We start from the raw sequence: 101,432 nt of genomic DNA, 5'->3' as shown, positions 1-101,432 counted from the left end.
CCCCCCTTCCTCCGCCGCCCCGCCGGCCGCACCCTGCTCCTGCTGGCCCTGGCCGGCAGCCTGGGGGGCTGCACCCTGTTCACCCCGGCACCGGACCTGGAGCAGCGCCGCCTGCAGGTAAGCGTGCCGGAGCAATGGCAGGGCCCGGCCCCGGCACGGGCCGAGACAACCGCTGAGGCCACCACCGAGGCCGATGAGGCCGCCGTTCTGGCCCAGTGGTGGACCCGCTTCAACGACCCGCTGCTCGACCAGCTGATCGCCCAGGGCCTCTCCGCCTCGCCGGACCTGCGCAGCGCCCAGGCCAAGCTGCGCAGCGCCCGGGCCAGCCGGGACCTGGCCGCCGCCGACTACTACCCGGGCCTCAGCGCCTCCACCGGCGCCACCGGCAGCAAGGCCAGCCCCGCCGTCAGCGGCGGCAGCAGCCGGCGCACCACCATCTACGACGCGGGCTTCGACGCCAGCTGGGAGCCGGACATCTTCGGCGTGGTGCGCCAGGACGTCAGTGCCGCCGATGCGGACGTGGCCGCCCAGGCCGCCACCCTGGAATACTCCCGGGTCACCCTGGTGGGCGAGGTGGCGCGCAACTACGTGGAGCTGCGCACCTACCAGGAGCGCCTGCAGATCGCCCGGGACAACGCCAGCAGCCAGGCCGAAACCCTGGAGATCACCCAGTGGCGGCAGCAGGCCGGCCTGGCCACCGAACTGGACGTGGAACAGGCCCGCACCAGCCTGGAACAGACCAGGGCCACCATTCCCGCCCTGGTGAGCAACGTCGCCGCCTCCCAGAACCGCCTGGCCGTGCTCCTGGGCCAGACCCCGGGCAGCCTGCAGGAGCGGCTCGGCAGCGCCCGCCCCCTGCCGGCGGCGCCCCGGGAGATTGCCGTCGGCATTCCCGCCGACGCCCTGCGCCGCCGCCCCGACGTGCGCGCCGCCGAGCGCACCCTGGCGGCGGAAACGGCCCGGGTCCATGCCCGGGTGGCGGAACGCTATCCCAGCTTCACCCTCAGCGGCAGTTTCGGCTGGCAGGCCCTCACCTCCGGCGCCCTGGGCGGCAGCGGCACCGTGGCCCGCTCCCTGGCGGGCACCCTGGCCGCCACCCTGTTCGACGGCGGCCGCCTGAAGAGCCGCATCGCGGTGCAGGACGCCGCCCAGGAACAGGCCCTGATCGCCTACGAGCAGAAAATCCTGACGGCCCTGGAAGATACGGAAAACGCCCTGGCCGCCTACGCCGCCGGCCGGGAGCAGGAGGCCACCCGCCGCCGCGCCGCCGAAGCGGCCCGCAACGCGGCCCAGCTGGCGCGGCAGATGTACCAGGCCGGCCTGACGGACTTCCAGAAGGTGCTGGACACCGAACGCACCCGCCTCAGCGCCGAAGACAGCCTGGCCACGGCGCGCCTGGCCGTGCTCAGCGCCGTGATCCAGCTCTACAAGGCCCTCGGCGGCGGCTGGAGCACCCCCGAGGCCCCGGCGGACGCCATCGCTGCCTCCGCTGCCACACCCCTTTCGACACAGGAAAAGACCGCCCCATGACCTCGCCCCAGGACAACCACAACGGCGCCCTCCAGGACCTCCTCAAGAAGGCCGCCGGCAGCGGCGCCCAGCCCCTCTGGCAGCGTTATCCCAAGCGCTTCCTGGCGGGGGGCGCCATCGCCGTGCTGGCCCTCGCCCTGCTTCTTTCCGGCGGCAAGAAGAGCCAGGGCCAGTTCCTCACGGAAACCGTGGACAGCGGCCCCCTGGTGGTCACCGTCTCCGCCAGCGGCACCCTGGCGCCGACCAAGTCGGTGGACGTGGGCAGCGAACTTTCCGGCACCCTGGAGTCGGTGCTGGTGCAGGAGAACGAGCAGGTGAAAAAGGGCCAGCTGCTGGCCCAGCTGGACATCTCCAAGCTCAAGGACCAGGTGGTCAAGTCCCAGGCCGCCGTGGCCGCCGCCGAAGCCAGCGTGGCCCAGGCCGTGGCCACCGTGGCCGAGGCCCGGGCCAGCCTCTCGCGCATGCGCCAGGTGGCGGAGCTGTCCGGCGGCAAGGTGCCGGCCAAGACCGAACTGGAAACGGCGGAAGCGACCCTGCTGCGGGCCCAGGCCAACGAGGCCAGCGCCCGGGCGACGGTGACCCAGGCCCGGGCCACCCTGAAGTCGGACGAGACCAATATCGCCAAGGCCACCATCCGTTCCCCGGTGGACGGGGTGGTGCTGACGCGCAAGGTGGAACCGGGCCAGACCGTGGTCGCCGCCATGACCACCCCGGTGCTCTTTTCCCTGGCCGAGGACCTGACCCAGATGGAACTGCAGGTGAAGGTGGACGAGGCCGATGTGGGCAGCGTGCAGGTGGGGCAGCAGGCCAGCTTCACCGTCTCCGCCTGGAGCGGACGCAAGTTCCCGGCCCAGATCCAGCGGGTCGGCATCGGTTCCACCACCACCGACAACGTGGTCACCTACAAGACCGTGCTCAAGGTGGCCAACAACGACCTGGCCCTGCGCCCGGGCATGACCGCCACCGCCGAGATCATCACCGCCAGCCGGGACAAAGCCCTGCTGGTGCCCAACGCCGCCCTGCGCTTCACCCCGCCCCAGGCGGCCGGCGGCGACCAGCGCAGCTTCCTCTCCCGCCTCATGCCCGGGCCGCCCCGGGAGCCGGAGAAGAAGCGCAAGGACAACGGCGCCGCCGCCACCCAGGTGTGGGTGCTGCAGGAGGGCCAGCCGGTGGCCGTGGCCGTCACCCCGGGGGTCAGCAATGGCCGCTATACGGAGATCCTGGGCGGCGACCTGCAGCCGGGCATGGCCGTCATCACCGAATACCAGGAGATGCGCCCGTGAGTTCCGGCAACGACGCGGCGCCGCCCCTGATCCAGTTCCGCCGCATCACCAAGACCTACGGCCAGGGCCAGGCCGAGTTCCAGGCCCTGCGCGGCGTCGACCTGGAAATTGCCGAAGGGGACTTCGTCGCCGTCATGGGCCCCAGCGGCTCGGGCAAATCCACGGTGATGAACATCCTCGGCTGCCTGGACAGCCCCAGCAGCGGCGACTACCTGTTCCAGGGCGTGCCGGTGCAGGACCTCTCCCGCAACCAGCGGGCCCTGCTGCGCCGCCACTACCTGGGCTTCGTCTTCCAGGGCTTCAACCTGCTGGCCCGCACCTCGGCCCAGGAGAACGTGGAACTGCCCCTGCTCTACCGCGGCGAGACGCCGGAAGCGCGGCACCGGGCCTCCCGGGAAGCCCTGGCCCGGGTCGGCCTCAACGGCTGGGAGCACCACACCCCGGCCGAGCTTTCCGGCGGCCAGCAGCAGCGGGTGGCCATCGCCCGGGCCATCGTCACCAATCCCCTGGTGCTCCTCGCCGACGAGCCCACCGGCAACCTGGACAGCCAGCGCAGCCACGAAATCATGGAACTGCTGGTGAAGCTGAACCGGGAACAGGGCATCACCATCGCCATGGTCACCCACGAGCCCGACATGGCCGCCTACGCCAGCCGCATCGTCCATTTCGTGGACGGCCGGGTGGCCAGCGACGAACGCACCGCGGAGCCCGCCCCATGTTCCTGAACGCCATCCTCCTGGCCCTGCGGGAGATCCGCCGCAACCTGATGCGCTCCTTCCTGACGGTGCTGGGCATCGTCATCGGCGTCGCCGCCGTCATCACCATGGTGACCCTGGGCAACGGCGCCACCCGCATGGTGGCCGAGCAGATTTCCAGCCTCGGCAGCAACCTGCTCATCCTCCGCCCCGGCCAGCGCCTCGGCCCCGGGCGGGACAGCGCCGGCGCCCCCAACTTCCGCGCCGCCGACGTGGAGGCCCTGCTCGTCCAGGTGCCCTCCCTCAAGGCCGTGGCGCCAGTGGTGAGCAGCACCGTGACCCTGGTGGCCGGCGCCGAGAACTGGTCTTCCAGCGTCACCGGCAGCACCAACGCCTACTTCGTCGCCGGCAACTGGAAGCTGGCCGCCGGCCGCCAGTTCAGCGACGAGGAAATGCGCGCCGGCAAGGCGGTGTGCGTCATCGGCAACACGGTCAAGCAGAAGCTCTTCGCCGGCCAGAGCCCCCTCGGCAACGCGGTGCGGGTGAAGAATTTCTCCTGCGAGATCGTCGGCATCCTGGCCAGCAAGGGCCAGGGCGCCATGGGCATGGACCAGGACGACGTGGTGCTGATGCCCCTGGTGACGGCCCAGCGCCGCCTCACCGGCAAGACCCAGGACGTCTCCACCCTGATGCTGTCCCTCAAGGACGGCGCCAGCTCCCCCCGGGTCATGGAACAGATCCGGCAGCTGATGCGGGAACGGCGCAAGCTGGCGGAGAACGACGACGACAACTTCAACCTGATGGACACCAAGCAGATCGCCGAAGCCCTCTCCGGCACCATCGGCACCATGACCACCCTGCTCGGCGCCGTGGCCGCGGTGAGCCTGCTGGTGGGCGGCATCGGCATCATGAACATCATGCTGGTGTCGGTCACCGAACGCACCCGGGAGATCGGCATCCGCCTGGCCATCGGCGCCCTGGAGAACGAGGTGCTGCTGCAGTTCCTCATCGAGGCCGTGGCCCTCTCCGCCTTCGGCGGCCTGGTCGGCATCATTCTGGCCCTGCTCGCCTGCCTCGGCCTCTCGGCCCTGATGGGCATGCCCTTCCTCTTCAATCCGGGCATCAACCTGCTGGCCTTCGGCTTCTCCGCCGCCATCGGCGTCATCTTCGGCTACGTCCCGGCACGCCGCGCCGCCGGCCTGGACCCCATCGAGGCCCTGCGCCACGAATGAGGCCCCCGCCCCGGGCCTAAGCCTGGGGCAGCACCACCTCGAACAGGGCGCCGCCCCGGCTGCCCCGCAGGCAGCGGATGCGGCCGCCGTGGGCTTCCACCACCGCCCGCACCACCGCCAGGCCCAGGCCGCTGCCGCCGCTGGCGCGGCTACGGGAATCGTCGCCGCGCTGGAAGGCGTCGAACAGATGGGGCAGCAGTTCTTCCGGCACCCCGGGTCCGTCGTCCTCGATCTGGAAGACGAAAGCGCCCTCCCCCAGGTGGCAGGAAATGGTGATCTCACCGGGCTGGGCATAGCGCCGCACATTGTCGAGCAAAGCCATGACGATCTGCCGGATGCGGGTGACGTCGCACAACACCGGCGCCGCCTCCAGCCGCAGGCGCAGGCGGAAGCCGGCGGCCACCAGTTCCGGCTCCAGCAGGCTGGCGATGCGCAGGATTTCCGCCGCCAGGTCGCTGCGCTCCAGGTGCAGGTTGAGGTGGCCGCTGTCGGCCAGGCTCAGCACCCGCAGGTCCTCGATCAGCCGCGACAGGCCTTCCACCTGGGTCAGCAGGCTGTGGAACTGCACCGGGTCCGGTTCGAAGACGCCCTCCGCCAGCCCCTGCAGACGCCCGCGCAGGATGGTCACCGGCGTGCGCAGCTCGTGGGCGATGGCCGCGTTCCAGGTGGAAAACTCGCTGCTCATGCGCTGCAGGCGCTCGGCCATGGCATTGAAGTCCCGCACCAGAACGGCGGTTTCGCCCAGGGCGTTGGCACCGGCCTCGGCCCGGGCATCCAGGTCGCCGTGGGCCAGGCGACGCACGCTGTCGGCCACCGAATTGAGGGGCTGCAGGATGCGCCGGGCCAGGCGGGAGGCGGTATACACAGCCCCCAGCAGCCCCACCAGAGTGACCCCGATCATCCAGCCCCATTCGGGCCCGGTGGGGGGCCAGGCATCGGGAGTGGAGGAGACCATGGCCGGATTCACCTCCATGGCCACGGCGTAGAAAATGTAGAAGCTGACGTGGATGAACAGGGTCACCCCCAGGGCCACCGCCGACATGGAGATGACCAGCTGCCGGCTGAGGCCGCCGGGAAACATCAGGCATTCCCTTCCAGGCAGTAGCCGACGCCGCGCACGCTCACCGGCAGGCCGCCGACCCCGGCCTCCTCCAGCTTGCGCCGCAGCTTGCTCAGGTGGCTGTCCACGGTCCGTTCCAGGGCGTCGCTCTCCGGCAGGCAGGCGTGCAGCAGCTCGCTGCGGGAAAAGACCCGGCGCGGCATGCGGGCCAGATGGGCGAGCAGGCGGAACTCGGTCAGGGTCAGGGCCAGGAGTTGCTCACCCTGATCACCACGGACGCTGACGCGGAAGGCGTCCAGGTCGATTTCCAAGGGACCGGTGCGCAGGACGCCGGCTCCCCCATTCCCCTCCCCGCCGCCCAGGGTGCGGCGCAGCACGGCCCGGGCCCGGGCTGCTACCTCGGCCGGATTGAAGGGCTTGACCACGTAATCGTCGGCGCCCATGCGCAGGGCCGAAAGCTTGTCCACATCCTGGTCGTGGGCGGTGATCATGATGATGGGCGTGCTGCCGCGGCGGCGCACCTCGGCCAGCACCTGCCAGCCATCCAGGAGGGGCATGCGCACGTCCAGCAGGAGCAGGTCGGGCCGCAGGGAGAGGTGCAGTTCCAGGGCCTCCCGGCCGTTGGCGGCGTGGGCGCTGCGCAGCCCCTCCCGCGCCAGATAGGCCCGCAGGATGTCGGCAATTTCCGGTTCGTCCTCGGCAACGAGGACCAGGGCCGCCGGGGAATTCACCGCCGCCTCCCATTTTCCGGGCGCAGCCGGGGTGCCGGTACTTCCGGCAATGTCCCTTTCCTTCCTGGGCGCTTCTCCATCATTTCTCCACATTTCCGCCACGGATAGTCAATTTCATCCGCCTACACTGGCCCGGTCATCACTATGCCGTCCCTGCCCTCGGCAGGACCCAGCCCCAAGCCATGAAAAAAAGCTTACCGCAACTGCGGCCGTTCCTTGTTTCCCTGTTCGCCCTCACCCTGGCCGCCTGCGGCGGCGGGGAGGCACCCCAGGAAATGCCGCCGCCCATTGTATCCACCATCGTCGTCGAAACGCGCCCGGTCCATCTCGAAGACGAGTTGCCCGGCCGGGTCAGCGCCCTGCGCACGGCGGAAATCCGGCCCCAGGTCGGCGGCATCGTGCTGCGCCGGCTGTTCGAGCAGGGCGCCGAAGTGCAGGCCGGCCAGCCCCTGTTCCAGATCAACCCGGCACCGTTCAAGGCCGAGGTGGACAGTGCCGCCTCGGCCCTGAAGCGGGCCGTCGCCGCCATGGAGCGGGCCAAGCTGCAGGTGGACCGCTTAAAGCCCCTGGTGGATGCGGATGCGGTGAGCCAGCAGCTCTTCGACGACGCCCTCTCCCAGTACAACCAGAGCTCGGCCGACGTGGCCCAGGCCAAGGCCGCCCTGGCGCGCCGGCAACTGGACCTGGACTTCGCCACCATCCGTTCCCCCATCGCCGGCCGCATCGGCGAGGAGCTGGTGACCGAGGGCGCCCTGGTGGGCCAGAGCGACGCCAATCCCATGGCCCGGGTGCAGCAGATCGACCAGGTCTATGTGGATGTGCGGCAGCCGGCCTCCATGCTGGAAGCCATCCGCAAGTCCGCCGGCCAGAGCGCCAGCAGCGACGGCGGCAAGGACGGCAACGTGAAAATCCTCGACGCCCAGGGCAATCCCTATCCGGTCTCCGGCCACATCCTCTTTTCCGGCATCAATGTGGATGCGGGCACCGGCGACGTGGTCATCCGCATCCGGGTGAACAATCCGGAGCGGCACCTGCTGCCGGGCATGTTCGTGCGGGCCCGGGTGCCCCAGGGCGGCGACATCCAGGGGCTGCTGGTGCCGCAGCAGGCCGTGTCCCGCTCCTCCACCGGCCAGGCCCGGGTCTGGGTGGTGGGCCAGGGCGGCCAGGCCGGGGTCAAGAACGTGGAACTGGGCAAGCTGGTGGAACGCCAGTACCTGGTGCGCAGCGGCCTCGCCGCAGGCGAGCGGGTCATCGTCGAAGGCCAGGACCGGCTGCAGCCGGGCATGCCCGTCTCGGCCCAGCCCTGGGCCCTGGCCGCTGACGGCAAGACGGTGGCGCCATGAGACTGCCTGCCTTCTTCGTCCGGCGCCCCATCTTCGCCTGGGTGATCGCCCTCTTCATCATCCTGCTGGGCCTCATCGCCATTCCCCAGCTGCCCATCGCCCGCTATCCCACGGTGGCGCCGCCCATGGTCAGCATCTATGCCGTGTATCCCGGCGCCACGCCACAGACCATGAACGACGCGGTGGTGGGGCTGATCGAGCGGGAGCTTTCCAGCGTCAAGAACCTGCTCTACTTCGAGTCCTCCACCGACACCTCCGGTTTCGCCCAGATCACCGCCACCTTCAAGCCGGGCACCAACCCGGAGCTGGCCCAGGTGGACGTGCAGAACCGCATCAAGACGGTGGAGCCGCGCCTGCCGGCCGTGGTGCGGCAGAACGGCCTCAAGTTCGAATCGGCGGCCTCCTCCTTCCTCATGTTCATCAGCCTCAAGTCCGACGACGGCCGCCACAGTGAAGTGGCCCTCAACGACTACATGGCGCGCAACATGGTGGAGGAACTGCGGCGGGTGGACGGGGTCGGCCGGGTGCAGCTGTTCGGCTCCGAAGCCGCCATGCGCATCTGGGTGGATCCCGCCAAGCTGGTCGCCTACAAGCTGTCCATGAGCGACCTCAGCGAAGCGGTGACGCAGCAGAACACCCAGATCGCCCCGGGCCGGGTCGGTGGCGCCCCCACGGTGGAAGGCCAGCGGGTCACCTTTCCGGTCTCGGTGCAGGGCCAGCTGACGACACCGGAGCAGTTCGCCGCCATCGTCCTGCGGGCCAATCCGGACGGTTCCAAGGTGGTGCTGGGCGACGTCGCCCGGGTCGCCCTGGGCGCCCAGAGCTACGGCGAGTCGAACCGGGAGAACGGCAAGCTCGCCGCCGCCCTGGGGGTGCAGATGTCCCCCGGCGCCAATGCGGTGCGCACCTCGGCCGCGGTCAAGGCGCGCCTGGCCGAGCTGGCCAAGACCATGCCGCCGGGCATGAGCTATTCGGTGCCCTTCGACACGGCGCCCTTCGTGCAAATTTCCATCGAGAAGGTGGCCCAGACCCTGCTCGAAGCCATGCTGCTGGTGTTCCTGGTGATGTACCTGTTCCTGCAGAACGTGCGCTACACCTTCATTCCCGCCATCGTCGCCCCCATCGCCCTGCTCGGCACTTTCACCGTGATGCTGGCCACCGGCTTCTCGGTCAATGTGCTGACCATGTTCGGCATGGTGCTGGCCATCGGCATCATCGTGGACGACGCCATCGTGGTGGTGGAGAACGTGGAGCGCCTCATGGCCAGCGAGGGACTGTCGCCCAGGGAGGCGACCCTCAAGGCCATGAAGGAAATCTCCGGTGCCGTGGTGGGCATCACCCTGGTGCTGATCGCCGTGTTCATTCCCATGGCCCTGGCCGGCGGCTCCGTCGGCGTCATCTACCGCCAGTTCACCCTTTCCATGGCGGTTTCCATCCTCTTCTCCGCCTTCCTCGCCCTGACCCTGACGCCGGCCCTCTGCGCCACCCTGCTCAAGCCGGTGGACGGCGCCCACCACGAGAAGGGCGGCTTCTTCGGCTGGTTCAACCGCATGTTCGAGCGCATGACCGGCCGCTACGAAACCCGGGTGGTCGCCATGGTGCGGCGCAGCGGCCGGGCCATGGCCGTATTCCTGGCCATCACCGGGGTGCTGGCCCTGGGCTTCTGGCAGCTGCCGTCGGCCTTCCTGCCGGAGGAGGACCAGGGCTACTTCATCACCTCCATCCAGCTGCCCTCCGATGCCACCACGGAGCGCACCCTGGACGTGGTCAAGGCCTTCGAGGCCCATGCCGTCGGCCGTCCCGGCATCGAGGCGGTGCAGGCCGTGCTCGGCTGGGGTTTCTCCGGCTCCGGCCCCAACGCCGCCATCATCTTCACCACCCTCAAGGAATGGCACGAACGCCAGGGCGCCACCGCCCCCGCCGAGGTGATGGCCGCCCAGGAAGCCATGGGCGTGGCCCGGGAAGGCATGGTCATCAACCTGATGCCGCCGGCCATCGAGGAGCTGGGCACCTCGTCCGGCTTTTCCATGCGCCTGCAGGACCGGGCCAACCAGGGCTACGCCGCCCTCATGGCAGCCCAGCAGCAGCTGCTGGCCATGGCCGCGGAAAGCAAGCTGGTGACCGGCGTCTATCCGGAAGGGCTGCCGCCGGGCAGCAGCGTCCGCCTCGACATCGACCGGCAGAAGGCCGAGGCCCTGGGCGTCTCCTTCGCCAACATCAGCGACACCCTGTCCACCGCCATGGGCTCCCTCTACGTCAATGACTTCCCCAATGCGGGACGCATGCAGCAGGTCATCATCCAGGCCGAGGCCCGTTCCCGCATGCAGGTGGAGGACATCCTGCGCCTGCACGTGCGCAACAACGCCGGCGGCATGGTGGCCCTGAGCGAGGTGGTGACGCCCCAGTGGAGCGATGCGCCGCTGCAGCTGGTGCGCTACCTGGGCTATCCGGCCGTGCGCATTGCCGGCAGCGCCGCCCCGGGCGCCTCCAGCGGCGAGGCCATGGCCGAGATGGAGCGCCTGGCGGCGAAGCTGCCGCCCGGCTTCGCCGTGGAGTGGACCGGCCAGTCCCTGCAGGAGCGCCAGTCGGCGGCCCAGGCGCCGCTGCTGATGGCCCTCTCCATGCTGGTGGTGTTCCTGGTGCTGGCGGCCCTATACGAGAGCTGGACCATTCCCCTGGCGGTGATGCTGGTGGTGCCCCTGGGCCTGATCGGCGCCGTCTTCGCGGTGTACGCCCGGGGCATGCCCAACGACGTCTTCTTCAAGGTGGGCATGATCACGGTGATCGGCCTCTCGGCCAAGAACGCCATCCTCATCATCGAATTCGCCAAGCAGCTGCACGAGCAGGGCATGGGCCTGATCGAGGCCGCCGCCGCGGCCGCCCGCCTGCGCCTGCGGCCCATCCTCATGACCTCCCTGGCCTTCGCCCTGGGCGTGGTGCCCCTGATGCTGGCCAGCGGCGCCAGCGCCGAGACCCAGCACGCCATCGGCACCGGCGTCTTCGGCGGCATGATCACCGCCACCGTGCTGGCCGTGTTCCTGGTGCCGGTGTATTTCGTCTTCGTCCTCAGCCTCAGCGAGCGGCTGGCCGCCTCCGCCACCCTGCAACGCCTGCGCCAGCGCTGGAACAAGGATTGACCATGCGTTTATCTCCCCTCAGCCTTTCCCTCCTCCTGGCCCTCGGCGGCTGTTCCCTGGCGCCGGCGCTGCCAAAGCCGGCCCTGCCCGTACCCGACACCTACGGCACCGCCCCGGCGGGCGAGGCGGCGGCAAAATCGGCGGACGCTTCCGCCGCCGCCATCGGCTGGCGCCGCATGTTCGGCGACCCGCGCCTGCAGCGCCTGATCGAAGTGGCCCTGGAACACAACCGGGACCTGCGCCTGGCCGTGCTCAACGTCTCCCAGGTGCAGGCCCAGTACGACATCCAGCGCAGCTACCGGGTCCCCGGCGTCGATGCCGGGCTGGAAGGCTCGCGCCAGCGCAGCTCCAGCGACGGCGGCAACAGCACCGCCATCCAGGAGACCCGTTCCGCCAGCCTGGGCGTCAGCGCCTTCGAGGTGGACCTGTTCGGCCGCGTCAGCTCCCTCTCGGAAGCCGCCTTCGCCCGCTACCTGGCCAGCGAGCACGGCCTGCGGGCAGCCCGCCTCAGTCTCATCGGCGCCGTGGCCGAGGCCTATTTCGCCGAGCGCCTGGCGGAAGAACAACTGCGCCTGACCGAACTGACCCTGGCGGACTGGCGCCAGTCCCTGGACCTGGCGCGCAAGCTGAAGCTGGCCCAGCAGAGCAGCGGCCTGGACATCGCCCAGGCCGAAGGCCAGGTCGCCACCGCCGAAGCCGATCTGGAAAGCCGCCAGCGGGCCCTGGCCCAGGCCCGCAACGGCCTGGCCCTGCTGCTCGGCACGGAGCCGCCGGCGGACCTGCCGCCGCCCACGCCCCTGGCCCAACAGCCGGTGCTGACCCAGCTGCCGCCGGGACTGCCGTCGGACCTGCTGACCCACCGGCCCGACATCCAGCAGGCGGAACAGGCCCTCATCGCCGCCAACGCGGACATCGGCGCCGCCCGCGCCGCCTTCTTCCCGCGCCTGCTGCTGACCTTGTCCGTGGGCGCCATCAGCCCCTCCTTCGGCAGCCTCTTTGCCGGCGCCCACCAGACCTGGGCCTTCACTCCCCAGATCAGCCAGCCCATCTTCCAGGGCGGGCGCCTGCGGGCCGAACTGCGGCTGGCCGAACTGCGCCGCTCGGCCGCCGTGGTCGAGTACGAGAAGGCCATCCAGACCGCCTTCCGCGAAGTGCGCGACGGCCTCGCCGGCAGCGCCACCTTCGGCCGCCAGATCCAGGCCCAGGAGCGGGCCGTGGCCAGCGCCGAGCGGCGCCGGGAGCTGTCCACCCTGCGCTACCGGGCCGGCCTGGACAGCCGCCTGGAACTGCTCGACGCCCAGCGCCAGGCCTATGCCTCCCAACTGGGCCTGCTGGAGCTGCGGCGGGACGACATCCGCAACGCCATCGGCCTCTACAAGGCCCTCGGCGGCGGCCGCCTGGAACAGGGCTGAAGAGCGCAGCAGCTCTCGATCTCCAGCCCGGCATGGCGGACAGGCCGTCGGGCTAAGGCGAGGCCGGCGCCTGCCGCCGGCCCAATGGCAACAAATTGTGTCCGGGCTCAACGGGGCGCCGGGGCCCGGCGTTATTTCCGCCAAGGGAGACCTCCTGTCTCCCGCTGCGGAGACTGCCATGCCTACCCCCCGTTTCATCCCTCCCCGCCTCGCCCGCCTGCTGCTGGCCCTGGCCGCCACCCTGCTGGCAACAGTGCCGGCCCGGGCCGATCAATGGTCGGTGCGGGCCATGCCCGCCGGCCTGGCAATCGGCATCGAGATCGGCAGCCCGCCCCCGCCGCCCCGCTACGAAGTGATGCCGCCGCCCCGGGGCGGCTATCTGTGGGCCCCGGGCTACTGGGCCTGGGACGGCTACAACTACGTCTGGCTGGAAGGCCGCTGGCTGCGCCAGCGCCCGGGCTACATTTACGTGCCGGGCCGCTGGGAACAGCGCCACCAACACTGGCATTTCAACGAGGGCGCCTGGCAGCCGCGCCACCACCACCATCCGGGACCCGGCTACGGCCCGGGGCCGGGGGACTGGCACGGCGGCCCGCCGCCCCGGGGCCATCACCACCACTAGGTCGGTCCCCGCCATTACCAAAGAAAAAGGATTTACATGCTTAACTTGCCCCGGGCATTTGCCGGTAGTCCGCGCCTGTTTCGGGGGTAAAAGCCACCATGGCTGAGAGGCAATAACGACGGCCTTCTCCGGCATGGCACGGCTGACATGCCCGTCCCCATTACCTCCTGGGGCGATGCCGTTTCGGTCTCCAGCAGCGCGAACCCATTCCCTTTGGGGAGGGCGCTTTGCTCTTTCCGGGATGGCAAATCCAATGCGTGGTTGCCAAAGAAAAAGCCCCCGGCAAGCGGGGGCTTTTTTCATCGGCGGCGAACGGCCGGCAAGGCCGTCCCGACGGCCTCAGAGCTGGGCCAGGCCCCGCTCCAGATCGGCCTGCAGGTCCTGCACCGCTTCCAGGCCGACGGCGATGCGCAGCAGGCCGTCGCCGATGCCGGCGGTGGCCCGGGCCTCGGCGCTGATGCGGCCGTGGGTGGTGGTGGCCGGGTGGGTGATGGTGGTCTTCACGTCGCCCAGGTTGGCGGTGATGGAGAGCAGGCGGCAGTTGTCCACCACCTTCCAGGCCTCCGGCTTGCCGCCCTTGACCTCGAAGGAGACGATGGCGCCGCCGCTCTTCTGCTGGCGCATGGCCAGGGTGTGTTGGGGATGGGAGGCCAGGCCGGGGTAGAAGACCCGGGCCACCTTGGGGTGGGCTTCGAGCCAGGTGGCCAGCTCCAGGGCATTGGCGGACTGGGCGGCCATGCGGATCTTCAGGGTTTCCAGGCCCTTGGCCAGGACCCAGGCGTTGAAGGCGGAGAGGGTCGGCCCGGCGGTGCGCAGGAACTTGAAGACCTCTTCGGTGAGTTTCTTCGAGCCCACCACGGCGCCCCCCAGGACCCGGCCCTGGCCGTCCAGGTACTTGGTGGCCGAATGCACCACCAGATCGGCGCCCAGTTCCAGGGGCCGTTGCAGGGCGGGGGTGCAGAAGCAGTTGTCCACCGCCACCAGGATGCCCTTGGCGTGGGCGATCTCGGCCAGGGCGGCAATGTCGGCCACTTCCGTCAGGGGGTTGGAGGGCGTCTCCAGGAAGAACAGCTTGGTTTCGGGACGGATGGCGGCGGCCCACTCTTCCGGCCGGGTCTGGCTGGCGTAGGTGGTGCTGATGCCGAAGCGGGCCAGGATGTTGTTGAAGAGCTGGATGGTGGCGCCGAAGAGGCCGGCGGAGGCCACCACGTGGTCGCCGGCCTTCAGATGGGCCATGACCAGGGACATGATGGCGGACATGCCGCTGGCGGTGCAGATGGCGCTCTCGGCCCCTTCCAGGGCGGCCAGGCGGTCCTGGAACAGGCTCAGAGTGGGGTTGGAGAAGCGGGAATAGACATTGCCCTCCTCCTCGCCGGAGAAGCGGGCGGCGGCCTGGGCCGCGTTCTCGAAGACGAAGCTGGAGGTCAGGTACAGCGCCTCGGAATGCTCGTTGAACTGGCTGCGCTCCTGGCCGGCGCGCACCGCCAGGGTTTCCAGCTGCCAGTCGTTGTTGCTGTCGATGCTCATGGGGGTTCCTTAATGACCAAGCCCGTTCGGGAAATCCGGAACGGGCCTGGTGGTTTTTTCTCTGCTCCGGTGGGCGCTCAGTGTTCGGCGTTGTTGCCCATCAGGTTCAGATCCAGCTGCTGGGTGGCATTGCTGTCATCCTCGTTGCTGGACTTGCCCTTGCCGCCGCGGCCGTTCTCCACCTTGTCCAGGTAGGCCGGCGTGATGTCGCCGGTGACGTAGGTGCCGTCGAAACAGGAGGTGTCGAAACAGGTCAGCTCCGGATTGAGGGCGCGCACGGCGGCCTTGAGGGCGTCCAGCTCCTGGTACACCAGGGCGTCGGCACCGATTTCCTTGGCGATCTCGTCATCGGTGCGGCCGGTGGCGATGAGTTCGCCCCGGGTCGGCATGTCGATGCCGTACACATTGGGGTAGCGCACGGGCGGCGCGGCGGAGGCGAAGTACACCTTGAGGGCGCCGGCGGCCCGGGCCATCTCCACAATTTCCCGGCTGGTGGTGCCGCGCACGATGGAGTCGTCCACCAGCAGCACCCGCTTGCCCTTGAACTCGTGGGAAACGGTATTGAGCTTCTGGCGCACGCTCTTCTTGCGGGTGGATTGGCCCGGCATGATGAAGGTGCGGCCGATGTAGCGGTTCTTCACGAAACCTTCCCGGTAGGGAATGTTGAGGGCCTGGGCCAGCTGCATGGCGGAGGGCCGGGAGGAGTCGGGAATGGGAATGACCACGTCGATGTCGGCCGGGTTGAGCACCTGCTTGACCTTCTCGGCCAGGAACTCGCCCATGCGCAGACGGGTTTCATAGACGGAGACACCGTCCATGAGGGAGTCGGGGCGGGCCAGATAGACGTACTCGAAGATGCAGGGGGCGTACACCGGCTTGTCGGCACACTGGCGGCTGGAGAGGTTGCGCTGCAGGTCGATGAAGACGGCCTCGCCCGGGGCGATGTCGCGCATCACCTCGAAGCCCAGGGTATCCAGGGTCACGGACTCGGAGGAGATCAGGTATTCGTAGCCCTCTTCCACCGGATTGCGGCCCATCACCAGGGGACGGATGCCGAAGGGATCGCGGAAGGCCAGCAGGCCGTAGCCGGCGATCATGGCCACCACGGCGTAGGCGCCGCGGACCCGGCGATGCACGCCGGCGACGGCGCGGAAGATGATGTCCGGATCGAGGCGGGCGCCCTTGGCGGCAGCCTGCAGTTCATGGGCCAGGACGTTGAGCAGCACCTCGGAATCCGAGTTGGTGTTCACGTGGCGCAGGTCCTGCACGAACATTTCCTCCTTCAGCACTTCGGCATTGGTCAGGTTGCCGTTGTGGGCCAGGGTCAGGCCGAAGGGGGAATTGACGTAGAAGGGTTGGGCCTCGGCGAAGTTCCAGGCGGAACCTGCCGTGGGATAACGGCAATGGCCGATACCCCAGTTGCCCGGGAGGGCCCGCATGTTGCGGGTACGGAACACGTCCCGCACCAGCCCCGGCCCCTTGTGCATGTGGAAGGTATTGCCTTCCGCCGTGGCGATGCCCGCGGCGTCCTGGCCCCGGTGCTGGAGCACCATGAGGCCATCGTAAAGGAGCTGGTTAACCGGCGTGGTCGCGACGACCCCGAGAATACCGCACATAGAACACCACCTGTCTGTTACAAAACTTGGGCCGGAAGCCGGAGGCTACCGGTACTTGATCCTTTTCGCCACCTCGTCGGGCAGCCAGGGCCTGGCCAGCAGCACCGCCGTCTCGAAGGGCGGCGCCAACTGGGCCTGGGCCCACCAGCTCGCCTTGGGCAGGGAAGTCATGCCCCCGGCGGCAAACAGCAACAACACGATCAGGGCGCCCCGGGCCACGCCGAAGACCACGCCCAGGAGCCGGTCCGCCAGGCCCAGGCCGAGGGCCCGGATCAGGCCCCGCACCGCCAGCCGCAGCAGGGCCAGCAGCAGCAGGACGCCGACGAAGACCAGGATGTAGCCGGCCACCAGGCGCCACACCGGATCGGCGATGAGGCCGGAGAGGAACACCTGGGCGGCTTCCGGACCGAAGGCCCGGGCAGCGAGGAAGCCGAGGATCCAGGCCACCAGGGCGATGATCTCGCCCACCACGCCGCGCCAGGCGCCCAGCAGCAGGGAGGCCAGGATGATGCCGATGATGGCAAAGTCCAGTGCGGTCATTGCCGGTCGTGCTTATTTCGCGGAGACGATGCCGTTGACACCGATTTTCTTCATTTTATCCAGGGCCTTTTCCGCCGCTTCCTTGCTCGGGAAGGGGCCGGCCCGCACGCGGGTCTTGGCGCCCTGGGGGGAATCCAGGTTCTCGGTGTAGGACTTGACGCCGATTTCGTTGAGCTTGGTCTGCAGCACCTTGACGTTGCCGGGGTTGGCAAAGGCACCGATGAGGATGACGTGCTGGCCGGCCGCGGCCGCCGGCTTGGCGGCTTCGGGCTTGCCGGCACCGAGCAGGGCGGCGGCGCGCTTGGCTTCGGCCTCGGCCTTGGCCTTCTCGGCAGCGGCGGCCTTGTCGGCGGCTGCCTTCTCCGCCGCCTGCTTTTCCGCAGTCCTGTCCACGGGCTTGGCGGCAGGCTTTTCCACCGGGGCGGGCGTGACGACGGGGGGCTTTTCTGCCAGCTTGGCAGGGGCCTCGGCGGCTGGGGCTACGGCGACCACGGGGGGCGGTGCCAGTTCGGTTCTGGCCGGGGCGGCGGGTTTGGCCGGCGCCGGCGGCGTCAGGGCCTGGGGATTGAAGGCGGTCTGGTCCTGGCCGGGGATGCGGATCTGCACGTCGGGGGTGGGCGGCGGCGGTGCCTGGTCCATGACCATGGGCAGCACGATGGCGGCGAACGTGACGAAGGCCACGGCCCCCACCAGGCGGCGCCGGGCACGTTTTTTCAGTTGCAGTTGTGCGTCACTGTCCGTCACTTGCATGCCCGAAGCACCTTTAGCTGGGGGTTTGACCCGGTTGGCGATGTCGCTGGCCCACATGGGGCAGCACACCGGCCACCGTATGGAAGGATCCGAAAACCAGGATTCTATCATTCTCGGCAGCCTGCTTCAGGGCTGCCTGCCATGCGGCGTAGGGGGAATCGTGGCAGTGCACCTCGCCGCCAAGGCCGGCCACGGCCTCCGCCAGCTGCACCGCAGAGGCACCCCGGGGCACCGCCAGGTCGGCCAGCAGCCAGGTATCCACCTTGCCCTTGAGGGCGGCCAGGGTGGTGGAGATGTCCTTGTCGCCGAGCATGCCCACCACCGCGTGGGTGCGGTTGTAGAAGCCCATGTTGCCCAGGTTGTCGGCCAGTACCTGGGCCGACTGGGGATTGTGGGCCACGTCCAGGACCACCGCCGGCTGGCCAGGCAGGACCTGGAAGCGGCCGGGCAGCTCGGTCTCGATGAGGCCGGCGCGGATGGCGCCCATGGAGACGGGCAGGCGGTCCTTGAGGTATTCCAGGGCGGTCAGGGCGGCGCTGGCATTGGCCAGCTGGGCCGTGCCGCGCAAGCCGGGGAAAGCCAGGGCGCGGCGCTGCAGGGCCTCGCCCTGGCGCAGCCAGTAGCGCCATTGCAGGCGGTCCTCGGCACTTTTCTCGAAACCGAAGTCGCGGCCGATGAGTTTCAGCTCGGCACCGATGGCGGCGGCGTGGTCCAGCAGGGACTGGGGCGGCTTGGCGTCGGCGCAGATGGCGGGCTTGCCGGGGCGGAAGATGCCCGCCTTTTCCCGGCCGATGTCTTCCCGGGTGGGGCCCAGCCAGTCGGTGTGGTCCAGGGCGATGCCGGTGACCACGGCCACGTCCGGCTCGTAGATGTTCACCGCGTCGAGGCGGCCGCCCAGGCCCACTTCCAGGACGATGGCCTCGACCCCGGCGGCGGCGAAGACTTCCCAGGCGGCCAGGGTGCCGAATTCGAAATAGGTCAGGGCCTCATCGCCCCGGGCCGCTTCCACCCGGGCGAAGGCGGCGCACAGGGCCTCGTCCGCCACCGGCTGGCCGTTGAGGCGCACCCGCTCGTTGTAGCGCAGCAGATGGGGGGAACTGTAGGAGCCCACCTTGCAGCCGGCCCGGTCCAGGATGTTTTCCAGATAGGCGCAGACCGAACCCTTGCCGTTGGTGCCGCCGACGGTGACGACCGGGCAGAACTCGGTCTGCCCCAGGGCCGCCTTGACCCGGGCCACCCGCTCCAGGCCCAGCTCGATGCCGGCCTGGCCCTTGGGATGGAGGGATTCGAGATGGGTGAGCCAGTCGGCCAGGGTGGTGGGGGATGACATAGAAAGGCTAGCCACAGAGGGCACAGAGATCACAGAGGAAAGTCAAAAGCACCTACCCGGGAAGGCGGCAGGGACGCGGACTTCGGCCATGGCAGGCTGAAGAACGGCGTCCCTGTTGCCTCCCGGGGAACAGGCCCACACAGTTTCCTCCGCCCTTACGCACGGAGCGGAAACCCTCTGTGTTCTCTGTGCCCTCTGTGGCAAAAAAGATTTTCAGGCAGCCGCAGGCAGCTTCTGCAGCAGGGCCAGCAGCTGGGCGATCTTGTCGCGCATTTCGCGGCGGTCCACGATCAGGTCGATGGCGCCCTTTTCCAGCAGGAACTCGGAGCGCTGAAAGCCTTCCGGCAGTTTCTCGCGCACCGTCTGCTCGATCACCCGGGGGCCGGCGAAGCCGATCAGGGCATTGGGCTCGGCAATGACCACGTCGCCGAGGAAGGCGAAGGAGGCGGAGACGCCGCCCATGGTGGGATCGGTGAGCACGGAAATGAAGGGCAGACCGGCTTCCGACAGCTTGGTCAGGGAAGCGGTGGTCTTGGCCATCTGCATCAGGGAGAACAGGCCTTCCTGCATGCGGGCGCCGCCGGAGGCGGTGATGCAGATGAAGGGCACGTTCTGCTCCAGGGCCACCTGGACGCCGCGGATGAAGCGCTCGCCCAGCACGGAGCCCATGGAGCCGCCCATGAAGTTGAATTCGAAGCAGGCCACGACCACGGGCAGGGTCTTGATGGCGCCCTGCATCACCACCAGGGAATCGGTCTCGCCGGTGTCTTCGGTGGCGTCGTTGAGGCGCTCCGGATAACGGCGGCTGTCCTTGAACTTGAGGCTATCCACCGGCAGCACTTCGGCGCCGATCTCGAAACGGCCTTCCGGGTCCAGCAGCAGGTCCAGGCGTTCCCGGGAATTGAGGCGGTTGTGGTGGCCGCACTTGGGGCAGACGTGCAGGTTGCCTTCCAGGTCGGTGGCGTAGAGCACCGCCTCGCAGGACGGGCACTTGCGCCACAGGCCTTCCGGCAGGTTGGACTTGCGCGGCGCGCCTTCACGCTTGATCTTCGGGGGCAGCAGTTTCTGCAACCAGCTCATGGCGTTCTCCGGTACTTTTTTAAATTCGGGTTGGCCGCAGAGGGCACAGAGATCACAGAGTTAAAACAATTCCTGGACAACGCGACAGGGCCTGATCAAAAGCCCTCGCGGCATGACTGTCCTGTCGGTTTTACTCTCTGTGTCCTCTGTGCCCTCTGTGGCTAAAAAATTACTTGCTGGCGGCATCCACACCGCGGCGGATGTCGGCCACCAGGCCCTTGACGCGGGCCACGGCGTCATCCGGGTACTTTTCCATTTCCTCGATGATGCGGCTGCCCACCACCACGGCGTCGGCCATGCCGGCGATGCGCTTGGCCGTTTCCGCATCGCGGATGCCGAAGCCGACGCCCACGGGCAGGCCGGTGGCTTCGCGGATCTTGGGAATGCGTTCGGCCACTTCGTCGAAGTTGAGGGCGCCGCTGCCCGTCACCCCCTTGAGGGAAACGTAATAGACGTAACCCCGGGCCAGCTGGCCCACCTGATTGATGCGGGCATCGGTGGAGGTGGGAGCGAGGAGGAAGATGGTGTCCAGGTCCCGGGCGTTCATGGCGGCGCAGAAGGCGGCGCTTTCCTCCGGGGTGTAATCCACCACCAGCACGCCGTCCACACCGGCCTCGGCGGCGGCGGCGACGAAGGCTTCCATGCCCATGGCCTCGATCGGGTTGGCGTAGCCCATGAGGACGATGGGAGTCTCGCCGTCCTTCTCACGGAATTCGCTGACCATGGCCAGCACCTGGCGCAGGCTGACGCCCTTGGCCAGGGCCCGCTCGGAGGCACGCTGGATGGTGGGGCCGTCGGCCATGGGATCGGAGAAGGGCACGCCCAGCTCGATCACGTCGGCGCCGGCTTCCACCAGGGTGTGCAGCAAGGTGACGGTGAGGGCCGGATGGGGATCGCCGGCAGTGATGAAGGGAATCAGGGCCTTCTTGCCCTGGGCCTTGAGCGCGTCGAAAGTCTGTTGGATGCGGGACATGGGGCGGGCTCTCAGAATTGGATGCCGGACTTTTCGGCGACGGTGTGCATGTCCTTGTCGCCGCGGCCGGAAAGATTGACCAGCAGGATCTTGTCCTTGGCCAGGGAGGGGGCCAGCTTGGCGGCATAGGCCAGAGCGTGGGAGGACTCCAGGGCGGGAATGATGCCCTCGAAGCGGCACAGGTCATGGAAGGCCTGCAGGGCTTCGCTGTCGGAGATGCCCACGTATTCGGCCCGGCCCGAATCCTTCAGCCAGGCGTGCTCGGGGCCGACGCCCGGGTAATCGAGGCCGGCGGAGATGGAGTGGGTCTCGGTGATCTGGCCGTTCTCGTCCTGCAGCAGGTAGGTGCGGTTACCGTGCAGCACGCCGGGGCGGCCCTTCTGCAGGCTGGCGGAATGGCGGTTGGTATCCATGCCCTCCCCCGCGGCCTCGACGCCGATCAGCTTGACGCTCTCATGGGGAATGTAGGGGTGGAAGATGCCCATGGCGTTGGAACCGCCACCGACGGCGGCGATCACCGCGTCGGGCTGGCGCCCGGCCATCTCCGGCATCTGCACCAGAGCCTCCTTGCCGATGACGGTCTGGAAGTCCCGCACCATCATGGGATAGGGATGGGGACCGGCCACGGTGCCGATGATGTAGAAGGTGTTCTCGATGTTGGTGACCCAGTCGCGCATGGCTTCATTGAGCGCGTCCTTGAGGGTCTTGGAGCCGGACTCCACGGGCACCACGGTGGCGCCCAGGAGCTTCATGCGATAGACGTTGGCGGCCTGGCGCTTGACGTCCTCGGAGCCCATGTACACCACGCACTCGAAGCCGTAGCGGGCGGCCACGGTGGCGGTGGCGACGCCGTGCTGGCCGGCGCCGGTCTCGGCGATGACCCGGGGCTTGCCCATGCGCTTGGCCAGCAGGGCCTGGCCGATACAGTTGTTCACCTTGTGGGCGCCGGTGTGGTTAAGGTCTTCCCGCTTCAGGTAGATCTGGGCGCCGCCCAGCAGCTCGGACCAGCGCTTGGCATGGTAGATGGGGCTGGGACGGCCCACGTAGTGCTTCAGCTCGTAGTCGAACTCGGCCTGGAAGGCAGGATCGGTGCAGGCGTGGGCATAGGCCGCCTTCAGTTCTTCGAGGGCGGCAATGAGGGTTTCGGAGACGAAGATGCCGCCGTAGGGGCCGAAGTGGCCGGAGGCGTCGGGCAGGTTGTAGGACATGGTAGGACTCCAGAAGACGAACGTTGAGAAGGACGGGGACTGCTTAGTCAGCCGCCGTCTCTCAGGTGTGGTCCGCCAGGTGGTGGCGCCAGTGAGTGCGAGTATGTCCGCCCGGTTTCTTGCGCATAAATCAGTTCGTCAAATCAATCGTTGTCGGCACTGCGAACGGCGGCGATGAAGGCCCGGATCTTGGCGGCATCCTTGATGCCCTTGGCCGCCTCGACGCCGGAGGACACATCCACCGCCGCCGGGCGCACCCGCCGTACCGCCTCCGCCACATTGTCCCCGTCCAGGCCGCCGGAGAGCACGATGCTCTTGACCAGGCCGGCCGGGATGAGGGACCAGTCGAAGGTCTTGCCGCCGCCGCCGTAACCATCGACGAAGGCATCCAGCAGGATGGCCCGGGCCGAAGGGTACGCAGCCGCGTATTGTACCAAATCCAGATCGGGCCTTACGCGGGCCGCCTTGAGGTAGGGCCGCAGGTAGCGCCGGCACTGGCTTTCCGTCTCGTCGCCGTGGAATTGCAGGACTTCCAGGGGCACTTTGGCCAGCACGGCCTCCACCTGGGCCGGTTCCGGGTTCACGAACAGCCCCACCGCCGCGACAAAGGGCGGCAGCCGCCGGGCCAGCTCCACCGCCCGTTCGGGCGTGACGTAGCGCGGGCTGGGCGGGTAGAAGACGAAGCCGATGGCGTCGGCGCCGGCGGCCACGGCGGCATCCACGTCCGCCTCCCGGGTCAGGCCGCAGATTTTGATGCGGGTCTTGGTACGGGCTTCGGTGGCGCTCGTCATGGTTCCAGGCTCCAGATTTGAGGCAGCACCGTGGTCTCCGGCAGGCCCCAGTGGGGTTCGTAGCTGACGCCGGCCAAATAGAGGCCGGAGGGACTGAAGGTGGGGGCCGCCAGACGCCGGTCCCGGGCCGCCAGCAGTTCGCCGATCCAGGCCGGCTGGTGCTTGCCCTTGCCCACATAGACCAGGCTACCCACCAGGTTGCGGATCATGTGGTGCAGGAAAGCGGTGGCCTCGAAGTCGAACACCACCAGCTCGCCCTGGCGGCTGACCCGGGCCTGCCGCAGTTCCTTCACCGGCGTCTTGGCCTGGCATTCGGCGGCGCGGAAGGTGGAGAAATCGTGTTCTCCCAGCAGCAGGTCGGCTGCCTCCTGCATTTTCGCCACGTCCAGGGGCAGATGGAACCAGCCCACCCGGCCGGCGGCAAGACCGGGACGCACTGGGCGGTTAAGCAGCAGGTAGCGGTAGCGCCGGCCCCGGGCGGAGAAGCGGGCATGAAAATCGGCGGGCACGGCCTGGGCCCAGCGCACGGCGACGCCGTCGGGCAGATGGGAATTGACGCCCCGCACCCAGGCCGATTCGGGCCGGGACACGGGCGCGTCGAAATGCACCACCTGGGAAGTGGCATGGACGCCCGTGTCGGTACGGCCGGCGCAGGTGGTGGCCACCGGCACCCCGGCGATGGCGCCCAGGGCGGCCTCCAGGGCATCCTGCACGGTGCGGCCGCCGGGCTGGGTCTGCCAGCCATGGAAGGTATTGCCGTCGTACTCCAGGCCCAGGGCGATGCGGCCCGGGGTGGTGGCGGAAAGAACAGTGGAATCGCTCATGGCAGCCACAGCGGCGAGGCAAGCAGGACCAGGATGCCGAGGCCCATGCCGGCGAGAAGCAGGCGGTCAGGGCCTGGCAGGGGATGCAGTTCCACCTCCAGGACGCTTTCCGACTCCTGGGCCGGCATCTCCAGGAAACGTAGCCAGTCCTGGCCCCGGGGCCAGGCTTCGGCGGAATCCACGTGCCGCATCACCAGCAGCAGGCGGGCGATGCCCCGCTCCGGCGCCAGCCCCAGGTAACGCAGGGGCTGCAACAGGGTCAGCAGGCCCTGGGCCAGGGCCGCCGGCCGGGTGCTGTGCAACAGCCAGGAGACGGCCAGCAGCACCGTCGCCAGGCGCAGGCACTGCTCCAGACCGAGGAACACCCCTTCCCGGGACGGGCTCCAGGCATGGTCGTAAAGGGGCGTACCCGGGGTGCCCAGGGCAAAGACGAGAAAGAGGGAAAGCAGCAGCCAGCGCGTGCGCCGCAGCAGGGTGCGGCAACGCCCGGCCACGCCATCGGCCCGCAGCAAAGGCAGGACCAGGGCGGCCGCCAGGAGCGCCGGCAGGGCCTGGGCTGCCAGGGCCAGGAGCAGGCACAGCAGCAGGCGCACGGCCGGATGACGGGCGGAGGGCGGCGCCGGCATGGCAGCGGGCAAGGGCGGGGCGGAACGGTTCAAGAAGGGGACCAGGGGGTGCGAAGCCCGCACTGTAAAACAAATGCCGCAGCCGGGATACCCGGGCTGCGGCATGGAGGGGGCGGAACGAGGACGGCGCTCAGCTGCCGACGCGCTCCATCAGGGTGCGGGCCACGTCCTGCTGTTCGGCATTGCCTTCGCCGAGCACTTCCTGCAGCAGTTCCCGTGCCCCTTCCAGATCGCCCATTTCTTCATAGGCCTTGGCCAGATCCAGCTTGGTCGCCACCTCCTGCCAGCGGGCATCGTCGCCCTCGGCATCGGCGGCCTGCTCGGCTTCCAGCTGAGCCTCCAGCTGGGCGCCCAGTTCCGGATTGACCACGGTTTCGGCGGAGTCGAAAGACGGAGCCGGTGCAGCAGTCACCTCCTCCATCGCCAGCTCGGGCATGACCACGGTTTCATCCGCCGCCGGCGTCAGGGTGGTCTCGGCCGCGGCTGCAGCAAGGTCATCCAGGCTGAGGGCTTCGTCGGCAACTTCCGGCAGCACCACGGTGTCGTCGGCGGCACTGACGGCCGGCTCGGCAGCCGGCGCGGGCGCCGCATCCAGGTCCAGATTGATGCTGGAGAGATCGAAGGCGCGGGGCGCCTCTTCCACCGGCAGGGCCTCGTCATCCAGCTGGATGTCCAGGTCGCCGCCGGGGGCTTCCGCGGTGATGGAAACAGGCTCTTCGGCCCCAGCCCCCAGATCGAGGTCGAAGTCGATGATGTTGTCGGCAGGAGCCGCCGGGGCTGCCTCAGGGGCCGCTTCCGGCAGCTGGAAGTCCAGCACTTCGGGCTCGGCAGCGGCGGCCGGGGCGGGCTCGGCCGCGCCCAGATCCAGGTCGAAGTCCATGGCGCCGGGCAGGGCGGCTTCAGGTTCGGCGGCGACGTCGGCAGCGGTATCGGTCTGGGGCGCGGCAGGAGCCTCGAGACCCAGGTCGAAGTCCAGACTGACCAGATCGGGCACCGGCTCGGCCGCCGCTTCCTGGGGCGCTTCCACCACCGGCAAGGGCTCCGCTTCGGCAGCGGCTTCAGCCAGCTGGGACAGGGTGCCGGGCATGGTCACCGTATCCTTCAGCTGCTCGGCACCGACGATCATGGTGGCATCGGGATCGAAATCGGCAGCAGCAGCCGCGGGCGCCGGGTTGCCGCCGTAGAGCGGGTTGGCCGGGTCCAGCTTGGCGCCCATGGCGGCAGCCTTTTCCCACTCGGCGCCAACGCCGCCGGTCTGGGCGTAAAGCTCGCTGGCCAGGGTTTCGAACTGCTTGACGGCCTTGCGGTTGGCGTAGATTTCCAGCAGCTTGACGTGGATGGCGAAGCGCTTGGGATCCTTCTGCATGGCTTCGAGAAGGATTTCCTCGGCCTGGGCATCCCGGCCGTAGGCCATGTACACATCGGCTTCGGCCACCGGATCGACTTCGTCGGTATCGATGGTGCCGGGACCCGCCTGGCTGAAATCGGTGGCCGGGGTGTTGGAGGTATCCACACTCTGGCCGCCGGTGCTCTTGAACACGGAATTGGCGCCCAGACTCGGCTGGGACAGGGAGCTGGTGGGCGGCAGGGTGGCCTCGCCGGCGGGAGCCTGGCGACGGCGACGGACCACGGCCAGGGCGCCGAGGCCGGCGATGGCGACCAGGCCGCCGCCCAGGAGGGGCAGGTTGTCCAGCAATTCATCCACCAGACTGGGCTCTTCCACCGGGGCCGGCGGCGGCACCACCACCGGCGGCTTCGGTGCCGGCGTGGGCTCAGGCTTGGCTTCCGGTGCAGCAGCTTCGGCCGGTTTGTCCTCCGGCTTGGCGGCCTCGGCGGGCTTGGCTTCCTCAACCTTGGGCGGTTCGGGCTTGACCTCGGGCTTGGGCGGTTCCACCGGCGCCGTTTCGGCAGGCTTGGCAGGGGCGGCGGCGGGCAGCGGGGCCGCTGCGGCCGGCTTGGCCGCGGCCTGCTTCTGCAGATCGGCCAGGTTCTGGTTCTTCAGTTCCAGCAGCTTCTGCAGTTCGCTGACGTTCTTCTCCAGGGCCGCCATGCGTTCGTTGGCGTCCTTGAGGGCCTTGTCCTTGGCAATCAGATCCTCTTCGCTGGCCTTGCCGGCACCGGCCTTGCCCGTGGCCGGACCTTCGGTCTTGGCGACCTTCACCTGGTCCTTGGGTGCAGCGGCCGGCGCGGCCTTGTCTTCCACCTTGGCGGTGACGCGGCCGGCAACGGCCTGGGTGGCGCCGTCGTCCTTGGGCGCCTCCTGGGCCACGGCCCCGGCCAGCTTGCGGCGGTAGGCATTCCAGTCCGAGGACTGGGCAAAGACGATCTTGCGCGCCTCGCTCTCGGAGACAGCAGCGACGGACTCCTTGTCCGGCACCGCCAGAATCTTGCCGGCCTTGAGGCGGTTCATGTTGCCGCCGTCAAAAGCCTCCTTGTTGGCCCGGTACAGGCCCACCAGCATCTGCTCCAGGGAGACGCCCTCGTGCACGGTCTCGCCGGCAATCTTGCGCAGGGTGTCGCCCTTCTTCACCTCGACGCTGCCCACGGCAGCAGCGGGCTGCTCAGCGGTCTTTTTCTCGGCGGCGGGCCGTGCCTCTGCCACCGGCTTTTCTTCCGCCGCCACCTTGGGTTTGCGGCTGGCAGTCACCTTGGCAGGTTTCTCTTCCACGGCCCGGGCGGCCGGCTTCTCTTCCACGGGCGCCAGGGGACGGGTTTCAAGACGGGGAGGCTGCTTGGCCTCGACCGTGGACACCTGGGCACCGCCCTTGATGGCCATTTCCGGCGGATCGAGGAGGAAGGTGTATTCGCGCACCAGGCGACCGGAGGGCCAGCTCAGCTCCAGCAGCATGTCCACGAAGGGGTCGTTGATGGGCTTGTCCGAACTGATGCGGATGACCGGCTGGGCGCCCTTCTGGTCCAGGGAAAATCTGATGCCGAGCAGGGTGGAAGCGTATTCGATGCCGGCCTGGGCAAAGGCATCCTGGGAGGCCAGGCGGGCCGTCATGTTGGACAGTTCCGCCTTGGTGGCGGAGACCTCCACTTCGGCGCGCAAGGGCTGCCCCAGACCGGAATAAACGGTGATCTTTCCCAACCCTGCCGCATCCGCCGCGAAAGGCATACACGCAAGCGCGGTTGCCAGGAGCGAGGCACGAATTTTCATATTGGTATCTTTAGTTTTGGCCACGGCGCCACCCTGAGCGTCGATTTTGGAAGAAATAAAATAACATCAGCAAGTTAGCCATGCAAGCTAATCTTTATTCTAATGTAGTTATCCCTTTTGTATAACAAAACCGGGGCTCTCGGCCCCGGTTCTGGTATTGGCTCCCGGCCGGATCAGGCTTCGAGCAGAATGCGCAGCATGCGGCGCAGGGGTTCGGCAGCGCCCCACAGCAACTGGTCACCGCAGGTGAAGGCGGCCAGGTACTCGGGACCCATGGCCATCTTGTGCAGACGGCCGACGGGCACGGTCAGGGTGCCGGTGACGGCGGCTGGGGTCAGCTCACGCTCGGAAATCTCGCGCTCGTTGGGCACCACCTTGGCCCACTGGTTGGCCTTGGCCAGCATGTCGCTGATCTCGTCCAGGGGCACATCCTTCTTCAGCTTGATGGTGAGGGCCTGGGAGTGGCAGCGCATGGCGCCGATACGCACGCAGAGGCCATCGATGGGAATGGAGCCCTGGCTACGGAAAGCGGGCTTGCCCAGGATCTTGTTGCATTCGGCACCGCCCTTCCACTCTTCCTTGGACTGGCCGTTGTCCACGGGTACGTCGATCCAGGGGATCAGGCTGCCGGCCAGGGGAGTATTGCGGAAGTTCTTCTTGGGGAAGGCGTCGGAACGGATGGTTTCGGCCACCTTGCGGTCGATTTCCAGGATGGCGGAAGACGGGTCGGCCAGCAGGTCGGCCACGGAAGCGTGGATGGTCCCCATCTGGGCGATCAGCTCGCGCATATTCTGGGCGCCGGCGCCGGACGCGGCCTGGTAGGTCATGGAGGTGGCCCACTCGATCAGGTCGTTCTGGAACAGGCCGCCCAGGCCCATCAGCATCAGAGAAACGGTACAGTTGCCGCCGATCCAGTTCTTGCCGCCCTTAGCCAGGGAATCCTGGATGACGTTCTTGTTCACCGGGTCAAGGATGATCACGGCGTCGTCGGCCATGCGCAGGGCGGAGGCGGCGTCGATCCAGTGGCCGTTCCAGCCGGCAGCGCGCAGCTTGGGGAAGACTTCCTTGGTGTAGTCGCCACCCTGGCAGGTGATGATGATGTCGCAGGTCTTCAGGGCATCCACGGACATGGCGTCCTGCAGGGGAGCAGCCGCCTCCTTACCACCGAACACCGGGGCCTTGCCGCCGGCGTTGGAAGTGGAGAAATACACCGGTTCGATATGGGCAAAATCACCCTCTTCCACCATGCGCTGCATGAGGACGGAACCGACCATACCGCGCCAACCAACCAGACCAACTCGCTTCATCACTGCTTCCTTGGGTAAGAACTTAATGAATATGTAACGGTATCACAGGCGGCGAGGTTTACCACCCCGCCGCTATCAAGGTTTTGCCTGGGATTACAGGGCGGCCAGGACCGCGTCGCCCATCTGCCTGGTGCCCACCTTGGTGGTACCCGGCTCGTAGATGTCGCCGGTGCGATAACCCTGGGCCAGCACCTTCTTCACGGCGTTTTCCACCTTCACGGCGGCTTCTTCCATATTGAAGGTGTAGCGCAGCATCATGGCAGCGGAGAGGATGGTGGCCAGGGGATTGGCCACGCCCTTGCCGGCGATGTCCGGGGCGGAACCGTGGGAGGGCTCGTAGAGGCCCTTGTTGTTGGCGTCCAGGGAGGCGGAGGGCAGCATGCCGATGGAGCCGGTGAGCATGGAGGCTTCGTCGGAGAGGATGTCGCCAAACATGTTGCCGGTGACCATCACGTCGAACTGCTTGGGATTGCGTACCAGCTGCATGGCGGCGTTATCCACCAGCATGTGGGAAAGTTCCACATCCGGGTATTCGGGGGCCAGTTCGTTGGCGATGTCGCGCCACAGCTGGGTGGTTTCCAGCACGTTCATCTTGTCCACCGAGCACAGCTTCTTGTTGCGCTTGCGGGCAGCCTCGAAGGCCACGCGCAGGATGCGGCGGATTTCGGATTCGCTGTAGTGCATGGTGTTGAAGCCGAAGCGCTGCTTCTGGCCGTCGATCTCGCGCTCCTCGATGCCGCGGGGCTGGCCGAAGTAGATGTCGCCGGTCAGTTCGCGCACGATGAGGATGTCCAGGCCGGCCACCACTTCGGGCTTCAGGGTGGAGGCATTGGCCAGTTCCGGATAGAGGATGGCGGGGCGCAGGTTGGCAAACAGGTTGAGTTGCTTGCGGATGCCCAGCAGGCCACGCTCAGGGCGCTGTTCCCGGGGCAGGGTGTCCCACTGGGGACCACCCACGGCGCCCAGCAGCACGGCATCGGCGGCCTGGGCCAGTTTCTGGGTGGCTTCCGGATAGGGATTGCCGGTGGTGTCCACGGCGCAGCCGCCGAGCAGGGCGGTTTCCATCTCGAAACCCAGGTTCAGGGCTTCCAGCACGCGCACGGCTTCCGCCATGATTTCGGGACCGATGCCGTCACCGGGGAGAACGCAAATTTTCATTTTGAGAACCTTAAAGGACTTGGCCACAGAGGGCACAGAGAACACAGAGGTTGAAACCTCGCGGTGCCACGGACACCTGCGTTAACAGGCCAAATCCGCTGCCTTTCTCTGTGAACTCTGTGTCCTCTGTGGCAAAAATTAGATCAGGAAAACAGCCAGGGCTGTTCGGCCCGGCGGCGCTCCTCGAAGGCCTTGATCTTGTCGGCATGGCGCAGGGTCAGGCCGATGTCGTCCCAGCCGTTGAGCAGGCATTCGCGACGGAAGGCATCCACTTCGAAGGGAATGGCGTGACCATCGGGGCGCACCACCTTCTGCTGCTCCAGATCCACCACCAGCTTGAAGCCCGGGGTGTATTCGGTGAGGCCGAACAGGGCATCGATCTCGGCCTTGGGCAGGACGATGGGCAGGATGCCGTTCTTGAAGCAGTTGTTGAAGAAGATGTCGGCGAAGGATTCGGCGATGACCACGCGGAAGCCGTAGTCCAGCAGGGCCCAGGGGGCGTGCTCGCGGGAGGAGCCGCAGCCGAAGTTGCTGCGGGTCAGCAGCACGGAGGCGCCCTGGTAGCGCTGCTGGTTGAGCACGAAGTTCGGATTCAGGGGCCGCTTGGAGTTGTCCATGCCCGGCTCGCCGTGATCCATGTAGCGCCACTCGTCGAAGGCGTTGGGACCGAAGCCGGAACGCTTGATGGACTTGAGGAACTGCTTGGGGATGATGGCGTCGGTATCGACGTTGTTACGGTCGAGGGGGGCCACCAGGCCGTCGAGTTTGGTGAATGCCTGCATTATTTGGTCGCCTTCTGGATGGCCTCGCCACCCTTTTCGATGTCCTGGCCGATACCGCGCACGGTGTTGCAGCCGGCGGACAGAAAAGCCAGGGCTGCGAGAATCAGGGTCAGTTTCTTCATGGCTCTAATCTCCTCGGTCTTCAGAGAATGTCACGCACATCGGCGAAATGACCGGCGATGCCGGCGGCCGCGGCCATGGCCGGACTCACCAGGTGGGTACGGCCACCGGGGCCCTGACGGCCTTCGAAATTGCGATTGGAGGTGGAGGCGCAACGCTCGCCCGGCTCCAGCCGGTCGGCATTCATGGCCAGGCACATGGAGCAGCCCGGCTCGCGCCACTCGAAGCCGGCGGCAACGAAAATCTTGTCCAGGCCTTCGGCCTCGGCCTGGCGCTTGACCAGACCGGAGCCCGGCACCACCAGGGCCAGCTTGACGTTGGCAGCCTTCTGCCGGCCCCGCACCACGGCGGCGGCTTCGCGCAGGTCCTCGATGCGGGAATTGGTACAGGAACCGATGAAGACCTTGTCGATGGCGATCTTCTTGATTTCCAGATTGGGCGTCAGGCCCATGTACTGCAAGGCCCGCTCCATGCCTTCGCGCTTCACCGGGTCGGCTTCCTTGGCCGGGTCCGGCACGGTGGCGCCGATGGGCACCACCATTTCGGGGGAGGTACCCCAGGTCACCTGGGGCTGGATTTCCTCGGCCTTCAGATCGACGGTGCAGTCGAAGCAGGCGCCTTCGTCGGACTTCAGGGTGCGCCAGTAGGCCACCGCCTTGTCCCAGGTCTCGCCCTTGGGCGAGAAGGGGCGGTCCTTCAGGTAATTGATGGTGGTGTCGTCCACCGCCACGAAACCCATGCGGGCGCCGGCCTCGATGGCCATGTTGCACAGGGTCATGCGGCCTTCCATGGAGAGACCGCGGATGGCGGAGCCGCCGAATTCGATGGCATAGCCGGTACCGCCGGCGGTGCCGATCTTGCCGATGATGGCCAGGGCCACGTCCTTGCCGGTGACGCCCTTGCCCAGCTTGCCCTCGACGCGGATCAGCATGGACTTGGACTTCTTCTGGATCAGGCACTGGGTGGCCATCACGTGCTCCACCTCGGAGGTGCCGATGCCGTGGGCCATGCAGGCGAAGGCGCCGTGGGTGGAGGTGTGGGAGTCGCCGCAGACCACGGTCATGCCGGGCAGGGTGGCGCCGTTTTCCGGGCCCACCACATGCACGATGCCCTGCCGCATGTCCTTGAAGGGCCAGTAGGCGAGAGCGCCCACTTCACGGATGTTGGCGTCCAGGGTTTCCACCTGCTGGCGGGAAATGGGGTCCTTGATGCCCTCTTCCCAGTGGTCCGTGGGGGTATTGTGGTCGGCGGTGGCGACGATGGAGGAGACGCGCCAGGGCTTGCGGCCGGCCAGCTTCAGACCCTCGAAAGCCTGGGGGCTGGTCACTTCATGGACCAGGTGGCGGTCAATGTAAATCAGCGCAGTGCCATCGGCTTCTTCATGTACCACATGGTTCTGCCAGAGCTTGTCGTAGAGGGTTTGCGGCATTTTTGTTCCGGCCTTGGGAAAAGGGTGGAAATTTTATCGCAAAAAGGCGTTTTCAGGGCCGCCCGGGGCCTGGGGGACTGGAAACCCCTGTCTCATTTCCGTCGTTTTGCCGGTTTCTCGGCGCCTTCCCTGGCGGCATCCTTCGCCGGCTCTCCCGCCTTTTCCCGCTCCGCTCCGGACGCGGCCTCCGGGGCCGCTTCGCTGCGGGGCACGTAGTAGCCCATGGCCTCGGGCAGCCACTGCTGGATCTGGCGGATGCGGGTGCTGTCCGCCGGGTGGGTGGAAAGAAACTCAGGCGGCTTGCCTTCCCGCTTGCTCTCCTCGGCCATGCGCTGCCACAGGGCCAGGGCCGCATGGGGGTCGTAGCCGGCCTTGGCCATGTAGATCAGGCCCATGCGGTCCGCCTCCGATTCCTGCAGGCGCGAATAGGGCAGCAGGTAGCCCACCGCCGCCCCGGCGCCGAGCAGGCCGGCGTACATATTGGCCTTGCGCGAGTCGCTGGCGGAAACCACCACCGCAGCCGTCAGCCCGGCCACCAGCATCTGCTGGCTCATGCGTTCGCCCCCGTGGCGGGCAATGGCGTGGGCCACCTCGTGGCCGACCACCGCCGCCAGGCCCGCATCGTCCCGGGTCAGGGGCAGGATGCCCGTATAGACGGCCACCTTGCCGCCGGGCAGGCAGAAGGCATTGATGGCCTTGTCGTTCTCCACCACCTTGAATTCCCACTGGTAGTTCTTGCCCGTGGCAGCGGCAATGCGCTTGCCCACCCGCTGCAGCTGGGCATTGAGGGCCGGATCGTCGGAAATCTTTTCCTTTTTCAGAATGTCCTCGTAGGAACGCAACCCCATCCGCACCTCCTCCCCTTCGCCGAGCAGCAGCAGCTGGCTGCGCCCGGTCAGGGGCACCGTCTGGCAGGCGGTAAAGAGGAGGACGGCGGAGGCAAGAAGCCAGGGACGCAGGTTCATGGCGCAATCAATCCGGAAGAAAGTGAATACTCAACGCACCGGGGCCGCCGGGGCTGACTCGTCCCGCACCCAGCCGGCCACCAGGACCAGGCCGCAGACGGCAAACAGGGCGCCGATGCCGAAGGTGGCGGCATTGCCCAGGCCGTCCCAGGTCCAGCCGCTGACCAGGCCGCCGAGGAGGCCGCCGGCGCCGAAGGAGAGACTGGAATAGAGGGCCTGCCCGCGGGCCTGGCAGCGCCCCGGAAACCAGCGGTTGATGGCGGCGATGGCCGCCGCATGGTAGGCGCCGAAGGTGAGGCCGTGCAACAGCTGGGCGCCGAGCAGGACCGGCAGGGAATCCACGCCCCAGCCGATGAGCAGGAAACGCAGCACGGCGGCGGCAAAACTGGCCAGCAGCACCTGGCGCAGGGAGAAGCGGCGCAGCAGGCGGGCCATGAAGAAAAAGACGCCGATCTCGGCGATCACACCGAGAAACCACAGGCTGCCCACCAGGGTCTTGCTGTAGCCGTGGTCGGCCAGGTAGATGGAATAGAACAGGTAGAGGGCGCCATGGGCCGCCGACATGAGAAAACAGGCCCCCAGCAGGGCCCGCACCCGGGGCTGGGCCAGGATGGTGGATACGGGCGGCGTCGCCACGTGCTGGGGCGGCGTCGGGCTCTCCGGCACCAGCAGGGCGAAGGCCAGGATGCCGCCCATGAGGGCGAAGGACATCCACAGCACACTGGCCGGCGGCAGGTAATCGAGCAGGGCGCCGGTGGCCAGCACGGTGACGATGTAGCCGATGGAGCCCCAGATGCGCACCCGGCTGTAGCGGGCCGGTTCGGCGTGGAGATGGTCGAAGACCACGGTTTCCATGAGGGGCAGGGCCGCTGACCAGAAGAAGGCCAGCAGGGCCATGGCGCCGAGCAGGGGCACCAGGGTCTGGGCGAAGAAGAACAGGTTGAAGACCACCACGCTGACCCCGGCCGCCAGCCGCACCAGGGGAATGCGCACGTGCAGGTGGTCCGCCAGCCAGCCCCAGACGGCAGGGGAGCACAGGCGCATGAGGGCCATCTGGCTCAGGATCAGGCCGATTTCCCAGGAGGAAAGGCTCAGGGACTGGAGATATAGCCCGAAATAGGGCTGGAAGACGCCGACGAAGGCGAAATGGAAGAAGTAGTAGCCGGAGAGGCGCCAGTACGGCAGGGATGGGTGCATCCGGCGATTTTACCGGATGCACGGCCCCGGGCTCATGCCTTCGCCGCGGGGCCTGACAAGGGACCGATCAGCCGCGGCCGGGAGCGGCCGGCAGGCGGGGCGTGGCGCAGACCACATCGCCGCACTGGGCGCGGTGGCGCAGGGCATGGTCCATCAGTACCAGGGCCAGCATGGCCTCGGCGATGGGTGTGGCGCGGATGCCGACGCAGGGGTCGTGGCGGCCTTCGGTGGCCACTTCCACCGCATTGCCCTGCACATCCACCGAACGGCGCGGCTGGGCGATGGAAGAAGTGGGCTTGATGGCCATGTTTACCACGATGTCCTGGCCCGTGGAAATGCCGCCGAGGACGCCGCCGGCGTGGTTGGAGAGGAAGCCCGCCGGAGTCATCTCGTCGCCGTGCTCGCTGCCCTTCTGGGCGATGCTGGCGAAACCGGCGCCGATCTCCACGCCCTTGACGGCGTTGATGCCCATCATGGCGTAGGCGATTTCCGCATCCAGGCGGTCATAGACCGGCTCGCCCCAGCCCGGCGGCACACCGGTGGCGGTGACGGTGATCTTGGCGCCGACCGAATCCAGGGACTTGCGCAGGGCGTCCATGTAGGCCTCCAGCTCCGGCACGATGGCGGCGTTGGGGGCGAAGAAGGCATTGCCGTCGATGGCGGCGGCGTCCACGAAGGGAATCTCGATGGGACCCAGCTGGCTCATCCAGCCCCGGATGCTGATGCCGTAGCGCTGCTGCAGCCACTTGCGGGCAATGGCGCCGGCGGCCACGCGCACCGCGGTTTCCCGGGCGGAGGAACGACCGCCGCCGCGGTAGTCGCGGAAGCCGTACTTCTGGGTGTAGCCGTAATCGGCATGGCCGGGACGGAAGGTGCTGGCGATGTTGCCGTAGTCCTTGCTGCGCTGGTCCTGGTTGCGGATCAGGAGGCCGATGGGCGTGCCGGTGGTCTTGCCCTCGAAGACGCCGGAAAGAATCTCCACCGTATCCGGCTCCCGCCGCTGGGTGACGTGGCGGGAGGTGCCGGGCTTGCGCCGGTCCAGTTCGGCCTGGATGTCGGCCTCAGTCAGCTCCAGCCCGGGAGGGCAGCCATCGACGACGCAGCCGATGGCCGGGCCGTGGGATTCGCCGAAGGAAGTGACCGTGAACAGGGTGCCGATAGTATTGCCGGACATGGGCGCAGAAACCTTGTGCTGGAAAGGTTTCGGAGTTTATCACAGGCCCGCCCGGCGCCCTCCCCGGCAAGGACGGCCGAGGCGTGGAAGACGCCGGTTTCAGAAGGGCGGCGGCGACTCGAAGCGGATGGCCTCGTCGGTGATGGGATGGCGGAATTCGAGGCGGGAGGCGTGCAGCAGCAGACGTTCGGCCCGCGCCTGGGCCGGCCCGGCATACAACTCGTCCCCCAGGATGGGATGGCCGATGGCCGCCATGTGTACCCGCAGCTGGTGAGTGCGGCCGGTCACCGGCTCCAGCTCCACCCGGGAACAGTCCCCGGCGGCATCGGCGGCCAGGCGGCGGAAACGGGTCAGGGAAGGCTTGCCCTCCTGGAAATCCACTTTCTGCCGGGGCCGGTTGGGCCAGTCCACGATCAGGGGCAGATCCACCTCCCCTTCCTTGTCCTGCAGCACGCCGGCCACCACCGCCTGGTAGCGCTTGCTCACCTTGCGCTCGCGGAACATCTCGAACAGCTTTTTCTGCATGGCCGGCCCCCGGGCCAGCACCAGCAGGCCGGAAGTGTCCATGTCCAGCCGGTGGGCGATCATGGCGTCGGCAAAGACCGCCTGCACCCGGGACACCAGGCAGTCCGCCTTGTCCTCGCCGCGGCCGGGCACGGAAAGCAGGCCGGCCGGCTTGTTGACCACCACCAGGGCGCCGTCTTCGTAGAGCAGGTCGAGGCCTGCATCGGGGGGAGGCTGATAGGAAATCACGGAAGCTGCCAGGTCGCAAAAAAGGCGCAGCCTACCTCAAGAAGGCGCCGCCCGGCCACCGCCGGCCCGGGAACGGCGGCTCAGGGCGCCGCCGGGAAGGGGGCGGAACGGCCGCCCCAGAACATCAGCTCGGTCTGGCCGGCGGGCGCCGGCGTGCCGGCCCGGGCCAGACCCAGGGCCACGGGCTTTTCCTTGAGCAGCTGGCGGATCAGGGCCGGCGGCACCGGCCCCTCGATGATGTAGCCGCCGGTGCGGGCAGTGACGAAGGAGGCGAAATTCTCCGGCACCGCCAGCCAGCGGCGGGTGGAGGCCACGCTCACCACTTCGTTGCGGCGCACGGTAAAGCCGTTGGCGCGCAACTGGGCTTCCCATTCACCGCAGGGACGGCAGGCGGATTCGTGGAAAATCTCGATCACCGGTGCCCCGCCCTCCTGGGCATGCAGGGGCAGGGCCGGGGCCAGCAGGGCCAGGCACAGCAGCAGGCGGCGGTTCAGCATCCGGCTTTCCCCGGCTTGCAGCCCTTGAGCATCCACAGGGAAATGATGCCCACCGCCTCGTTGGCCATGGTCTTGCGGCCCATGCTGGTGACTGTGCGGCCGTTGCTGGTCACCGCATTGACGTCGGCGCCGGCCTGCAGCAGCAGGGTGGCGTTGGCCGACTTGTCGGCGTAGGCCGCCAGGTGCAGGGGCGTGGCGCCCTCCCCGTCCCGGGCATTGACGTCGGCGCCGGCGGCCAGCAGGGCCTTGACCACGCCGCTGTCCGGATTGGTGGCGGCCAGGTGCAGGGGGGTGGAGCCCATGTCGGTGCGGGCGTCCTTGAGGCTAGGCTGGCGCTTGAGCAGGGCCTGCATCTCGGCGGCCGTGCCCAGGCGGGCCACGTCGTGCACCGGCTGGTCCGGCGACAGGCTCTGGGCGTGGGCATGGGGCGCCAGGAAGACGGAAAGGAACAGGCTGAAGACGACGCCGATGCAAAGGCCGATCAGGGAGCGGAGGGCATAGGGTATGGCACGGTCTCCGGCGACGCAGGAGGGAAAAGCGGGGAACTGGCGTGGGCGCATGGTTTGAGCGAGGTCCGGGAATTTCGTTGGATGCAGCGTAGCATCTACCACCCCCTCGCGGCTTGTCTTTCACCTGCATCAAAACCCGGAGGTGCCGGGGCGGTCGAAATAACCAGACGTTATCTCTTTAGTCCCACCTGATCTTTGTTCGCCGGGCGCCATGGTTTAGATTGGCGCCATTCTCCGCATACCGCCCAAAGGAAATTCCATGAAAATCGCCAAGGATGTGACCCAGCTGGTGGGCAAGACCCCCCTGGTCCAACTCAACCGCGTCGCTGCCGGCATCGAGGGCACCGTGACCCTGAAGCTGGAATATTTCAACCCGGCCCACAGCGTCAAGGACCGGATCGCCGTGGCCATGATCGACGCGGCCCAGGCCGCCGGCAAGATCAAGCCCGACACCATCGTCCTGGAACCCACCTCCGGCAACACCGGCATCGGCCTGGCCATGGTCTGTGCCGCCCGCGGCATCAAGGCCGCCTTCGTCATGCCCGAAACCATGAGCCGGGAGCGCAAGCTGCTGCTCAAGGCCTACGGCGCCGAGCTGATCCTCACCCCCGGCCCCGAAGGCATGGGCGGTGCCATCAAGAAGGCCCAGGAGCTGGCCGAGAGCGACTCCCGCTATTTCATTCCCCAGCAGTTCGAGAACCCGGCCAACCCGGAAGTGCATCGCAACACCACCGCTGAGGAAATCTGGGCCGACACCGACGGCCAGGTGGACATTTTCGTCGCCGGCGTCGGCACCGGCGGCACCGTCACCGGCGTCGGCGAAGTGCTGAAGGCCCGCAAACCCGGCGTCCAGGTCTTCGCCGTGGAGCCCGATGCCTCCCCGGTGCTCTCCGGCGGCGCCAAGGGCCCCCACCCCATCCAGGGCATCGGCGCCGGCTTCGTGCCCGCCGTGCTCAACACCCAGGTTTACGATGGCGTGGTGCGGGTCAAGAACGACGACGCCTTCGCCACCGCCCGCCGCCTGGCCACGGAAGAAGGCCTGCTGGTGGGCATTTCCTCCGGCGCCGCGGTATGGGCCGCCCTGGAAATCGCCAGGAAACCGGAAAACAAGGGCAAGCTGACCGTGGTGGTGATCCCCTCCTTCGGCGAACGCTACCTGTCCACCGCCCTCTACCAGCACCTGGAAGTCTGACCCCGGATGCTCCCGAACGCCCCGGCCCGCCGGGGCGTTCGGCTGTCCGGGCACGGCAGGAAACGCTCATGAGCAATGCCCATCCCGTCCTCATCGTGCCCGGCTTCGGCAACTCCGGGCCCGACCATTGGCAGAGCCGCTGGCAGGCTGCCGAGCCCCGTTTCCGCCGGGTCGAGCAGCAATCCTGGGAGGCGCCCCATTACACAGACTGGCGCCATGCCCTGGAAGCGGCCGTGGCGGCGACACCCAGCCCGCCCATCCTGGTGGCCCACAGCCTGGGCTGCCTGCTGGTGAGCCGCTGGGCGGAAGAAAGCCGCCTGCCGGTACAAGGCGCCCTGCTGGTGGCGCCCCCCGACCCCCAGGGGCCGGCCTTTCCGGCCGAGGCCAGGGGTTTCTCGCCCCTGGCCCGCAGCGCCCTGCCCTTTCCCAGCCTGGTGGTGGCCAGCCGGGACGATCCCTACGGCCACCTCATCTTCGCCGCCCAGTGCGCCGCCCTGTGGGGCAGCCGCTTCGTGGACGCGGGCTACTGCGGCCACATCAATGCCGACAGCGGCCTCGGCGACTGGCCCTGGGGCCGGGAACTGTTGCGCAGCCTCGAGGCCTGAAGCGCCCGTCTCAGTGGGCCATGGGCTTCCAGCCCGGGTGGTCGAAGTAGCGGCCGTAATCCTCCAGGGCGCCGAGCACCTTGGCGGCGCCGCGGCGGGGATCGCCGCCCTTGCTCTTGCCGGCCATGGCCTCGATGCCAGCACCCAGGTCGGCCAGTACCAGATGCAGCATGGCGTCGGCTTCCGGCGCCAGTTTGCAGGCGGCAACGATGCCGCCCACCTCCCGCTCCAGACCCGCCGCCAGCTTGGCGTAGCCGGCCCGGTTCAGGCGGTTGCCGTGGATTTCCGCCAGACGGGGCTCCATGGCAGCCTGGATGCGGCTCATGCCGTCCCGCAGGGGCGCATCGGTGGCCCACTTCTGGCCCTGGTTGAGCTGCAGGGTCGGCGTGGCGGCGCCGTGGTGGTGATGGCTGTGGTCCGCCGCCAGGCTGGATGACAGGGGCGCCGCCAGGGCCAGCAGGCAAAGGACGGTCACGAGGGGTTTCTTGTTCATGTGTTCACTCCGGTTTCTCTAGGGGCCCCTATGCTCCCCATCCGGCCGGGGAAATAACATGATCCGTCTTAAAACGAGGCGGCGGCGGAAGGTCGCAGCGCTGGCAGGAAACGGCGGCTGCCTTGCCCCGACAGGGAAACCCCGGAGCCCTGCTGGCCAGGGGCATTCCGAGCTTCTGGCGTCTACGTGCACCAAATTGGTGCATAATTCCCGGCGTTTTTTTCATCTTCCGAAAGCACGCCATGAACGACACCCTGGATTCCTTTCTTGCCCGCCTGCAGCTCCGGGACCCGCAACAGCCGGAGTTTCTCCAGGCCGTGAAGGAGGTCCTGGAAACCCTGTGGCCCTTCCTCCAGGAAAATTCCCGCTACCGCCGCCTGGGCCTGCTGGAACGCATCGTCGAGCCGGAACGGGCCATCATGTTCCGCGTGCCCTGGGTGGACGATGCCGGCCAGGTCCAGGTCAATCGGGGCTACCGCATCCAGATGAGTTCGGCCATCGGCCCCTACAAGGGCGGCATCCGCTTTCACCCCTCGGTCAATCTCTCCATCCTCAAGTTCCTGGCCTTTGAGCAGGTGTTCAAGAACTCCCTCACCACCCTGCCCATGGGCGGCGGCAAGGGCGGCGCCGACTTCGACCCCAAGGGCAAGAGCGACCTGGAGGTGATGCGCTTCTGCCAAGCCTTCATGGCCGAACTGCACAAGCACATCGGCGCCGACATCGACGTACCGGCCGGCGACATCGGCGTCGGCGGCCGGGAGGTGGGCTACATGTTCGGCATGTACAAGAAGCTGGAAGGGGAGTTTTCCTCCGTCCTCACCGGCAAGGGCCTGGACTACGGCGGCAGCCTGATCCGCCCCGAAGCCACCGGCTACGGCACCATCTACTTCGTCGAGAACATGCTGGCCACCCGCAACATGGGCCTGGAAGGCCTGCGCGTCACCGTTTCCGGCTCCGGCAATGTGGCCCAGTTCGCCGCCCAGAAGGCCATGCGCCTGGGGGCCAAGGTCATCAGCGTTTCCGACTCCGGCGGCACCGTGCACGACCCGGACGGCATGACCGAAGAGAAGTGGTCGGCCCTGCACCACATCAAGGAAGTGCAGCGGGGCCGGGTCGAGGACTATGCCCGCCAGTTCGGCCTCACCTTCCTGCCGGGCCAGCGGCCCTGGTCCATTCCCTGCGACGTGGCCCTGCCCTGCGCCACCCAGAACGAGCTGGACGGCAACGACGCCCGCACCCTGCTGCAGAACGGCGTGCGCTGCGTCGCCGAGGGCGCCAACATGCCCTCCACCCTGGAAGCGGTCCATGCCTTCCTCGAGGCCGGCATCCTCTACGCCCCGGGCAAGGCCTCCAATGCAGGCGGGGTCGCCGTCTCCGGCCTGGAAATGAGCCAGAACGCCCTGCGCCTGTCCTGGACCCGGGACGAGGTGGACCAGCGCCTGAAGCAGATCATGCTCTCCATCCACGCCGCCTGCGTCGGCCACGGCAGCGGCCGGGGCCAGCGGGGCAGCATCAACTACGTGGCCGGCGCCAACATCGCCGGCTTCGTCAAGGTGGCCGATGCCATGCTGGCCCAGGGCGTGGTCTGATCCCGGCGCCAAGGCCAAAACAAAAGGCCCCGCATGCGGGGCCTTTTTCATGGAACCAGGTGCGGCGGATCAGGCCGCTTCCTTCAGCGCCCGGCGCAGGATCTTGCCCACGTTGGTCTTGGGCAGGTCGTCGCGGAACTCCACCAGATGGGGCACCTTGTAGCCGGTGAGGTTCTCCTTGCAGTGGGCGATGAGCTGCTCCTTGGTCACCGACTTGTCCTTGAGCACCACGAAAATCTTCACCGCCTCGCCCGAATGCTCGCTCGGCACACCCACCGCGGCCACTTCCATGACCGCCGGATGCATGGCCACCACGGCCTCCACCTCGTTGGGATACACATTGAAGCCGGACACCAGGATCATGTCCTTCTTGCGGTCCACGATGCGCACGAAGCCCTTCTCGTCCATGACGCCCACGTCGCCGGTGCGCAGGAAGCCGTCGGCGTAGAACACCGTGGCGGTTTCATCCGGGCGCAGCCAGTAACCCTTCATCACCTGGGGGCCGCGGATGCAGATTTCGCCGGCCTGGCCCACCGGCAGGTCGTTGCCCAGGTCGTCGCGGATGACGATCTCGGTGGAGGAGATGGGCAGGCCGATGGCGCCGTTGAATTCGCCCAGATCCAGGGGATTGATGGTGGCCGCCGGCGAGGTCTCGGTCAGGCCGTAGGCTTCGATCAGGGGCTTGCCGGTGACCTGGCGCCACTTCTGGGCCACGGACTTCTGCACCGCCATGCCGCCCCCCAGGGCCGCGCGCAGGGCCGAGAAATCCAGCTTGGCGAAGTCCGGGTTGTTGAGCAGGGCGTTGAACAGGGTGTTCACCCCGGTGATGACGGTGAACTTGTACTGGGCCAGTTCCTTGACGAAGCCCGGAATGTCCCGGGGATTGGTGATCAGCACATTGGTGGCGCCGATCTTGAGGAAGGTCAGGCAGTTCGCCGTCAGGGAGAAGATGTGGTACAGCGGCAGGGCGGTGATGATGAGCTGCTGGTCCTTGTGCAGGAAAGGCTCGATCCAGGCGTGGGCCTGCTGCAGGTTGGCGATGATGTTGCGGTGGAGCAGCATGGCGCCCTTGGCCACGCCGGTGGTGCCGCCGGTGTATTGCAGATAGGCGATGTCCTCGTGGCCCACCTGCACCGGACGCAGGGTGGCGCCCTTGCCCCGGGCCATGGCGGCCTTGAACTTGACGTGGCGCGGCAGCTTCCAGGCCGGCACCATCTTCTTCACGTGGCGCACCACCAGATTGACCACGGTGCCCTTGACCAGGCCCAGCATGTCGCCGAGGGAGGTGACGATGACGTGCTTCAGGCCCGGCACCAGGGGCAGGGCCTGCTCCAGGGTGTGGGCGAAGTTCTCGACGATGACGATGGCCTCGGCGCCGGAATCCTTCAGCTGGTGTTCCAGTTCCCGGTGGGTATAGAGGGGGTTGCAGTTCACCACCACGTAGCCGGCCCGCAGGGCGCCGAACATGCACACCGGATACTGCAGCAGGTTGGGCATCATCAGGGCGACGCGGGCGCCCTGGGGCAGCTTCAGCACGTCCTGCAGATAGGCGGCAAAGTCCCGGGAGAGCCGGTCCAGCTCGCCGTAGGTGATGCCCACGCCCATATTGATGTAGGCCACCCGGTCCCGGTACTGGGCACAGCTCTGCTCGAAAAGCTGGCCCAGGGACTTGAATTCGTTGACGTCGATAAACTCCGGCACGCCTTGCGGGTAACTCCGCAGCCAGATCTTTTCCATGGTTTGGTCTCCTCCTATGGCAGTGGCCAAGGGTCTTGTGGGTTTTCTTATTGACGGTTCAAACGACCGTTTGAAATCATTGTAACCCGAGTTTCACCCCCTTGGTAGTGGGACAGCCGGGGCCCGGGGGAAATCCCCTAGGCCCTGCCGATTGATCGCCTCACCCGGCCCCCGGCGGCCATCGCCACGGCCCTGCCGCCAGCCCCGGCACAGGCTCCTCGGGCTGCGCCCCGGAGCACCTCCCGGGCTTTTCCCGGGCCGTAAACGCCGCTGCCCGCCGGACCTGGAAGGCGCGGCGGGCAGCTTGGCATGGGAGGCTACGGCGGCGGATCAGGCGGAGCCTTCCTCGTCCGGCCAGTTCTTGATGTAGTTCTTCAGCATCTTGTTCTCGAAGTTCTGTTCCTCGAGCACGGACTTGGCCACGTCGAGGAAGGAGAGCACGCCCATCAGGGTGGTGCCGTCCATCACCGGCACGTAGCGCTGGTGGTTTTCGATGAGCAGGTGGCGCAGCTCGTTGGTTTCCATATCGGGGCTGGCCGTGATGGGCGCGGAGAGCATCACGTCCTCGACCTTGACGCTGGCCAGGTTGCCCTTGTGCCGGTGCACCGCCTTCAGCACTTCGCGGAAGGTCAGCATGCCGACCATCTTGCCGCCGCCCATGACCACCAGGGAGCCCACGTCGTTTTCGGCCATGGCGGCCACGGCGTTGTCCAGGGTCTGCTGGGGCATGGCCGTGAACAGCACCGTTCCCTTGATCGCCAGAATATCCCGCACATGCATGTCTGTTCCCCTTGTCGCTTATGTTCGCTGTCGTCGCTGTCTCATTGTCTCCGGCACCTGGGGAGGGCCGGACCCGGATTAGTGATCGGATGTTAGTTCATCCCCTGCAATAGGGAAAGTGGCGTTTACCCCAAATCGGACAGCATTTCTTGCACCTCCAGCAGGGTGCCGTCGCCGAACACCAGGGCGGCGCGTACGGGCTTCTGCCCATAGAGGGGGGTCAGCAGTTCCCGGTACTCCGCCACCTGGCGGCGGTACTCGGCCAGGCGCTTGGTGTCGGCGCGGGAACTCTTGTAATCCACCACCCACACCGCCTCCGGCGTTTCCACCAGACGATCGACCCGCTTCACCTGGCCTTCGGCGTTGCTGATCTCGGCCTCGTTGCGGGCCACCAGGGAAGGGTCGAGCAGGAAGGCCAGCTCGGGCCGGGCCATCAGACGCCGGGCGGCGGCCTCGGCTTCCTCGCCGCCGGTCTCGCTGGCCGTGGCGCCGCCCACCTTGCGCCACCAGTCCGGCTCCAGGGCGAGGCCGGCGGTAAGGCGCTCGAGGCAGCCGTGGAGGAGGATGCCAAAGAGGACATCCTCCCCCGGCCCCAGGCGCCGCTCGCCCACGGGCTCCACCGCCAGGAACGGCGCAGGACGCCATTGTTCAGGCAGACCCGGCGAAGACTGGCTTCCCGCCTGACTCCCGGCCATGGCATCCAGGGAAAGATCGCCGTAGGCCAGGGTGCCGGCCTCGTCCGCCGTCGCCCCCAGGGCAGCCAGGGCCCGGGCCAGGCGCTGGTAGGGACTATTCTCGGGAGAGTCGCCCTTCTTCGGCGCGCTGCCGCTGGCGACGAACACCTGCTTGGCCCGGGTGACGGCGACGTAGAGCAGGTTCAGCTCCTCCCGCTCCGCCAGCTTCGCCTCGCCCTCGAACAGGGGCTCCCGGGCCGCGCCCCGGTCGGCCTTGATGCCGTAGAGGGAAAGATGCTCGGGCCGGGGTGCTTGCGGCGGCCAATCCACCAGCAGGCTCCAGGCGTCGGCGGGACCGCCGCCCTCGGCGTTGGCGTCGAGCAGCCAGACGACGGGCGCTTCCAGGCCCTTGGCGGCGTGGATGGTGAGGATGCGTACCCGGCCCTGGCCGTCGTTGCTGTCACCTTCGACGATGCCTTCGTCCGGCGCCTCGTCGGCATCCGCATCGCGCAGGCGGGACAGCTCGTCGATGAAGCGGGGCAGGCTGGGGTAGCGGCCGCCGTCCAGGTCCAGGGCCAGTTGCAGCAGGGCCAGCAGATTGGCCTCCACCCCGGGCCAGAGGGCCGCCGGCACGGCTTCCCGGTAGCGGGCCAGCAGCTCGCCCTGGTGGAAGACCCGGTCCAGCAGATCGTGGGCCGGCAGCACGTCGGCAGCCTTCAGCCAGCCGTCCAGGAGGGCGAAGGCCCGGGCCAGGCGCGGCCGCGCTTCGCCCCGGTTGCACAGGCCCATGAGGCGTTCCCACCAGGGGCCGGGGCCGGCGGCGGCCAGTTGCAGCAGGTCGTCGTCGCCCACGGCGAAGAGGGGCGTGCGCAGCACCTGGGCCAGGGCCAGGTCGGCGGAGGGTAGTACCAGGAATTCAAACAGGGCGGCGATGTCCCGGGCTTCCAGGGTCTGCAGCAGGCCGCCCCGGGAGGCCGCCAGATAGGGGATGCCGGCGGCCTTGAGGGCCCGCTCGTAGGCGGCCAGCTGGGTGCGCTTGCGCACCAGCAGCATGACGTCGCCCCAGCGGGCCGGGCGTTCGCCCTCCCCTTCCTTGACCCGCAGCGTGGCCATCAACTGCTGCAGACGTGCTGCCAGGCGGGCCGCCTCCTCGTCCCGCCGCGGGTCCCTGGCTTCCGTCGCCGGGGTGGTGAGGGGATCGCGCAGGGCAGCGCCGGCGCCTTGCTCCTCCTCTTCCGCCAGGCTCACCAGGGGCAGCAGCTCCACCCGGCCCGGCAACTCACCGGCCAGGGAACTCTGGGGGCGAAAGCCGGTGAAGGCGGGCTCGACGCTGAAGAGGGCATTGACCACCTCCACCACCGACCGGGCATTGCGCCGGGTGGCGTCCTGGGCCAGGCGGCGGGCGCCGAAGTTATGCTCGAGAAAATCCGCCGCCGTGGCGAAAAGCCGGGGCTCGGCCTGGCGGAAACGGTAGATGGACTGCTTGGGGTCCCCCACCAGGAACAGGCAGGGCGCCTCGCCACCGTCGCCATGGGTGTAGGCATCGAGCCAGGCCAGGAGGATCTGCCATTGCAGGGGGTTGGTGTCCTGGAACTCGTCCAGCAGGATGTGCTTGTAGCGGGCGTCCAGGCGGGCCTGCAGGAAGGCGGCGTGGCCCTCGTCCTGCAGCAGTTGCAGCACCTGCCATTCCGCGTCCACGAAGTCGATCAGGCGGCGGGCCTGCTTATGCTTTTCCAGGCGCTCGAGGAAGGCGGCGCCCAGGCTGAGGCCGTGGCGGTTGAACTCGAGAATCTGCTCGGCCCGCAGCACTTCCCGGGTGGCCAGGAGAGACTGACCGAGACGCTGGTGCAGGTCGAGGAAGCGGGCGGCGCCGTCGCTGCCGAAGCGCTTGTCGAGGGCGCCGGAAGGCTTGCGCGAGCGCAGGGTGCCGCTCTGGGTCAGGACCACGCTGCCGAGAATGTCGAAAGCGGCCTCCGCCGCCTGCCCCGGCTGCAGGGCCCCGCGCAGGGTGGCGGCCAGGCCCTGGTCGGTCTTGGTCTCGCTCTGTTCGAGAAAGCCCAGGTAGGCGTGGTAGTCGGCCTCCCAACCCGGGGTGAAGAAGGCCTCCAGGCCCTCCCCCGCTTCGCCGACGCCGAGCAGCTGTTGCAGCCGCTCCAGGGCGTGGGCGACGCCGTCTTCCTGGCCGCCGGTGTAGGCCAGCCATTCGGCGCGGCGGGCCACCAGGCGCATCAGCAGGCTGCGGGTGCTGTCCAGGCCGGCGCTCTGCAACAGGGCGGTGAAGTGGCCGGCCAGCTCCCCTTCCGGATCGGCCTGCAGTTCGGCGGCGAAGTTCTGCCACAGCTCTTCCAGCAGGCGCCCGGTGGATTCCACCAGGCTGCTGCCGGCCAGGCCGGAGACCAGGGGCGCGGCGGCGATGAGCTGGAGGAACCAGCCGTGGAAGGTATGCACGGAAAGGGGCGGCTGGGCATCCGCCACCCGCTCGTAGAGGCCCCGGGCCCGGCGCAGCAGGCCGGCGTCCGCCGTCATGCCGCGCTCGGCGAGGAAAACAGTGGCCTCGACATCGGGCATGGCCGCCAGGTCCCGCAGCCAGCCCATGACCCGCTCCTCGATTTCCCGGGCCGCCTTGCGGGTGAAGGTGATGGCCAGGATGTCGCCGGGGGCGGCGCCCTCCAGCAGCAGGCGCACGAAGCGGGAGGCCAGCAGCCAGGTCTTGCCGCTGCCGGCGCAGGCTTCCACCACCACCGAACGGCGGGGGTCCAGGGCGTCCAGCACCAGTTGGCGGGGATCAGTCATGGCGGGGCTCCCCCGGGGCACTGGCATTTACGCCGTCGTTCATTTCATCCACGTGTTCGTAGCGGCACAGGCCGGACATTTCGCAATAGGTGCACAGGGCGGCGACGCCGTGGGCCGGCAGGGAGGCGCCGGCCCGCATGGCCTGCACCGTCCGCACCAGGCGCGCGGCCTGGGCCTGGGCGTCGGCCTGCAGGTCGTCGCTGGCGGAGAGGGCTTCCACCTTGTCGTCGTCCAGCACCACGTAGGCGGCCTCTTCCGCGTCCTCGCCCACCAGGGCGGCGTAGGCGGCCAGCTGCAGGTCCTCTTCCAGGCCGGACTTGATGGCCTGGCGGCTGCGGGTCTTGTAGTCGAGCAGGGAATAGCCGTCGGGGCCGGTATCGGTGCGGTCGATGCGGCCGTGCAGTTCCACCTGGGCCCCGTCGGCCAGGGGGAAGAGGCGACTCTGCTTGGTTTCGGCGTCGTGCCAGTACCAGCCCTCGGCCTCCCGCTGGCGCTGCCAGACGAGATAGGCGGCGAGGCGCTTTTCCCAGCGCAGGCGCCAGCCCAGGGCCAGGTAGTTGTCGGCCAGGGCCCGGGCGAAGACCTCCCGGGTGAGCGCCTGCAGGGCCGCCAGGGCTTCGGCCTCGGGCACCGGGGTCAGCACCGGGTATTGTTTATGGAAACGTTCCAGCACTTCGTGCACCAGCAGGCCGTAGTCCCGCTTTTCCATTTCCTCGCTGACCTCGTCCAGCTCGTTGAGGCGCAGCACGTGGCGGGCGAAGAAGCGGTAGGGGCAGCCCACCAGGGCGGTGTAGGCGCTGACCGAATACTTGAGGGGCACCGCCTCCGGCGCCAGCACCGGCGCCGGCCGCCGGGTGGGGCCGGGACGGGCCTCGTCGCCTTCCGGCGGATCGGCCAGGGCGGCCACGGCGCCCTGCAGGCTGATCCCCCAGGCGAAGCGGTGCAGGGCGGCGAGGCGGTCCAGCTCCGGCGCCAGCAGCTGGGGTTCCCCGTTCCGTTCCTCCTGCCAGGTCACCGCCACCTGGGGCACGCTGGCCAGGAGCAGGGCCAGGTCGGCACGCAGGCGCTCCTGGGCCACGGCCCGGGTGGGCAGGCCCAGTTCCTGGCGCACGCTCTGGTTGAAGAAGGCGGCGGCCGGCTCGGCCGGCTTGAGGCGCCCCGCATCGCCGCCCAGCAACACCGCGGCCTCGAAGGGCCGCAGGCGGGTGGCGGCCAGGTGGGTCATGAGCACCGGACTGTCGATGGAGAGGTCGCGGAAGACTTCGCTTTCCAGCTCCCGGTTGAGCCAGTCGCGGAAGACGTGGAAGGGGAAGCGGTCCCGGCTCTCCGCCAGTTCCTCCCGGCGCTGGGCCAGCAGGTCCAGAATCACCGCCCCGGCGGCATCCTTGAGCAGGCGCTGGCGGGCGCCCAGGGCGTCCACCGCCTTCTCCAGGCGGGCGATCCAGTCGGGCAGGGTGGAATCGCGGCTGGCCAGCAGCTTGAGGGCCGCTTCCAGACGATCGAGCAGTGCCAGGGCCCGCTCCTGGGCGGCGGTGGGCTGGTCCACGGCCTGCAGCACCCGGCGCATGCCGGCCAGACCGGCCTTGACGCCGCCCCGGCGCACCGCCTGCTCCAGGGCGAAGACGGCACCCTTGCGGGCGTTGTCCCGCAGGTCGTCGCAGAGGAAGGGGGACTTCAAGAGGTCCAGCACGTCCTTGTAATAGGCGGCGCCGGCCACGGTCTCCAGGAGGCCGTCGAGGACAGCGCCGGCCCGGGAGGTGGACAGCTTCCAGCCGGTCTCATCCGCCACCAGCACCTCGCGCCGCTCCAGCAGGGCCCGCACCCGGCGCGCCACCAGGCGGTCCTGGGCGATCAGGGCGATGCGCCGCTTGCCCTCCTGCAGCCATTGCAGCACCAGGGCGGCAGCGCCCCGGGCCTCCTGTTCCCGGCCCCGGGCGGCGAGTATCTGCAGGCCCTCGGCCAGGGGGCTGGCGGGCACCCGGGCCGGCAGGGCCTGGGCCCGTTCCAGCAGGGGCACCATCTCCTGAGCCGGATCGGGCAGGGGCCAGGCGGCGGCCAGGGTGCGCATCAGGGGTGCTTCATCCTGCTGCCGCGGCATGGGGTAGTAGAGGAACACCGGCTGGCGCTCGGCGTAGCGCTGGTAGAAGGCCTTTTCCGCCGGCTTCAGGGCCGTTTCCGGCGGACCGTCCAGCACCGCCACCAGAGGCGCCGCGGCGGCCTCGGCGAGGCGGGCCAGTTGCAGGGCGTAGGCGCCGGGGGCGTCGGGCCGCCCCAGGCCGGCCAGGACCCGCCACAGTTCATGCACCACCCGGGCCTCGAAGGCCAGGGGCACGCTGTGGCGGATGGCGTAGGCCGCCTCCAGCTCGGCGACGAAGGCGGCTTCGTCCGCCGGCAGGGCCAGGGCATTCTCGGTGAGTTCGTCGAAGAGGGCCGCCATCTCCCCGGCCACGCCCCACAGGGCGCCCTCCTCGAACCAGCGGCGCTCGGCCAGGGCGGCCCGCAGCAGCAGCAGGCGCTCGCTCTCCGGCAGGGGGGCCGGCTGCAGCACCTGGGTCCCGGCCCAGCGGGCCAGGGTGTCGCACACCGGCAGCAGCAGGGGCTGGGCGGCCACCCTGCCCAGTTCCCGGCGCAGCAGGGAGGCCAGGGGCAGGCCCGGGACGCAGACGTGCAGGGACGCCAGGTTGAGGCCCAGGCCGCGCTCGGCGCCCAGGGCCAGGACGCCCTGGGCCACGGCCGGCAGAAAACCGGGACCGGCGGGCAGGGGCAGGATTTGCAGGGCGGACATCGAGGCGGACCCGGCTCAGCGTTGCAGCAGCTTGAGCTTGTCCGGCTTGCCGTTCCACTCGTCCGCATCCGCCGGCGCCGGCTGGCGCTGGGTGATGGCCGGCCACTGGCGGGCCAGCTCGGCGTTGAGTTCGATCATGTGGCGCTGTTCCACGGGCACGTCGTCCTCGGCGAAGATGGCCTCCGCCGGGCACTCGGCCACGCACAGGGAGCAGTCGATGCATTCCTGGGGGTCGATGGCGAGGAAGTTGGGCCCCTCGCGGAAGCAGTCTACGGGGCAGACATCGACGCAATCGGTGTACTTGCAGCGGATGCAGTTTTCAGTGACGACGTAGGCCATGGGAATCTCGAAATAATATCGGCATGCGGAATCGGGAATTGCCAGACGCAACCGGCCTTCGCCTGAAGTCGGGCCGTGGCGCCGGATTCCCGGGAGACGAAGTTTACGGCAACTTCCCATGCCCGTGGTTTTTCGTTAGGATAGGCCCGTTCCAACCTGTCCGCCCCTTCCGGCGCCGGACACATTTCCCCCAATCTCCAAAGACTTAGATTCCCAACGAGGCTTTTTCCATGAGCGAACACATCCATTACGTCACCGACGACAGCTTCGAGGCCGAAGTTCTTCAGTCCGAGCAACCCGTGCTGGTGGACTACTGGGCCGAATGGTGCGGTCCCTGCAAGATGATCGCCCCGATCCTGGACGAGGTGTCCACCGAATACGCCGGCAAGCTCAAGGTGGCCAAGCTGAACATCGACGACAACCAGAAGACCCCGGCCAAGTACGGCATCCGCGGCATCCCCACCCTGATGCTGTTCAAGGGCGGCAACGTCGAGGCCACCAAGGTCGGCGCCCTCTCCAAGTCCCAGCTCACCGCCTTTATTGACAGCAACCTGTAAAGTCTTTAGGCTGCCTGCCTGAAAGTTCCGGCCGCGCCGCACCAGGGCGCCTAGCGCATACGAACACTAAAAACCTGCGCGATTAAGGGTTGGACTTTCAGGCTGCAACACACCGGGTTCTCCGGGCCAAGAAGCACCGTCGCTCTCCCCCGCCCTGACCGTTTTCGTTTCAGCCCTGACCGGGTCCGGCCCGCACGCCGCACCTTCGATTCCCGACACTTTCTCTGTCTGCCTTCCACTGCCTGTCGTTTCAACGCGGCTTCCGTCCGCCCTTCCTGAAACTCGACACTCCCCCTACGCCATGCATCTATCCGAACTGAAAAACCTCCACGTCAGCCAATTGCTGGAAATGGCGACGACCAACGAAATCGAGGGCGCCAACCGGCTGCGCAAGCAGGAGTTGATCTTCGCCCTGCTCAAGAAGCATGCGAAGAAGGGCGAGAGCATCTTCGGCGACGGCGTCCTGGAAGTGTTGCCCGACGGCTTCGGTTTCCTGCGTTCCCCGGAAACCTCCTACCTGGCCAGTACCGACGACATCTACGTCTCCCCCTCCCAGATCCGCCGCTTCAACCTGCATACCGGCGACACCATCGAGGGCGAGATCCGCACCCCCAAGGACGGAGAACGCTACTTCGCCCTGGTCAAGGTGGACAAGATCAACTACGAGTCCCCGGAAGCGTGCAAGAGCAAGATTCTCTTCGAGAACCTGACGCCCCTGCACCCCTCCTCCCACCTGCACCTGGAGCGGCCGATCCGCGCCGAGGAAAACACCACCTCCCGCGTCATCGACATGATCGCCCCCATCGGCAAGGGCCAGCGCGGCCTGCTGGTGGCCCCGCCCAAGTCCGGCAAGACCGTGATGCTGCAGCACATCGCCCACGCCATCACGGCCAACCATCCGGACGTGCAGCTGATCGTCCTGCTCATCGACGAGCGTCCCGAAGAAGTGACGGAAATGCAGCGCACCGTGCGCGGCGAAGTGGTGGCCTCCACCTTTGACGAACCGGCCACCCGCCACGTCATCGTCGCCGAAATGGTCATCGAGAAGGCCAAGCGCCTGGTGGAACACAAGAAGGATGTGGTCATCCTGCTCGACTCCATCACCCGCCTGGCCCGCGCCTACAACACCGTGCAGCCCGCCTCCGGCAAGGTGCTGACCGGCGGTGTGGACGCCAACGCCCTGCAGAAGCCCAAGCGCTTCTTCGGCGCTGCCCGCAACATCGAGGAAGGCGGCTCCCTCACCATCATCGCCACCGCCCTGGTGGAAACCGGCTCCCGCATGGACGACGTGATCTACGAAGAGTTCAAGGGCACCGGCAACATGGAAATCCACCTGGATCGCCGCATGGCCGAGAAGCGCATCTACCCGGCCATCAACGTGAACCGCTCCGGCACCCGCCGCGAGGAACTGCTGCTGAAGCCCGACGTGCTGCAGAAGATGTGGGTGCTGCGCAAGCTGCTGTACAACATGGACGACCTGGAAGCGATGGAATTCCTGCTGGACAAGGTCAAGGCCACCAAGGCCAACGCCGAGTTCTTCGACGCCATGCGCAGCGGCCGCTGAGGCCCGGCGGCGCCCCGACAAAACATTTGCAACTACTGGAAAGTTCAGGGATAATCCCGCGTTTTCCAGGGGCCGGTCACAACCGCCGGCCAAGAGACTCGAAAGGACACACCATGAAGCCCGGTATCCACCCCGAATACAACGACATCCAGGTCACCTGCTCCTGCGGCGCCACCTTCACCACCAAGTCCACCATGGGCAAGCCCCTGAACGTGGAAGTGTGCTCCTCCTGCCACCCGTTCTACACCGGCAAGCAGAAGATCATGGACACCGCCGGCCGCGTTGAAAAGTTCAACCAGAAGTTCGGCAACCTGCGCAAGTCCGCCTAAGCTTCTGCGGACGATCCGGCGCCTGGCGCCGCGCAATGAAAAAGGCAGCCACGGGCTGCCTTTTTTGCTTTGACCGCCCTTATCTCCAGTCACCTATCGGCCATGATCGACCGCCACTTCCCCGGCCCCGCCACGCGCTACCCCGTCCCTTTCCGGGGACTGCCCCTGCTCCTGCTGCTCGCCCTGTTCCTGCTGCCGGGACTGGTGGGCCACGATCCGTGGAAGGCCGAGGACGCCACCCACCTGGGCATCGTCTGGCGCCTGCTGCAGGGCGACGGCGGCCTGGTCCTGCAACTGGGGCGGGATGCCTGGCCCGACGCCATGCCGCTCTACTACTGGACCGCAGCCCTGGCCGCCAAGGCCTTCGCCTGGCTGCTGCCCTGGTTCGACGGGGCGCGCCTGGCCACCGCCCTCTATGCCGCCCTGACCCTGGGTTTCCTCGCCCTGGCCAGCCGGGAGCTGCATGGCCGCGACGAAAGCGCCTCCGCCCCCCTGCTGCTGGCCGGCTGCATCGGCCTGCTGGTGCATAGCCACGAAGCCCAGCCGGCCATCGCCTTCCTCGCCGCCCAGGCCGCCACCCTGGCCGGCCTGACCCTGCTGCGGCGCCACCCCTGGAGCGGCGCCCTGGTCTTCGGCGGTGGCGCCCTGACGGCCTTCCTCGCCGCCGGCCTGGCCGCCCTGCCCGGCCTGCTCCTGCCCCTGGTGCTGCTGCCCTGGCTGGCGCCGCGCAAAACCCTGGTCGCCCCCCTGTTGCTGCTGTCCCTGGCCCTGGCCGCCATCGGCCCCCTGCTATGGTCCGTGCTGCTGACCCCGGCCCAGGCCGGCGTCTGGTGGAACGGCGAACTGGCCCAGCTGCGCAGTCTGGAAGCCGGCTGGCGCAACGCCCTGGTCCTGCTCAACATGCTGCCCTGGTACGCCTGGCCGGCCCTGCCCCTGGCCCTGTGGACCCTGTGGGCGCGGCGCCGGGAATGGCTGACCGCGACGCCCGCCCCGGCCCTGCTGCTGCCCCTGGCGGCCTTCCTCGCCAGTTTCCTCACCGTGGTCAGCACCGTGGATGCCAAGAGCGTGGCCGCCCTGCCCCTGCTGGCCCCCCTGGCCCTGCTCGGCGCCGGCGGCATCAAGACCCTGCGCCGGGGCGCCACCAATCTTTTCGACTGGTTCGGCATGATGACCTTCACCGTGGCCGCCGCCCTCATCTGGCTGGGCTGGAGCGCCATGGTCTTCGGCCTGCCGCCCAAGATCGCCCGCAATTTCGTCAAGCTGGCGCCGGGCTTCGAAGGCAGCTTCGCCCTCTTCCCCGTGCTCTTTGCCCTGGCCCTCAGCGCCGCCTGGTTCTGGCTCATTTTCTCCTCGCCCCGTTCGCCCTACCGGGGCCTGACCCACTGGACCGCCGGCGTCACCCTGCTGTGGGGGCTGGTGGCCGCCCTGTGGTTCCCCTGGGTGGACTACGGCAAGAGCTACCGCCCGGTGGTGGCCGGCCTGACCCAGGCCCTGCCGGCCAAGCACGGCTGCGTCGCGGTGCGGGGCGAACTGTCGCCGGCCCTGAAGGCCTCCCTCGACATCTTCGGCGACCTGCGCCCCCTGCCCCTGGCCAGCAGCGAAGGCAAGCGCTGCGACTGGATGCTGGCCCTGGTGCCGGTGAAGAGCAGCGGCACCGCCGGCACCGGCTGGGAACGGGTCTGGGAAGGCGCCCGTCCCGGCGACAAGACGGAAAGGCTGCGTCTGTACCAGCGCCGCGCCGGCTGAGGCCGCCGCAAAGATCGCCTTTTTCCAGACAAGAAAAAACCCGGGCCCCTGCTCCTGCAAAGGAGAGGGGCCCGGGCTTTTTGACGGCGCCAGACGCGGGCTGAAGCAGCTCAGCGCTTGGTGGTCAGGTAGGCGGCCACGGCCTTGATGTCGTCGTTGGTCAGGGGCGCGGTGGCGATCTGCATCAGGGGATCGATGCGCTCGCCGGTCTTGTCCCGGTAACGGGTGATGGAGCGGATCAGGTATTCCTTCTGCTGGCCTGCCAGGCGGGCAATTTTCTCGTTGCCGCGGGCGTCCTCGCCGTGGCAGCGCACGCACAGCTTGGCGAAGGTATCCTGGCCGCGGCGCACCAGGGCGGCGTCCGCATTGCCCGGCACCACCTTGGACTCGGAATAGAACAGGGAAATCTGCACCCGCTCGTCGTCGGACAGCACCTTGATCAGGCCCTGCATGAATTCATCCTTGCGCTGGCCGGAGCCGAACTTGCGGATCTGCTCCAGCAGGTAGGCCGGGTTCTGGCCCGCCAGGTTGGGCACTTCCGGGTACTTGCTGTTGCCGTCCTCGCCGTGACAGTTGGCGCAGAAGAAGGAGGCCTTCTTGCCGGCGGCGACGGCGGCGGCGATGTTGATCTTCATGGCCGCCAGCTTTTCTTCCGGCGTGGTCGGGGCCGGCGCGGCGGCGGGGGCCGGGGCGGCTTCCTTCTTGGGCGGCGCGGCGTGCGCGGGCGCCGCCAGCAGACCCAGGGACAGGCTCAGGGCAAGGGGCAGGGGAAATGCCATTCCCAGAATTTTTCTCATTGTTCCTCCCAACGTGGTAAATGTTTTTTCCGCGGATTCTCAGACCCGCAGGAATTTTTCGCGGTAGTACCGCAATTCTTCGATGGATTCGTGGATGTCGGAAAGGGCCGTGTGCAGGCCCTTCTTGGCGAAGCCCTGGGCCACCTCGGGCGCCCAGCGCCGGCACAGCTCCTTGAGGGTGCTCACATCCAGATTCCGGTAATGGAAATAGTCTTCCAGGGCCGGCATGTAGCGGGCCATGAAACGGCGGTCCTGGCCGATGGAATTGCCGCACATGGGCGTGGCGCGGCGGGGCACCCACTGGGCCATGAAGGCCAGGGCCTCGGCCTCGACCTTGGCCTCGTCGGTGGCGGACGCGCGCACCCGGTCGATCAGGCCGGACTTGCCGTGGGTGTTCTTGTTCCAGTCGTCCATGCCGTCCAGCACCGCCTCGGCCTGGTGCACGGCCCACACGGGGGACTCGGCCAGGACGTTGAGATTGACGTCGGTGACCACCATGGCCATTTCGATGATGCGATCCTGGTCCGGGTTGAGGCCGGTCATTTCCATGTCCAGCCAGACGAGGTGGTTTGCGTCCTGTGCCATAATCCGAGGAGAAACTTGCGAAGCCTCTATTTTGTCACAGCTTCATGCCGGCTGACTGCCTTCCTGCATCATCGGCCTGCCGAACCTACCCCGGACCAGCCCCGAATCCGCTTTTTCCCTGTCGAGACGACTTTCCTGCCGTGACCTTCACCCTCGTATTCCTCGCAGCCCTCCTCCTCAGCCTGGCCCTGCGCCTGGGTCTGGCCCGGCGCCAGATCGCCCACGTCCAGGCCCACCGCGGGGCGGTGCCGGCCGAATTCTCCGCCCGCGTCTCCCTGGAGGCCCACCAGAAGGCCGCCGACTACACCGTGGCCCGCAACCGCTTCGGCATGGCCGCCACCCTCCTGGAAGCCCTGGTCCTGCTCGGTTTCACCCTGGGCGGCGGCATCCAGGCCCTGCATGGCCTGTGGCAGGGCTGGCTGCCGGACAGCCCCCTGGGCTACGGCCTGGGCCTGATCGGCAGCGTCACCCTCATTTCCGGCGCCATCGACCTGCCTTTCGCCTGGTATCGCCAGTTCGTGCTGGAGGAGCGCTTCGGCTTCAACCGCATGACCCCGGCCCTGTTCCTCACCGATCTGCTCAAAAGCACCCTGCTGGGCGCCGCCATCGGCACCCCGGTGGTGCTGGCGGTGCTGTGGCTGATGGGCTCCATGGGGGAGAACTGGTGGCTCTACGTCTGGCTCTTCTGGTCCGGCTTCAATCTTTTGCTGCTGTTCATCTACCCCACCTGGATCGCCCCCCTCTTCAACAAGTTCGCGCCCCTGGAAGCGGGCGAGCTGAAATCCCGCATCGAGGCCCTGCTGGCCCGCTGCGGTTTTGCCGCCTCCGGCCTCTTCGTCATGGACGGCTCCAAACGCAGCGCCCACGGCAACGCCTATTTCACCGGCTTCGGCAAAAACAAGCGCATCGTCTTCTTCGACACCCTGCTCTCCCGCCTCTCCCCGGTGGAGGCCGAAGCGGTGCTGGCCCACGAGCTGGGCCATTTCAAGCGGCGCCACATCGTCAAGCGCATCGCCCTGCTCTTCGCCATGTCCCTGGGCTTCCTCTGGCTCCTCGGCCAGCTCATGGAAGCGCCCTGGTTCTATGCCGGTCTCGGCGTCTCGGCCCGGAACACGGCCCTGGCCCTGATCCTCTTCTTCATGGTGGCACCGGTGTTCACCTTCCTGCTGACGCCCCTTTCCAGCCTGCTCTCCCGCCGCCACGAATACGAGGCCGACGCCTACGCGGTGGAGCACGCCGACGGCGAGCAGCTGGTGGCCGCCCTGGTCAAGCTGTACGAGGACAACGCCAGCACCCTGACCCCGGACCCGCTCCATTCCCTGTTCTACGATTCCCACCCGCCCGCCGCCCTGCGCATCGCTCACATCACCCGCCTGAGCCAGCGCCGGACCGGCGCCGGGGCAACCGCCTGAAGGAAAGCGCCATGCTCCTGGACGATCTGGCCCGCGACACCTGCCGTCACCTCTCCGGCCCCCAGCACCGGCTGGACGACGCCACGGTGGCCATGCTGCTGCCCCTGCTTCCTGGCTGGAGCCGGGAGGACGGCCATATCGCCAAGACTTTCCATTTCACCGGCTACGAGGCGGCCATGCTCTTCGCCAACGGCGTCGCCTGGCTGGCCCAGCGGCAAAACCATCACCCGGAACTGCAAGTGAACTACAACACCGTGCGCGTCACCTACGGCACCCACGACGTGGGCGGCCTCTCCCGCAACGACTTCATCTGCGCCGCCAAGATCGAAGCGCTGGCGGCCCTATGAGCGAGCGCATCCCAGGTCAGGTGGTGGCCGCCCACGGCCGCCAGTACATGGTGGAACTGGCCGGCGGGGAAACCCTGCTGTGCTTCCCCCGGGGCAAGAAGAGCGACATCGCCTGCGGCGACCGGGTCGAGATCAGCCGTCCGGCCAAGGACCAGGGCGCCATCGAGGCCATCACGCCGCGCAGTTCCCTACTCTACCGCTCCAACGAATACCGGCAGAAGCTCATCGCCGCCAACGTCAGCCAGGTGCTGATCGTGGTCGCCACCGAGCCGGGCTTCAGCTTCGAGCTGGTCTGCCGCACCCTGGTGGCCACCCAGGACCAGGGCGTGGCCGCCCGCATCATCCTCAACAAGTGCGACCTGGCGGACAAGATCGCCCCGGCCCGCCAGGCCCTGGCCCCCTTCGTCGCCCTCGGCGTGCCGGTGCTGGAGCTTTCCGCCCTGCACGGGGCCGAGGCCCTGCGCCCGCTCCTGGCCGGCCACACCAGCCTGCTGGTGGGCCAGTCCGGCATGGGCAAATCGACCCTGGTGAATGCCCTCATTCCCGAAGCCCGCGCCGCCACCCGGGAAATTTCCGAAGCCCTGGATTCGGGCAAGCACACCACCACCCACGCCCGCCTCTACCACCTGGACCCGGCCAAACCCGAGGCCGGCGACCTGATCGACTCCCCCGGCCTGCAGGATTTCGGCCTGCAGCACCTCTCCCGCAGCGACATCGAGCACGCCTTCGCCGAACTGGCGCCCCACCTGGGTCAGTGTCGCTTCCGCGACTGCCGCCACGACCGGGAGCCGGACTGCGCCCTGCGCAGCGCCCTCGAAGCAGGCCAGATCGACCCGCGCCGCTGGGCCGTGTTCCGCACCCTGTACCAGGGCGCCAGCAGCTAGGCAGGCCAGGGGCCAGGCAGGACGGCCATCCCGGGCATGCCATGACGGAAAGGCAGGAGGGACGGGCGTCCTGGCGGGGGTATCGGTAGAATCCGGGCCCGCCGCCGAACCGCCGCCCCGGCCGGAAACGCCGCTGCAAACCGCTCGCCTCTCTTGCCGCCCCACCCGCCGGCCTTGCCGCCGCCAGCCCAACGGCCATTAATGCCCTTCCCCACCCTTTCCCCGGCGCCGTCGCCGATCCGTGGGATACTCGCCCCCTCTCTCACCGCCCATCGCCCATGACCAATCCCGCCGCCCCCGCCAGCCCCAAGCCCGGCCTGCATCCGCGCAACCGCCACGCCCACGGCTACGACTTCGCCACCCTGGCGGCCATCACGCCCGAGCTGGCCCGCTTCATCGTCACCACGCCCGCCGGCAACCCCAGCATCGACTTCGCCAACCCGAAGGCGGTCAAGGCCCTCAACAAGGCCCTGCTGGAAGCGGACTACGGCGTTTCCGGCTGGGACATCCCCCCCGGCTATCTGTGTCCGCCCATCCCGGGCCGGGCCGACCTGCTGCACCACCTGGCCGACATGCTGGCGGAAGGCAACGAGGACCGCATCCCTACCGGGGAGCGGGTGCGGGTGCTGGACATCGGCGTCGGCGCCAACGGCGTCTATCCCCTCATCGGCCACGCCGAATACGGCTGGCGTTTCGTCGGCGTCGATACGGAGCAGAAGTCCCTGGACAACGTGGCCCGCATCCTCGCCGCCAACGAGCATCTGGCCGGCGCCATCGAGCTGCGCCACCAGCCGGTGCCGGACAACATCTTCGTCGGCGTGCTGCGCTCCGGCGAGAAGTTCGACCTGACCCTGTGCAACCCGCCCTTCCACGCCTCCGCCGCCGACGCCCGCTTCGCCGGCGAGCGCAAGCAGAAGAACCTGGGCCAGACGCCGGGCAAGGGCGGCTCCAACTTCGGCGGCCAGGACAACGAGCTGTGGTATCCCGGCGGCGAACGGGCCTTCCTCACCCGCCTGATCGAGCAGAGCGCCGGCATCCCCAAGCGGGCTCTGTGGTTTTCCGCCCTGGTCTCCAAGGCGGAAAACCTGCGCCATGTGGAAGCGGCCCTGGCCAAGGTCAAGCCCACCGCCAGCCGCATCATTGCCATGAGCCAGGGGCAGAAGCAGAGCCGCCTGGCGGTGTGGAGCTTCGTCGGCCGGGCCGAGCGGCAGAAGTGGATGCTGGCCCGCTGGGGCTGAGCCGGCAGCACGAAAAAAAAACGGGGCCCGCGGGCCCCGTTTTGCATGCGGCGACGGCCGCCGGTCTCAGGCCGCCTGGTGGGTGCGGAACTGCTGGCCGCTGCGGTTGAGGCCGCTGACGATGGCCTTGAGGGAGGCGGTGACGATGTTGCCGTCGATGCCGACGCCGTAGAACTCCCGGCCGTCGCAGGCCATCTCGACGAAGGCGCAGGCCCGGGCCTCGCCGCCGTCCTGGCTCGGCGCCATGGAGCGTTCCTCGTAGCTGCGCACCTGGACCTGCAGGCCGGCGCCGCGCAGGGCATGGATGGCGGCATCGATGGGGCCGTTGCCTTCGCCGCTGAGCAGGTGGGCGGTGCCGTCGATGTCCACCGAGAGGCGGATGCCCTGGGCGCTGCCGTGCTCGAACAGGTGGTGCTCCCGGTAATGCACCGGCGCCACCGGCTCCAGGTAGGTGCGACAGAAGAGCTGCCAGATGTCGGCGGCGGTGAGTTCGCTGCCGTGGCTGTCGGCGTGCTGCTGGACCACCCCGGAAAACTCCACCTGCAGGCGGCGCGGCATGACCACACCGTACTCCGTCTCCAGCAGGTAGGCGATGCCGCCCTTGCCCGACTGGCTATTCACCCGGATCACGGAATCATAGCTGCGGCCCACGTCGGCGGGATCGATGGGGAGGTAGGGAACGTTCCACGGCGCATCCGCCTTTTGAGCGGAAAAACCCTTCTTGATGGCGTCCTGGTGGGAGCCGGAGAAGGCCGTGAAGACGAGATCACCCACATAGGGATGGCGCGGGTGAATGGGCAACTGGTTGCAGTGCTCGACGGTACGGGCGACGGCGTTGATGTCGGAGAAGTCGAGGCCGGGATGGACGCCCTGGGTGTACATGTTGAGGGCCACGGTGACGATGTCCACATTGCCGGTACGCTCGCCGTTGCCGAAGAGACAGCCCTCGACCCGGTCGGCGCCGGCCATGAGGCCCAGCTCGGCGGCGGCTACGGCGGTGCCCCGGTCGTTGTGGGGGTGCAGGCTGAGGATGACGCTGTCGCGGCGGGCCAGGTGGCGGTGCATCCACTCGATCTGGTCGGCGTAGATGTTGGGCGTGGCCATTTCCACCGTGGTCGGCAGGTTGAGGATCACCTTGTTGTCCGGGGTGGCGCCCCAGGCGGCGGTGACGGCGTCGCACACTTCCAGGGCGAAATCGAGTTCGGTGGCGGTGAAGGTTTCCGGGCTGTACTCGAGCACCACCTCGGTCTCCGGCATCTCGGCGGCCAACTGCTTGATCAGGGTGACGGCTTCCACCGCCATGGCCACCACCTCGGCCTTGCTCATGCCGAAGACGAAGTCGCGGAAGGGCTGGGAGGTGGCGTTATAGACATGGACGATGGCCCGGGGGGCGCCCTTGATGGACTCCATGGTGCGGCGGATGAGGTGTTCCCGGGCCTGGGTGAGGACCTCGATGGTCACATCCTGGGGGATGTGGCCGTCTTCGATGAGGCTGCGCACGAAGTTGAAGTCGGTCTGGGAAGCGGAGGGGAAAGCCACCTCGATTTCCTTGAAGCCCACCTGGCAGAGGGTCTTGAACATGCGCATCTTCTTCTCGACATTCATCGGCTCGAAGAGGGACTGGTTGCCGTCCCGCAGGTCCGTGCTCATCCACATCGGCGGGGTGGTGATGACCCGGCTGGGCCACTGGCGGTCGGCGAGTTGCACCGGGGCGAAAGGCCGATATTTGCTGGACGGGTTGGACAACATGGCGGGCTCCTGAATGAATCAAACGATGGAGCAATGTTAGAGAATTCGGGCCCGCAGGTGCTTGCGTTCTTCAGCCCAAAAATGACATTTACGGCAATTTAATTGCGCTAAATCACCTATTGCACAATAATAATTTTACGCATTCACAAACCCCGGGAATTTTATGGAAATCGACCGCTACGACCGCCAGATCTTGCAGCTGCTGCAGGAGGACGGACGCATCAGCAACCAGGACCTGGCCGACCGCATCGGCCTCTCCCCCTCCCCCTGCCTGCGCCGGGTGCGGGCCCTGGAGGAAGCGGGCCTCATCACCGGCTACCGGGCCCAGCTGGACGCGAAAAAGCTGGGCCTGTCCCTGATGGCCCTGATCGGCATTTCCATGGACCAGCACACGCCGGAGCGCTTCACCAATTTCGAGGCTGCCATCGCCCAGGTGCCCGAGGTCCTGGAATGCCTGCTCATCACCGGCCAGCAGTCCGACTACCAGCTGAAGGTGGCGGTGCAGGACATGGACGCCTACCAGGAGCTGCTGCTCAACCGCATCAACCGTATCGCCGGGGTCACCGGCGTCCATACCAGCTTCGTCCTGCGCCGGGTCATCGACCGCAACACCCTGGCCGTGGCCGCCTGAGGCCCTAGCCCCGCCCGGGGCAAAAAAGAAGGGGCCCGAGGGCCCCTTCTTTTTTTATCAATGGCTGCGGCGGCTAGGCCGGTGCAGCCAGGGGCAGCACCGTCACCGCCACCTCCAGCTCGTGGGCGCCGCCGCCCAGGATGACGCCGCGCATGGGGGAAACGTCGCCGAAGTCCCGGCCCCAGGCCAGGGTGATGTGGCGGCTGTCGGGAATGAGGTCGTTGGTGGGGTCCAGATCCACCCAGCCCAGGCCGGGACAGAACAGGGAGACCCAGGCGTGGGAGGCGTCGGCCCCGATCAGCCGGGGGCAGCCCGGGGGCGGCTCGGTGAGCAGGTAGCCGCTGACGTAACGGGCCGGCAGGCCGAGGGAGCGCAGGCAGGCCAGCATGAGGTGGGCGAAGTCCTGGCAGACGCCCCGCTTCCTGGCCAGCACCTCGGCCACCGGGGTGGCGACGCTGGTGGCCTGGGGGTCGAATTCGAACTCGGCATGGATGCGCCCCATGAGGTCCCGGGCCGCCGCCAGCAGGCCCCGGCCGGGGGTGAAGGACGGCGCCGCATAGGCGGCGAAGGCGGGCCCCAGGCTGACGAAGGGAGAGGGAAAGGCGAACTGCACCGCCTCCAGCAGTTCCGCCGGCGGCGGCAGGGCGCCCCGGTACACCAGGGCCTGGCGCCAGCCTTCCCAGGGCTGGCCCGGGGGCAGTTCGCCGGCAAAGCGGGGCAGCACCTCGATCTCGGTCTCGGCCCGCACCGTGAGGCTGTCGTGGGGGCCGTCGAAGGCCAGCTGGGTGACCGGATTGCCGAAGGCGTCCCAGCGCTCCAGGCGCAGGGACGGCAGGGGCTCCACCTCCAGCCGGTGTTCCCGTACCGTCTGCCAGGGCAGGGGCCGGGGCGTCAGATGCAGCAGCTGCTGGGAGAGGGCCACCGGGGCCCCGTAGCGGTATTCGGTGGCGTGGGTGATGCGGTAGGCCGCCGCCAGGGGCGCCTCCAGGGCCGGAACCGGATCGTGCAAGGGCATGCTCAGGCCGCCACCGTCTGATGGCTGACGTCGCCCACGTGGGTGAAGTAGCGCATAGCCAGGCGGTCGGAAAGCTCCCGCACCGCCGCCGCCAGGGCCCACAGCACCGCCGCCAGGTCCTCGCAGGCATTGCAGCCGATGCAGTCGCCGCAGACGTCGCCCTGGAAGCGGGAGAGGTCCACGCTGCGCAGGCGGGCCAGCAGCAGTTCCAGGTCGTCGGTGAAGGGGGCGCCGGCCTCCCCGGCCCCGCCGCCCAGGGACTGTTGCAGACGGCCCAGGTAGCGCCCCACCACCTGGGCCTGGAAGGCCACCGAGTGGGGGTTGTCCTCGTCCAGCACCAGGAGATCGATCACCGGCAGCAGCTCGGGCTGGGAAAGGTAGCGGGAGCGGTAGGTGATGGTGCTGTCGGCCAGCTCCAGCAGCCACTCCAGGCCGCCCTGGCCCTGGGAGCGGTCCTTGCCCTCCAGGGCGAGGAAGCCGGCGATGGCCGAGGCCAGGAAGTGCAGCCGCTCCAGGCGGCGGCCCACCACGTGGAAGCGCCAGCCGTCGTCCCGGGTCATGTTGTCCATGGTGAAGCCGGCCAGGGAGGCGCAGGAGAGCAGGGCCTGGTCGAGACAGGCCAGGGTTTCGCCGGGCTCGGGCCGGCTTTCCTTGCTGGCCTGCATGTCGTGATTGAGGCGGTTGATGGCGTGCCAGTGGTCCATGGAGAGGCGCTCCCGCACCTGGGTGGCGGACCATTGCAGGCGCTTCAGGCCCGCCGCCAGGCCGGTATCCCAGGCGTCGTCGAAGACCGCCCGGGTCAGCCGCTCGGCCAGGGTCGGGGGCGGGGCCGGCGGCCGGGCCGCCGCCTGTTCCCCGGCCTCGTCCCGGGGCGGCAGCAGGCCCATGGCCTCGCCCACCGCCAGGGCCGCGAACAGCTCCGGCCCCGGCTCGCCGCCGGCGTCGATGAGCCGGGTCAGGGCCACCCGCAGGAAGCGGCTGGTGTGGTCGCAGCGTTCCGAATAGCGGCCCAGCCAGAAGAGGTTTTCCACCACCCGGGAAGAGAGGCTGCGACCGCCCCGCACCACGTCCCGGGCACCGATGGAGGGCTTGAGCAGGCTGAAGGTGGACACCGGCTCGTCGGACAGCACCCAGGCGTCCTTGGAGGCGCCGCCCCGCTGCATGGAAATGACCCGGGCACCGGCGCCGCCGGCCACCCGGGCGAGGCCGCCGGGCATCACCCGGTAGCCCTGGGGCGTGGCCACGGCATAGACCCGCAGCCCCGCCGGCCGGGCCAGCAGGCGCCGCTCGTGGCTGCGGCTCCAGGTGGGGGCCTGGGACAGCTGCACCAGTTCCTGGGCCACGTAGGCCTGGGGCTCGGCCTGCAGGCGGGCCAGCAGCTGCTCCCGCTGGGCACCCTTCAGGTCGGCGCCGAAAATGGGGTCGAAGCGGCGGCCGGGGAAGGCCGCCTTGATCACCAGCTGGTCCAGGTGTTCGCTGGTGTACCTGAGGGCCGGCGCCTCGCCGCACCACCAGGTGGCCACCGAGGGCATCTGCAGGGGTTCCCCCAGGAGGCGCTCGCAGATGGCCGGGAGGAAGCCCGGCAACGCCCCCGACTCCACCACGCCGCTGCCCAGGGCATTGGCCACCAGCACCCGGCCGGCCCGCACCGCCTGCAGCAGGCCGGGCACGCCGAGGGCGGAATCGCCGCGCAGCTCCAGGGGGTCGCAGAAGTCGTCGTCCTGGCGGCGCAGGATGGCGTGCACCCGTTTCAGGCCGGTGAGGGTCTTGAGGAAGACGGTCTCGCCCCGCACCGTCAGGTCCGGCCCTTCCACCAGGGGGAAGCCCAGGTAGCGGGCCAGGTAGGCGTGCTCGAAGTAGGTTTCGTTGTAGGGCCCGGGCGTGAGCAGCACGATCAGGGGCGGCTCGCCGCCCTCGCCGCTGTCCGGGGCGTAGTGGGCCAGGCTCTCCTGGACGCTGCGGAAGAAGCCGGCCAGGTGCTCCACCTTGAGGTCGCGGAAGAGGTCGGGGAAGACCCGGGAGACGATCAGCCGGTTTTCCAGGGAATAGCCGGCGCCGGAGGGGGCCTGGGTGCGGTCGGCGATGGCCCACCAGCGGCCGTCCGGCGAGCGGGCCAGGTCCACGGCGTAGAAATGGAGGAAGGTATCGCCGGGCTGGCGCACCTGGCGGCAGGGCCAGAGGAAGCCGCCGTGGCCGTACACCAGGGCCGGCGGCAGCAGGCCCGAGGCCAGCAGGTCCTGGGGGCCGTAGAGGTCGGCCAGGACGGCGTTGAGCAGGGTGGCGCGCTGGGCCACGGCGGCGGCGAGCTGGCGCCACTCGTCGGCGGGGATGATCAGCGGCAGGGGGTCCAGTTCCCAGGGCCGGTCGGTGCCCTTGGGGTCGGCATAGACGTTGTAGGTGACGCCGTTTTCCTGGATGCGCCGCTGCACGAAGGCCAGGCGGGCCCGCATCTGCTCCGGCGAGGCGGCGTCCAGGTGGGAAAAGAAGGCTTGCCAGTGGGGACGCACCGCGCCGCCGGCGGCGAGCATTTCGTCGTAGCGGCCGGCGGAATCGGGGTAGATGGAGAGAAGGGTGCGCGCCATGGCGTTCCGCAAAAAAGCGCGGCGGGGAAAAGGGGCGCCGCGCTGGTGGTTTTTTCCAGGGAGGGACTAGGGCCGGCCCTGGCGGCGCAAGTCTAGCGTAAACGGGAATTCCGGGTTCTGCGGCGGCGCCGCCTGGCCCCGGCCCGCCAGGGGACCCGGAGTGTGGCCCATGGGGAAGAAGCGGGCCAGGCGCCGGCTCTCGGCCTCGAAGGCATTGACCGGGAAGGCCTCGAAATTGCGCCCGCCCGGATGGGCCACGTGGTACTGGCAGCCGCCCAGGGAGCGGTCCATCCAGGTATCCACCAGGTCGAAGGTCAGGGGCGCATGGACGCCGATGGTGGGATGCAGGCAGGCGGCCGGCTGCCAGGCCCGGTAGCGCACCCCGGCGACGAACTCGCCGACGGTGCCGGTGGGCTGCAGGGGCACGGCATGGCCGTTGCAGGTGAGGCGGTAGCGGTCCGGTGGCAGGCCCGTGACCTTGACCTGGAGCCGCTCCACGGAGGAATCCACATAGCGCACGGTGCCGCCGGCGGCGCCCTCCTCGCCCATGACGTGCCAGGGCTCCAGGGCGTGGCGCAGCTCCACGGCGACGCCGCCCACGGCGAAGTCGCCGATGCGGGGGAAGCGGAATTCCAGGTGGGGCGCGAACCAGGCCGGGTCGAAGGCGTAGCCCGCCGCCTGCATTTCCGTCACCACGTCGGCGAAATCCTGGGCGATGAAGTGGGGCAGCATGAAGCGGTCGTGCAGCTCCGTGCCCCAGCGGGCCAGCCGCTCCGGGGCGTAGGGGCGGGCCCAGAAGCGCGCCACCAGGGCCCGCAGCAGCAGTTGCTGGGTCAGGCTCATGCGGGCGTGGGGCGGCATCTCGAAGGCCCGCAGTTCCAGCAGGCCCAGGCGCCCCGTGGGGCCGTCGGGGGAGAACAGCTTGTCGATGCAGAACTCGGCCCGGTGGGTGTTGCCGGTGACGTCGATGAGCAGGTTGCGCAGCAGCCGGTCGGTGAGCCAGGGGGCGCCCCCCTCCCCCGGCGGCGGGAACTGGCGGAAGGCGGTCTCCAGCTCGTAGAGGCTGTCGTTGCGGGCCTCGTCCACCCGCGGTGCCTGGGAGGTGGGGCCGACGAAGAGGCCGGAGAAGAGGTAGGACAGGCTGGGGTGGTTGTGCCAGTAGGAGATGAGGCTGCGCAGCAGGTCGGGCCGGCGCAGGAAGGGGGAATCGGCCGGCGTGGCGCCGCCGAGGACGAAGTGGTTGCCGCCGCCGGTGCCGGTGTGGCGGCCGTCGAGCATGAACTTCTCGGTGGACAGGCGGGTTTCCCGGGCCGCCTCGTAGAGGTGGCTGGTGCGCTCCACCAGTTCATCCCAGGATTTGGCCGGGTGGATGTTCACCTCGATCACCCCCGGGTCCGGCGTCACCCGGAACACTTCCAGGCGCGGGTCCCGGGGCGGCTCGTAGCCTTCGAACATGACCGGCAGGCCCTGGGCCTCGGCGGTGGCTTCCACCGCCGCCAGCACTTCCAGGTAGTCCTCCAGGCAGCCCACGGGGGGCATGAAAATGTAGAGCACACCGTTACGGGGCTCGGCGCACATGGCGGTGCGGGTGATCCAGGCGGCGGATTCATGATGCCCCGGGACCCGCTCCCCGCCTGCCTCTCCAGGAATGCCACCCGGAGATGCGCTTGCTGCCTGCCTGCCAGGCATGGCCTCCGTGGGAATGCCCGGCACCTGCCGCCGCAGTTCGGCGTGGCGGGCCAGGGGCGCCCGGGGCGCCGCCGGGTCCGGCGGATTGAGGTAGGGGTAGTCGGACTGGCTGACCCAGGGCTGGGAATCCAGGGGCAGGCGGTAGCCCACCGGGGAGTCGCCGGGAATCAGGTAGCAGCGCTCGCTGCGCAGGAACCAGGAGCCGCTCTGCCAGCGGCCGGCGGCCGTCTTGCCCAGGGGCAGCACCTGGCCCACGGCCTGCTCCAGGCCCCGGGTGAACACCTTGGCCAGGCGCGCCCGCTCCAGGGGATCGTCGAGGCGGGCGTCGAAGGGATCCACGTTGGCCGGCAGGCGCCGCTCCCGCCACAGGTAGTAGAAGGCGTCCTCGTAGGCGGGGAACACATGCTTTTCCTCCAGGCCCAGGCGCCGCGCCACTTCGCCGAGGAAGGCGCCGGCCCGGGCGGCATCGACGCCGTAGTCCCGGGACTCGTCGGCGTACAGCTCGGGCCGCTGCCACAGGGGCTCGCCGTCCTGGCGCCAGTAGCAGTTGAGGGACCAGCGGGGCAGCTGTTCCCCCGGATACCACTTGCCCTGGCCGAAATGCATGAAGCCGTGGGGCGCGTATTTCTCTCGCAGGCGGTGGAACAGGTCGGCCGCCAGCAGGCGCTTCTTCGGCCCCAGGGCCTCGGTGTTCCACTCGGCCCCGTCCGGGTCGTCCATGGAGACGAAGGTGGGCTCGCCGCCCATGGTCAGGCGCACGTCCCGGGCCGCCAGGTCGCTGTCCACCGTCTGCCCCAGGGCTTCGATGCGGGACCACTGTTCCTCGCTGTAGGGCTTGGTCACCCGGGGAGCTTCCCAGATGCGGGTCACGCCCATGGTGTGGCCGAACTCGCATTCGCACGGCTCCAGGGCGCCGCTGATGGGCGCCGCCGAGGAAGGCTCGGGGGAGGCGGCCAGGGGAATGTGGCCCTCGCCGGCGAAGAGGCCGGAGGTGGGGTCCAGGCCGATCCAGCCGGCGCCGGGCAGGTACACCTCGCACCAGGCGTGCAGGTCGGTGAAATCGGCTGCGGGACCGGAGGGACCGTCCAGGGATTTGACGTCGGCGGTGAGCTGGATCAGGTAGCCGGAAACGAAGCGGGCCGCCAGGCCCAGGTGGCGCAGCAGCTGGCAGAGCAGCCAGGCCGAGTCGCGGCAGGAGCCGGAGCCCTTGGCCAGGGTCTCTTCCGGCGTCTGCACCCCGGGCTCGAGGCGGATCAGGTAGGAAATGTCCCGGGCCAGACGGGCGTTGAGGGCCACCAGGAAATCCACGCTGCGGCATTTCTCCCGGGAGATGGAAGCCAGATACGCCTGGAATTTCGGCGTCGCCGGCAGGGTGTACAGATAGGGCGCCAGCTCGTGCCGCTGCCAGGCCTCGTAGGCGAAGGGCACCTCCTCCGCATAGGGTTCGAGGAAGAAGTCGAAGGGATTGATGACCGACATCTGGGCCACCAGATCCACCTCCACCCGGAACTCCCGGGTCTTCTCCGGGAACACCAGGCGGGCCAGCCAGTTGGCCTGGGGATCCTGCTGCCAGTTGATGAAGTGTTCCCCCGGCATCACCTTGAGGGAATAGGAGAGGATGGGGGTGCGGCTGTGGGGCGCCGGACGCAGCCGGATCACCTGGGGCCCCAGGGCGATGGGCCGGTCGTAGCGGTAATGGGTGACGTGGTTCAGCGCGACGTGGATGGACACGGGGCGGCTCCGGGCGATGGGCGATAGCCGGATTTAGCAAGAGCCGGGCCATGCCCCAGGACGGGTCACCCCCTGGAGAGGCTCATGGATACTGGGCCCCGGGCCGGCTGCCGGCCAGCATCCGCACCATCCCGGAGCACGCCTGCCCCGGGCGCACCAGGAACGGGAGCCCCAGCCCCCTGTTACAGCCCAGTTGCAGCATTTTCCCTGCGTGATAACCTCCCACCCTTCCGCATTTCAACCCAACACCCAGATGACCTCTCCCGCCTTCAGCACGCCCCGCGAATTCCTCGCCGAACTGAGCGAAAAATTCCAGGTTTTCCGCGACCACCTGCCCCTGGCCATCGGCATCAACCAGCAACTGGCCGCCCTGTATCCGGAAATCGACCCCAAGCTGCTGAAGGTGAGCCTGTTCCGCCACACCAACTCGGTCCGCTACCTGAAGAACATGGAGAAGGCCACCCAGCGCCACGACCTGCAGGGCAGCGCCGCCGGCGAGGTGGCCGAGGAACACCGCCAGCACGCCTCCGAAGTGCTGAAGGAACGCTTCAAGAAACAGGCCGAACAGCGCCGCGCCGAAGCCGCCGCCAAGAAGGCCGAAGAAGATGCCAAGAAGGCGGAAGCCCAGCGCGCCGCCAAGCTCACCGCCCTGGCCGAAAAATTCGGCCGCAAATAAACAGGAAAACCGCCATGGCCACCAAAGCCCCCGTCAAAGCCGCCACCGCCGCCAAGCCCGCCGCCAAGCCCGCCAGCAAGCCCGTCGCCAAAGCCGCCGTAAAACCGGCAGTGAAGCCCGCAGCCAAACCCGTCGCCAAAGTTGCCGCCAAACCCGTGGCCAAGCCGGCAGCGAAGCCGGTCGTCGCCAAGCCGGCCGCCAGCACCAAGCCCGCCACCAAGCCCGTTGCTGCCGCCAAGCCGGCGACCAAGAGCGCCGCGCCCCAGCGCCTGCTGGGTGCCGCCGACCTGATGGGCGCCCTGGACCTGGCCGACGAGTTCTACGCCATCGCCTACAACATCGAGACCTCCCTGCTCAACGGCGGCGCCGTGCCAGGCCAGGACTACACCCGCCTGGACCTCTACCAGCTGGCCCAGCCCTTCGTCCTGGAACTGTTCAAGGGCAACGAGAAGTTCTCCTACGTCTATCCGGCGGTGGAAGTGAACAAGCCCTGAGCCGTTTCCCGGCCCAAGCAAAAGGCGCCCGCGGGCGCCTTTTTTGTTGCCTGCCGAGCCGCTCCCGGCCTTAATCCCAGGCCGGGTCGGGCAGTTCGGCGAAGACCTGGCGCAGGCGTTCGCCCCATTGGGTGCGAATCTGGTTGAAGTAGGGATCGTCGGCGCCGATCTTGATCTGGTGGGTGACCTTGAAGTCCCCCCTCTCGTAGACCAGCAGGTCCAGGGGCAGGCCCACGGAGAGGTTGGAGCGGATGGTGGAATCCATGGAGATGAGGGCGCATTTGGAGGCCTCCTCCAGGCTGGTGGCCTTTTTCACCACCCGGTCGATGATGGGCTTGCCGTACTTGGATTCGCCGATCTGGAAGTAGGGCGTATCGTGGGTCGCCTCGATGAAGTTGCCGGCGGCGTAGATCTGGAACAGGCGCGGCTCCTCGCCGTGGATGTGGCCGCCGAGGATGAAGGCGGCAGCGAAATCGACGCCGAATTCCTTGAGGGCGGCCGCATCCCGCTGGTGCACCTCGCGCAGGGCGTCGCCCACCAGGCGCGCCGCCTCGAACAGGTTGGGGGCGTTGTAGAGATTGGGCTTGTCAGTGGCCGCCAGGTGCTCGTTCAGCACATTGACCACGGACTGGCTGATGGAGAGGTTGCCCGAGGTCATCAGCACCAGCATGCGCTCCCCCGGGCGCTCCCACACGGTCATCTTGCGGAAGGTGTTGATGTGGTCCACCCCGGCGTTGGTGCGGGAATCGGAAAGGAAGACCAGGCCGGCATCGAGCCGCATTGCCACGCAGTAAGTCATGTCGTCGTCGCTGTTTTTATGATGATGAAAAAAGGCCGGCGGCAGCTGCCGCCGGCGCCTCCCCGACTGGTGCGCCTCAGGCCGGCACCAGGAAGTCCTGGGAGATGCGGTTGCCCAGGTCGTAGATGTCGTCCATGAACTCGGTCAGGTACTCGTGCAGGCCATCCTCCAGCACGTCGTCGATACGGCCGTAGTGCAGGCGCGAATGCAGCAGGCCGGCCCGGCGCAGGGTCTCGCTGGACTGGCGGTTGCCCACCAGGCCCAGCAGGTGATTCACCTTGTCCAGGCAGTGGTGCAGGGAACGGGGCATGTCCATGCGCAGGATCAGCAGCTCCGCCACCCGGGCCGGGGTGATGACGTCCCGGTACACCTTGCGGTACACCTCGAAGGCGGAAAGGGAGCGCAGCAGGGCGCCCCACTGGTAGAAGTCGGTGACGCCGCCCTCCTCCCCTTCGCCGTTGGGCTGCAGGAAGTGGTATTTCACGTCCAGGATGCGGGCCGTGTTGTCGGCCCGCTCCAGGAGGCCGCCCATGCGGATGAAGTGGGCCGCCTCGTCCTGCAGCAGGGTGCCGAAGGTGACGCCCCGGGTCAGGGCCGAGCGCAGCTTGACCCATTCGAAGAACTCGGTGATGCCGCCGGCCATGATCTGCTCGAAGCTCTGGGCCCGCAGGTCGATCCAGGCGGCGTTGATGGTCTCCCACATTTCCGTGGTGAGGGTGCCGCGCACGGCGTGGGCGTTTTCCCGGGCCGCCCGCAGGCAGCTGTAGATGGAGGAGAAGTTGCTTTCGTCCCGCACCATGAAGCGCAGCACGTTTTCCGCGCTGGGCTCGCCGTAGGCCTTGGCGAAGGGCTCTTCCAGGCTGTTGAGGACGATGATGGCGTTCCAGTTCTGGTTCGCCGCTTCCGGCGACTGGGGCACCAGGGACATCTGGTAGGTGACGTCCAGCAGGCGGGCCAGGTTCTCGGCCCGCTCGATGTAGCGGGCCATCCAGTAGAGGTGATCGGCGGTTCGGCTGAGCATGATGGTTTCCTAGTCTTTTTTAGCCACAGAGGACACAGAGATCACAGAGAAAAACCAGAAGCGTTCCGGGTCCGCACGTTTTGCGGCAGCACGCCGGCCGCAGCCACGGTCTTGCCCTCTGTGTTCTCTGTGCCCTCTGTGGCAAGGTTTCTCATTCCAGCACCCAGGTGTCCTTGGTGCCGCCGCCCTGGGAGGAGTTCACCACCAGGGAGCCTTCCTGCAGGGCCACCCGGGTGAGGCCGCCGGGGACCATGGTCACTTCCTTGCCGGAGAGGACGAAGGGGCGCAGGTCGATATGGCGCGGCGCCACGCCCGATTCGACGAAGGTGGGGCAGGTGGACAGGGCCAGGGTGGGCTGGGCGATGTACTTTTCCGGGTTGGCGACAAGACGCCGGCGGAAGTCCTCGATCTCGGCCTGGGTGGAGGCCGGCCCCACCAGCATGCCGTAGCCGCCGGCGCCATGGACTTCCTTCACCACCAGTTCCGGCAGGTGGGCCAGGGTGTAGGCCAGGTCGTCGGGCTTGCGGCACATGTAGGTGGGCACGTTGTTGAGGATGGGCTCTTCCCCCAGGTAAAAGCGCACCATCTCCGGCACATAGGGGTAGATGGACTTGTCGTCGGCCACCCCGGTGCCCACCGCATTGGCCAGGGTCACCTTGCCGGCCCGGTAGGCCTGCAGGATGCCGGGAACGCCGAGCATGGAGTCGGCGCGGAAGACCTGGGGATCGATGAAGTCGTCGTCGATGCGGCGGTAGATCACATCCACCCGCTGGGGGCCCTGGGTGGTGCGCATGTAGACCGTGTCGTTATCGACGAAAAGGTCCCGCCCTTCCACCAGTTCCACCCCCATCTGCTGGGCCAGGAAGGTGTGCTCGAAGTAGGCGCTGTTGTAGGCCCCCGGGGTCAGCACCACCACGGTGGGATCGGAGACTCCGTTGGGAGCGGAGGCCCGCAGGGTCTCCAGCAGCAGGTCCGGGTAGTGTTCCACCGGGGCCACCTTGTGCTTGGAGAACAGCTCGGGGAAGAGCCGCATCATCATCTTGCGGTCTTCCAGCATGTAGGAGACGCCGGAGGGCACCCGCAGGTTGTCTTCCAGCACGTAGAACTCGCCGGCCCCGGCCCGCACCAGGTCCACGCCGGCGATGTGGGCATAGATGCCGGCCGGCACGTCCACCCCGCGCATGATGGGACGGAACTGGGCGTTGCCCTCCACCTGCTCCCGGGGAATGCGCCCGGCCTTGAGGATTTCCTGGTCGTGGTAGATGTCGTGGAGGAACAGGTTGAGGGCCTTGACCCGCTGCTTGAGGCCGGCCTTGAGGGCCTTCCACTCATCTGCCGGGATGACCCGGGGAATGATGTCGAAGGGGATCAGCCGCTCGGTGCCGGCCTCCTCGCCATAGACGGCGAAGGTGATGCCGACGCGGCGGAAGGCGATGTCGGCCTCGGCCCGCTTGCGGGCGATGCGTTCGTCAGGGGTTTCGGAAAGCCAGCGCCGGTAGGTCTGGTAGTGGGAGCGGACGGCGCCGTCGGCACCGTTCATTTCGTCGAAGAAGCTGGGCTTGTTCATGATGGTCGCGCCATGAGGAAGGGCGACAATCAAATAGCAGGGGTTGTGCCAGGATCATAATCGCTTGATCCTTAAAGGACTTCCGGGGAATTGGCGGAAGCGGCGCCAGAAAACGGTGCCACCATGCACCATGGGCAGAAGCGGGCGCACCAATTTGAAGCAGAAAAGTGTGATTTCCTTCACGGCATGGCTGGTGACGGAAATATAATGCGCACTTCATGTTTCATATAGTTTGGACAATCCCATGCTTGATCAACTTTCCCTGCGTACCCGACTCCTGGCGGTGGTGCTGGTGGCGCTCCTGGGGGTCCTGGCACTGGCGGCCATCGCCGCCTTCAATACCCGCTCCCTCATGCTGGATGAGAGAAAAGGCCAGATTCGCGCCATCACCCAGGGCGCCTACAACGTGGTCGCCTACTATCAAAGCCAGGAAGCCGCCGGCAACCTCAGCCGCGACGAGGCCCAGGCCCACGCCAAGGCGGCCGTGCGGCAGATCCGTTTCAACGGCCCCGACGGCAAGAGCGACTATTTCTACATCTGGACCCCCGACGGCATCAGCGTCATGCATGCCCTGAAGCCGGAATGGGAAGGCAAGCCCATGGGCGACCAGGTGAAGGACGGCAGCGGCAAGCTGATCATCCGGGAACTGGCAAGCCTGCTGCAGAACCAGGCCACCACCTACATGGACACCCAGTTCGTCAAGAAGGCGGGCGATCCCACCATGTATCCCAAGGTGCTCTACGCCCAGAAATTCCCGGCCTGGGACTGGATCATCGGCACCGGCGTCTATATCGACGAAGTGGACCGGGAGTTCCAGCAAACCCTGATCTACCAGGGCCTGCTGGCCCTGGTGGTGCTGGCCCTGATCGGCAGCATCTGCTACCTGGTGACCCGCAGCGTGCTCAAGCAGATCGGCGGCGAACCTGCCGCCGCCACGGCCATCATGCAGCAGGTGGCCGGCGGCAACCTGCATGCGGCCATCGGCCAGACCCAGCCCGGCAGCCTGCTCCATGCCCTGAGCCAGATGGTGCTCTCCCTGCGCCAGATGCTCACCGAAATCCGCCAGGACGCGGAAACCCTGGCCAGCAACTCCCAGGCGATCAGCTCCGCCTCCAGCCAGCTGGCCGACACCACCGGTGCCCAGGCCGATGCCACCTCCTCCATGGCCGCCGCCATTGAACAGCTGACGGTCAGTTCCAGCCACATTTCCGACAGCGCCGAGGAGACCCAGGGGGATTCCCACAAAGCCGTGGATCTCTCCAAACAGGGCCGGGAACGGGCAGAGCAGGCCGCCGAGGCCATGCAGCGCATCGCCGCCACGGTATCCGAAGGCTCCACCCGCATCCGCACCCTGGATCAGCAGGCCAACCAGATTTCCTCCATTGCCGGCGTGATCAAGGACATCGCCGGGCAAACCAATCTGCTGGCCCTCAACGCCGCCATCGAGGCGGCCCGGGCCGGCGAGGCGGGCCGCGGTTTCGCCGTGGTGGCCGACGAGGTGCGCAAGCTGGCGGAGCGGACGTCCTCCGCCACCATCGAAATCGAGCAGATGATCGCCAGCATCCAGAGCGAGACCAACAATGCGGTGCAGTCCATGGACGACGCCCTGCCCCAGGTGGAACAGGGGGTCAGCCTGGCCCAGGCGGCGGCGGAATCCCTGGCCAATATCGAGGCCGGCGCCCTGCGCACCCTGGAGCACATCCAGGAAGTGGCCAATGCCATCCGCGAACAGAGCGCCGCCAGCACCTCCATCGCCCAGCGCGTCGAAGCCATTGCCCAGACAGTGGAAGAAACCAGCACCACCATGAACAACACCATGACCTCTGCCCAGGACCTGGAACGGGTGGCCCACAACCTGAAGGGCCTGGTGAACCGCTTCCAGACCTGAGGCCGGCAACGCCCAATGAAAAAAGCCCGGAGCTTCGGCCCCAGGCTTTTTTTTATGGACTTCGTCGACCGGCTTAGCGCCCGGGCTGGAACTGGAAGTAGGCGATGAGGTTGCGCAGTTCGCCGGCGGTGGCCAGCAGCTGTTGCACATTGCGCTCCGCCTCGCCGATGGCGGCGGCGTTTTCCTCGATCAGGGCGGCAATCTCGGAGACGCTCATGGCCACGTCCTGGCTGGCCTGGGACTGCTGCACCGTGGCCTGGGCGATGTGGCGCGCCATCTCGTCGATGTGCTGCCCGTCCTGGACCACTTCGGCCAGGCTGACCCCAGTCTCGCCCATGGCCTCGTCGTTGTGCCCCACCTGGGCGCCGGCGGATTCGATGCTGCCGACGGCGCTTTCGGTGATCTTCTGGATCTCCGTCACCATTTCGGCGATTTCGGCAGTCTGCAGGCGGGTGCGTTCGGCCAGCTTGCGCACCTCATCGGCCACCACAGCGAAACCGCGCCCCGCCTCGCCGGCCCGGGCCGCCTCGATGGCGGCGTTGAGGGCGATGAGGTTGGTCTGGTCGGCGATCTCCTGGATGCCCTGGGTCACCACCCCGATACGGTTGAGGGACTGGAACAGGGTGGCCATGGTGTTGGAGGCGGTATCCACCGCCGAGACCACGGCCCGGGAGGCCTCCCGGCCCTGGATCATGCGCCGCTCCACCCCGGCGATGCGCTCCCGGGTAGTGCCAACGGCGCTGGCCGTCTCCTGAGCATCGGCCGAGACCTGCTCCACCGTGGCGCTCATCTCCTCCATGGAGGCGGCGATGCGGCTCACCGAGTCGGACTGGGACTCGGACTGGGACGAGACGCTGGACATCTCCAGGTTGAGCTGGGTGGTGTTGCCGCTGACCCGGTTCGCCGCTTCGGCAATCTCCGCCAGCATGACCTTGAGGTGAGCCTGGGTGGTGAGCAGGGAATCCTGCAGCTTGCCCACCTCGTCCAGACGGTCGTGCCACAGGTCTTCCGACAGGTCGCCCTGGGCCACCCGGTCCAGGCTGGTGTTGGTGGCGTCGATGGCGCGGAAGATACCCTGTTGCAGGCCGATCTGCACCGCGCCGGCAACCAGGCCGGTGAGACTCAGTATCTGCACCAGGGCGACGATGCTGTCGGCGGAAAAGCCGATGCCGCTGCCGAACCAGACGCCGATGCCGGTCAGCAACTGGGCCGCCATGACGAACAGGGTGAGGCCGGCCATCTTCTTGCGCAGGCTGACCTTGCGCCAGCCACCCGGCCGGGGAAGGGCGCCGCCCCCCTTGCCCAGCTTGGCGTAAAGAGCCTCGGCAGACTGCACCTGGGCCCGGGAGGGCTCGGTGCGCACCGACATGTAGCCGATGGTCTGACCCTTCTGCCGCACCGGCACCACCAGGGCATCGACCCAGTAATGGTCGCCGTTCTTGCAGCGGTTCTTGACGATGCCGCGCCAGGGGCGGCCTTCCTTCACCGAGATCCACAGGTCGGCAAAGGCGGCCGGCGGCATGTCCGGGTGGCGCACCAGATTGTGGTTCTTGCCGATCAGTTCATCCCGGGTGAAGCCGCTCAGCTCGACGAAGGTGTCGTTGGCGTAGGTGATGATCCCTTTCAGATCGGTTTTCGAAACGATGTACTTGCCCTTGATGAAGGGCACTTCAACTTGTGTGACGGGAAGATTGTTTTTCATGTTTCCCTGATACTCCCTGAGAGCCACTCTCATTTGGATGGCCTCGCGATGTTATCTCAACTTCATTACATTTGCCCTTAGCATGAATCACAGATCGTGCCCGGTAGACGAAAAAAAGCCCGACGGGATGGCTCCCGCCGGGCTTTTCAGCCTAAGCCGTTGTTTTAGATGCGTTCGTAGATGGTGGTGATGCCCTGGCCACCGCCGATGCACATGGTGGCCATGCCGTAACGGGCACCGGTACGCTGCATTTCATGCAACAACTTGGTGACAATGACGCCGCCGGTTGCACCAACCGGGTGCCCCAGGGCAATGGCGCCGCCATTGACGTTGGTCTTGGCGGGGTCCAGGCCCAGGCCCTTGGCCACGGCCAGGGACTGGGCGGCAAAGGCTTCGTTGGACTCGACCAGGTCGATCTGGTCCAGGGTCAGGCCGGCCTTCTGCAGGGCCAGCTTGGAGGACGGGATCGGACCTTCGCCCATGATTTCGTTGGGCACGCCGGCGATGGCGTAGGACACCAGGCGGGCGATGGGCTTGTGACCGGCAGCGGCAGCCTTGGCGGCATCGGCCAGCACCAGGAAGGCAGCGGCGTCATTGATGCCGGAAGCGTTGCCGGCGGTGACGGAACCGTCCTTCTTGAAGGCGGCCTTCATCTTGGCCAGAGCTTCCATGGTGGTGGCGCGGGGATGCTCGTCGGTATCGAAGACCACGTCGCCCTTCTTGGTCTGGAAGGTGATGGGCACGATCTGGCTCTTGAAGCGGCCTTCGGCGATGGCCTTGGCGGCGCGGTTCTGGGATTCCAGGGCGAAGGCGTCCTGCTCTTCCCGGGTCAGGCCCCACTTGGTCACCAGGTTTTCGGCGGTGATACCCATGTGGCCGACGCCGAAGGGGTCGGTGAGGACGGAAACCATGGCGTCGATGGCTTTGGTGTCGCCCATGCGGGCGCCGGAGCGCAGGGCCGGCAGCAGGTAGGCGCCGCGGGACATGACTTCGACACCGCCGCCGATGGCGTAGTCGGCGTCACCCAGCATGATGGCCTGGGCGGAGGAGACGATGGCCTGCATGGCGGAACCGCACAGGCGGTTCACGGCGAAGGCCACGGAATCCATGGACATGCCGCCCTGGATGGTGGCCAGGCGGGCGACGTAGGCGTAGCGGGTTTCGGTGGGGATACAGTTGCCGACGGTGGCAAAGGTCACGGCCTTGGGATCCACACCGGCACGGGCAATGGCTTCCTTGACGACCAGACCACCCAGCTCGGCGGGCTCCATGCCAGCCAGGGAACCGCCAAAACCACCCACAGCGGAACGAACGGCGGACAGAACTACGATTTCCTTGCTCATGAGCATCTCCTTGTTATAACTGACTTATCAACCCACCCAAGTGGCGAGCCCGATCAACAGCAACAGCAACAGCCACAGCACCAGGGCCCGCCAAACCAGGCCCACCGTGCTCTGCATGAAATCCACATCGGCTTCCTCGCCGACCCCCAGCTCGGCCCGGTCGGTGACCTCGCCGCCTTCCACCAGGGGCTGGCCGAGACGCACGCCGAGGGCGCCGGCACCGCTGGACAGCACGATGCCCAACTCGTGGTCGGCCCACTGGCCGGCCTGGGTGCGCCAGCAATAGACCGCATCCTCGAAATCGCCGACCACGGCAAAGGCGGCAGCGGTGGCCCGCAGGGGCAGCCAGTCGATGATGGCAAAGATTTGTTGTGAAAATTTGCCAAAGTCGCCGAATTCTTCATCCTGCCGCTGGCCCCAGCGCTCGGCCAGAATGCCGGCGAGGCGGTACAGCACCGCACCGCAGGGACCGGGAAGCAGGACGAAACAGAGGATCACCGCAAAAACATGGCGATGGGAAGCGGCCAGGGCCTCCTCGATGGCCAGGCGGGCCACTTCGCTGGACGACAGCCCTTCGGCGGAACGGCCCCGCCATTCGGCCAGAAGCTGTCGGGCCCGGGGTACGTCGCCCATGCGCAGGGCCAGGTGAATGTCGGTGAAATGGTGGCTGAACTGGCGGAAGCCCATGGTCAGATACAGCACCAGGACGTTCCAGGCCCACCCCAGCAGCGGCGTCACGGCACAGAGCAGGTAATAGATGCCGGCCGCCAGCAGTACCGGCGGCAGCACGGCGGCCAGCCAGGCGATCAGGCCATGCCGCGAGTCGCCGGCGTTGAGGCGCGACTCCAGGAAGTCGGCATAGCGACCCACCGGTTCCAGCAAAAGGCGATTGGGTAGCGGCCGGAACTGTTCGAGGAACAGGGCCGCGATCAGGGAAAAAAGGCTCATCCCGAACTTGAGGCGCGATGTTGATCGGAAGCAGGGAACCGCCTGGCAGGTGGCTCGGCGCGGAAACCACGCAACCGCCAAATGCTTTGCCAGCGCCCCTGTCGGAGAAGGTCCAAGATAACACATTTCGCCCCGGCCTGCAGATGACAGCCGGGAGCGGCGGGCATCCTACAGCGGTGTCGCCGGGTAGCCGAGACGGTCGGCCAGGGAGACGATCATGCCGGCGGTGGCGCCCCAGATGAAGTAGTCGCCATAGGGCATGGCGAAATAGTGGCGCAGCCGCCCCCGCCACTCCCGGGAGTGGCGCTGGCGATTGGCCGGGTCCAGGAGGAAGGCCAGGGGTACTTCGAAAACTTCGGCCACCTCGAAGGGGTCGGGCCGCAGGGTGAAGGGCGGGCGCACCAGGCCCACCACCGGGGTGACGCGAAAGCCAGTGCTGGTGCGGTACTCCGGCAGGTAGCCGAGCACTTCCACCAGCTCCGGGGACATGCCGATCTCTTCCTCGGTCTCCCGCAGGGCGGTGTGGATGGGGGACTGGTCCACCTCCTCCACCCGGCCGCCGGGAAAGCTGACCTGGCCGCCATGGTCCCGCAGGTGGGAGGTGCGCTGGGTCAGCAGCACCGTGGGATGGCTTTCCCGCAGCACGATGGGAAAGAGGACGGCAGCCGGCGTCAGGGTTTCGTTGCCGATGCCGTCTTCCAGGATCGGCGGGGCAGCCAGGGGTTCGGCGGAAAGGCTGGCACGGAGGCGCTCCAGGTCCACCACGCCGGCGGGACCGTCAATGGGTTTCAGCACCGCTTTCCTCGATCTCGGCACTGACGGCCTGCAGGGCGTCCTGCAGGGTTTCTTCCGGCAGGCGGTTGATGTGGGTCGCCACCAGATCGGCGGCCTCCACGGCACCGACCGGCAGGCGCTTGCTGTCCAGGCCGGCGATGAGGCTGGCGGCGGCACCGACGATCTGCAGCAGCAAGTGACGCTCGCCCATGAGCAGTTCCAGTTCTTCGCGCAGCAGGGCGATTTCCTGATCACGTTGGGGCATTGGGGGTTCCTCCAGGGGGAATCAATAACGTTTTTTTAGAATCATGCGCTGCCCGTCCCGCTGCATTTCCATGCGGTTGAGAAAACTCATGCCGAGCAGGGCGATGGGCATGTCACTCTCGTGCACCAGGCCATCCACATCGGTCAGGGTGACGTCGCCGATGCGCACGGTGGACAGAAGTACCTTATACACCCGCGCCGTGCCGTTGGCTGTCTGGGTATAACCGACCTGGGCATTGCGCAGGTCGAGGCCCAGACGGCGGGCATCGGACGCGCCGATGGAAACCATGGTAGCACCCGTGTCCACCAGGAAGCGGATGGTGCCGCCGTTGATGTTGCCGGTGGCGTAGAAATGGCCGCTGGCATCGGAAGACAGGGTCAGGGTGGGGGTGCGGTCGGAAGATTGCTGGGAGACGACGCTCTGGCCCACCCGCAGGGTGCGCCGCTTGCCGTCCACCTCGATGATGGCGGCACCGTCCTCCACCGCCACCAGCTTCACGCCCTGCTCCGTCTTCTGGCCCACGGCCACGCCCTTGGGCGGGGCGCCGTCGATGACCAGCAGGGCCTTGTTGGGAAAGACGCCGGCAATGCCGACTTCGACAGCCTGCAGGGGCGCTGCCAGCAAAAGACATAGGCATGACAGCCAGCCCAGACTAGAATGCCCCGTCGCCATCCTTCCGCCCCATTTCCCTGCCATGCGTCCCGTTGCCATTTTTCGCCATACTCCGACAGAAGGTCCGGGCTATTTTGCCACATTCCTGGAAGGCCACGGCATCGCCTGGGAGCTGATCCCCGTGGATGCCGGCGCCCCCGTGCCGGCCTCGCCGGAGGCCTATGCCGGCCTCTGTTTCATGGGTGGCCCCATGAGTGTGAACGACCCCCTGCCCTGGATCGACCATACCTGTGCCCTGATCCGCAGCGCCGTCGCTGCCGGCATCCCGGTGCTGGGGCACTGCCTCGGCGGCCAGCTCATGGCCAAAGCCCTGGGCGGCCAGGTAACGCCGAATCCAATCAAGGAAATCGGCTGGGGCACGGCCCGCATCGAGGAGGGTGAAATTCCCGGCCACTGGTTCAACGGCCTGGGGGGCGAAGTCACCGTTTTCCAGTGGCACGGCGAAACTTTCTCCCTGCCGCCCCAGGCCGTGCGCCTGCTCACCAACGATTTCTGCGCCAACCAGATGTTCGCCCTGGGGCCCCACCTGGCCATGCAGTGCCATGTGGAAATGACGCCGGAGCTGATCGCCACCTGGAGCAGCGACTGGGCGGACGAAGCCCGGGCCGCCGCCCGGCATCCTGCCGGCCAGACGCCCGAGCAGATGGTGGCCGAAATCGAATGGCGCCTGCCCGCCATGCGGCAGCTGGCCGACCGCCTGTACGGGGCCTGGATCGCCAACCTGCGCCGCTGACCGGACTACGGCAAAAGAAAACGGCGCCCGCGGGCGCCGTTTTTCATGCAGGCGGAGAATGCCGGTTCAGTCGCGGAAATTGCCGTACTTGATGGGGAAGTCGGTGATGGACTTCTTCACCAGGGCAATGGTTTCCTGCAGCACATCGCGCTTGGCGCCGGTGACGCGCACCGTGTCGCCCTGGATGGCAGCCTGCACCTTGAGCTTGGAGTCCTTCACCAGCTTGACGATCTTCTTCGCCAGCTCGCTCTCGATGCCGATCTTGATCTTCAGGTCCTGCTTCACCTTGTCGCCGGAGACCTTCTGCACGGCCTGCTGGTCCAGGCGCTTGACGCAGTCCGGCTCCTTCTTTTCCATTTCGGGAAAGAGGATGGTCTTGATCTGGTCGAGCTGGAAGTCGGAGTCGCCGTAGACCGTGATGACCTTGTCCTTCTCGTTGAGCTCCACCTTGGCGGTGGTGCCCTTGAAGTCGTGGCGGCCGACGATCTTCTTGCCGGTGGCATCGACGGCGTTCTTCAGCGCCACCATGTCCACTTCAGAGGAAAAATCGAAAGACGGCATGACGATCCTCGCTTAACCGAAGTAGCAGACGTAGTGGTAGGGCTCGCCGGTCACTTCGATGTCGAAGCTGGAATTGCCCGGCACGTTGAAGGACTCACCGGCACCGGAGGTCTTCCATTCCGTCTCGCCCTTGAGGCGATAGCGGCAGGCACCGGCCACGGTTTCCATGACTTCGGGAGCGCCGGTGTTGAAGGTCAGGCTGGCGGGCAGGATCACGCCCACGGTCTTCTTGGAGCCGTCGGCGAAAATCACGGTGTGGCTGACGCACTTGCCGTCGAAGTAGACGTTGGCAGCCTTGACCACGGAAACATTATCGAATTGAGACATCAGATTCCCCACAATTTCTGGATGAAGGTCTTGGAGATGAAGCCGAGCATCCCCAGAGACAGCACGAAAAACAGGACGAAGGTACCGACCTTGCCGGCCTTGGACTTGTAGGCCAGCTCGCCGATGATGAACAGCATGTAGAGGATGAAAGCCCCGATCCCGAAAGTGACGCCGAATTCGGAGATCTGGGCTTCCGTAAAGCCGAAGAGGGTGCTTTCCACCAAACCCTCCGCTTAACCCTTGCGTGCCTTGAGGTTGGCGGCGATGCGCATGCGCAGGGCGTTGAGCTTGATGAAGCCGCCCGCATCCTTCTGGTCGTAGGCGCCGGCATCGTCCTCGAAGGTGGCGATGGTCGGGTCGAACAGGGAGTCGGTCTTGGAATCGCGGCCGACCACGATGACGTTGCCCTTGTACAGCTTGAGACGAACGGTACCGTTCACGGTCTGCTGGGTGTGGTCGATCAGGGTCTGCAGGGCCTTGCGCTCGGGCGCCCACCAGTAGCCGTTGTACACCAGGCTGGCGTAGCGGGGCATGAGGTCGTCCTTGAGGTGGGCGACTTCCCGGTCCAGGGTGATGGATTCGATGGCGCGGTGGGCGCGCAGCAGGATGGTGCCCCCCGGGGTTTCATAGCAGCCGCGGGACTTCATGCCGACGTAGCGGTTTTCCACCAGGTCCAGGCGGCCGATGCCGTGCTTGCCGCCCAGCTCGTTGAGCTTGGCCAGCAGTTCGTGGGCCTTCATCTTCTGGCCGTTGATGGCCACCAGGTCGCCCTGGACGAATTCCAGATCCAGGTATTCGGCGGCATCGGGAGCGTTCTCCGGGGAGACGGTCCAGCGCCACATGTCTTCCTCGGCCTCGGCGGCGGGGTTCTCCAGGTGACGGCCTTCGTAGGAGATGTGCAGCAGGTTGGCGTCCATGGAGTAGGGAGAACCGCCCTGCTTGTGCTTCATCTCGACGGGGATGCCGTGCTGCTCGGCATAGGCCAGCAGCTTCTCGCGGGACAGCAGATCCCATTCGCGCCAGGGGGCGATGACCTTGACGCCGGGCTTGAGGGCGTAGGCGCCCAGCTCGAAGCGCACCTGGTCGTTGCCCTTGCCGGTGGCGCCGTGGGAGATGGCATCGGCACCGGTCAGGTTGGTGATCTCGATCAGGCGCTTGGCGATCAGGGGGCGGGCGATGGAGGTGCCCAGCAGGTACTCGCCTTCATAGACGGTGTTGGCGCGGAACATGGGGAAGACGAAGTCGCGCACGAATTCTTCGCGCAGGTCGTCGATGAAGATGTTCTCGGGCTTGATGCCGAACTTCAGGGCCTTGGTGCGGGCCGGTTCCAGTTCCTCACCCTGGCCCAGGTCGGCGGTGAAGGTCACCACTTCGCACTGGTAGGTATCCTGCAGCCACTTGAGGATGACGGAGGTGTCGAGGCCGCCGGAGTAGGCGAGAACCACTTTCTTGATGTCGCTCATGATGCTTCCCTGCAAAGATTAAGAATTGACGCGACCCAGGAGCAGATACTCCATGAGGGCCTTCTGGGTGTGCAGCCGGTTCTCCGCCTCATCCCAGACAGCGGACTGGGGACCGTCGATCACTTCAGCGGTCACTTCCTCGCCACGGTGGGCCGGCAGGCAATGGAGGAAAATGGCGTCGGACTTGGCGATACGCATCATGTCGCCATCGACCTGCCAGTCGGCGAAGTCCTTCAGGCGTTCCTCGTTTTCAGCTTCGAAACCCATGGAGGTCCACACGTCGGTGGTGACGATGTCGGCCCCCTTGGCCGCTTCCATGGGATCGCTAAATTGCTCGAAATTGGCGGTGCCGTAGAGGCCCGCCCGTTCCGCTTCCACCTCGTAGCCCGGGGGCGTGGAGACGTGGACGTTGAAGTCCAGCACTTCGGCCGCCTGCAGCCAGGTGTTGCAGACATTGTTGGAATCACCGATCCAGGCCACGGTCTTGCCCTGGATGGGGCCCCGGTGCTCGATGTAGGTGAAGATGTCGGCCATGATCTGGCACGGGTGGTATTCGTTGGTCAGGCCGTTGATCACCGGCACCCGGGAGTTGGCAGCGAAGCGCTCGATGATCTCCTGCTCGAAGGTGCGGATCATGACGATGTCGCTCATGCGGGAGATGACCTGGGCCGCATCTTCCACCGGCTCGCCGCGGCCCAGCTGGGAATCGCGGGTATTGAGGTAGATGGCGGAACCGCCCAGCTGCTGCATGCCGGCCTCGAAGGAGAGGCGGGTACGGGTGCTGGCCTTCTCGAAAATCATCACCAGGGTGCGGTCGGTCAGGGGCCAGTACTGCTTGTAGTTCTTGAACTGGTCCTTGATCCAGCGGGTGCGCGCGAACAGGTAGTCGAACTCTTCCCGGGTGAAATCCTTGAACTGCAGAAAATGCTTGATTGACGACATAGTGGTCTCCCCTCCCCGACTGCCTCAGGCCGTCAGGAACTCCTTGATCAGGGCGGCCAGGCGCTGCACCAGCTCCTGGGTATCCGCCGCGCTGAAAGTCAATGCAGGCAACAGGCGCACCACCTTCTCGGCGGTGACGTTGATCAGCAGGCCGGCCTCCAGGCCCTTGGCCACCAGTTCGCCGCAGGGGCGGTCCAGCTCGATGCCCAGCATCAGGCCCTTGCCGCGAATCTCCACCAGGCCGCTGACACCGGCCAGGGCTTCGCTGAGCCCGCGACGGATGGCCTCGCCCTGGGCCACGGCGTTTTCCCGCAGCTTTTCTTCCTCGATGCAGGCGATGGTGGTCAGGGCCGCGGCACAGGCCAGCGGATTGCCGCCGAAGGTGGAGCCGTGGTTGCCCGGTTTGAACAGGCCGGCAGCCTTGCCGGCGGTCATGCAGGCGCCGATGGGCACACCGGAGCCCAGGCCTTTGGCCAGGGTGGCCACGTCGGGCAGGATGCCGGCGTGCTGGAAGCCGAACCAGGTGCCGGTACGGCCCATGCCGCACTGCACTTCGTCGCACATCAGGAGCCAGTCCTTCTCGTCGCACAGACTGCGCAGGCCGCGCTGGAATTCCGGATCGGCCACATGGATGCCGCCTTCGCCCTGCACCATTTCCAGCAGCACGGCCACCACATTGGGATTCAGCTCGGCGGCGGCGCGGATGGCGTCCAGGTCGTTGTACGGCACCCGCACGAAACCGGAGACCAGGGGCTCGAAGCCGGCCTGGGCCTTGCGGTTGCCGGTGGCCGACAGGGTCGCCAGGGTGCGGCCGTGAAAGGCCTTTTCCATGACGATGATGACCGGCGCATCGACGCCCTTCTGATGGCCGAAGAAGCGGGCCAGCTTGATGGCGGCCTCGTTGGCCTCGCAACCGGAGTTGCAGAAAAAGACCTCTTCCATGCGGGAAAGCCCGGCCAGACGATCGGCAAGCTCCTCCTGCAGGGGAATCCGGTATAGATTGGAGGTGTGCAGCACCCGAGCCGCCTGGCTGGCGATGGCATTGACCAGCTTGGGATGGTTGTGACCCAGGGTATTGACGGCGATGCCGGACAGGGCGTCCAGATAACACTTGCCGTCGGTATCGTAGATCCGGTTCCCCTCGCCATGGCTGAAAGCCACCGGCAGGCGGGCGTAGGTATTCATCAGGTGGGGCATGACCTTGCCTTGAAGTGACGGGCGAGGGGCGCGAGAATGACAAACGGCGGCCAGTGCCGCCGCCGTGGCGCCCCCGTACCCGGTGCTGTGCTGTAGTGAAAAGCCCAGAAATACGGGGTTGCTAAAGGTTGAATACTAAGCGAAAAACGCCGCCTTGTATAGGCGACACCCGGCCCGAGAGTGCCGTAAAACCTAGACCGAACAGGACTCCAACATGCCCCGGCTGGCGATCTTCAACCAGAAAGGCGGCGTCGGCAAGACGACCACCACCCTCAACCTTGCCGCCGCCAGCATCCGCCACAACCGCCCGCCCCTGCTCCTGGACCTGGACCCCCAGGGACACCTCTCCAGCATCCACGGCGGCGCCCCCAACCAGGTGGAGCACACCCTCTATTCCTTCTACCAGGACAACCGCCCCCTGGGCGACCTGGAACTGCCCTGGCCGGAGATCGGCACCCTGATCCCCTCGCACCAGCAGCTGATCAAGGTGGACTCCATCTACGGCAAGGGCCCCACCATCCTCAACAAGCTGCGCCTGGGGCTCAACCACCTGGAAGAGAGCAAGGGCGAACGGGTCACCCTGATCGACTGCTGCCCCTACGTGGGCGTCCTGGCCCTCAACGCCATCTTTGCCGTGGAACGGGTGCTGATCCCCGTCTCCACCGACTTCCTCTCGCTCCAGGCCGCCTTCCACATGGCCCGCACCCTGGACATCCTGGAGCCGGTGCTGAAGCGGCGCGTGGCGCGGCGCTACGTGCTCACCCGTTTCGACAGGCGCCGGCGCATGAGCGAGGACATCCGCCAGCGCCTCTGTGCCGCCTTCGGCGACGAGGTCTGCCGCACCGCCATCTCCGAGAACGTGGCGGTCGCCGAAAGCCCCTCCCTCAACCAGGACGTGTTCACCCACGCCTTTGCCAGCAATGGCGCCCAGGACTACCTGGCCCTGCATGACGAACTGCGGGGCAGCGACTTCCTCTGAAATGCAAAAGGGCGCCGCAGCGCCCTTTGTTACCGGAATACCGTCCGCTCAACCGGACAGCAAATCCACCACCTCCTCGAAACTGGCCCCGGCCCGGCCGGTCACCGCCAGACGGCGGGCCTCCAGCACCTCGCAGTCCCGGTACATCTGGCGCAGCTTGCGCTGGGCTTCACCCTCATCGCGTCCCTGAATGGTCAGATGATCCACCACCGCACCGGTACGGGTGCGGATGCGGAAACTGAACTTGGTGAAAAAGACGGGCGTCACAATGACCCCCTTTAATTCAATGGGATGGGATGCAGTATATGCACAGACATTTAACTATGCAACGCACCACCATAATTTCATTGAACATTCTCGAAAGCAAAACCTGCCGACACCCGTTCCCGGGAAAATCCGCCCGCCGCCAGCGACGACGAATGCGGCATTTCTGCTAGAATGCTTCGCGGCGCACGGAGGAGCCTCCCCGCCAATGCAGTCGGACATCATCCCGACATCCACACCACCCCGACCGGCACCCACAAGGCACCGGCGAGTCGATAAGAATACGTGGAGACATGACAACAGACGCAGCCCCCAACTTCATCATTGTCGGCCTGACCCGGGAGGGGCGAAAATTTCGCCCCAGCGACTGGGCTGAACGCCTGTGCGGCGTCATGTCTGCCTTTGGCGCCGAAAAGAAGATGAAATACTCCCCCTTCGTCGGCCCCTGCACCTTCCAGGGCGAAAAAGCCGTGTTCGTGGACGCCCAACTGGGCCGCCTCGAACCCATGGCCTACAAGTTCATGCTCAACTTTGCCAACGACAACGAACTGCAGGTCGTCGAAGGCGCGGAACGCCCCCACAACTGACGCTCCGGTATCGGCCGGCATCCCGCCGCCGAAGCACGCTTACTCCACACCCGACACCAGCAAGACCACGAATACCGGCTCCCCGGGAGCCAGAAAACAAAAACGGCACCCGCAGGTGCCGTTTTTTTCATCCGGAGACCGGGAGATCAGGCAGCCAGGGCCTTGATCGCAGCGGACAGGCGGCTCTTGTGACGGGAGGCCTTGTTCTTGTGGATGATTTTCTTGTCGGCAATACGGTCCAGAACGGCGACGGATTGCTGGAATACGGTTTGTGCGGCAGCCTTGTCGCCGGCCAGAACGGCCTTCTGGACGCGCTTGATAGCCGTACGCAGCGTGGAGCGCAGGCTGGCATTGTGAGCGCGTTGCTTCTCGGACTGGCGCGCGCGTTTGCGGGCTTGAGCGCTGTTGGCCATGAATTCTTCCTGAAAACGGGGGTTAATCGAAAGGGCGCGAGTTTAACGGTTCGCCAGGAAAAAGGCAAGCACTACATGCAATTGACCTTTTCGCCCCGCCCGCGGCCCGGGGACGGGCTAATATAGCGCCTTCGCCACGCCGCCGGCACCCCGGCCCCACGCTTCCCGTCTATGAATCTGCTTCGCGCCCTGGTCACCGTCAGCGGCATGACCCTGCTCTCCCGCCTGCTCGGCTTCGTCCGGGACTTCGTCATCGCCCGGGCCTTCGGCGCCGGCCTGGCCACCGACGCCTTCTTCGTCGCCTTCAAGCTGCCCAACCTGCTGCGCCGCCTCTTTGCCGAGGGGGCCTTCTCCCAGGCCTTCGTCCCCATCCTGGGGGAGTACAAGAATCGCCGCGGTGCAGAAGAGGCGCGCCACCTGGTGGACCGGGTCGCCACCCTGCTCTTCCTCATCCTGACCCTGGTCACCGCCCTCGGCATCGTCGGCGCCCCCATCCTGGTTTATATCTCCGCCCCCGGCTTCGCTGCCGAGGCGGAAAAGTTCGAACTGACGGTGACCCTGACCCGTATCACCTTCCCCTACATATTGTTCATGTCCCTGGTGGCCCTGTCGGGGGGCATCCTCAATACCTGGAGCCGCTTTGCCCTGCCGGCCTTCACGCCGGTGCTGCTCAATGTCAGCTTCATCGCCCTGGCCCTCTTCGCCACGCCCTGGTTCGACCAGCCGGCCCTGGTGCTGGGCTGGGCCGTCTTTGTCGGCGGCGTGCTGCAACTGGGGCTGCAACTGCCGGCCCTGCGCCGCATCGGCATGCTGCCCCGCTTCCGCTTCGACTGGAAGGACGAGGGGGTGCGCCGCATCCTGCGCCTGATGGCCCCGGCGGTGCTGGGCGTCTCGGTCAGCCAGGTGAGCCTGCTCATCAACACCGTCTTCGCCTCCTTCCTGCAGAGCGGCTCCGTCTCCTGGCTCTACTACGCCGACCGGCTCATGGAATTCCCCTCCGGCCTGCTGGGCGCCGCCCTCGGCACCATCCTCCTGCCCTCCCTGGCCAAGTACCACGCCGACGGCAAGGGCGAGGACTATGCCCGCCTGCTCGACTGGGGCCTGCGCCTGTGCCTGCTGCTGACCTTGCCGGCAGCCCTGGCCCTGGCCATCCTGGGCGTGCCCCTGATCGCCACCCTCTTCCACCACGGCGCCTTCACCGGCGGCGATGTGTTCCACACCCGGGACGCCCTGGCGGCCTACGCTGTGGGCCTCACCGGCCTGATCCTGGTCAAGGTCCTGGCGCCCGGCTTCTACGCCCGGCAGAACATCCGCACCCCGGTGAAGATCGCCCTGGCCTCCCTCTGCGCCACCCAGGCAATGAACCTGCTCTTTGTCGCCATCTTCAACCTGGGACATGCCGGCCTGGCCCTTTCCATCGGCTTGGCCGCCTGCCTCAACGCCTTCCTGCTGTACCGGGGCCTGCGCCGGCACGACATCTACCGGCCCCAGGCGGGCTGGCTGCCGTTCCTACTGAAGCTGCTGGCAGCCCTGGCAGTGCTCGGCGCCGCCCTGTGGCTGGGCATGGGCCGGGAGGCAGACTGGCTGCTCTACTCCACCCTGCAACGCCTATGGCACCTGGGAGCCCTGGTGGCCGGCGGCATCTTCGCCTACTTCGCCACCCTTTATGCGCTTGGCTTTAGAATGAGGGACTTCAAACGCCGGGCCGCGGAATAGTCCGACGACCGGCACTTTTCAAGGAGGAGTGCAACGTGAAACTGGAAAGCAAGAGCTTCAGCGACGGCCAGCCGATTCCCGGGGAATTCGCCTTCTGTATCCCCCACGCCCAGCACCACGTTTGCCTCGGGGGTAACCACAACCCCCACCTCCGCTGGAGCGACGTGCCCATCGGCACCCGCTCCTTCGCCCTCATCTGCCACGACCCCGACGTGCCGTCCACAGGCGACGACGTGAACCAGGAAGGCCGCAGCGTGCCGGCCGACCTGCCCCGGGTGGATTTCTTCCATTGGGTACTGACGGACATCTCCGCCATGCGCCGGGAAATCCGGGCCGGCGAGTTCTGCAGCGAAGTGACGCCCCGGGGCAAGCCCGGCCCCGCCAGCCTGGAAGGCAGCCGCCACGGCATCAACGACTACACCGGCTGGTTCGCCGGCGACGGCGACATGAGCGGCGACTACTACGGCTACGACGGCCCCTGCCCGCCCTGGAACGATGCCCTGCGGCACCGCTACGTATTCACCATCTACGCCCTGGACGTGGAACAGCTGCCGGTGACGGGCCGCTTCAGCGGCGCCGACCTGCGCCAGGCCATGGAGGGCCACATCCTGGCCCAGGCCCAGCTGACCGGCACCTACAGCCTCAACCCTGCCCTCAAGGCCTGAGCAGCCGCCCCATGCGCTCCAGGGCTACCTCCAGGGTGGCCCCGGGGCAGCCGAAATTGAGACGGACAAAACCGGGAGCGCCAAACTCCCGGCCGTCCGACAGCCCCACGCCGGCGGTCTCGAAAGCCCGGGCCGGCCCCTCCAGGCCGCTCTGCCGCGCGTCGATCCAGGCCAGATAGGTGGCTTCCGGCGCCACCATCTCCAGCCCCGGCCAGCCGGCCACCGCCTGCACCACCCTCTCCCGGTTCTGCCGCAGATAGGCCAGCAGAGCCTCGCGCCACGGCTCGCCGTGGGCGTAGGCGGCACCGCAGGCGGCCAGTCCCAGCACATTGACGTGGGGCACAATGCCCGCCATGGCCCGGGTGAAGCGGCGACGGATGGTGCTGTCGGGAATCACCGCGAAGGCGCAGGACAGCCCCGGGATGTTGTAGGTCTTGGAGGGCGCCATGAGGGTGACGCTGCGCCGGGCGGCTTCGGCGTCAAGGCAGGCGAAAGGCAGGTGGCGGGCGCCGGGCTCCAGTTGCAGGTCGGCGTGGATTTCGTCGGAGCAGACCAGCACGTCGTAACGCCCGCACAGCTCTGCCACCGTCTCCAGTTCGCTCCGGCTCCAGGCCCGGCCCACCGGATTGTGGGGATGGCAGAGGAGCAGCAGGGACGGCCGGGGATCGGCCTGCAGCGCCGCTTCCAGGGCAGCGAAGTCCCAGCACCAGCGCCCCTCCTGGCAGTGCAGCGGCACCGTGGCCAGGCGCCGCTCCGACAGGGCCGGAGCGGCGAGGAAGGGCGGATAGACGGGCACTGCCGAGAGCACCGTCTCCCCCGGCTCCGCCAGACCCCGGCAGGCCACGTTGAGACCGGTGACCAGGCCGGGCAGCCACACCAGCCACTCGGCCTGCACCTGCCAGCCGTAATCCCGGTCCAGGGCCTGCAACACGCTCCCGGTCACCTCTGGCGTGGCCCCGCCGTAACCGAAGACGCCGTGATCCACCCGCTGCCGCAGGGCTTCCAGCACCGCCGGCGGTGCCGCGAAATCCATGTCGGCCACCCACAGGGGCAGCACGTCCCGGCCGGCGTAGCGGCCCCACTTGAAGCTGTCGCTGCCCCGGCGCTCCACCGGGGTATCGAAATCGAAGGTCATGGTCAGACGCCGCTCCCCGCTTCCAGCAGTTCCGTATCGTCGTGGCGGTAGGCCGGGCTGCAGGCGCACAGCACCACCAGGGGCTGGTCGCCGCTGTTCTCCAGGGCATGGGCGGTGCCCGGGGCGATATGCACGGTATCGCCGACGGCGATGAGGAAACGCCGCTCCCCCAGGGTCATGACGCCGTGGCCGGCGGTGACGTGATACAGCTCCTCGCTCAGGTGGTGCCGGTGCAGCAGGGTGCGCGTTCCCGGCGGCACCGTGGCCTCGGCTAGGCTCTGCTGGCGGTTGCCGTGGACGTCGGGATGCATCAGTTCGCGGATTTCCGAGCCGTCCTTGGTGCGGTAGGCGGGAATGTCGGCGCGGGCGGTATGAAAGACAGGGCTCATGGCGGCAGTCAGGCGTGGCGGAGGAAGCATGCTGCCACAGACCCGCCCCCCGGGGAAACGCCCATGGACGCCGCCGGTCCGGCCCGCTAAGCTGGGCCGGCGGGGCGATAGCCGCCCCATGACACAAGGAGTCAGCCCATGCACAAGACCCTCCTCATCACCGGCGGTTCCCGCGGCATCGGTGCCGCCACCGTGCGCCTGGCGGCCCGGTCCGGCTACGCGGTGTGCTTCAGCTACCGCCAGGATACGGCGGCGGCGCAACAGCTGGTGGCGGAAGTGACCCGGGAGAGCGGCCGGGAAGGCGCGCCGATATTGGCTTTCCAGGCCGACATCAGCCGTGAAGAGGAAATCCGGGCCCTCTTCGCCGCGGCGGAACAGCGGTTCGGCCCCCTCACGGCCCTGGTCAACAACGCCGGCATCCTGGAGCACCAGACCCGGGTCGAGGACATGGACGGGGATCGCCTGCAGCGCATCTTCGCCACCAACGTCGTCGGCACCTTCCTCTGCTGCCGGGAAGCGGTACGCCGCCTGTCCACCCGCCATGGCGGCCACGGCGGCGCCATCGTCAATCTTTCCTCCCGCGCCGCCCGCCTGGGCGCGGCCGGGGAATACGTGGACTACGCCGCCTCCAAGGCCGCCATCGAAACCCTCACCCTGGGTCTGGCCCGGGAGGTGGCGGCGGAAGGCATCCGCGTCAATGCGGTGGCTCCCGGCCTCATCGACACCGACATCCATGCCAGCGGCGGCGAGCCGGGCCGGGTGGAGCGGCTGCGAACGGGCATTCCCATGCAGCGGGGCGGCACGCCGGAGGAAGTGGCCAAGGCCATCCTCTGGCTGCTGTCGGAAGACGCCTCCTACACCACCGGCGCCATCCTGGACGTGGCCGGCGGCCGCTAGTCCGCCGCCGGCACGGCCATGAAAAAAGGCGGCCGCAGCCGCCTTTTGCTTGCCGGAGGAAAGCCTCAGGCCATCAGTTTCACCACCAGGGGCACGATCAGCAGGGCCACGATGTTGATGATCTTGATCAGGGGATTCACCGCCGGGCCGGCGGTGTCCTTGTAGGGGTCGCCCACGGTATCGCCGGTGACGGCTGCCTTGTGGGTATCGGAACCCTTGCCGCCGAAGTGGCCGTCCTCGATGTACTTCTTGGCGTTATCCCAGGCACCGCCGCCGGTGGTCATGGAGATGGCGACGAAGAGACCGGTGACGATGGTGCCCATGAGCACCCCGCCCAGGGCCTTGGGCCCGAGGAAGAGGCCCACCAGCACCGGCACTGCCACGGGCAGGATGGAGGGAATGATCATTTCCTTGATGGCGGACTTGGTCAGCATGTCCACCGCCCGGGAGTAATCGGGCTTGGCCGTGCCTTCCATGATGCCCTTCACTTCGCGGAACTGGCGCCGCACCTCCTCCACCACCGAACCGGCAGCCCGGCCCACGGCCTCCATGGCCATGGCGCCGAACAGGTAGGGGATCAGGCCGCCGATGAAGAGGCCGACGATCACCATGTGGTCGGAAAGGTCGAAGGAAAGCTTGAGGCCTGCCGTCTCCAGGGCGTGGGTGTAGTCGGCGAACAGCACCAGGGCGGCGAGGCCGGCGGAACCGATGGCGTAGCCTTTGGTCACGGCCTTGGTGGTGTTGCCCACCGCATCCAGGGGATCGGTGACACCGCGCACGGAGTCGGGCAGCTCGGCCATTTCGGCGATGCCGCCGGCGTTGTCCGTGATGGGGCCGTAGGCGTCCAGGGCGACGACGATGCCGGTCATGGAGAGCATGGAGGTGGCGGCGATGGCGATACCGTAGAGGCCGGCCAGGCCGTAGGAGACCAGGATGGCGACGCACACCGAGAGCACCGGCAGGGCTGTGGACTTCATGGACACCCCCAGGCCGGCGATGATGTTGGTCGCATGGCCGGTCTGGGAGGCCGAGGCCACGTGCTTCACCGGCGCATAGTCGGTGCCCGTGTAGTACTCGGTGATCCACACCAGCACGGCGGTCAGTACCAGGCCGACGACGGAGGCGCCGAAGATGGCATTGACGCCGATGACCTTGCCGTCTGCCAGGGGCACGCCTTCCGGCAGCATCCAGGTGGTGACCGGGTAGAAGGCGATCAGGGCCAGCACGCCGGCCACCGCCAGGCCGCGGTAGAGGGCGGCCATGATCTTGCCGCCTTCCGTGGTCTTGACGAAGAAGCAGCCGATGATGGAGGCGATGATGGAGACGCCGCCCAGGGCCAGGGGATAGACCACCAGGTTGTCGTTGGCCGCCGGCACGCCCTTGAGCATGAGGGCGCTCAGCACCATGGTGGCCACCACGGTCACGGCGTAGGTCTCGAACAGGTCGGCCGCCATGCCGGCGCAGTCGCCGACGTTGTCGCCCACGTTGTCGGCGATCACGGCGGGGTTGCGCGGGTCATCTTCCGGAATGCCGGCTTCCACCTTGCCCACCAGGTCGGCGCCCACGTCGGCGCCCTTGGTGAAAATGCCGCCGCCGAGACGGGCGAAGATGGAGATGAGGGAGCCGCCGAAGGCCAGGCCCACCAGGGGCTCGACGATGTGGTGGATTTCCGTGCCGGGCGCAGCGCCGGCCTTGAGCACGGCGTAGTAGCCGGCCACGCCCAGGAGCGCCAGGCCCACCACCAGCATGCCGGTGATGGCGCCGCCCTTGAAGGCCACGTCCAGGGCCGGGGCGATGCCGCCCCGGGCAGCCTCGGCGGTGCGCACGTTGGCCCGCACCGAGACGTTCATGCCGATGAAGCCGGTGGCACCGGAGAGCACGGCACCGATGAGGAAACCGATGGCGGTGCTCCAGGCGAGGAAAATGCCGATGACGACGAACAGCACCGCACCGACGATGCCGATGGTGGTGTATTGCCGGTTGAGATAGGCGGATGCCCCCTGCTGGATCGCCTTGGCGATTTCCTGCATCCGCTCGTTGCCGGCGGGCAGGCTGAGGATCCACTTGCTGGAGATGGCGCCGTAAAGCACCGCCAGCACCGCACACACTAGCGCTAACAACAGACCTGATGACATGAACTCCCTCCTAGATAGTGGTAAAGCTCAGGCCGTTCGGGCGATGGTCCGTCCTTACGGTCCGGTTTGCTACAGAGAAACAAACCTTTCCTGCCGCGCCGGGGCGATGCTGGGTCTTACACCTTGAACTCTCCCAGCTGCCGGGGCACGGCAATATTCTTCAGACTGACGTAATCGGGCAGGCCGTGCCGGTAGGGCGGATAGTCCTCCCCTTCGATCAGGGGCGCCAGGTAGGCACGGCACTTGTCGGTGATGTGGAAACCGTCGGCGCTGATGAAATCCGCCGGCATCTTGCGTTCCACATTGGCCACGTCCTTCAGTTCGGCCACGCCCACTTCCCAGCGGTAGGGCGCGTCGGCGAGGCGCTGCACGGTGGGCATCACCGCATTGCGTCCGGCCACGGCCAGCTCCACCGCCGCCTTGCCCAGGGCATAGGCCTGGTCGGCATCGGTCTTGGAGGCGATGTGGCGGGCTGCCCGCTGCAGGTAGTCGGCCAGGGCCCAGTGGTACTTGTGGCCCAACTTGTCCTTGATCAGCTGGGCGATCCACTGGCCGGCGCCGCCCAGTTGGGAATGGCCGAAGGCATCCTTGCCGCCCTGCTCGGAAACGAACTTGCCGTCGGCCGTCTTCAGGCCTTCGGAGACGGCGATGGTGCAATAGTCGTAGCGGTCTACGCACTGCTGCACCCGGGCCAGGAAGGCGGTCTCGTCGAAGGGCACTTCGGGGAACAGCAGGATGTGGGGCGGCTGGCCGGAATCGGCCCCGCTGCCGGAAGCCAGGCCGCAGGCGGCGGTGATCCAGCCGGCATGGCGGCCCATGACTTCGAGGACGAAAATCTTGGTGGAAGTGCGGGCCATGGAGGCCACGTCCAGCCCCGCTTCGCGGATGGAGGTGGCGACATACTTGGCCACGGAGCCGAAGCCCGGGCAGCAGTCGGTGAGAGGCAGATCGTTGTCCACCGTCTTCGGTACGCCGACGCAGATCAGCGGGTGGCCCATCTTCTCGGACAGCTGGGAAACCTTCCAGGCGGTGTCCATGGAATCGTTGCCACCGTTGTAGAAGAAATAGCCGATATCGTGGGCGCGGCAGACCTCGATCAGGCGCTCGTACTGGGCCCGGTGCTCTTCGATGGACTTGAGTTTGTAGCGGCAGGAGCCGAAGGCGGCTCCCGGGGTGGTGCGCAGCCGGGCGATGTCCGCGGGGGACTCCAGGCTGGTGTCGATCAGGTCTTCGGTGAGGGCGCCGACGATGCCGTTGCGCCCGGCGAAGACCTTGCCGATTTTGTCCGGATGGGCCCGCGCCGTCTCGATGACGGCGCAGGCGGAGGCGTTGATCACGGCGGTGGGCCCGCCGGACTGGGCGTAGAAGGCGTTTTTCACCGCCATGGTGATCCGCCTCCCCTTACTTCAGCGCTGCGAAAGCCGCGTTCTTGATGTCTTCCACGGAACCGACGCCGGCGATCTTGCGGTACTTGGGGGCGTTGGCGTCGCCGGTGGCGGCCCACTTGCCGTAGTAATCCACCAGGGGCTTGGTCTGGGAGTGATACACGTCCAGGCGCTTCTTGACGGTTTCTTCCTTGTCGTCGTCGCGCTGGATCAGGTCTTCACCGGTCTCGTCGTCCTTGCCGGCCACCTTGGGCGGGTTGAAGGTGACGTGGTAGGTGCGGCCGGAGGCCACATGCACGCGACGGCCGCTCATGCGGGAGATGATGTCGCTGTCGGGCACATCGATTTCCAGCACGAAGTCGATGGCCACGCCGGCAGCCTTCATAGCTTCGGCCTGGGGAATGGTGCGGGGGAAACCGTCGAACAGGTAGCCGGCCTTGCAGTCGTCCTGCTGCAGGCGGTCCTTCACCAGACCGATGATGATGTCGTCGGAAACCAGGCCGCCGGCGTCCATCACCTTCTTGGCTTCGATGCCCAGGGGGGTGCCGGCCTTGACGGCGGCACGCAGCATGTCGCCGGTGGAAATCTGGGGGATGCCGAATTTTTCGCGGATGAATTGGGCCTGGGTGCCCTTACCGGCGCCGGGAGCGCCGAGGAGAATCAGTCGCATGGAGTCCTCGGAATGTGTGCGATGACGTGATGTCAGTCAGAAGTGCGTTGATTGAATTTATGTTTTTGTACAGGTCTGGCGCTGTTCTGGCGGCGGCCTTGGGGAAGCCGCTGGGGTTGTGTTCACCCCTCTTTTTAAGGAGCGAAAATTACTCGGAAATTCCTTCTCGGTCAAACCATTTGCGCATGCGCACCGCATCTTCCGGGGTATCCACGCCGGGGGCCGGCAGGCTATCGGAAATGGCCACGCTGATGCGGTAGCCGTGCCACAGGGCCCGCAGCTGCTCCAGGCATTCGAACTGCTCCAGGGGCGAGACGGCCAGGCCGGAGTAGGCCTTGAGGAAGGCGGCCCGGTAGGCGTAGAGGCCGATGTGGCGGTAGGCGGGGAAGTCCGTCGGCAGGGTTTCACCGCCGCCTTCCCGGGCGAAATGGTCCCGGGCGTAGGGGATGGGCGCCCGGGAGAAATACAGGGCGTCGCCGTCGGCCTTGCACACCAGCTTGACGATATTGGGATTGAAGAAATCGGCGGCCTCGGACAGGCCGTGGCCCACGGTGGCGATGTCGGCCCCGCTCTCGGCCAGGCGGTTCGCCGTGGCGGAAATCAGTTCCGGCTCGATGAGGGGCTCGTCGCCCTGCACATTGACCACCAGGGTGTCGTCGCTCCAGCCCCGCAGGGCCACCACTTCGGCCAGCCGGTCGGTGCCGGTGGGATGGTCGTCCCGGGTCAGCAGCACATTGAGGCCGTGGGCCCGGCAGGCCGCCTCCACCTCCCGGTGGTCGGTCGCCACCCAGATTTCCTCGGCGCCGGAAAGAGCCGCCCGTTCCGCCACCCGCACCACCATGGGCTTGCCGCCCAGGTCCAGCAGGGGCTTGGCCGGCAGGCGGGAGGAAGCGTAGCGGGCGGGAATGACGACCTTGAAGCGTTGCATGGCGGGATTCCGGGCAGGGCTCAGTTTTCGTCCTGGCCCAGGGTGCGGGCTTCTTCCTCGAGCATGATGGGAATGTCGTCCCGCACCGGGAAGGCCAGCTTGCAGGGCTTGCAGACCAGTTCCTTCTGCTCCTTGCGGTACTCCAGACTACTCTTGCACACCGGGCAGACCAGGATGTCCAGCAACCGTGCGTCCATTGATTTTCTCCAGAACAAAAGCGGATAGGTCGGGGGTCAGCTGGGCGTCCACCGGCAACACCCAGGCTTCACCCCCGTAGATGGCCGCGCATTTTACCCCATCCTTGGCGGTGGTAAGGAGCACGCCGTCCCGGGCGAAGGCCAGGTCGGCGGCAGTGTAGGCGTGGTGGTCGGGAAAGGCCCGGGCCTCCACCGTCAGACCCAACTCGGCCAGGGTGCGGAAAAAGCGCTGGGGATGGCCGATGCCGGCCACGGCGTAGAGCCGCTTGCCGGCCAGGTCGGCGGCGCTGCATTGCCGGGACGGGTCCTGCAGGCCATGGAACGATGCGGGCCGCAGGTCCATGCGGAACAGGGGCGGCGTCGCCGCCTTGGCGGAGAAAAGCAGTTCGGCGGCCATGCCGTTGCCCACTACCGCATCCACCTGGGCCAGGCGCTGCCGCGGCTCCCGCAGGGGGCCCACCGGCAGCAGGCGGCCGTTGCCCAGGCCGCGCACGTCGCACACGGCGATTTCCACGTCCCGGGCCAGGCGGTAGTGCTGCAGGCCGTCGTCGCAGAGGATCAGGTTGCAATCGGGGGATGCCGCCAGCAGGGCCCGGGCCGCCGCCGCCCGGTCCCGGCCGATCCATACCGGACAGCCGCTTTCCCGGGCCAGCAGCAGGGGCTCGTCGCCCACCTGTGCGGGCGTCGCCTCGGGGCTGACGGCCGCCACGCCCTCCTGGGCGCTGCCGTAGCCGCGGCTGACGATGCCCGGACGCAGGCCGGCGGCCCGCAGCTGTCGGGCCAGATAGAGGGTCAGGGGAGTTTTGCCGGCACCGCCGACGATGATGTTGCCCACCACCACCACGGGCACCGGCAGGCGCGCCGAACCCAGCCAGCCGTGGCGGAAGGCCAGGCGGCGCAGGGCCGTCAGGCCCCGGAACAGCCAGGAGATGGGGGTCAGCAGATTGAACAGCAGGGTGTCGAACCAGGCCGGAGCGCCATCACCCCGGCGCGGCAAGGCGCCGCGAAACCAGAACTTCTGCAGTCGCGGGCCTAGGGCCATGCCTTATTTCTGGGGCGCCTGGGTGGCGAAGGAGATGCGGGGATAGCCGGCGCTCTGGGCCGCCTGCATCACGTCCACCACGCTCTGGTGGGTGGCCTTGGCGTCCGCATTGATGACGATGACCGGGTCTTTCTGGCTACCGGCGGCCCGGCGCAGGGCCTCGGCGATGACCGGCACGTCGGGCGTGCTCAGGGGCGACTTGTTGACCAGCACCTGGCCGCTGGCGGTGACGGCCACGCTGACTTCCTGGGGCTGCTCCGGATTCTGGGAGGAATCGGCGGTGGGCAGATTGATTTCCAGGCCGGAGAACTTGGCGTAGGTGGTGGTGAGCATGAGGAAGATGATGATCACCAGGAGCACGTCGATCAACGGAATCAGGTTGATCTCCGGCTCCTCCCGGTGGCGGCCTTGACGGAATTGCATGATCGGGCGCCCGCTCAGTTACGTTCGCCGTGGACCACTTCCACCAGCTTCACCGCCTGCTGCTCCATCTCGATGACGAAGCTGTCCACCAGGGCGCGGAAGTGGCGCCAGAAGATCATGGCGGGAATGGCGATCACCAGACCGAAGCCGGTGTTGTAGAGGGCGATGGAAATGCCGTGGGCCAGCTGCATGGGGTTGGCACCGGTGGGCGCCTGGGAGCCGAAGATCTCGATCATGCCGACGACGGTGCCGAAGAGGCCCATCAGGGGGCTGATGGAGGCGATGGTGCCGAGGGTGGTGAGGTAGCGCTCCAGCTCGTGGGTGACGCCGCGGCCGGCTTCCTCGATGGATTCCTTCATCACTTCGCGGCTGCTCTTGACGTTGCGCAGGCCGGCGGCCAGCACCCGGCCCAGGGGCGAACCCTGTTCCAGGGCGTTGATGGCGGCTTCATTGACGGTTCCCTGGCGCACTTCGCCGACGACCCGGGCCAGCAATCCTTCGGGAGCCACCTTGCTGCGGCGCAGGGCCACCAGACGTTCGATGATGAGGGCAAGGGCGATGATGGATGCGAACAGCAGGGGCCAGATGGGCCAGCCAGCAGCCTGGATGATGGCGAACACGGAACCTCCGAAGGGTCTTTTTAAGCCCGCAACTTTAGCCTGCCCCTCATGCTTCGGGCAAGTCCCGCCCGCCCGGCGGCAGCCCGGCCGGAGCGTCCCTTTGCCCGGCCCGCCCCGGGCCCGGCATCCCGGAGGAATTTTCCACCGGCATGGCAGGCCCGGGGCGGGCTTATCCCGGCTTATCCACAAAACCTGTGGATAACTTTGTGGATAGCCTGTCATCAAATTGTCTAAGTCGGGCTGGGACAAGGGTTTTTCTTGCTCTGCCGCAAAAAGGGGCACTCCACAACAATTCATTTAAAAACATGGAGATAAGATAAATCCACAACAGGCAAGGGATATTTTTCCGCCGTTCCCCCCGGCTCGGCGGCGGGCCGGCTGACGTAAAATGGCGCCCATGCCCGACTACCC

General features: G+C 67.5%; 93 protein-coding genes. 29 read left to right on the top strand and 64 right to left on the bottom strand.

The window, feature by feature from the left end; all coding sequences use genetic code 11:
• From AC1RTA_RS03110 to AC1RTA_RS03095, 4 genes are all read left to right on the top strand, one after another.
• The coding region (locus AC1RTA_RS03110; RefSeq protein ID WP_492783927.1) for an efflux transporter outer membrane subunit at nucleotides 1-1,530 on the top strand (1,530 nt) is incomplete at its 5' end.
• Nucleotides 1,527-2,813, top strand: a complete 1,287-nt coding sequence (locus AC1RTA_RS03105; RefSeq protein WP_492783926.1) for an efflux RND transporter periplasmic adaptor subunit — start codon at nucleotides 1,527-1,529, stop codon at nucleotides 2,811-2,813. The genes AC1RTA_RS03110 and AC1RTA_RS03105, both read left to right, overlap by 4 nt.
• Nucleotides 2,810-3,538 (top strand): ABC transporter ATP-binding protein, encoded by a 729-nt coding sequence (locus AC1RTA_RS03100; protein ID WP_492783925.1) that lies wholly within the window; start codon nucleotides 2,810-2,812, stop codon nucleotides 3,536-3,538. Before AC1RTA_RS03105 ends, AC1RTA_RS03100 begins: the two co-directional genes overlap by 4 nt.
• Nucleotides 3,529-4,740, top strand: coding sequence for an ABC transporter permease (locus AC1RTA_RS03095; RefSeq protein ID WP_152088887.1), 1,212 nt, complete (start codon nucleotides 3,529-3,531; stop codon nucleotides 4,738-4,740). Before AC1RTA_RS03100 ends, AC1RTA_RS03095 begins: the two co-directional genes overlap by 10 nt.
• 16 nt (nucleotides 4,741-4,756) lie before the next feature.
• On the opposite strand, the gene AC1RTA_RS03090 is transcribed toward AC1RTA_RS03095, so the two are convergent.
• Together AC1RTA_RS03090 and AC1RTA_RS03085 are read right to left on the bottom strand one after the other, a co-directional pair.
• Nucleotides 4,757-5,821: an ATP-binding protein gene (locus AC1RTA_RS03090; protein WP_287873782.1), complete on the bottom strand. Its 1,065-nt coding sequence runs from the start codon at nucleotides 5,819-5,821 to the stop codon at nucleotides 4,757-4,759.
• Nucleotides 5,821-6,531 carry a response regulator gene (locus tag AC1RTA_RS03085; RefSeq protein WP_492783924.1) on the bottom strand — a complete coding sequence of 237 codons (711 nt, stop codon included), beginning with the start codon at nucleotides 6,529-6,531 and terminating at the stop codon, nucleotides 5,821-5,823. Before AC1RTA_RS03085 ends, AC1RTA_RS03090 begins: the two co-directional genes overlap by 1 nt.
• Nucleotides 6,532-6,713: 182 nt before the next feature.
• Here AC1RTA_RS03085 and AC1RTA_RS03080 point away from each other — a divergent pair, with 182 nt between their 5' ends.
• The 4 genes from AC1RTA_RS03080 (at nucleotide 6,714) to AC1RTA_RS03065 (ending at nucleotide 13,045) form a co-directional block, all read left to right on the top strand.
• A complete protein-coding gene (locus AC1RTA_RS03080) occupies nucleotides 6,714-7,874 on the top strand; it encodes an efflux RND transporter periplasmic adaptor subunit (protein WP_492783923.1) in 1,161 nt (386 codons plus the stop codon).
• Entirely contained in the window at nucleotides 7,871-11,011 is a 3,141-nt protein-coding gene (locus tag AC1RTA_RS03075; protein WP_492783922.1) for a multidrug efflux RND transporter permease subunit, read from the top strand. The genes AC1RTA_RS03080 and AC1RTA_RS03075 overlap by 4 nt, the downstream gene beginning before the upstream one ends.
• A gap of 2 nt (nucleotides 11,012-11,013) precedes the next feature.
• The gene (locus tag AC1RTA_RS03070) at nucleotides 11,014-12,423 is read left to right on the top strand and encodes an efflux transporter outer membrane subunit (RefSeq protein ID WP_492783921.1); all 1,410 of its coding nucleotides are present in this window, start codon (nucleotides 11,014-11,016) and stop codon (nucleotides 12,421-12,423) included.
• A 178-nt stretch (nucleotides 12,424-12,601) separates the two neighbouring features.
• Complete coding sequence (locus tag AC1RTA_RS03065) at nucleotides 12,602-13,045, top strand: hypothetical protein (RefSeq protein WP_492783920.1); 444 nt, start codon at nucleotides 12,602-12,604, stop codon at nucleotides 13,043-13,045.
• 339 nt (nucleotides 13,046-13,384) lie between these two features.
• On the opposite strand, the gene AC1RTA_RS03060 is transcribed toward AC1RTA_RS03065, so the two are convergent.
• The 23 genes from AC1RTA_RS03060 to AC1RTA_RS02950 form a co-directional block, all read right to left on the bottom strand.
• Entirely contained in the window at nucleotides 13,385-14,572 is a 1,188-nt protein-coding gene (locus tag AC1RTA_RS03060; RefSeq protein ID WP_492783919.1) for an O-succinylhomoserine sulfhydrylase, read from the bottom strand.
• A 77-nt stretch (nucleotides 14,573-14,649) separates the two neighbouring features.
• On the bottom strand, nucleotides 14,650-16,188 hold the full coding sequence (gene purF / locus AC1RTA_RS03055) for an amidophosphoribosyltransferase (RefSeq protein ID WP_014238198.1): 1,539 nt from the start codon (nucleotides 16,186-16,188) through the stop codon (nucleotides 14,650-14,652).
• A 45-nt stretch (nucleotides 16,189-16,233) separates the two neighbouring features.
• Nucleotides 16,234-16,728: a CvpA family protein gene (locus tag AC1RTA_RS03050; protein ID WP_014238199.1), complete on the bottom strand. Its 495-nt coding sequence runs from the start codon at nucleotides 16,726-16,728 to the stop codon at nucleotides 16,234-16,236.
• 12 nt (nucleotides 16,729-16,740) lie between these two features.
• A complete protein-coding gene (locus tag AC1RTA_RS03045) occupies nucleotides 16,741-17,478 on the bottom strand; it encodes an SPOR domain-containing protein (RefSeq protein WP_492783918.1) in 738 nt (245 codons plus the stop codon).
• 13 nt (nucleotides 17,479-17,491) lie between these two features.
• Nucleotides 17,492-18,808 (bottom strand): bifunctional tetrahydrofolate synthase/dihydrofolate synthase, encoded by a 1,317-nt coding sequence (folC, locus tag AC1RTA_RS03040; protein ID WP_492783917.1) that lies wholly within the window; start codon nucleotides 18,806-18,808, stop codon nucleotides 17,492-17,494.
• 213 nt (nucleotides 18,809-19,021) lie between these two features.
• On the bottom strand, nucleotides 19,022-19,888 hold the full coding sequence (accD, locus tag AC1RTA_RS03035; protein ID WP_014238202.1) for an acetyl-CoA carboxylase, carboxyltransferase subunit beta: 867 nt from the start codon (nucleotides 19,886-19,888) through the stop codon (nucleotides 19,022-19,024).
• A gap of 169 nt (nucleotides 19,889-20,057) precedes the next feature.
• Nucleotides 20,058-20,861, bottom strand: coding sequence for a tryptophan synthase subunit alpha (trpA, locus tag AC1RTA_RS03030; protein WP_130458838.1), 804 nt, complete (start codon nucleotides 20,859-20,861; stop codon nucleotides 20,058-20,060).
• An 11-nt stretch (nucleotides 20,862-20,872) separates the two neighbouring features.
• Nucleotides 20,873-22,069, bottom strand: a complete 1,197-nt coding sequence (trpB, locus tag AC1RTA_RS03025; protein ID WP_014238204.1) for a tryptophan synthase subunit beta — start codon at nucleotides 22,067-22,069, stop codon at nucleotides 20,873-20,875.
• 143 nt (nucleotides 22,070-22,212) lie between these two features.
• A complete protein-coding gene (locus AC1RTA_RS03020; RefSeq protein WP_492783916.1) occupies nucleotides 22,213-22,860 on the bottom strand; it encodes a phosphoribosylanthranilate isomerase in 648 nt (215 codons plus the stop codon).
• On the bottom strand, nucleotides 22,857-23,684 hold the full coding sequence (gene truA / locus AC1RTA_RS03015; RefSeq protein WP_492783915.1) for a tRNA pseudouridine(38-40) synthase TruA: 828 nt from the start codon (nucleotides 23,682-23,684) through the stop codon (nucleotides 22,857-22,859). The genes AC1RTA_RS03020 and truA overlap by 4 nt, the downstream gene beginning before the upstream one ends.
• The gene (locus AC1RTA_RS03010; protein WP_492783914.1) at nucleotides 23,681-24,343 is read right to left on the bottom strand and encodes a CbiQ family ECF transporter T component; all 663 of its coding nucleotides are present in this window, start codon (nucleotides 24,341-24,343) and stop codon (nucleotides 23,681-23,683) included. The genes truA and AC1RTA_RS03010 overlap by 4 nt, the downstream gene beginning before the upstream one ends.
• Nucleotides 24,344-24,440: 97 nt before the next feature.
• Entirely contained in the window at nucleotides 24,441-27,401 is a 2,961-nt protein-coding gene (locus AC1RTA_RS03005; protein WP_492783913.1) for a motility hub landmark protein FimV, read from the bottom strand.
• Nucleotides 27,402-27,643: 242 nt separating this feature from the next.
• Nucleotides 27,644-28,777 carry an aspartate-semialdehyde dehydrogenase gene (gene asd, locus AC1RTA_RS03000; protein ID WP_492783912.1) on the bottom strand — a complete coding sequence of 378 codons (1,134 nt, stop codon included), beginning with the start codon at nucleotides 28,775-28,777 and terminating at the stop codon, nucleotides 27,644-27,646.
• Nucleotides 28,778-28,870: 93 nt separating this feature from the next.
• Nucleotides 28,871-29,935, bottom strand: a complete 1,065-nt coding sequence (gene leuB, locus AC1RTA_RS02995; RefSeq protein WP_492783911.1) for a 3-isopropylmalate dehydrogenase — start codon at nucleotides 29,933-29,935, stop codon at nucleotides 28,871-28,873.
• Nucleotides 29,936-30,078: 143 nt separating this feature from the next.
• Nucleotides 30,079-30,717: a 3-isopropylmalate dehydratase small subunit gene (leuD, locus tag AC1RTA_RS02990; protein WP_109040228.1), complete on the bottom strand. Its 639-nt coding sequence runs from the start codon at nucleotides 30,715-30,717 to the stop codon at nucleotides 30,079-30,081.
• Nucleotides 30,717-30,839 carry an entericidin A/B family lipoprotein gene (locus AC1RTA_RS02985; RefSeq protein WP_014238212.1) on the bottom strand — a complete coding sequence of 41 codons (123 nt, stop codon included), beginning with the start codon at nucleotides 30,837-30,839 and terminating at the stop codon, nucleotides 30,717-30,719. The genes leuD and AC1RTA_RS02985 overlap by 1 nt, the downstream gene beginning before the upstream one ends.
• A gap of 20 nt (nucleotides 30,840-30,859) precedes the next feature.
• A complete protein-coding gene (gene leuC / locus AC1RTA_RS02980; RefSeq protein WP_130458845.1) occupies nucleotides 30,860-32,266 on the bottom strand; it encodes a 3-isopropylmalate dehydratase large subunit in 1,407 nt (468 codons plus the stop codon).
• A gap of 92 nt (nucleotides 32,267-32,358) precedes the next feature.
• Nucleotides 32,359-33,231, bottom strand: coding sequence for a M48 family metallopeptidase (locus AC1RTA_RS02975; RefSeq protein ID WP_492783441.1), 873 nt, complete (start codon nucleotides 33,229-33,231; stop codon nucleotides 32,359-32,361).
• A gap of 30 nt (nucleotides 33,232-33,261) precedes the next feature.
• Nucleotides 33,262-34,428: an MFS transporter gene (locus tag AC1RTA_RS02970; RefSeq protein WP_205229940.1), complete on the bottom strand. Its 1,167-nt coding sequence runs from the start codon at nucleotides 34,426-34,428 to the stop codon at nucleotides 33,262-33,264.
• A gap of 67 nt (nucleotides 34,429-34,495) precedes the next feature.
• Nucleotides 34,496-35,602, bottom strand: coding sequence for a chorismate synthase (aroC, locus tag AC1RTA_RS02965; protein WP_492783910.1), 1,107 nt, complete (start codon nucleotides 35,600-35,602; stop codon nucleotides 34,496-34,498).
• A 99-nt stretch (nucleotides 35,603-35,701) separates the two neighbouring features.
• The gene (locus AC1RTA_RS02960) at nucleotides 35,702-36,355 is read right to left on the bottom strand and encodes an RluA family pseudouridine synthase (protein ID WP_492783909.1); all 654 of its coding nucleotides are present in this window, start codon (nucleotides 36,353-36,355) and stop codon (nucleotides 35,702-35,704) included.
• A gap of 80 nt (nucleotides 36,356-36,435) precedes the next feature.
• The gene (locus AC1RTA_RS02955; RefSeq protein ID WP_152088869.1) at nucleotides 36,436-36,852 is read right to left on the bottom strand and encodes a DUF411 domain-containing protein; all 417 of its coding nucleotides are present in this window, start codon (nucleotides 36,850-36,852) and stop codon (nucleotides 36,436-36,438) included.
• A complete protein-coding gene (locus AC1RTA_RS02950; RefSeq protein WP_492783908.1) occupies nucleotides 36,846-37,412 on the bottom strand; it encodes an ankyrin repeat domain-containing protein in 567 nt (188 codons plus the stop codon). The genes AC1RTA_RS02955 and AC1RTA_RS02950 overlap by 7 nt, the downstream gene beginning before the upstream one ends.
• 208 nt (nucleotides 37,413-37,620) lie before the next feature.
• On the opposite strand from AC1RTA_RS02950, the gene cysK reads away from it, so the two are divergent.
• Together cysK and AC1RTA_RS02940 are read left to right on the top strand one after the other, a co-directional pair.
• Nucleotides 37,621-38,553, top strand: coding sequence for a cysteine synthase A (cysK, locus tag AC1RTA_RS02945; protein ID WP_492783907.1), 933 nt, complete (start codon nucleotides 37,621-37,623; stop codon nucleotides 38,551-38,553).
• 68 nt (nucleotides 38,554-38,621) lie between these two features.
• Entirely contained in the window at nucleotides 38,622-39,158 is a 537-nt protein-coding gene (locus AC1RTA_RS02940; protein ID WP_492783906.1) for an RBBP9/YdeN family alpha/beta hydrolase, read from the top strand.
• A 10-nt stretch (nucleotides 39,159-39,168) separates the two neighbouring features.
• Here AC1RTA_RS02940 and AC1RTA_RS02935 read toward each other — a convergent pair whose 3' ends face one another.
• On the bottom strand, nucleotides 39,169-39,651 hold the full coding sequence (locus AC1RTA_RS02935) for a hypothetical protein (protein ID WP_014238222.1): 483 nt from the start codon (nucleotides 39,649-39,651) through the stop codon (nucleotides 39,169-39,171).
• Between the two features lie 242 nt (nucleotides 39,652-39,893).
• Here AC1RTA_RS02935 and gdhA point away from each other — a divergent pair, with 242 nt between their 5' ends.
• On the top strand, nucleotides 39,894-41,240 hold the full coding sequence (gdhA, locus tag AC1RTA_RS02930; protein WP_492783905.1) for an NADP-specific glutamate dehydrogenase: 1,347 nt from the start codon (nucleotides 39,894-39,896) through the stop codon (nucleotides 41,238-41,240).
• 69 nt (nucleotides 41,241-41,309) lie between these two features.
• On the opposite strand, the gene AC1RTA_RS02925 is transcribed toward gdhA, so the two are convergent.
• The 5 genes from AC1RTA_RS02925 to fdxA form a co-directional block, all read right to left on the bottom strand.
• On the bottom strand, nucleotides 41,310-42,977 hold the full coding sequence (locus AC1RTA_RS02925; RefSeq protein WP_492783904.1) for a long-chain-fatty-acid--CoA ligase: 1,668 nt from the start codon (nucleotides 42,975-42,977) through the stop codon (nucleotides 41,310-41,312).
• A gap of 330 nt (nucleotides 42,978-43,307) precedes the next feature.
• Nucleotides 43,308-43,757: a CBS domain-containing protein gene (locus tag AC1RTA_RS02920; RefSeq protein ID WP_014238225.1), complete on the bottom strand. Its 450-nt coding sequence runs from the start codon at nucleotides 43,755-43,757 to the stop codon at nucleotides 43,308-43,310.
• Between the two features lie 125 nt (nucleotides 43,758-43,882).
• Nucleotides 43,883-47,224, bottom strand: a complete 3,342-nt coding sequence (locus AC1RTA_RS02915) for a UvrD-helicase domain-containing protein (RefSeq protein ID WP_492783903.1) — start codon at nucleotides 47,222-47,224, stop codon at nucleotides 43,883-43,885.
• A complete protein-coding gene (locus tag AC1RTA_RS02910) occupies nucleotides 47,217-50,009 on the bottom strand; it encodes a PD-(D/E)XK nuclease family protein (protein ID WP_492783902.1) in 2,793 nt (930 codons plus the stop codon). Before AC1RTA_RS02910 ends, AC1RTA_RS02915 begins: the two co-directional genes overlap by 8 nt.
• 15 nt (nucleotides 50,010-50,024) lie before the next feature.
• A complete protein-coding gene (fdxA, locus tag AC1RTA_RS02905) occupies nucleotides 50,025-50,348 on the bottom strand; it encodes a ferredoxin FdxA (RefSeq protein ID WP_014238228.1) in 324 nt (107 codons plus the stop codon).
• Nucleotides 50,349-50,578: 230 nt separating this feature from the next.
• On the opposite strand from fdxA, the gene trxA reads away from it, so the two are divergent.
• The 4 genes from trxA (at nucleotide 50,579) to AC1RTA_RS02885 (ending at nucleotide 54,544) form a co-directional block, all read left to right on the top strand.
• Nucleotides 50,579-50,905, top strand: a complete 327-nt coding sequence (trxA, locus tag AC1RTA_RS02900) for a thioredoxin TrxA (protein ID WP_014238229.1) — start codon at nucleotides 50,579-50,581, stop codon at nucleotides 50,903-50,905.
• Between the two features lie 301 nt (nucleotides 50,906-51,206).
• Entirely contained in the window at nucleotides 51,207-52,469 is a 1,263-nt protein-coding gene (gene rho, locus AC1RTA_RS02895) for a transcription termination factor Rho (protein ID WP_014238230.1), read from the top strand.
• A gap of 113 nt (nucleotides 52,470-52,582) precedes the next feature.
• Nucleotides 52,583-52,798, top strand: coding sequence for a 50S ribosomal protein L31 (gene rpmE / locus AC1RTA_RS02890; RefSeq protein WP_014238231.1), 216 nt, complete (start codon nucleotides 52,583-52,585; stop codon nucleotides 52,796-52,798).
• A gap of 102 nt (nucleotides 52,799-52,900) precedes the next feature.
• On the top strand, nucleotides 52,901-54,544 hold the full coding sequence (locus AC1RTA_RS02885; RefSeq protein ID WP_492783901.1) for a glycosyltransferase family protein: 1,644 nt from the start codon (nucleotides 52,901-52,903) through the stop codon (nucleotides 54,542-54,544).
• A gap of 110 nt (nucleotides 54,545-54,654) precedes the next feature.
• Here the strand turns inward: AC1RTA_RS02885 and AC1RTA_RS02880 are convergent, their stop codons facing one another.
• Both AC1RTA_RS02880 and orn read right to left on the bottom strand, forming a co-directional pair.
• Complete coding sequence (locus tag AC1RTA_RS02880; protein WP_232058827.1) at nucleotides 54,655-55,323, bottom strand: c-type cytochrome; 669 nt, start codon at nucleotides 55,321-55,323, stop codon at nucleotides 54,655-54,657.
• 57 nt (nucleotides 55,324-55,380) lie between these two features.
• Entirely contained in the window at nucleotides 55,381-55,926 is a 546-nt protein-coding gene (gene orn / locus AC1RTA_RS02875; protein ID WP_130458859.1) for an oligoribonuclease, read from the bottom strand.
• A 140-nt stretch (nucleotides 55,927-56,066) separates the two neighbouring features.
• Between orn and AC1RTA_RS02870 the strand changes: the two genes are divergently transcribed.
• From AC1RTA_RS02870 to rlmF, 4 genes are all read left to right on the top strand, one after another.
• A complete protein-coding gene (locus AC1RTA_RS02870; RefSeq protein ID WP_492783900.1) occupies nucleotides 56,067-57,338 on the top strand; it encodes a M48 family metallopeptidase in 1,272 nt (423 codons plus the stop codon).
• Between the two features lie 11 nt (nucleotides 57,339-57,349).
• Complete coding sequence (locus tag AC1RTA_RS02865; protein ID WP_014238236.1) at nucleotides 57,350-57,685, top strand: 4a-hydroxytetrahydrobiopterin dehydratase; 336 nt, start codon at nucleotides 57,350-57,352, stop codon at nucleotides 57,683-57,685.
• A complete protein-coding gene (rsgA, locus tag AC1RTA_RS02860) occupies nucleotides 57,682-58,569 on the top strand; it encodes a ribosome small subunit-dependent GTPase A (RefSeq protein ID WP_130458861.1) in 888 nt (295 codons plus the stop codon). Before AC1RTA_RS02865 ends, rsgA begins: the two co-directional genes overlap by 4 nt.
• Before the next feature lie 278 nt (nucleotides 58,570-58,847).
• Nucleotides 58,848-59,807, top strand: a complete 960-nt coding sequence (gene rlmF / locus AC1RTA_RS02855) for a 23S rRNA (adenine(1618)-N(6))-methyltransferase RlmF (protein WP_492783899.1) — start codon at nucleotides 58,848-58,850, stop codon at nucleotides 59,805-59,807.
• 66 nt (nucleotides 59,808-59,873) lie between these two features.
• Here the strand turns inward: rlmF and leuA are convergent, their stop codons facing one another.
• Nucleotides 59,874-61,556 carry a 2-isopropylmalate synthase gene (gene leuA, locus AC1RTA_RS02850; RefSeq protein WP_416244065.1) on the bottom strand — a complete coding sequence of 561 codons (1,683 nt, stop codon included), beginning with the start codon at nucleotides 61,554-61,556 and terminating at the stop codon, nucleotides 59,874-59,876.
• A 163-nt stretch (nucleotides 61,557-61,719) separates the two neighbouring features.
• Here leuA and AC1RTA_RS02845 point away from each other — a divergent pair, with 163 nt between their 5' ends.
• Entirely contained in the window at nucleotides 61,720-62,187 is a 468-nt protein-coding gene (locus tag AC1RTA_RS02845; protein ID WP_014238240.1) for an Lrp/AsnC family transcriptional regulator, read from the top strand.
• Between the two features lie 73 nt (nucleotides 62,188-62,260).
• On the opposite strand, the gene AC1RTA_RS02840 is transcribed toward AC1RTA_RS02845, so the two are convergent.
• The 3 genes from AC1RTA_RS02840 to AC1RTA_RS02830 form a co-directional block, all read right to left on the bottom strand.
• Nucleotides 62,261-63,202 carry a transglutaminase family protein gene (locus tag AC1RTA_RS02840; RefSeq protein WP_492783898.1) on the bottom strand — a complete coding sequence of 314 codons (942 nt, stop codon included), beginning with the start codon at nucleotides 63,200-63,202 and terminating at the stop codon, nucleotides 62,261-62,263.
• Between the two features lie 2 nt (nucleotides 63,203-63,204).
• Entirely contained in the window at nucleotides 63,205-65,784 is a 2,580-nt protein-coding gene (locus AC1RTA_RS02835) for a circularly permuted type 2 ATP-grasp protein (RefSeq protein ID WP_492783897.1), read from the bottom strand.
• Between the two features lie 66 nt (nucleotides 65,785-65,850).
• Entirely contained in the window at nucleotides 65,851-69,204 is a 3,354-nt protein-coding gene (locus AC1RTA_RS02830; protein ID WP_492783896.1) for a transglutaminase family protein, read from the bottom strand.
• Between the two features lie 253 nt (nucleotides 69,205-69,457).
• On the opposite strand from AC1RTA_RS02830, the gene AC1RTA_RS02825 reads away from it, so the two are divergent.
• Complete coding sequence (locus tag AC1RTA_RS02825; protein ID WP_492783895.1) at nucleotides 69,458-69,880, top strand: ProQ/FINO family protein; 423 nt, start codon at nucleotides 69,458-69,460, stop codon at nucleotides 69,878-69,880.
• A 14-nt stretch (nucleotides 69,881-69,894) separates the two neighbouring features.
• Nucleotides 69,895-70,374, top strand: a complete 480-nt coding sequence (locus AC1RTA_RS02820) for a hypothetical protein (RefSeq protein ID WP_492783894.1) — start codon at nucleotides 69,895-69,897, stop codon at nucleotides 70,372-70,374.
• A gap of 70 nt (nucleotides 70,375-70,444) precedes the next feature.
• On the opposite strand, the gene AC1RTA_RS02815 is transcribed toward AC1RTA_RS02820, so the two are convergent.
• The 3 genes from AC1RTA_RS02815 to AC1RTA_RS02805 all read right to left on the bottom strand — a co-directional run bounded on the left by AC1RTA_RS02815 (nucleotide 70,445) and on the right by AC1RTA_RS02805 (nucleotide 73,761).
• On the bottom strand, nucleotides 70,445-71,173 hold the full coding sequence (locus AC1RTA_RS02815; RefSeq protein WP_130458871.1) for a proteasome-type protease: 729 nt from the start codon (nucleotides 71,171-71,173) through the stop codon (nucleotides 70,445-70,447).
• 76 nt (nucleotides 71,174-71,249) lie between these two features.
• Complete coding sequence (locus AC1RTA_RS02810; RefSeq protein WP_014238247.1) at nucleotides 71,250-72,194, bottom strand: alpha-E domain-containing protein; 945 nt, start codon at nucleotides 72,192-72,194, stop codon at nucleotides 71,250-71,252.
• Nucleotides 72,195-72,345: 151 nt separating this feature from the next.
• A complete protein-coding gene (locus AC1RTA_RS02805; RefSeq protein WP_172974662.1) occupies nucleotides 72,346-73,761 on the bottom strand; it encodes a circularly permuted type 2 ATP-grasp protein in 1,416 nt (471 codons plus the stop codon).
• 244 nt (nucleotides 73,762-74,005) lie between these two features.
• On the opposite strand from AC1RTA_RS02805, the gene AC1RTA_RS02800 reads away from it, so the two are divergent.
• A complete protein-coding gene (locus AC1RTA_RS02800) occupies nucleotides 74,006-75,649 on the top strand; it encodes a methyl-accepting chemotaxis protein (protein WP_014238249.1) in 1,644 nt (547 codons plus the stop codon).
• A 73-nt stretch (nucleotides 75,650-75,722) separates the two neighbouring features.
• Here AC1RTA_RS02800 and AC1RTA_RS02795 read toward each other — a convergent pair whose 3' ends face one another.
• The 6 genes from AC1RTA_RS02795 to AC1RTA_RS02770 all read right to left on the bottom strand — a co-directional run bounded on the left by AC1RTA_RS02795 (nucleotide 75,723) and on the right by AC1RTA_RS02770 (nucleotide 81,305).
• The gene (locus tag AC1RTA_RS02795; RefSeq protein ID WP_492783893.1) at nucleotides 75,723-77,351 is read right to left on the bottom strand and encodes a methyl-accepting chemotaxis protein; all 1,629 of its coding nucleotides are present in this window, start codon (nucleotides 77,349-77,351) and stop codon (nucleotides 75,723-75,725) included.
• Between the two features lie 164 nt (nucleotides 77,352-77,515).
• Complete coding sequence (locus AC1RTA_RS02790) at nucleotides 77,516-78,694, bottom strand: acetyl-CoA C-acyltransferase family protein (protein WP_014238251.1); 1,179 nt, start codon at nucleotides 78,692-78,694, stop codon at nucleotides 77,516-77,518.
• Nucleotides 78,695-78,721: 27 nt separating this feature from the next.
• Nucleotides 78,722-79,642 (bottom strand): CobD/CbiB family protein, encoded by a 921-nt coding sequence (locus AC1RTA_RS02785; protein WP_014238252.1) that lies wholly within the window; start codon nucleotides 79,640-79,642, stop codon nucleotides 78,722-78,724.
• Nucleotides 79,643-79,810: 168 nt separating this feature from the next.
• Nucleotides 79,811-80,437 carry a CoA pyrophosphatase gene (locus AC1RTA_RS02780; RefSeq protein ID WP_014238253.1) on the bottom strand — a complete coding sequence of 209 codons (627 nt, stop codon included), beginning with the start codon at nucleotides 80,435-80,437 and terminating at the stop codon, nucleotides 79,811-79,813.
• Nucleotides 80,421-80,681 carry a hypothetical protein gene (locus AC1RTA_RS02775; RefSeq protein ID WP_014238254.1) on the bottom strand — a complete coding sequence of 87 codons (261 nt, stop codon included), beginning with the start codon at nucleotides 80,679-80,681 and terminating at the stop codon, nucleotides 80,421-80,423. The genes AC1RTA_RS02780 and AC1RTA_RS02775 overlap by 17 nt, the downstream gene beginning before the upstream one ends.
• Nucleotides 80,682-80,702: 21 nt before the next feature.
• Nucleotides 80,703-81,305, bottom strand: a complete 603-nt coding sequence (locus AC1RTA_RS02770; protein ID WP_492783450.1) for a retropepsin-like aspartic protease family protein — start codon at nucleotides 81,303-81,305, stop codon at nucleotides 80,703-80,705.
• A gap of 70 nt (nucleotides 81,306-81,375) precedes the next feature.
• Here AC1RTA_RS02770 and AC1RTA_RS02765 point away from each other — a divergent pair, with 70 nt between their 5' ends.
• Complete coding sequence (locus AC1RTA_RS02765; protein WP_416244060.1) at nucleotides 81,376-82,086, top strand: type 1 glutamine amidotransferase; 711 nt, start codon at nucleotides 81,376-81,378, stop codon at nucleotides 82,084-82,086.
• Between the two features lie 66 nt (nucleotides 82,087-82,152).
• On the opposite strand, the gene AC1RTA_RS02760 is transcribed toward AC1RTA_RS02765, so the two are convergent.
• From AC1RTA_RS02760 to AC1RTA_RS02735, 6 genes are read right to left on the bottom strand one after another with little or no spacing between them, the layout of a single operon-like run.
• A complete protein-coding gene (locus AC1RTA_RS02760) occupies nucleotides 82,153-82,647 on the bottom strand; it encodes a YajQ family cyclic di-GMP-binding protein (RefSeq protein WP_130458877.1) in 495 nt (164 codons plus the stop codon).
• Nucleotides 82,648-82,659: 12 nt separating this feature from the next.
• Nucleotides 82,660-82,974: a pyrimidine/purine nucleoside phosphorylase gene (gene ppnP, locus AC1RTA_RS02755; RefSeq protein ID WP_014238258.1), complete on the bottom strand. Its 315-nt coding sequence runs from the start codon at nucleotides 82,972-82,974 to the stop codon at nucleotides 82,660-82,662.
• Entirely contained in the window at nucleotides 82,974-83,195 is a 222-nt protein-coding gene (locus AC1RTA_RS02750) for a DUF2788 domain-containing protein (protein WP_014238259.1), read from the bottom strand. Before AC1RTA_RS02750 ends, ppnP begins: the two co-directional genes overlap by 1 nt.
• 12 nt (nucleotides 83,196-83,207) lie before the next feature.
• Nucleotides 83,208-84,437 carry an argininosuccinate synthase gene (locus tag AC1RTA_RS02745; protein ID WP_130458878.1) on the bottom strand — a complete coding sequence of 410 codons (1,230 nt, stop codon included), beginning with the start codon at nucleotides 84,435-84,437 and terminating at the stop codon, nucleotides 83,208-83,210.
• 18 nt (nucleotides 84,438-84,455) lie between these two features.
• Nucleotides 84,456-85,379: an ornithine carbamoyltransferase gene (gene argF / locus AC1RTA_RS02740; protein WP_014238261.1), complete on the bottom strand. Its 924-nt coding sequence runs from the start codon at nucleotides 85,377-85,379 to the stop codon at nucleotides 84,456-84,458.
• A 24-nt stretch (nucleotides 85,380-85,403) separates the two neighbouring features.
• The gene (locus tag AC1RTA_RS02735) at nucleotides 85,404-86,576 is read right to left on the bottom strand and encodes an aspartate aminotransferase family protein (protein ID WP_205229966.1); all 1,173 of its coding nucleotides are present in this window, start codon (nucleotides 86,574-86,576) and stop codon (nucleotides 85,404-85,406) included.
• A gap of 214 nt (nucleotides 86,577-86,790) precedes the next feature.
• On the opposite strand from AC1RTA_RS02735, the gene AC1RTA_RS02730 reads away from it, so the two are divergent.
• Nucleotides 86,791-87,555 (top strand): ParA family protein, encoded by a 765-nt coding sequence (locus AC1RTA_RS02730; protein ID WP_152088846.1) that lies wholly within the window; start codon nucleotides 86,791-86,793, stop codon nucleotides 87,553-87,555.
• Between the two features lie 48 nt (nucleotides 87,556-87,603).
• Here AC1RTA_RS02730 and AC1RTA_RS02725 read toward each other — a convergent pair whose 3' ends face one another.
• Complete coding sequence (locus tag AC1RTA_RS02725) at nucleotides 87,604-87,822, bottom strand: hypothetical protein (RefSeq protein ID WP_014238264.1); 219 nt, start codon at nucleotides 87,820-87,822, stop codon at nucleotides 87,604-87,606.
• Between the two features lie 290 nt (nucleotides 87,823-88,112).
• On the opposite strand from AC1RTA_RS02725, the gene AC1RTA_RS02720 reads away from it, so the two are divergent.
• Nucleotides 88,113-88,406, top strand: coding sequence for a DUF3579 domain-containing protein (locus tag AC1RTA_RS02720; RefSeq protein WP_014238265.1), 294 nt, complete (start codon nucleotides 88,113-88,115; stop codon nucleotides 88,404-88,406).
• Nucleotides 88,407-88,552: 146 nt separating this feature from the next.
• Here the strand turns inward: AC1RTA_RS02720 and rpsT are convergent, their stop codons facing one another.
• Entirely contained in the window at nucleotides 88,553-88,819 is a 267-nt protein-coding gene (rpsT, locus tag AC1RTA_RS02715) for a 30S ribosomal protein S20 (protein WP_014238266.1), read from the bottom strand.
• 171 nt (nucleotides 88,820-88,990) lie between these two features.
• On the opposite strand from rpsT, the gene murJ reads away from it, so the two are divergent.
• Nucleotides 88,991-90,535, top strand: coding sequence for a murein biosynthesis integral membrane protein MurJ (gene murJ / locus AC1RTA_RS02710; RefSeq protein WP_492783892.1), 1,545 nt, complete (start codon nucleotides 88,991-88,993; stop codon nucleotides 90,533-90,535).
• A gap of 35 nt (nucleotides 90,536-90,570) precedes the next feature.
• Nucleotides 90,571-91,200, top strand: coding sequence for a YbhB/YbcL family Raf kinase inhibitor-like protein (locus AC1RTA_RS02705; protein ID WP_014238268.1), 630 nt, complete (start codon nucleotides 90,571-90,573; stop codon nucleotides 91,198-91,200).
• Here the strand turns inward: AC1RTA_RS02705 and AC1RTA_RS02700 are convergent.
• Together AC1RTA_RS02700 and AC1RTA_RS02695 are read right to left on the bottom strand one after the other, a co-directional pair.
• Nucleotides 91,190-92,335, bottom strand: coding sequence for a MalY/PatB family protein (locus tag AC1RTA_RS02700; protein ID WP_492783891.1), 1,146 nt, complete (start codon nucleotides 92,333-92,335; stop codon nucleotides 91,190-91,192). The genes AC1RTA_RS02705 and AC1RTA_RS02700 overlap by 11 nt on opposite strands.
• Nucleotides 92,336-92,337: 2 nt before the next feature.
• Nucleotides 92,338-92,724 carry a cupin domain-containing protein gene (locus tag AC1RTA_RS02695; protein ID WP_492783890.1) on the bottom strand — a complete coding sequence of 129 codons (387 nt, stop codon included), beginning with the start codon at nucleotides 92,722-92,724 and terminating at the stop codon, nucleotides 92,338-92,340.
• Between the two features lie 138 nt (nucleotides 92,725-92,862).
• Here AC1RTA_RS02695 and AC1RTA_RS02690 point away from each other — a divergent pair, with 138 nt between their 5' ends.
• Nucleotides 92,863-93,621, top strand: coding sequence for an SDR family oxidoreductase (locus AC1RTA_RS02690; protein ID WP_492783889.1), 759 nt, complete (start codon nucleotides 92,863-92,865; stop codon nucleotides 93,619-93,621).
• A gap of 65 nt (nucleotides 93,622-93,686) precedes the next feature.
• Here AC1RTA_RS02690 and AC1RTA_RS02685 read toward each other — a convergent pair whose 3' ends face one another.
• From AC1RTA_RS02685 to AC1RTA_RS02650, 8 genes are all read right to left on the bottom strand, one after another.
• On the bottom strand, nucleotides 93,687-95,756 hold the full coding sequence (locus AC1RTA_RS02685; protein ID WP_287873810.1) for a sodium-translocating pyrophosphatase: 2,070 nt from the start codon (nucleotides 95,754-95,756) through the stop codon (nucleotides 93,687-93,689).
• A gap of 116 nt (nucleotides 95,757-95,872) precedes the next feature.
• The gene (locus AC1RTA_RS02680; RefSeq protein ID WP_492783888.1) at nucleotides 95,873-97,141 is read right to left on the bottom strand and encodes a 6-phosphofructokinase; all 1,269 of its coding nucleotides are present in this window, start codon (nucleotides 97,139-97,141) and stop codon (nucleotides 95,873-95,875) included.
• A 16-nt stretch (nucleotides 97,142-97,157) separates the two neighbouring features.
• Nucleotides 97,158-97,811: an adenylate kinase gene (adk, locus tag AC1RTA_RS02675; protein WP_014238274.1), complete on the bottom strand. Its 654-nt coding sequence runs from the start codon at nucleotides 97,809-97,811 to the stop codon at nucleotides 97,158-97,160.
• A gap of 148 nt (nucleotides 97,812-97,959) precedes the next feature.
• A complete protein-coding gene (gene kdsB, locus AC1RTA_RS02670; RefSeq protein ID WP_130458887.1) occupies nucleotides 97,960-98,739 on the bottom strand; it encodes a 3-deoxy-manno-octulosonate cytidylyltransferase in 780 nt (259 codons plus the stop codon).
• A gap of 20 nt (nucleotides 98,740-98,759) precedes the next feature.
• Nucleotides 98,760-98,936: a Trm112 family protein gene (locus AC1RTA_RS02665; protein WP_014238276.1), complete on the bottom strand. Its 177-nt coding sequence runs from the start codon at nucleotides 98,934-98,936 to the stop codon at nucleotides 98,760-98,762.
• Complete coding sequence (gene lpxK / locus AC1RTA_RS02660; protein WP_492783887.1) at nucleotides 98,887-99,978, bottom strand: tetraacyldisaccharide 4'-kinase; 1,092 nt, start codon at nucleotides 99,976-99,978, stop codon at nucleotides 98,887-98,889. The genes AC1RTA_RS02665 and lpxK overlap by 50 nt, the downstream gene beginning before the upstream one ends.
• Nucleotides 99,979-99,981: 3 nt before the next feature.
• Nucleotides 99,982-100,401 carry an ExbD/TolR family protein gene (locus tag AC1RTA_RS02655; protein WP_014238278.1) on the bottom strand — a complete coding sequence of 140 codons (420 nt, stop codon included), beginning with the start codon at nucleotides 100,399-100,401 and terminating at the stop codon, nucleotides 99,982-99,984.
• Between the two features lie 14 nt (nucleotides 100,402-100,415).
• Nucleotides 100,416-101,021, bottom strand: coding sequence for a MotA/TolQ/ExbB proton channel family protein (locus tag AC1RTA_RS02650; protein ID WP_014238279.1), 606 nt, complete (start codon nucleotides 101,019-101,021; stop codon nucleotides 100,416-100,418).
• Nucleotides 101,022-101,432: the final 411 nt, after the last annotated feature.

The sequence above is a fragment of the Azospira sp. MPR-E4 genome (genome assembly GCF_058809645.1).
The sequence above is the reverse complement of the archived record's forward strand: the minus strand, read 5'-3'. Positions and strand labels throughout refer to the sequence as shown.

Excerpts from the sequence above, each read along its gene's own strand:
- AC1RTA_RS02655 (WP_014238278.1), bottom strand. The coding sequence starts at position 100,401 with ATGCAATTCCGTCAAGGCCGCCACCGGGAGGAGCCGGAGATCAACCTG.
- AC1RTA_RS03090 (WP_287873782.1), bottom strand. The coding sequence starts at position 5,821 with ATGTTTCCCGGCGGCCTCAGCCGGCAGCTGGTCATCTCCATGTCGGCG.
- AC1RTA_RS03050 (WP_014238199.1), bottom strand. The coding sequence starts at position 16,728 with ATGACCGCACTGGACTTTGCCATCATCGGCATCATCCTGGCCTCCCTG.
- aroC (WP_492783910.1), bottom strand. The coding sequence starts at position 35,602 with ATGTCCGGCAATACTATCGGCACCCTGTTCACGGTCACTTCCTTCGGC.
- AC1RTA_RS02985 (WP_014238212.1), bottom strand. The coding sequence starts at position 30,839 with ATGAAGAAACTGACCCTGATTCTCGCAGCCCTGGCTTTTCTGTCCGCC.
- AC1RTA_RS02975 (WP_492783441.1), bottom strand. The coding sequence starts at position 33,231 with ATGAACCTGCGTCCCTGGCTTCTTGCCTCCGCCGTCCTCCTCTTTACC.
- trxA (WP_014238229.1), top strand. The coding sequence starts at position 50,579 with ATGAGCGAACACATCCATTACGTCACCGACGACAGCTTCGAGGCCGAA.
- rpsT (WP_014238266.1), bottom strand. The coding sequence starts at position 88,819 with ATGGCCAACAGCGCTCAAGCCCGCAAACGCGCGCGCCAGTCCGAGAAG.
- AC1RTA_RS02885 (WP_492783901.1), top strand. The coding sequence starts at position 52,901 with ATGATCGACCGCCACTTCCCCGGCCCCGCCACGCGCTACCCCGTCCCT.
- AC1RTA_RS02935 (WP_014238222.1), bottom strand. The coding sequence starts at position 39,651 with ATGAACAAGAAACCCCTCGTGACCGTCCTTTGCCTGCTGGCCCTGGCG.
- AC1RTA_RS02735 (WP_205229966.1), bottom strand. The coding sequence starts at position 86,576 with ATGCCCCACCTGATGAATACCTACGCCCGCCTGCCGGTGGCTTTCAGC.
- AC1RTA_RS02865 (WP_014238236.1), top strand. The coding sequence starts at position 57,350 with ATGCTCCTGGACGATCTGGCCCGCGACACCTGCCGTCACCTCTCCGGC.
- AC1RTA_RS02680 (WP_492783888.1), bottom strand. The coding sequence starts at position 97,141 with ATGGCGGTGAAAAACGCCTTCTACGCCCAGTCCGGCGGGCCCACCGCC.
- leuD (WP_109040228.1), bottom strand. The coding sequence starts at position 30,717 with ATGCAGGCATTCACCAAACTCGACGGCCTGGTGGCCCCCCTCGACCGT.
- purF (WP_014238198.1), bottom strand. The coding sequence starts at position 16,188 with ATGTGCGGTATTCTCGGGGTCGTCGCGACCACGCCGGTTAACCAGCTC.
- AC1RTA_RS03080 (WP_492783923.1), top strand. The coding sequence starts at position 6,714 with ATGAAAAAAAGCTTACCGCAACTGCGGCCGTTCCTTGTTTCCCTGTTC.
- kdsB (WP_130458887.1), bottom strand. The coding sequence starts at position 98,739 with ATGCAACGCTTCAAGGTCGTCATTCCCGCCCGCTACGCTTCCTCCCGC.
- AC1RTA_RS02765 (WP_416244060.1), top strand. The coding sequence starts at position 81,376 with ATGCGTCCCGTTGCCATTTTTCGCCATACTCCGACAGAAGGTCCGGGC.
- rho (WP_014238230.1), top strand. The coding sequence starts at position 51,207 with ATGCATCTATCCGAACTGAAAAACCTCCACGTCAGCCAATTGCTGGAA.
- AC1RTA_RS02940 (WP_492783906.1), top strand. The coding sequence starts at position 38,622 with ATGAGCAATGCCCATCCCGTCCTCATCGTGCCCGGCTTCGGCAACTCC.
- leuA (WP_416244065.1), bottom strand. The coding sequence starts at position 61,556 with ATGTTGTCCAACCCGTCCAGCAAATATCGGCCTTTCGCCCCGGTGCAA.
- rpmE (WP_014238231.1), top strand. The coding sequence starts at position 52,583 with ATGAAGCCCGGTATCCACCCCGAATACAACGACATCCAGGTCACCTGC.
- AC1RTA_RS03095 (WP_152088887.1), top strand. The coding sequence starts at position 3,529 with ATGTTCCTGAACGCCATCCTCCTGGCCCTGCGGGAGATCCGCCGCAAC.
- AC1RTA_RS02825 (WP_492783895.1), top strand. The coding sequence starts at position 69,458 with ATGACCTCTCCCGCCTTCAGCACGCCCCGCGAATTCCTCGCCGAACTG.
- lpxK (WP_492783887.1), bottom strand. The coding sequence starts at position 99,978 with ATGGCCCTAGGCCCGCGACTGCAGAAGTTCTGGTTTCGCGGCGCCTTG.
- AC1RTA_RS02950 (WP_492783908.1), bottom strand. The coding sequence starts at position 37,412 with ATGCGCCCACGCCAGTTCCCCGCTTTTCCCTCCTGCGTCGCCGGAGAC.
- AC1RTA_RS02790 (WP_014238251.1), bottom strand. The coding sequence starts at position 78,694 with ATGAGCAAGGAAATCGTAGTTCTGTCCGCCGTTCGTTCCGCTGTGGGT.
- leuC (WP_130458845.1), bottom strand. The coding sequence starts at position 32,266 with ATGCCGCAAACCCTCTACGACAAGCTCTGGCAGAACCATGTGGTACAT.
- AC1RTA_RS02720 (WP_014238265.1), top strand. The coding sequence starts at position 88,113 with ATGACAACAGACGCAGCCCCCAACTTCATCATTGTCGGCCTGACCCGG.
- murJ (WP_492783892.1), top strand. The coding sequence starts at position 88,991 with ATGAATCTGCTTCGCGCCCTGGTCACCGTCAGCGGCATGACCCTGCTC.
- AC1RTA_RS02815 (WP_130458871.1), bottom strand. The coding sequence starts at position 71,173 with ATGACTTACTGCGTGGCAATGCGGCTCGATGCCGGCCTGGTCTTCCTT.
- AC1RTA_RS03065 (WP_492783920.1), top strand. The coding sequence starts at position 12,602 with ATGCCTACCCCCCGTTTCATCCCTCCCCGCCTCGCCCGCCTGCTGCTG.
- AC1RTA_RS03020 (WP_492783916.1), bottom strand. The coding sequence starts at position 22,860 with ATGACGAGCGCCACCGAAGCCCGTACCAAGACCCGCATCAAAATCTGC.
- AC1RTA_RS03105 (WP_492783926.1), top strand. The coding sequence starts at position 1,527 with ATGACCTCGCCCCAGGACAACCACAACGGCGCCCTCCAGGACCTCCTC.
- fdxA (WP_014238228.1), bottom strand. The coding sequence starts at position 50,348 with ATGGCCTACGTCGTCACTGAAAACTGCATCCGCTGCAAGTACACCGAT.
- AC1RTA_RS02845 (WP_014238240.1), top strand. The coding sequence starts at position 61,720 with ATGGAAATCGACCGCTACGACCGCCAGATCTTGCAGCTGCTGCAGGAG.
- AC1RTA_RS02835 (WP_492783897.1), bottom strand. The coding sequence starts at position 65,784 with ATGGCGCGCACCCTTCTCTCCATCTACCCCGATTCCGCCGGCCGCTAC.
- AC1RTA_RS03070 (WP_492783921.1), top strand. The coding sequence starts at position 11,014 with ATGCGTTTATCTCCCCTCAGCCTTTCCCTCCTCCTGGCCCTCGGCGGC.
- AC1RTA_RS02775 (WP_014238254.1), bottom strand. The coding sequence starts at position 80,681 with ATGCCCCAACGTGATCAGGAAATCGCCCTGCTGCGCGAAGAACTGGAA.
- AC1RTA_RS02915 (WP_492783903.1), bottom strand. The coding sequence starts at position 47,224 with ATGACTGATCCCCGCCAACTGGTGCTGGACGCCCTGGACCCCCGCCGT.
- gdhA (WP_492783905.1), top strand. The coding sequence starts at position 39,894 with ATGAACGACACCCTGGATTCCTTTCTTGCCCGCCTGCAGCTCCGGGAC.
- asd (WP_492783912.1), bottom strand. The coding sequence starts at position 28,777 with ATGAAGCGAGTTGGTCTGGTTGGTTGGCGCGGTATGGTCGGTTCCGTC.
- AC1RTA_RS02665 (WP_014238276.1), bottom strand. The coding sequence starts at position 98,936 with ATGGACGCACGGTTGCTGGACATCCTGGTCTGCCCGGTGTGCAAGAGT.
- AC1RTA_RS02800 (WP_014238249.1), top strand. The coding sequence starts at position 74,006 with ATGCTTGATCAACTTTCCCTGCGTACCCGACTCCTGGCGGTGGTGCTG.
- accD (WP_014238202.1), bottom strand. The coding sequence starts at position 19,888 with ATGAGCTGGTTGCAGAAACTGCTGCCCCCGAAGATCAAGCGTGAAGGC.
- argF (WP_014238261.1), bottom strand. The coding sequence starts at position 85,379 with ATGTCGTCAATCAAGCATTTTCTGCAGTTCAAGGATTTCACCCGGGAA.
- ppnP (WP_014238258.1), bottom strand. The coding sequence starts at position 82,974 with ATGTCTCAATTCGATAATGTTTCCGTGGTCAAGGCTGCCAACGTCTAC.
- AC1RTA_RS02700 (WP_492783891.1), bottom strand. The coding sequence starts at position 92,335 with ATGACCTTCGATTTCGATACCCCGGTGGAGCGCCGGGGCAGCGACAGC.
- AC1RTA_RS02910 (WP_492783902.1), bottom strand. The coding sequence starts at position 50,009 with ATGTCCGCCCTGCAAATCCTGCCCCTGCCCGCCGGTCCCGGTTTTCTG.
- AC1RTA_RS02925 (WP_492783904.1), bottom strand. The coding sequence starts at position 42,977 with ATGGAAAAGATCTGGCTGCGGAGTTACCCGCAAGGCGTGCCGGAGTTT.
- AC1RTA_RS02760 (WP_130458877.1), bottom strand. The coding sequence starts at position 82,647 with ATGCCGTCTTTCGATTTTTCCTCTGAAGTGGACATGGTGGCGCTGAAG.
- AC1RTA_RS02810 (WP_014238247.1), bottom strand. The coding sequence starts at position 72,194 with ATGCTCAGCCGAACCGCCGATCACCTCTACTGGATGGCCCGCTACATC.
- AC1RTA_RS02970 (WP_205229940.1), bottom strand. The coding sequence starts at position 34,428 with ATGCACCCATCCCTGCCGTACTGGCGCCTCTCCGGCTACTACTTCTTC.
- AC1RTA_RS02820 (WP_492783894.1), top strand. The coding sequence starts at position 69,895 with ATGGCCACCAAAGCCCCCGTCAAAGCCGCCACCGCCGCCAAGCCCGCC.
- orn (WP_130458859.1), bottom strand. The coding sequence starts at position 55,926 with ATGGCACAGGACGCAAACCACCTCGTCTGGCTGGACATGGAAATGACC.
- AC1RTA_RS02745 (WP_130458878.1), bottom strand. The coding sequence starts at position 84,437 with ATGAGCGACATCAAGAAAGTGGTTCTCGCCTACTCCGGCGGCCTCGAC.
- AC1RTA_RS03075 (WP_492783922.1), top strand. The coding sequence starts at position 7,871 with ATGAGACTGCCTGCCTTCTTCGTCCGGCGCCCCATCTTCGCCTGGGTG.
- AC1RTA_RS02805 (WP_172974662.1), bottom strand. The coding sequence starts at position 73,761 with ATGAACAAGCCCAGCTTCTTCGACGAAATGAACGGTGCCGACGGCGCC.
- cysK (WP_492783907.1), top strand. The coding sequence starts at position 37,621 with ATGAAAATCGCCAAGGATGTGACCCAGCTGGTGGGCAAGACCCCCCTG.
- AC1RTA_RS02795 (WP_492783893.1), bottom strand. The coding sequence starts at position 77,351 with ATGAAAAACAATCTTCCCGTCACACAAGTTGAAGTGCCCTTCATCAAG.
- AC1RTA_RS02695 (WP_492783890.1), bottom strand. The coding sequence starts at position 92,724 with ATGAGCCCTGTCTTTCATACCGCCCGCGCCGACATTCCCGCCTACCGC.
- leuB (WP_492783911.1), bottom strand. The coding sequence starts at position 29,935 with ATGAAAATTTGCGTTCTCCCCGGTGACGGCATCGGTCCCGAAATCATG.
- AC1RTA_RS02690 (WP_492783889.1), top strand. The coding sequence starts at position 92,863 with ATGCACAAGACCCTCCTCATCACCGGCGGTTCCCGCGGCATCGGTGCC.
- truA (WP_492783915.1), bottom strand. The coding sequence starts at position 23,684 with ATGAGCGATTCCACTGTTCTTTCCGCCACCACCCCGGGCCGCATCGCC.
- AC1RTA_RS02880 (WP_232058827.1), bottom strand. The coding sequence starts at position 55,323 with ATGGCATTTCCCCTGCCCCTTGCCCTGAGCCTGTCCCTGGGTCTGCTG.
- rsgA (WP_130458861.1), top strand. The coding sequence starts at position 57,682 with ATGAGCGAGCGCATCCCAGGTCAGGTGGTGGCCGCCCACGGCCGCCAG.
- AC1RTA_RS03060 (WP_492783919.1), bottom strand. The coding sequence starts at position 14,572 with ATGAGCATCGACAGCAACAACGACTGGCAGCTGGAAACCCTGGCGGTG.
- AC1RTA_RS02730 (WP_152088846.1), top strand. The coding sequence starts at position 86,791 with ATGCCCCGGCTGGCGATCTTCAACCAGAAAGGCGGCGTCGGCAAGACG.
- AC1RTA_RS02920 (WP_014238225.1), bottom strand. The coding sequence starts at position 43,757 with ATGCATGTGCGGGATATTCTGGCGATCAAGGGAACGGTGCTGTTCACG.
- AC1RTA_RS02955 (WP_152088869.1), bottom strand. The coding sequence starts at position 36,852 with ATGCTGAACCGCCGCCTGCTGCTGTGCCTGGCCCTGCTGGCCCCGGCC.
- trpA (WP_130458838.1), bottom strand. The coding sequence starts at position 20,861 with ATGTCCCGCATCCAACAGACTTTCGACGCGCTCAAGGCCCAGGGCAAG.
- trpB (WP_014238204.1), bottom strand. The coding sequence starts at position 22,069 with ATGTCCTACAACCTGCCCGACGCCTCCGGCCACTTCGGCCCCTACGGC.
- folC (WP_492783917.1), bottom strand. The coding sequence starts at position 18,808 with ATGTCATCCCCCACCACCCTGGCCGACTGGCTCACCCATCTCGAATCC.
- rlmF (WP_492783899.1), top strand. The coding sequence starts at position 58,848 with ATGACCAATCCCGCCGCCCCCGCCAGCCCCAAGCCCGGCCTGCATCCG.
- adk (WP_014238274.1), bottom strand. The coding sequence starts at position 97,811 with ATGCGACTGATTCTCCTCGGCGCTCCCGGCGCCGGTAAGGGCACCCAG.
- AC1RTA_RS02785 (WP_014238252.1), bottom strand. The coding sequence starts at position 79,642 with ATGAGCCTTTTTTCCCTGATCGCGGCCCTGTTCCTCGAACAGTTCCGG.
- AC1RTA_RS02685 (WP_287873810.1), bottom strand. The coding sequence starts at position 95,756 with ATGTCATCAGGTCTGTTGTTAGCGCTAGTGTGTGCGGTGCTGGCGGTG.
- AC1RTA_RS02840 (WP_492783898.1), bottom strand. The coding sequence starts at position 63,202 with ATGCCCTTGCACGATCCGGTTCCGGCCCTGGAGGCGCCCCTGGCGGCG.
- AC1RTA_RS03045 (WP_492783918.1), bottom strand. The coding sequence starts at position 17,478 with ATGCAAGTGACGGACAGTGACGCACAACTGCAACTGAAAAAACGTGCC.